At 66.9% G+C, this 112,812-nt stretch carries 110 protein-coding genes, 4 tRNA genes and 1 pseudogene (2 of these 115 running past the window's edge); 70 read left to right on the forward strand and 45 right to left on the reverse strand.

Translation table 11 applies throughout. The annotated features are described in order from the left end of the window. The 4 genes in view from CQ045_RS02705 to CQ045_RS02720 are tightly spaced (at most 59 nt apart) and all read left to right on the forward strand, a layout consistent with a single transcriptional unit that may run on beyond the window. On the forward strand, window positions 1-887 hold the 3' portion of the coding sequence (locus CQ045_RS02705) for a hypothetical protein (protein WP_105721127.1). The gene continues 265 nt to the left of window position 1, outside the view; 887 of the gene's 1,152 nt are visible here — the last part of the coding sequence; its start codon lies off the left edge, out of view; it ends in the stop codon at window positions 885-887. A 59-nt stretch (window positions 888-946) separates the two neighbouring features. Then, complete coding sequence (locus tag CQ045_RS02710; RefSeq protein ID WP_105721128.1) at window positions 947-1,954, forward strand: nucleotidyltransferase; 1,008 nt, start codon at window positions 947-949, stop codon at window positions 1,952-1,954. Further along, window positions 1,951-3,417, forward strand: coding sequence for a ThiF family adenylyltransferase (locus tag CQ045_RS02715; protein ID WP_105721129.1), 1,467 nt, complete (start codon window positions 1,951-1,953; stop codon window positions 3,415-3,417). Before CQ045_RS02710 ends, CQ045_RS02715 begins: the two co-directional genes overlap by 4 nt. Beyond that, the gene (locus CQ045_RS02720; RefSeq protein WP_219844384.1) at window positions 3,414-5,192 is read left to right on the forward strand and encodes an SAVED domain-containing protein; all 1,779 of its coding nucleotides are present in this window, start codon (window positions 3,414-3,416) and stop codon (window positions 5,190-5,192) included. The genes CQ045_RS02715 and CQ045_RS02720 overlap by 4 nt, the downstream gene beginning before the upstream one ends. Before the next feature lie 193 nt (window positions 5,193-5,385). Here the strand turns inward: CQ045_RS02720 and CQ045_RS02725 are convergent, their stop codons facing one another. Genes CQ045_RS02725 through CQ045_RS02740 form a run of 4 tightly spaced genes read right to left on the reverse strand, consistent with a single transcriptional unit; the run spans window position 5,386 to window position 8,528 of the window. After that, complete coding sequence (locus CQ045_RS02725; RefSeq protein WP_146115171.1) at window positions 5,386-5,982, reverse strand: hypothetical protein; 597 nt, start codon at window positions 5,980-5,982, stop codon at window positions 5,386-5,388. Between the two features lie 37 nt (window positions 5,983-6,019). Continuing rightward, window positions 6,020-6,412, reverse strand: coding sequence for a low molecular weight phosphatase family protein (locus CQ045_RS02730; RefSeq protein ID WP_105721132.1), 393 nt, complete (start codon window positions 6,410-6,412; stop codon window positions 6,020-6,022). Further along, window positions 6,409-7,800, reverse strand: coding sequence for an FAD-dependent oxidoreductase (locus tag CQ045_RS02735; protein WP_105721133.1), 1,392 nt, complete (start codon window positions 7,798-7,800; stop codon window positions 6,409-6,411). The genes CQ045_RS02730 and CQ045_RS02735 overlap by 4 nt, the downstream gene beginning before the upstream one ends. Continuing rightward, window positions 7,797-8,528: an MIP/aquaporin family protein gene (locus tag CQ045_RS02740; RefSeq protein WP_105721134.1), complete on the reverse strand. Its 732-nt coding sequence runs from the start codon at window positions 8,526-8,528 to the stop codon at window positions 7,797-7,799. Before CQ045_RS02740 ends, CQ045_RS02735 begins: the two co-directional genes overlap by 4 nt. Before the next feature lie 49 nt (window positions 8,529-8,577). Here CQ045_RS02740 and CQ045_RS02745 point away from each other — a divergent pair, with 49 nt between their 5' ends. Together CQ045_RS02745 and CQ045_RS02750 are read left to right on the forward strand one after the other, a co-directional pair. Beyond that, entirely contained in the window at window positions 8,578-9,252 is a 675-nt protein-coding gene (locus CQ045_RS02745) for a helix-turn-helix domain-containing protein (RefSeq protein WP_105721135.1), read from the forward strand. Window positions 9,253-9,291: 39 nt separating this feature from the next. Then, entirely contained in the window at window positions 9,292-9,759 is a 468-nt protein-coding gene (locus tag CQ045_RS02750; protein WP_105721136.1) for a MerR family transcriptional regulator, read from the forward strand. Here the strand turns inward: CQ045_RS02750 and CQ045_RS02755 are convergent. Both CQ045_RS02755 and CQ045_RS02760 read right to left on the reverse strand, forming a co-directional pair. Beyond that, window positions 9,731-10,045, reverse strand: coding sequence for a hypothetical protein (locus CQ045_RS02755; RefSeq protein WP_105721137.1), 315 nt, complete (start codon window positions 10,043-10,045; stop codon window positions 9,731-9,733). The two genes, CQ045_RS02750 and CQ045_RS02755, sit on opposite strands and share 29 nt — an antisense overlap. Continuing rightward, window positions 10,042-10,398 carry a hypothetical protein gene (locus CQ045_RS02760; protein ID WP_105721138.1) on the reverse strand — a complete coding sequence of 119 codons (357 nt, stop codon included), beginning with the start codon at window positions 10,396-10,398 and terminating at the stop codon, window positions 10,042-10,044. The genes CQ045_RS02755 and CQ045_RS02760 overlap by 4 nt, the downstream gene beginning before the upstream one ends. Window positions 10,399-10,463: 65 nt before the next feature. Between CQ045_RS02760 and CQ045_RS02765 the strand changes: the two genes are divergently transcribed. Together CQ045_RS02765 and CQ045_RS02770 are read left to right on the forward strand one after the other, a co-directional pair. Beyond that, window positions 10,464-11,441 (forward strand): arsenic resistance protein, encoded by a 978-nt coding sequence (locus CQ045_RS02765; protein ID WP_181156414.1) that lies wholly within the window; start codon window positions 10,464-10,466, stop codon window positions 11,439-11,441. Window positions 11,442-12,244: 803 nt separating this feature from the next. Further along, complete coding sequence (locus CQ045_RS02770; protein WP_105721140.1) at window positions 12,245-12,529, forward strand: helix-turn-helix transcriptional regulator; 285 nt, start codon at window positions 12,245-12,247, stop codon at window positions 12,527-12,529. 420 nt (window positions 12,530-12,949) lie between these two features. Here CQ045_RS02770 and CQ045_RS18590 read toward each other — a convergent pair whose 3' ends face one another. The 4 genes and pseudogenes from CQ045_RS18590 to CQ045_RS19140 form a co-directional block, all read right to left on the reverse strand. After that, window positions 12,950-15,052, reverse strand: coding sequence for a hypothetical protein (locus tag CQ045_RS18590; RefSeq protein ID WP_146115172.1), 2,103 nt, complete (start codon window positions 15,050-15,052; stop codon window positions 12,950-12,952). Next, window positions 15,049-16,230, reverse strand: a complete 1,182-nt coding sequence (locus CQ045_RS18595; protein WP_146115173.1) for a hypothetical protein — start codon at window positions 16,228-16,230, stop codon at window positions 15,049-15,051. Before CQ045_RS18595 ends, CQ045_RS18590 begins: the two co-directional genes overlap by 4 nt. A 608-nt stretch (window positions 16,231-16,838) precedes the next feature. Next, window positions 16,839-17,477, reverse strand: coding sequence for a hypothetical protein (locus CQ045_RS19135; protein ID WP_374955013.1), 639 nt, complete (start codon window positions 17,475-17,477; stop codon window positions 16,839-16,841). Between the two features lie 399 nt (window positions 17,478-17,876). Then, window positions 17,877-18,299, reverse strand: a pseudogene (locus CQ045_RS19140) (site-specific integrase); the annotation flags it as partial. Window positions 18,300-18,374: 75 nt separating this feature from the next. On the opposite strand from CQ045_RS19140, the gene CQ045_RS02780 reads away from it, so the two are divergent. From CQ045_RS02780 to CQ045_RS02790, 3 genes are all read left to right on the forward strand, one after another. Next, window positions 18,375-18,860, forward strand: a complete 486-nt coding sequence (locus CQ045_RS02780; protein WP_258130930.1) for an ATP-binding protein — start codon at window positions 18,375-18,377, stop codon at window positions 18,858-18,860. Next, entirely contained in the window at window positions 18,857-20,047 is a 1,191-nt protein-coding gene (dprA, locus tag CQ045_RS02785) for a DNA-processing protein DprA (RefSeq protein WP_105721142.1), read from the forward strand. The genes CQ045_RS02780 and dprA overlap by 4 nt, the downstream gene beginning before the upstream one ends. Before the next feature lie 63 nt (window positions 20,048-20,110). Beyond that, entirely contained in the window at window positions 20,111-21,013 is a 903-nt protein-coding gene (locus CQ045_RS02790; protein WP_105721143.1) for a tyrosine recombinase XerC, read from the forward strand. 26 nt (window positions 21,014-21,039) lie between these two features. Here CQ045_RS02790 and CQ045_RS02795 read toward each other — a convergent pair whose 3' ends face one another. Then, window positions 21,040-21,564, reverse strand: coding sequence for a murein hydrolase activator EnvC (locus tag CQ045_RS02795; protein ID WP_105721144.1), 525 nt, complete (start codon window positions 21,562-21,564; stop codon window positions 21,040-21,042). A 305-nt stretch (window positions 21,565-21,869) separates the two neighbouring features. On the opposite strand from CQ045_RS02795, the gene rpsB reads away from it, so the two are divergent. From rpsB to CQ045_RS02840, 9 genes are all read left to right on the forward strand, one after another. Next, window positions 21,870-22,820, forward strand: coding sequence for a 30S ribosomal protein S2 (rpsB, locus tag CQ045_RS02800; protein WP_029263483.1), 951 nt, complete (start codon window positions 21,870-21,872; stop codon window positions 22,818-22,820). Window positions 22,821-22,862: 42 nt separating this feature from the next. After that, window positions 22,863-23,690, forward strand: coding sequence for a translation elongation factor Ts (tsf, locus tag CQ045_RS02805; RefSeq protein ID WP_105721145.1), 828 nt, complete (start codon window positions 22,863-22,865; stop codon window positions 23,688-23,690). Window positions 23,691-23,782: 92 nt separating this feature from the next. Next, a complete protein-coding gene (gene pyrH, locus CQ045_RS02810) occupies window positions 23,783-24,499 on the forward strand; it encodes a UMP kinase (RefSeq protein ID WP_017830711.1) in 717 nt (238 codons plus the stop codon). A gap of 68 nt (window positions 24,500-24,567) precedes the next feature. Next, the gene (gene frr, locus CQ045_RS02815) at window positions 24,568-25,122 is read left to right on the forward strand and encodes a ribosome recycling factor (RefSeq protein ID WP_105721146.1); all 555 of its coding nucleotides are present in this window, start codon (window positions 24,568-24,570) and stop codon (window positions 25,120-25,122) included. A gap of 5 nt (window positions 25,123-25,127) precedes the next feature. After that, window positions 25,128-26,267, forward strand: a complete 1,140-nt coding sequence (locus CQ045_RS02820) for a phosphatidate cytidylyltransferase (protein ID WP_105721147.1) — start codon at window positions 25,128-25,130, stop codon at window positions 26,265-26,267. After that, the gene (locus CQ045_RS02825) at window positions 26,267-26,845 is read left to right on the forward strand and encodes a DivIVA domain-containing protein (protein ID WP_105721148.1); all 579 of its coding nucleotides are present in this window, start codon (window positions 26,267-26,269) and stop codon (window positions 26,843-26,845) included. Before CQ045_RS02820 ends, CQ045_RS02825 begins: the two co-directional genes overlap by 1 nt. Before the next feature lie 48 nt (window positions 26,846-26,893). Next, on the forward strand, window positions 26,894-27,577 hold the full coding sequence (locus CQ045_RS02830; RefSeq protein ID WP_258130931.1) for a lytic transglycosylase domain-containing protein: 684 nt from the start codon (window positions 26,894-26,896) through the stop codon (window positions 27,575-27,577). A 9-nt stretch (window positions 27,578-27,586) separates the two neighbouring features. Next, a complete protein-coding gene (locus CQ045_RS18980) occupies window positions 27,587-27,874 on the forward strand; it encodes a hypothetical protein (RefSeq protein WP_105721150.1) in 288 nt (95 codons plus the stop codon). Then, a complete protein-coding gene (locus CQ045_RS02840; protein WP_181156415.1) occupies window positions 27,871-28,593 on the forward strand; it encodes an alpha/beta hydrolase in 723 nt (240 codons plus the stop codon). The genes CQ045_RS18980 and CQ045_RS02840 overlap by 4 nt, the downstream gene beginning before the upstream one ends. A gap of 18 nt (window positions 28,594-28,611) precedes the next feature. On the opposite strand, the gene CQ045_RS02845 is transcribed toward CQ045_RS02840, so the two are convergent. Next, window positions 28,612-29,673, reverse strand: coding sequence for an AI-2E family transporter (locus CQ045_RS02845; protein ID WP_105721151.1), 1,062 nt, complete (start codon window positions 29,671-29,673; stop codon window positions 28,612-28,614). 181 nt (window positions 29,674-29,854) lie between these two features. Between CQ045_RS02845 and CQ045_RS02850 the strand changes: the two genes are divergently transcribed. Beyond that, the gene (locus tag CQ045_RS02850) at window positions 29,855-31,831 is read left to right on the forward strand and encodes a glycosyl transferase (RefSeq protein WP_146115174.1); all 1,977 of its coding nucleotides are present in this window, start codon (window positions 29,855-29,857) and stop codon (window positions 31,829-31,831) included. Next, window positions 31,828-32,751, forward strand: coding sequence for a tetratricopeptide repeat protein (locus CQ045_RS02855; protein ID WP_105721153.1), 924 nt, complete (start codon window positions 31,828-31,830; stop codon window positions 32,749-32,751). Before CQ045_RS02850 ends, CQ045_RS02855 begins: the two co-directional genes overlap by 4 nt. Before the next feature lie 63 nt (window positions 32,752-32,814). On the opposite strand, the gene glgB is transcribed toward CQ045_RS02855, so the two are convergent. The 3 genes from glgB to glgX all read right to left on the reverse strand — a co-directional run bounded on the left by glgB (window position 32,815) and on the right by glgX (window position 39,226). Next, window positions 32,815-35,019, reverse strand: coding sequence for a 1,4-alpha-glucan branching protein GlgB (gene glgB, locus CQ045_RS02860; protein WP_105721154.1), 2,205 nt, complete (start codon window positions 35,017-35,019; stop codon window positions 32,815-32,817). Further along, the gene (locus tag CQ045_RS02865; RefSeq protein WP_181156416.1) at window positions 35,016-37,088 is read right to left on the reverse strand and encodes an alpha-1,4-glucan--maltose-1-phosphate maltosyltransferase; all 2,073 of its coding nucleotides are present in this window, start codon (window positions 37,086-37,088) and stop codon (window positions 35,016-35,018) included. Before CQ045_RS02865 ends, glgB begins: the two co-directional genes overlap by 4 nt. Window positions 37,089-37,153: 65 nt before the next feature. After that, window positions 37,154-39,226 (reverse strand): glycogen debranching protein GlgX, encoded by a 2,073-nt coding sequence (glgX, locus tag CQ045_RS02870; protein WP_105721155.1) that lies wholly within the window; start codon window positions 39,224-39,226, stop codon window positions 37,154-37,156. A gap of 100 nt (window positions 39,227-39,326) precedes the next feature. Between glgX and CQ045_RS02875 the strand changes: the two genes are divergently transcribed. From CQ045_RS02875 to CQ045_RS02890, 4 genes are read left to right on the forward strand one after another with little or no spacing between them, the layout of a single operon-like run. After that, a complete protein-coding gene (locus CQ045_RS02875) occupies window positions 39,327-40,502 on the forward strand; it encodes a cysteine desulfurase family protein (protein WP_105721156.1) in 1,176 nt (391 codons plus the stop codon). A 9-nt stretch (window positions 40,503-40,511) separates the two neighbouring features. After that, window positions 40,512-41,609 carry a tRNA 2-thiouridine(34) synthase MnmA gene (mnmA, locus tag CQ045_RS02880; protein WP_105721157.1) on the forward strand — a complete coding sequence of 366 codons (1,098 nt, stop codon included), beginning with the start codon at window positions 40,512-40,514 and terminating at the stop codon, window positions 41,607-41,609. Window positions 41,610-41,648: 39 nt separating this feature from the next. Further along, window positions 41,649-43,982: an NAD-dependent DNA ligase LigA gene (ligA, locus tag CQ045_RS02885; RefSeq protein ID WP_105721158.1), complete on the forward strand. Its 2,334-nt coding sequence runs from the start codon at window positions 41,649-41,651 to the stop codon at window positions 43,980-43,982. Next, window positions 43,979-44,446 carry a hypothetical protein gene (locus tag CQ045_RS02890; RefSeq protein WP_146115175.1) on the forward strand — a complete coding sequence of 156 codons (468 nt, stop codon included), beginning with the start codon at window positions 43,979-43,981 and terminating at the stop codon, window positions 44,444-44,446. The genes ligA and CQ045_RS02890 overlap by 4 nt, the downstream gene beginning before the upstream one ends. Before the next feature lie 111 nt (window positions 44,447-44,557). Here the strand turns inward: CQ045_RS02890 and CQ045_RS02895 are convergent, their stop codons facing one another. Together CQ045_RS02895 and CQ045_RS02900 are read right to left on the reverse strand one after the other, a co-directional pair. Then, window positions 44,558-46,414 (reverse strand): DEAD/DEAH box helicase, encoded by a 1,857-nt coding sequence (locus CQ045_RS02895; protein WP_374955006.1) that lies wholly within the window; start codon window positions 46,412-46,414, stop codon window positions 44,558-44,560. A 47-nt stretch (window positions 46,415-46,461) separates the two neighbouring features. Continuing rightward, window positions 46,462-48,162 (reverse strand): long-chain-fatty-acid--CoA ligase, encoded by a 1,701-nt coding sequence (locus tag CQ045_RS02900; RefSeq protein WP_105721160.1) that lies wholly within the window; start codon window positions 48,160-48,162, stop codon window positions 46,462-46,464. Window positions 48,163-48,229: 67 nt separating this feature from the next. Here CQ045_RS02900 and gatC point away from each other — a divergent pair, with 67 nt between their 5' ends. From gatC to CQ045_RS02930, 6 genes are read left to right on the forward strand one after another with little or no spacing between them, the layout of a single operon-like run. After that, window positions 48,230-48,529, forward strand: a complete 300-nt coding sequence (gene gatC / locus CQ045_RS02905; RefSeq protein ID WP_105721161.1) for an Asp-tRNA(Asn)/Glu-tRNA(Gln) amidotransferase subunit GatC — start codon at window positions 48,230-48,232, stop codon at window positions 48,527-48,529. After that, window positions 48,526-50,043, forward strand: a complete 1,518-nt coding sequence (gene gatA, locus CQ045_RS02910; protein WP_105721162.1) for an Asp-tRNA(Asn)/Glu-tRNA(Gln) amidotransferase subunit GatA — start codon at window positions 48,526-48,528, stop codon at window positions 50,041-50,043. Before gatC ends, gatA begins: the two co-directional genes overlap by 4 nt. Beyond that, window positions 50,043-51,572 carry an Asp-tRNA(Asn)/Glu-tRNA(Gln) amidotransferase subunit GatB gene (gene gatB / locus CQ045_RS02915; RefSeq protein WP_105721163.1) on the forward strand — a complete coding sequence of 510 codons (1,530 nt, stop codon included), beginning with the start codon at window positions 50,043-50,045 and terminating at the stop codon, window positions 51,570-51,572. Before gatA ends, gatB begins: the two co-directional genes overlap by 1 nt. A 47-nt stretch (window positions 51,573-51,619) precedes the next feature. Next, window positions 51,620-52,876 (forward strand): DNA polymerase IV, encoded by a 1,257-nt coding sequence (dinB, locus tag CQ045_RS02920; protein ID WP_105721164.1) that lies wholly within the window; start codon window positions 51,620-51,622, stop codon window positions 52,874-52,876. A 38-nt stretch (window positions 52,877-52,914) separates the two neighbouring features. Beyond that, window positions 52,915-53,232: a hypothetical protein gene (locus CQ045_RS02925; RefSeq protein WP_105721165.1), complete on the forward strand. Its 318-nt coding sequence runs from the start codon at window positions 52,915-52,917 to the stop codon at window positions 53,230-53,232. Continuing rightward, window positions 53,216-53,797 carry a hypothetical protein gene (locus tag CQ045_RS02930; RefSeq protein WP_105721166.1) on the forward strand — a complete coding sequence of 194 codons (582 nt, stop codon included), beginning with the start codon at window positions 53,216-53,218 and terminating at the stop codon, window positions 53,795-53,797. The genes CQ045_RS02925 and CQ045_RS02930 overlap by 17 nt, the downstream gene beginning before the upstream one ends. Window positions 53,798-53,801: 4 nt before the next feature. On the opposite strand, the gene CQ045_RS02935 is transcribed toward CQ045_RS02930, so the two are convergent. The 6 genes from CQ045_RS02935 to orn form a co-directional block, all read right to left on the reverse strand. Further along, entirely contained in the window at window positions 53,802-54,302 is a 501-nt protein-coding gene (locus CQ045_RS02935; protein ID WP_105721167.1) for a DUF2017 family protein, read from the reverse strand. After that, entirely contained in the window at window positions 54,299-54,595 is a 297-nt protein-coding gene (gene clpS / locus CQ045_RS02940; protein ID WP_181156418.1) for an ATP-dependent Clp protease adapter ClpS, read from the reverse strand. Before clpS ends, CQ045_RS02935 begins: the two co-directional genes overlap by 4 nt. After that, complete coding sequence (locus CQ045_RS02945; RefSeq protein WP_105721169.1) at window positions 54,592-54,939, reverse strand: metallopeptidase family protein; 348 nt, start codon at window positions 54,937-54,939, stop codon at window positions 54,592-54,594. Before CQ045_RS02945 ends, clpS begins: the two co-directional genes overlap by 4 nt. A gap of 28 nt (window positions 54,940-54,967) precedes the next feature. After that, window positions 54,968-55,597 carry a LysE family transporter gene (locus CQ045_RS02950; protein ID WP_105721359.1) on the reverse strand — a complete coding sequence of 210 codons (630 nt, stop codon included), beginning with the start codon at window positions 55,595-55,597 and terminating at the stop codon, window positions 54,968-54,970. A 91-nt stretch (window positions 55,598-55,688) separates the two neighbouring features. Further along, a tRNA-His gene (locus tag CQ045_RS02955) sits at window positions 55,689-55,761 on the reverse strand. Between the two features lie 36 nt (window positions 55,762-55,797). Beyond that, the gene (gene orn / locus CQ045_RS02960; RefSeq protein WP_105721170.1) at window positions 55,798-56,424 is read right to left on the reverse strand and encodes an oligoribonuclease; all 627 of its coding nucleotides are present in this window, start codon (window positions 56,422-56,424) and stop codon (window positions 55,798-55,800) included. 85 nt (window positions 56,425-56,509) lie between these two features. Here orn and CQ045_RS02965 point away from each other — a divergent pair. Continuing rightward, a tRNA-Arg gene (locus CQ045_RS02965) sits at window positions 56,510-56,582 on the forward strand. A gap of 62 nt (window positions 56,583-56,644) precedes the next feature. Here the strand turns inward: CQ045_RS02965 and CQ045_RS02970 are convergent. After that, window positions 56,645-56,914 carry a hypothetical protein gene (locus CQ045_RS02970; protein ID WP_105721171.1) on the reverse strand — a complete coding sequence of 90 codons (270 nt, stop codon included), beginning with the start codon at window positions 56,912-56,914 and terminating at the stop codon, window positions 56,645-56,647. Window positions 56,915-57,118: 204 nt separating this feature from the next. Between CQ045_RS02970 and CQ045_RS02975 the strand changes: the two genes are divergently transcribed. The 4 genes from CQ045_RS02975 (at window position 57,119) to CQ045_RS02990 (ending at window position 60,455) form a co-directional block, all read left to right on the forward strand. After that, window positions 57,119-57,646 (forward strand): single-stranded DNA-binding protein, encoded by a 528-nt coding sequence (locus CQ045_RS02975; protein WP_258130932.1) that lies wholly within the window; start codon window positions 57,119-57,121, stop codon window positions 57,644-57,646. A 75-nt stretch (window positions 57,647-57,721) separates the two neighbouring features. Beyond that, entirely contained in the window at window positions 57,722-58,219 is a 498-nt protein-coding gene (locus tag CQ045_RS18735; protein WP_181156419.1) for a DUF6993 domain-containing protein, read from the forward strand. A 63-nt stretch (window positions 58,220-58,282) separates the two neighbouring features. Beyond that, entirely contained in the window at window positions 58,283-59,962 is a 1,680-nt protein-coding gene (ettA, locus tag CQ045_RS02985; RefSeq protein WP_105721172.1) for an energy-dependent translational throttle protein EttA, read from the forward strand. A gap of 7 nt (window positions 59,963-59,969) precedes the next feature. Beyond that, entirely contained in the window at window positions 59,970-60,455 is a 486-nt protein-coding gene (locus tag CQ045_RS02990) for a thioesterase family protein (RefSeq protein ID WP_105721173.1), read from the forward strand. A gap of 27 nt (window positions 60,456-60,482) precedes the next feature. Here CQ045_RS02990 and CQ045_RS02995 read toward each other — a convergent pair whose 3' ends face one another. Further along, complete coding sequence (locus CQ045_RS02995) at window positions 60,483-61,373, reverse strand: acyl-CoA thioesterase II (protein WP_105721174.1); 891 nt, start codon at window positions 61,371-61,373, stop codon at window positions 60,483-60,485. A 49-nt stretch (window positions 61,374-61,422) separates the two neighbouring features. On the opposite strand from CQ045_RS02995, the gene CQ045_RS03000 reads away from it, so the two are divergent. Next, window positions 61,423-62,088 carry a hypothetical protein gene (locus CQ045_RS03000; RefSeq protein ID WP_105721175.1) on the forward strand — a complete coding sequence of 222 codons (666 nt, stop codon included), beginning with the start codon at window positions 61,423-61,425 and terminating at the stop codon, window positions 62,086-62,088. Window positions 62,089-62,112: 24 nt separating this feature from the next. Here the strand turns inward: CQ045_RS03000 and CQ045_RS03005 are convergent, their stop codons facing one another. The 4 genes from CQ045_RS03005 to pepN all read right to left on the reverse strand — a co-directional run bounded on the left by CQ045_RS03005 (window position 62,113) and on the right by pepN (window position 67,994). Then, window positions 62,113-63,771 (reverse strand): FAD-binding dehydrogenase, encoded by a 1,659-nt coding sequence (locus tag CQ045_RS03005; RefSeq protein WP_105721176.1) that lies wholly within the window; start codon window positions 63,769-63,771, stop codon window positions 62,113-62,115. Then, window positions 63,768-64,217, reverse strand: coding sequence for a globin (locus CQ045_RS03010; protein WP_105721177.1), 450 nt, complete (start codon window positions 64,215-64,217; stop codon window positions 63,768-63,770). Before CQ045_RS03010 ends, CQ045_RS03005 begins: the two co-directional genes overlap by 4 nt. Continuing rightward, entirely contained in the window at window positions 64,214-65,287 is a 1,074-nt protein-coding gene (locus tag CQ045_RS03015) for a mechanosensitive ion channel family protein (RefSeq protein WP_105721178.1), read from the reverse strand. The genes CQ045_RS03010 and CQ045_RS03015 overlap by 4 nt, the downstream gene beginning before the upstream one ends. A gap of 154 nt (window positions 65,288-65,441) precedes the next feature. Beyond that, window positions 65,442-67,994: an aminopeptidase N gene (pepN, locus tag CQ045_RS03020; RefSeq protein WP_105721179.1), complete on the reverse strand. Its 2,553-nt coding sequence runs from the start codon at window positions 67,992-67,994 to the stop codon at window positions 65,442-65,444. 171 nt (window positions 67,995-68,165) lie between these two features. Between pepN and CQ045_RS03025 the strand changes: the two genes are divergently transcribed. From CQ045_RS03025 to CQ045_RS03045, 5 genes are read left to right on the forward strand one after another with little or no spacing between them, the layout of a single operon-like run. Beyond that, on the forward strand, window positions 68,166-69,350 hold the full coding sequence (locus CQ045_RS03025) for a ferrochelatase (RefSeq protein ID WP_105721180.1): 1,185 nt from the start codon (window positions 68,166-68,168) through the stop codon (window positions 69,348-69,350). A gap of 38 nt (window positions 69,351-69,388) precedes the next feature. Beyond that, window positions 69,389-69,874: a ribose-5-phosphate isomerase gene (locus CQ045_RS03030; RefSeq protein ID WP_105721181.1), complete on the forward strand. Its 486-nt coding sequence runs from the start codon at window positions 69,389-69,391 to the stop codon at window positions 69,872-69,874. Window position 69,875: 1 nt separating this feature from the next. Next, window positions 69,876-70,874 carry an Fpg/Nei family DNA glycosylase gene (locus CQ045_RS03035; protein ID WP_105721182.1) on the forward strand — a complete coding sequence of 333 codons (999 nt, stop codon included), beginning with the start codon at window positions 69,876-69,878 and terminating at the stop codon, window positions 70,872-70,874. A 40-nt stretch (window positions 70,875-70,914) separates the two neighbouring features. After that, window positions 70,915-71,559: an FMN-binding negative transcriptional regulator gene (locus tag CQ045_RS03040; RefSeq protein WP_105721183.1), complete on the forward strand. Its 645-nt coding sequence runs from the start codon at window positions 70,915-70,917 to the stop codon at window positions 71,557-71,559. Further along, on the forward strand, window positions 71,556-73,052 hold the full coding sequence (locus CQ045_RS03045) for an amidohydrolase (RefSeq protein WP_105721184.1): 1,497 nt from the start codon (window positions 71,556-71,558) through the stop codon (window positions 73,050-73,052). The genes CQ045_RS03040 and CQ045_RS03045 overlap by 4 nt, the downstream gene beginning before the upstream one ends. 82 nt (window positions 73,053-73,134) lie before the next feature. Here CQ045_RS03045 and CQ045_RS03050 read toward each other — a convergent pair whose 3' ends face one another. Then, the gene (locus tag CQ045_RS03050) at window positions 73,135-73,620 is read right to left on the reverse strand and encodes a Dps family protein (protein WP_105721185.1); all 486 of its coding nucleotides are present in this window, start codon (window positions 73,618-73,620) and stop codon (window positions 73,135-73,137) included. Window positions 73,621-73,750: 130 nt separating this feature from the next. Here CQ045_RS03050 and CQ045_RS03055 point away from each other — a divergent pair, with 130 nt between their 5' ends. From CQ045_RS03055 to CQ045_RS03065, 3 genes are all read left to right on the forward strand, one after another. Then, window positions 73,751-74,287, forward strand: a complete 537-nt coding sequence (locus CQ045_RS03055) for a gamma carbonic anhydrase family protein (protein ID WP_105721186.1) — start codon at window positions 73,751-73,753, stop codon at window positions 74,285-74,287. Between the two features lie 31 nt (window positions 74,288-74,318). After that, window positions 74,319-74,392, forward strand: a tRNA-Ile gene (locus CQ045_RS03060). Between the two features lie 127 nt (window positions 74,393-74,519). After that, a complete protein-coding gene (locus CQ045_RS03065; protein ID WP_105721187.1) occupies window positions 74,520-74,780 on the forward strand; it encodes a DUF6458 family protein in 261 nt (86 codons plus the stop codon). A 45-nt stretch (window positions 74,781-74,825) separates the two neighbouring features. On the opposite strand, the gene CQ045_RS03070 is transcribed toward CQ045_RS03065, so the two are convergent. The 3 genes from CQ045_RS03070 to CQ045_RS03080 all read right to left on the reverse strand — a co-directional run bounded on the left by CQ045_RS03070 (window position 74,826) and on the right by CQ045_RS03080 (window position 77,057). After that, window positions 74,826-75,143, reverse strand: a complete 318-nt coding sequence (locus CQ045_RS03070; protein ID WP_105721188.1) for a hypothetical protein — start codon at window positions 75,141-75,143, stop codon at window positions 74,826-74,828. Between the two features lie 172 nt (window positions 75,144-75,315). Then, entirely contained in the window at window positions 75,316-76,230 is a 915-nt protein-coding gene (locus CQ045_RS03075) for a helix-turn-helix transcriptional regulator (protein ID WP_105721189.1), read from the reverse strand. A gap of 101 nt (window positions 76,231-76,331) precedes the next feature. Further along, a complete protein-coding gene (locus CQ045_RS03080) occupies window positions 76,332-77,057 on the reverse strand; it encodes a 3'-5' exonuclease (RefSeq protein WP_105721361.1) in 726 nt (241 codons plus the stop codon). Between the two features lie 67 nt (window positions 77,058-77,124). Between CQ045_RS03080 and CQ045_RS03085 the strand changes: the two genes are divergently transcribed. Next, window positions 77,125-78,024 (forward strand): alpha/beta fold hydrolase, encoded by a 900-nt coding sequence (locus CQ045_RS03085; RefSeq protein WP_105721190.1) that lies wholly within the window; start codon window positions 77,125-77,127, stop codon window positions 78,022-78,024. Here the strand turns inward: CQ045_RS03085 and CQ045_RS03090 are convergent. Beyond that, entirely contained in the window at window positions 77,996-78,469 is a 474-nt protein-coding gene (locus CQ045_RS03090; protein ID WP_105721191.1) for an Lrp/AsnC family transcriptional regulator, read from the reverse strand. The genes CQ045_RS03085 and CQ045_RS03090 overlap by 29 nt on opposite strands. A gap of 171 nt (window positions 78,470-78,640) precedes the next feature. Between CQ045_RS03090 and pdhA the strand changes: the two genes are divergently transcribed. The 3 genes from pdhA to CQ045_RS03105 are packed head-to-tail and all read left to right on the forward strand — an operon-like array spanning window position 78,641 to window position 82,127. Beyond that, window positions 78,641-79,762, forward strand: coding sequence for a pyruvate dehydrogenase (acetyl-transferring) E1 component subunit alpha (gene pdhA, locus CQ045_RS03095; protein ID WP_105721192.1), 1,122 nt, complete (start codon window positions 78,641-78,643; stop codon window positions 79,760-79,762). Beyond that, on the forward strand, window positions 79,759-80,769 hold the full coding sequence (locus tag CQ045_RS03100) for an alpha-ketoacid dehydrogenase subunit beta (RefSeq protein WP_105721193.1): 1,011 nt from the start codon (window positions 79,759-79,761) through the stop codon (window positions 80,767-80,769). The genes pdhA and CQ045_RS03100 overlap by 4 nt, the downstream gene beginning before the upstream one ends. Continuing rightward, on the forward strand, window positions 80,766-82,127 hold the full coding sequence (locus CQ045_RS03105; protein WP_105721194.1) for a dihydrolipoamide acetyltransferase family protein: 1,362 nt from the start codon (window positions 80,766-80,768) through the stop codon (window positions 82,125-82,127). The genes CQ045_RS03100 and CQ045_RS03105 overlap by 4 nt, the downstream gene beginning before the upstream one ends. Here CQ045_RS03105 and CQ045_RS03110 read toward each other — a convergent pair. Next, window positions 82,120-82,728 (reverse strand): TetR/AcrR family transcriptional regulator, encoded by a 609-nt coding sequence (locus tag CQ045_RS03110; RefSeq protein WP_105721195.1) that lies wholly within the window; start codon window positions 82,726-82,728, stop codon window positions 82,120-82,122. The genes CQ045_RS03105 and CQ045_RS03110 overlap by 8 nt on opposite strands. A gap of 111 nt (window positions 82,729-82,839) precedes the next feature. Here CQ045_RS03110 and CQ045_RS03115 point away from each other — a divergent pair, with 111 nt between their 5' ends. From CQ045_RS03115 to CQ045_RS03135, 5 genes are read left to right on the forward strand one after another with little or no spacing between them, the layout of a single operon-like run. Continuing rightward, on the forward strand, window positions 82,840-84,393 hold the full coding sequence (locus CQ045_RS03115) for a carboxyl transferase domain-containing protein (RefSeq protein ID WP_258130933.1): 1,554 nt from the start codon (window positions 82,840-82,842) through the stop codon (window positions 84,391-84,393). Between the two features lie 5 nt (window positions 84,394-84,398). Further along, window positions 84,399-86,321 (forward strand): biotin carboxylase N-terminal domain-containing protein, encoded by a 1,923-nt coding sequence (locus tag CQ045_RS03120; RefSeq protein ID WP_105721197.1) that lies wholly within the window; start codon window positions 84,399-84,401, stop codon window positions 86,319-86,321. Between the two features lie 2 nt (window positions 86,322-86,323). Next, window positions 86,324-87,472 carry an acyl-CoA dehydrogenase family protein gene (locus tag CQ045_RS03125; protein WP_105721198.1) on the forward strand — a complete coding sequence of 383 codons (1,149 nt, stop codon included), beginning with the start codon at window positions 86,324-86,326 and terminating at the stop codon, window positions 87,470-87,472. A 9-nt stretch (window positions 87,473-87,481) separates the two neighbouring features. Continuing rightward, window positions 87,482-87,970 carry a MaoC family dehydratase gene (locus tag CQ045_RS03130; RefSeq protein WP_105721199.1) on the forward strand — a complete coding sequence of 163 codons (489 nt, stop codon included), beginning with the start codon at window positions 87,482-87,484 and terminating at the stop codon, window positions 87,968-87,970. Beyond that, the gene (locus tag CQ045_RS03135; RefSeq protein WP_105721200.1) at window positions 87,967-88,773 is read left to right on the forward strand and encodes a CoA ester lyase; all 807 of its coding nucleotides are present in this window, start codon (window positions 87,967-87,969) and stop codon (window positions 88,771-88,773) included. The genes CQ045_RS03130 and CQ045_RS03135 overlap by 4 nt, the downstream gene beginning before the upstream one ends. On the opposite strand, the gene CQ045_RS03140 is transcribed toward CQ045_RS03135, so the two are convergent. Then, window positions 88,774-89,361 carry a histidine phosphatase family protein gene (locus tag CQ045_RS03140; RefSeq protein WP_105721201.1) on the reverse strand — a complete coding sequence of 196 codons (588 nt, stop codon included), beginning with the start codon at window positions 89,359-89,361 and terminating at the stop codon, window positions 88,774-88,776. After that, complete coding sequence (locus tag CQ045_RS03145) at window positions 89,358-90,197, reverse strand: Sir2 family NAD-dependent protein deacetylase (protein WP_105721202.1); 840 nt, start codon at window positions 90,195-90,197, stop codon at window positions 89,358-89,360. Before CQ045_RS03145 ends, CQ045_RS03140 begins: the two co-directional genes overlap by 4 nt. A 114-nt stretch (window positions 90,198-90,311) precedes the next feature. Between CQ045_RS03145 and CQ045_RS03150 the strand changes: the two genes are divergently transcribed. After that, entirely contained in the window at window positions 90,312-91,112 is an 801-nt protein-coding gene (locus CQ045_RS03150) for an RNA methyltransferase (protein ID WP_105721362.1), read from the forward strand. Between the two features lie 5 nt (window positions 91,113-91,117). Here CQ045_RS03150 and CQ045_RS03155 read toward each other — a convergent pair whose 3' ends face one another. After that, on the reverse strand, window positions 91,118-91,945 hold the full coding sequence (locus CQ045_RS03155) for an SGNH/GDSL hydrolase family protein (protein WP_105721203.1): 828 nt from the start codon (window positions 91,943-91,945) through the stop codon (window positions 91,118-91,120). A 148-nt stretch (window positions 91,946-92,093) separates the two neighbouring features. On the opposite strand from CQ045_RS03155, the gene CQ045_RS03160 reads away from it, so the two are divergent. After that, entirely contained in the window at window positions 92,094-93,836 is a 1,743-nt protein-coding gene (locus CQ045_RS03160; protein WP_105721363.1) for a DEAD/DEAH box helicase, read from the forward strand. Window positions 93,837-93,986: 150 nt separating this feature from the next. Further along, entirely contained in the window at window positions 93,987-95,087 is a 1,101-nt protein-coding gene (locus CQ045_RS03165; RefSeq protein ID WP_105721204.1) for a VIT1/CCC1 family protein, read from the forward strand. 15 nt (window positions 95,088-95,102) lie between these two features. Here the strand turns inward: CQ045_RS03165 and CQ045_RS03170 are convergent, their stop codons facing one another. Further along, window positions 95,103-96,443, reverse strand: coding sequence for a DUF1254 domain-containing protein (locus CQ045_RS03170; protein ID WP_105721205.1), 1,341 nt, complete (start codon window positions 96,441-96,443; stop codon window positions 95,103-95,105). 136 nt (window positions 96,444-96,579) lie between these two features. Beyond that, window positions 96,580-96,662 (reverse strand) — tRNA-Leu (locus tag CQ045_RS03175). 111 nt (window positions 96,663-96,773) lie between these two features. Here CQ045_RS03175 and CQ045_RS03180 point away from each other — a divergent pair. Both CQ045_RS03180 and CQ045_RS03185 read left to right on the forward strand, forming a co-directional pair. Continuing rightward, complete coding sequence (locus CQ045_RS03180; protein ID WP_105721206.1) at window positions 96,774-98,069, forward strand: M20/M25/M40 family metallo-hydrolase; 1,296 nt, start codon at window positions 96,774-96,776, stop codon at window positions 98,067-98,069. A 41-nt stretch (window positions 98,070-98,110) separates the two neighbouring features. Continuing rightward, the gene (locus CQ045_RS03185) at window positions 98,111-98,935 is read left to right on the forward strand and encodes an undecaprenyl-diphosphate phosphatase (RefSeq protein WP_105721207.1); all 825 of its coding nucleotides are present in this window, start codon (window positions 98,111-98,113) and stop codon (window positions 98,933-98,935) included. A gap of 7 nt (window positions 98,936-98,942) precedes the next feature. Here the strand turns inward: CQ045_RS03185 and CQ045_RS03190 are convergent, their stop codons facing one another. Further along, complete coding sequence (locus CQ045_RS03190) at window positions 98,943-99,791, reverse strand: PAC2 family protein (RefSeq protein WP_105721208.1); 849 nt, start codon at window positions 99,789-99,791, stop codon at window positions 98,943-98,945. Between the two features lie 87 nt (window positions 99,792-99,878). Here CQ045_RS03190 and CQ045_RS03195 point away from each other — a divergent pair, with 87 nt between their 5' ends. From CQ045_RS03195 to lnt, 9 genes are read left to right on the forward strand one after another with little or no spacing between them, the layout of a single operon-like run. Continuing rightward, window positions 99,879-100,562, forward strand: a complete 684-nt coding sequence (locus CQ045_RS03195; RefSeq protein ID WP_258130934.1) for an HAD family phosphatase — start codon at window positions 99,879-99,881, stop codon at window positions 100,560-100,562. Beyond that, window positions 100,559-101,578, forward strand: coding sequence for a tRNA (adenine-N1)-methyltransferase (locus CQ045_RS03200; RefSeq protein ID WP_105721210.1), 1,020 nt, complete (start codon window positions 100,559-100,561; stop codon window positions 101,576-101,578). The genes CQ045_RS03195 and CQ045_RS03200 overlap by 4 nt, the downstream gene beginning before the upstream one ends. A gap of 10 nt (window positions 101,579-101,588) precedes the next feature. Then, window positions 101,589-102,503 carry a hypothetical protein gene (locus CQ045_RS03205; protein WP_105721211.1) on the forward strand — a complete coding sequence of 305 codons (915 nt, stop codon included), beginning with the start codon at window positions 101,589-101,591 and terminating at the stop codon, window positions 102,501-102,503. After that, on the forward strand, window positions 102,503-103,495 hold the full coding sequence (locus CQ045_RS03210; RefSeq protein ID WP_105721212.1) for a YafY family protein: 993 nt from the start codon (window positions 102,503-102,505) through the stop codon (window positions 103,493-103,495). The genes CQ045_RS03205 and CQ045_RS03210 overlap by 1 nt, the downstream gene beginning before the upstream one ends. After that, the gene (locus tag CQ045_RS03215) at window positions 103,492-104,478 is read left to right on the forward strand and encodes a YafY family protein (RefSeq protein ID WP_105721213.1); all 987 of its coding nucleotides are present in this window, start codon (window positions 103,492-103,494) and stop codon (window positions 104,476-104,478) included. Before CQ045_RS03210 ends, CQ045_RS03215 begins: the two co-directional genes overlap by 4 nt. A gap of 44 nt (window positions 104,479-104,522) precedes the next feature. Next, complete coding sequence (tatA, locus tag CQ045_RS03220; protein WP_105721214.1) at window positions 104,523-104,759, forward strand: twin-arginine translocase TatA/TatE family subunit; 237 nt, start codon at window positions 104,523-104,525, stop codon at window positions 104,757-104,759. A 57-nt stretch (window positions 104,760-104,816) separates the two neighbouring features. Continuing rightward, window positions 104,817-105,575, forward strand: a complete 759-nt coding sequence (tatC, locus tag CQ045_RS03225) for a twin-arginine translocase subunit TatC (protein WP_105721364.1) — start codon at window positions 104,817-104,819, stop codon at window positions 105,573-105,575. Further along, a complete protein-coding gene (locus CQ045_RS03230) occupies window positions 105,572-108,046 on the forward strand; it encodes an RNA helicase (protein ID WP_105721215.1) in 2,475 nt (824 codons plus the stop codon). The genes tatC and CQ045_RS03230 overlap by 4 nt, the downstream gene beginning before the upstream one ends. Window positions 108,047-108,057: 11 nt before the next feature. Beyond that, complete coding sequence (gene lnt, locus CQ045_RS03235; RefSeq protein WP_181156420.1) at window positions 108,058-109,581, forward strand: apolipoprotein N-acyltransferase; 1,524 nt, start codon at window positions 108,058-108,060, stop codon at window positions 109,579-109,581. Here lnt and CQ045_RS03240 read toward each other — a convergent pair. The 4 genes from CQ045_RS03240 to CQ045_RS03255 all read right to left on the reverse strand — a co-directional run bounded on the left by CQ045_RS03240 (window position 109,578) and on the right by CQ045_RS03255 (window position 112,272). Beyond that, a complete protein-coding gene (locus tag CQ045_RS03240; RefSeq protein WP_105721217.1) occupies window positions 109,578-109,961 on the reverse strand; it encodes an RNA polymerase-binding protein RbpA in 384 nt (127 codons plus the stop codon). The two genes, lnt and CQ045_RS03240, sit on opposite strands and share 4 nt — an antisense overlap. Window positions 109,962-110,086: 125 nt before the next feature. After that, the gene (locus CQ045_RS03245) at window positions 110,087-110,863 is read right to left on the reverse strand and encodes a glycerophosphodiester phosphodiesterase family protein (protein WP_105721218.1); all 777 of its coding nucleotides are present in this window, start codon (window positions 110,861-110,863) and stop codon (window positions 110,087-110,089) included. After that, window positions 110,860-111,789 (reverse strand): SPFH domain-containing protein, encoded by a 930-nt coding sequence (locus CQ045_RS03250; protein WP_021200567.1) that lies wholly within the window; start codon window positions 111,787-111,789, stop codon window positions 110,860-110,862. Before CQ045_RS03250 ends, CQ045_RS03245 begins: the two co-directional genes overlap by 4 nt. Before the next feature lie 9 nt (window positions 111,790-111,798). Continuing rightward, a complete protein-coding gene (locus tag CQ045_RS03255) occupies window positions 111,799-112,272 on the reverse strand; it encodes an NfeD family protein (RefSeq protein ID WP_105721219.1) in 474 nt (157 codons plus the stop codon). 122 nt (window positions 112,273-112,394) lie between these two features. Between CQ045_RS03255 and CQ045_RS03260 the strand changes: the two genes are divergently transcribed. Then, window positions 112,395-112,812: the 5' portion of an SDR family oxidoreductase gene (locus CQ045_RS03260; protein ID WP_105721220.1), read on the forward strand. 347 nt of this gene lie beyond the right edge of the window; the window shows 418 of its 765 coding nt (coding positions 1-418); the start codon lies at window positions 112,395-112,397; the stop codon falls past the right edge of the window.

The raw sequence follows: 112,812 nt of genomic DNA on the forward strand, positions 1-112,812 counted from the left end.
TCACCGAGGTCGAGTTCGTCTGCGGCAGCCCGTTGGACGAGAGGGCCGCACGGTCGATCGAGATGCCTGCGAGTCGTACGTATGAGGAGTTCGCTGACTGGGTCAGAGGACGTGCTCGCCGCACGCCTACTGCGATGGCGCAAGGTAGCGAGATATTGCGTCGCGTCGAGGGGCTTCAGCCCTACCACCGGAACATTAGGCCGGATTTGCACCCGCTCGCGCGCCTCGCTCTGCATACGAACCATGCCAAGCACCGAACACCAGCGATCACGGCCGTGCGCCTTGTGACCATCGTCCGAGACGACAGGGTGCCACTCTCGCTAGACGAGCTCGACCTCAGACCCGAGGTGCCACTCATTGTCGGTGACGTCATCGCCCAGACTCCATTGGGCCAACGGGTCGCGGCCTCGCTCTTCCCGACGATCGGGATCAACCGTCCGGGCACCGACCAGTGGCCGATCCTGATGCACGAGCTGGACGAGATCTCGCGATGGGTTCGGGAGCAGGCGATACCGCGGCTCGTCACCGGCGGTCACCCGCCACCTGACAAGATCCCTGCGTTCTACGAGATCGACGTCGGCCACGAGGATGAGCGCGCGGCGATCGGGCTGGGGACGTCGACGGCCGCCACGGAGCGGAACAAGATTCAGATGGGAGCAGCGATCGCCCGCCAGAACTTGGTCGGAGCCCTCCTGCCGATGTCCGATGACCTGACCGCAGAAGTCATCACAGCGTGGGCGGCGCAGCTCAGCGACGAGCACGTGCTAGAACGGGTCACGCGTCTCAAGCCTGGGCCGCGTGATGACCTCAGTCTTGTTGAGCAGAACGTGGGTGCCCTTGCTGTCCTACGTGATGAAGTACTGCAATTCGGGGCTGCCGCGTCGTAGTGTCGGTGGTCCGCGTCACAATGGATACCACGTAACTCGTGACCAGACCGGAGGGCCCGATGGCTCGTCTCATCCAGCAGTTCAAAGACGCTCTTAGCTCCATTGAGCCCGGCGATGACAAGGCCAACGCTCCAGAAGCGCACAAGCTCGTCCGCGATGCGCTCGTGGCCGACGCCAAGCTGACGGAGTACGGTGCGGATCCTGTTCTGATTGGTTCGTACAAGCGCAGCGTGTCGATCAAGCGAATCAAGGACGTTGATGTGTTTGTTCGGCTCCCTCAGATCCCTGACGACGTTACCTCCCAGAAGATACTCGATCGGTTCTTCCGGGTACTGCACGACGAGTTCGGAACAGACGCAGACGGACACCGACGCACGAAGCGACAGGATCGCAGCCTGCAGGTGAGCTTCCCAGAGTACGACCTCTACGTCGATGCAGTTCCTGCACGCCCACACGCTGATGGGGAAACGTGGGAGATCCCTCAGCGAGGCGATGAAGACGAGTGGGTGCAGACAAACCCTGAGCGCCTGACGGCGCTGTCGACGGAGATGAATGCGGCCCACGACGGCTACTACGTTCCCATCGTGAAATTGATTCGGCAGACACGACGAGCGCAGCTGGGAACCTCGAAGCCTGGTGGGTTCTTCTTCGAAATTGCGACTTACCAGGCGTTCGCGTCGGGCTCGGTTTCGGGTACAGATCACGCTTCGTACTATGCGTCAGCTTTGGGTGAGATTAGCCGTCTCGTCACCAACTTTGTCGATTACGGAATCGACGTCGAGGATCCGACGCTTTCCGGCAACAGCATCCGGATCCGTGCAACCGATGACGAGCTTTCTGCGGCTCGTGATCGATTCGCCGACGCCGCGCAAACGGCGCGGGATGCGCTCAGCGAGGAAGACGAAGGCCAGGCGGCACTTGCCTTCCGGGGCCTGCTCGGGAAGAACGGTGATGACGAGGACGTCTTTCCAATGCCTCCGGGTTTCAACGAGGACGGCATCAAGCGGGCAAGTGTCGTATCGGCAGGCGCGCGGCTCGTCCCTGCAGGGAGCAGGACCTTCGGTTGAGCATCGATCGCTACGACGACTTCGTTGCTTACGCGCGGATGCACTTCGAAGAGGGGCTTCTACGGGCGGGGTTCGCGACAACGTCGGGCGGGTGGATCGGGTCGATCATGCACGGCGCCAACTCAACGGATGTGATCATTGCGCTGCCGTCACGTTTCCCTTTCGTCCCACCACGCGTAGTTCCGGCCGCTATCGACACCGTGTCATGGTCATGGCATCGGGAACGGGATGGTGCACTGTGCCTGGTCGCAGAGGATGATCATGACGGCCTCTGGTGGGTCGAGCCGGTCGAGTTCCTCCAGCACATCTCGGCCTGGTTTGAGGAAGCAGACGCAGGGTGGCCAGAAGATCGCCCCGACCTTGACCTGGAGCGCTACTTCGATCCTTCGCCTGATCGACGCGTCTACCTCTACGACGAGATCACCGACTATCTCAGCGCGTTTGTCCGATTCAGGCCCGCAGCCAACAACACCATGATGATGGTGCGTGGAACGCGGCCCCGCAAAGCACGTAGGCAACACAAGGATCGCTATGGTTACGTCGTCGAACTCGAGAATTTCGATACCCCGCCGCGCAGTTGGAGTGACCTCGCGGAGCGCCTTCCCAATGCGTTGGAAGTTGACCGCAAGATTCGTGACGGCTCCATTTCGATCGTCCTAGTCGTCTATCGTCGCAGCGACCAATTGGGTGTGTTCGCGCTCGACGTATCGATCGAAGTCGAGCGATCAATCACCGCGCGCTCTCTGATATCAGGATCGACCGGGGCGGTCGCCCGGAACGTTCGCGCGGGCATCCTCGCTCCCGCGCTCGGTAGCAAGAAGGTTGCCATCGTCGGAGTGGGCGCGATCGGATCGTTCATCGCTGACGCCCTTGTTCGCTCAGGAGTGCGCAACCTCACCCTGATCGACGCGGACATCGTGCTACCAGGTAACCTCATTCGGCACCTGGTCGGTCCCAGCAGTATCGGACTGGCCAAAGTCGAAGCCGTTAGTCGGCACATCATCGGCCGGTACGACATGGCCGACCTCCACTTGGAACTCGACGCCCAACGTCTCGATAACGGCGCTGATGCGGTTGAGATCATCACGACTCACGACCTGGTTGTCAACGCGAGCGCAGAGTTTGCGACCACCGCGCTTCTTCATGTTGCTGCAGAGTCGGTGGGACAACATGTGCTGTCGGTAGCTCTCCTTGATCAGGGTGCCACGTACCGAGTCGACGTCTTGCCGCCGTTCTCCGATGTGGAGGTTGTGCCCCCGCTTGATGCTCCGCTCACAGAGCAAGTCATCGAACTGTTCGATTCGGGCTGTGGGAGTCCGATATCGCCCACGCCTCCCCATGCCGTGATGGAAGCTGCTGCAGCGGCGGCGAGGCACGTAATCGGGATTCTCTCGGGCCGTCCGATTCACGACGCCGGCGAGTCCAGAAGTGTTGCTCCCCAAGGAGAGATCCGCGTGTCATGACATCGAGCAGAAACATGCCCCACGTCAGGCTCTCCGTTTCGGCGCACGAGACGATCGCGGCGGCGACGGCTAGGGCCCTGCCGAACGAAGCCGGCGGTGTCCTTCTCGGCTACCGTACTGACTCCAACTTCGTTGTGACCGAAGTCCTCCAGGTCAGGGGACACGCGACGACGACCTCTTTCGTGCGAGACGATGTCGAAGCGAACCGACTGCTCACCGAGTTTCTCAAGGATCGCGACCCCTCCGATCCCGTGGGATACATCGGGGAATGGCACAGTCACCCAGCCCCCGTCGGGGCGAGTCCACGCGACCTCGAGTCCATTCGAGCCACCGCTAGGGCACACCCAGAGCCGCTGATACTCCTTATCTACTCCGCGGGCACTCCCTGGACGTACTCCGGGCGGATTGCGCAGCGACGCTTTCTGTTCGCGCCCAGAATCGCGACCGCAGACGTCTCCTATCCGCCGACCCGCTTCCCACCACTCGGGCCGCTTCCGGAACGTGCGGTGCGGGGCGACGGCCCCGTATTCATCTCGTACCGGCAGAGCGACGGCACGAAGCTTGCAGACTCATTCGAGGAACTCGCTCGAGCGGCTGGACTAGTCGTTTGGCGCGATCACACTGATCTGCGGGGCGGAACAACTACCGATCGACTCGAGCGCGCCCTTACCCATGGCCTCTCGGGTGCGGTCCTCATCGTCACTCCCGACATTGCAGACAGTGAAATCGTTCGCGAGCGTGAGCTCCCGCGCCTGCTCGAGCTCGATCGTGCCGACGACTTCTCCATGTGCATCGCCAACGCCGTTCCTCGAGCGATAGGAAGTCTGAAATGCGACTACGCGGCCCCGGACCGGCTTCTCCGTCTGGCTCCCGCGCAACCGCTCGCGGATAAGAAACAAGCGAATGTCCTTCGCTCCAGCGGTCAACTCGACATCATCCGTGATCTCGTCATGCACCGAGTCGAAGAACGGAAGCCCATCATCACACGTGACGGACGTGCGTTCACGATCAAGATTCAAAGCAGACCAGCGACCTTTGCGATCGATGCTGGCGCGGAGGACCTTCACATTCGGGTGCGGGCCCCTGAAAGTGGGCGATTGCCGCCGGCCAAGGGGCTCAAGCTTCTAAAGAAGACACTTGGGCTTGTCGGTGACGCAGTGCACGCATCAGGGGCACAGAAGGTCAAAATATCCGGCGGAGCCCATCTTTCAGTCGCGATCGCACTCGGTGCCGCGCTGCCCTCGACTGAGTTCAACGAAATTGAGGTTGTCGATTCCTACGAGCAGATCTGGAACTCGTCTCGCGCCAATGCTGAAAACCTCCCGGAAATCCGCACCGAGACGCTACAGCGTTCAGACTCGCCTAGCGCTGTCTCGCGGGTCGCAGTCTTTATCACACTCTCGCCAGATCCTGACCGTGCGGCGTTCCAGAGTTTGATCGAGCGAGGACCAGGCTTCGATGTTGCCCTTGCGTTGAGTGCCGGTGATGGCCGCATCGACCCGTCGTCGGCTGGGGCGTTCAGTGAAGCGCTTGCGGCGAAGATTCTCGACGTCGCTTCCACGTTCGGACGGTCTGAGGTACACCTTGCTTACCACGGTCCGTATGGCCTTGGCGTCCTGATCGGTAGACGGTTGAACACGCTCCGTACGGTCGTGTACGAGTGGACCGGCGAACTGTCAAACCAGGAACGCTATGTCCCAGTCATGACTCTTGAGCCTGGCGCCGGGGACGGTCCAATTGTTGCTGTCCACAGCACCAGTCGGGCGCGTTTATAGCGGCTCCGAGGAAATCGTGTTGACCTATCAAGTGTGGGTGGTGAGCGCAGCTAGTCGTCCTTCCTCAACGCAGCATGCTTGCGAATTGAGGATGCGGCCGATTGATCCGCGCGGCCTTGAACCCAACACGTGCCCCGGCGGCCCGCTGTTCCATCGCTGACTCCCGTGGCGCGTCGCGTTGTTCGCGCTGGTGCTATTGGGGGTCCGAGAGTGGATTTGCAGTGTGATCGATGGGGCCGTGCGTTGGGCAGAGCCAGATCAGCGCGATTGTGCTGTCGATGTGGCCGGGCTCGAGAGCCAGTCCGCAAGAGGGGCAGTCGCGTCCTGGCGGTAGACCATCCAGTCTGATCTCGTCGAAGTCATCAGAGGGACGGGATTCCGTTGCGAACTCCGTTGGGGTGCTGGCTATCGTCCCTGTCGTCGCCGGGCGTCGCAGCTGGGTGTGCTCGGGGCAAAGCGTGGAGATCCATCCGCGGAAAGTGACCTGGTGTCCCGGGTTGCCGCATTCCTCGCAGATGTGTGTGCTCTCGCCTTCGGCGGCCCAGATGATCTCGTTGAAGGTCAGCTGAGTATCGATGTCTTCGGGGTCCTCGGGCCGGGCGTAGTAGCGTAGGCCGCCGTATTTCGCCTTGCACTGCTCGATGACGTATCCGGGCGAGAGGCGGGCGAGTTGCGCGTCCAGCCGGGCCAATAGGTCGAACCAACCAGGACCGACCTCGATGGTCTCGCCCCATCCGTCCGCAATGCGGTCGGCGATGGCCTGGATTTGGGGAGGGAGTTCGTCGGTCACCATTCCATGATGTATCAGCCGATCAATCCTGGCCGCATCACCTAGTGAGGAACGTTTCGTGGATCTGCTCGATGATGGCTTCGCGCAACGGCCTCACGTTCTCGGGGCTCCAGTCCGTCGGGTCCGGGAACGACCATTCAATAAATCGGCCAGCCGGCATGGCGGGGAGGACCAGCCCGGGCTTCATCGCGACGACGATGTCCGCCGTGGCGAGGTCCTCGTTCGTAACGGCCCGTGGGGTCCGGTTACTGATATCGGGGCCGAGTTCGGCGACCGTCGCAGCGATCGCCGGATTGACCGCGTCGGCGGGTGAAGTCCCCGCGGAGGTGACGATGTAGTCGCCGGGCGCGAGGATCTCGAGCAGAGCTGCGCCGAGTTGGGAGCGGCCGGCGTTGTGCTGGCAGAGAAACAGGACAGTGGGGGTGCTCATGCGGGTGCTCCAAGCAGTGCGGGAAGGGAACGGGTCCAGGTCTGGGTCGCGGCCTGGACGGCATCCCAGGGCGATCCGAGCGGGGGCGTGTAGGAGAGATCGAGGTCGGAGACCGCCGCGACCGTCAACCCCGCGTGCAGGGCCGTGGCGAACGTGTCGACGCGTTTCGCGGTCTCTGTGCCGAGCCGGCCGACCAGCTGCGCGCCCAGGAGACGCCCGGTGCTGGTGTCGCCGGTGATCCGGAAGGTGATGGGCTGCGCGCCCGGGTAGTAGCGCTTGTGGTCATCCGCCGCCGACTGGACCGTCGCCGGGGAGTAGCCGGCGGCCGCGGCATCCTGATCGCGCAAGCCGGTGCGGGCTGCGACGAGATCGAAGACCTTCACGACCTGGGTGCCGACGGACCCGGCGAACCGGGCGCGCCCGCCGATCGCGTTCTCTCCGGCTACCCGGCCCTGCTTGTGCGAGGTGGTGCCCAGCGGCAGGTAGGTGGTGCCGAGGAGCCGGTGGTGGGTGATGATCCCGTCGCCGGCCGCGAACACGTGCGGCAGGCCGGTGCGCATCTGCTCGTCGACGACGACCGCCCGCCCCGCGCCGAGGCTTGCGCCCGCGGCTTCGAGGAGCGAGGTGTTGGGGCGGACACCGACGACGGCGAGGACCAGGTCTGCGGTGTGCGTGACGGGCTGCCCGTTCCGGGTGCCGGTGACGACAAGCCCCGCGGATGTCTTCTCGACTCCGGCGACGAGGGTGCCGGTGTGGACGTCGACGCCGTGCTCCTCGAGTTCGGTGCGGACGAGGCCGGCGAGTTCGGGGTCGAGGGTGGAGAGGACCTCTCCGCCGCGCTGCAGTTGGGTGACCTGCATGCCGCGTGCCGCGAACGCCTCCGCCATCTCCAAGCCGACGTAGCCCGCGCCGATGATGATCGCCGACGCCGGGTTCCGTTCGGTCAGGTGGCGGTCCAGGGCGAACGTGTCGCCCATCGAGTGGATGACGTGGACGCCGTCTTCGGGGCCGAGCTGTTCGAGCCCGGCGATGCCGGCGTGGGAGGGGAGCGCGCCGGTGCCGACGACGAGCTCGTCGTAAGCGATCGTCGACTCGTGGCCGGCCTGGTCGCGGACGGTGAGGCGCTGACCGGGGACGTCGATGCTCGTGGCGAGGGTGTTCAGCCGCAGCTGCATGCCGGTCGCTTCGAGGTCCCCGTGGGTGCGGTGCGCGAGGGACTGCCAGGGTGCGACGTCGCCGGTGAAGTAGTAAGGGATCCCACAGATCGAGTAGTTCGGGTAGGCGTCCGCGACGACCACCGTCACCTCAACCTCTGGGTCGAGTTCCCGGGCGCGGAGGGCGGCGGAGATGCCGGCATCGCTGCCGCCGATCACGGCGATATGGGTCATGCGAGGGACTCCTTCGAAGCAGCGTCCGCGGGATGCGAGCCGACCGGGACGGGTGAGGTGAACAGGACGACGGCTGCGGCGACGCCAATCGCCGCGCCGAGGATCTGGGCGGCGAGGAACGGGAGGACGGAGGTGGGGGCGACGCCGGCGAATGTGTCGGTGAAGACGCGCCCGATCGTGACGGCCGGGTTCGCGAACGACGTCGACGACGTGAACCAGTAGGCCGCGCCGATGTAAGCGCCGACGGCGGCCGCTATCACGGGCAGGGTCTGCCCGGCGCGGGTGAGCCCGGTGATCAGCAGCACCAGACCCGCGGTCGCGACGACCTCGCCCAGCAGCGTCCCCGCGGTGACCCGTTCGGTGGTGGCGATCGCGGTGGGGACCTGGAACATTAGGTTCGCGAGGAACGCCCCGCCGATCCCGCCGAGCACCTGCGCGACGACGTAGACGACCAGATCCCGAACGGGAAGGCCAGTGCGGGTGCGGCGGCCGAGGAGGGCGTCCGCGGCGGAGACGACGGGGTTGAAGTGCGCGCCGGAGACCGGGCCGAGCAGCAGGATCAGCACCGCGAGACCGAACACGGTCGCGGTGGAGTTCTCCAGCAGCTGCAGCCCGACATCGGCCGACAGGCGCTGCGCGGCGATCCCGGATCCGACGACGACGGTCACCAGCAAGCCGGTGCCGAGGAACTCGGCGACCGCGCGGCGTGACAGGGATGTGTGATTCATGGGCTCCTCATCTTGACGAACTGACTATAGCTCAGTCAAGATTGAGGCAATGAACAGTGAGCGAATTTTCTCGGTAGAGGAGCGGGCCCGCAAGCACGCCGCTCTCGCAGACCCCGCCCGATTGCGGATGCTGGACCTGCTGACCTTCGGCGACCTGTCACCGACCGAGCTCCGCGAAGAGATCGGCGTGCCCTCCAACCTGCTCGCCCATCACCTGAACGTGCTCGAGCGGGAACGCCTCATCACCCGCGGACGCTCGGAAGGCGACGGCCGGCGGACGTATGTGAGACTCGTCCCCGACGCCCTCACGGGTCTCGGATCGTTCGCGGCCGCCGGGGCCCGGCGGGTCGTGTTCGTCTGCTCCGCGAACTCCGCCCGCTCCCAGCTCGCCCGCGCCCTGTGGGCGTCCGTCAGCGACGTCCCTGTCGACAGCGCCGGCACTCACCCCGCCGACCAGATCGCTCCCGGTGCGGCCGCGGTCGCGGCCCGTCATGGTCTGGATCTCGCCGGCGTGATACCGCGGCTCGTCGACGAGACGATCCGCGACGACGACTTCATCATCACCGTCTGCGACCGCGCTCACGAGGAGTATCCGGGCGGAACCGTGCACTGGTCCGTGCCCGACCCCGTCCTGGTCGGAACGGATGCGGCGTTCGAGATCGCATTCGTCGACCTCGAACGCCGGATCAGTCAACTCGCGCCGAGGATCCTCACCGTCGCCTGACTTGCGCTTCGAGCCGCTTGAAGGTTTAGTCTGCGGGGGATGAGTGGAATGCGGATCTCGGAGGTCGCCCGGCGGACCGGACTGGCATCGTCGACGATCCGGTTCTATGAGGCCGAAGGGCTGATCGCGCCCGCCGATCGGGACGCGAACGGGTATCGCTCCTATGACGAAGCCGATGTGCAGCGGCTGTCGTTCATCGCCGGGGCGAAGCAACTCGATCTCGGCCTCGCCGAGGTGCGGCAGCTGCTGTCCGCGCGGGAAGACTCCGAACGCTGCGAACACGTCCAGCGACAGATGCACGACGTCGTTGCCCGCCGCCTCGTTGACACCGAAGCCCGGATCGCAGACCTGACACGGGTCGCCGAGGAACTCCGCCGAACCGAGGAACGCCTTGCCGGACCGCCCATGCGCGGGACCTGCTCCGACGCCTGCGCGTGCGCGGCCCTGTCGGGGGAACCTGTGCCAGTGCCGGCAGGAGTCACGACTCTGACGGTTCTCCCGCGCTGACCGCCTCGGGCCGGGTGTGCTGCAACGCGACGGACTGCGGCCCCTGGGGGACGCGGCAGGCCCGTGCCCGGCGGCGGCGGACCATCAGCACGACCGTGACGGCCGCGGCCAGAGCAGCGACGATCAACAGTGCGGGAACCCAGTATGCGCCGAGCAGGGAGGCAGCGCCGACGCTCGCGGCGATGCCCAACAGCGGTCCCGCGCAGCAGGCGGCGCAGCCGACGACAGCCGCAACGATCACACCGACGGTGAGCTTGCGTCCCTTCAGGGGCGTGGGGGAGGTCATCGGGTCGATCCCGTCAGTTCGGCGTCCCGTCGGGCAGTGTCGACGAGCGCGCCGAGGACCGCGGTGTGCGCCGCGGGAACCGTGACGGTCATCACCAGCGCGCCCGTGGCCTCCGCGAACGTGAAGGCGAAGAACGAACAGCACGACGTCTCCCGCGCCGCGAGCTCCCGCGCCGCGAGCTCCCGCGCCGCGGGCTCAACGTGCGGAGCGAGGACGAAGTCCGCGCGCTCAGCGCTCGGCTGCGTCACATCGTGCAGCGCGGTGCGGAACAGGTCGGTGAACTCCCGCTCCCGCAACGGGCGGTCAACGGTAGGGAGGGTGCAGGCGGAGGGTGCCCATTGCAGATCGGTCATGATGGTGACGCTAAGCGTTCAAGCCGCTTCAAGGTCAAGCCCGCGGTTTCTCTAGGCTGGTGAGCATGAGCGCAATGGTGGAATGGTGGGAACGGCACCAGGTGGCGCTCTATGTCGCCGCGATCGGTGCCGGCATCGCCGTCGGGCTGATCTTCCCCGCAGTCGCGCCGGTGCTGTCCGGTGCGACGAATCCGGTGCTGGCGCTGCTGCTGTTCGCGACGTTCCTCGGCGTGCCGCTGATCGAGGTCGGCCGCGCGATCCGCGACTTCCGGTTCCCCGGGACCGTGCTGGTGGTCAATTTCGTCGCAGTCCCGCTCATCGCCTTCGGGCTGTCGCGCTTCGTCGCGGATGACCAGGGCCTGCTGATCGGGGTGCTGCTGGTGCTGCTCACCCCGTGCGTGGACTACGTGATCGTGTTCACCGGTCTCGCCGGCGGCGCGCGTGCCCGCCTGCTCGCCGCAACCCCGCTGCTCATGCTGCTGCAGATCGTGCTGCTGCCCGGCTATCTGTGGCTGTTCGCCGGCAGCGACACGGTCGCCCATATCGACCTCGAGCCCTTCCTCGAGGCGTTCCTGATCCTCATCGTGATCCCGCTCACCGCGGCCGCGATCGTCCAAGCCCTCGCCCGCCGTCGCCGGGCAGGTCGCGTGATCGAACAGGTCTTCGCCGCGGCGATGGTGCCGTTAATGATGGTGACCCTCGCCGTCGTGGTTGGCTCGCAGATCGCCGGCGTCGGAAGCCAAGTCGTCACCCTGCTCCGCGTCGTCCCGCTCTATGCGGTGTTCCTCGCCATCATGCTCTTCGTCGGCGTCGCCGCAGGGCGGGTGGTGCGGCTGCCGGTCCCCGAGACCCGGGCCGTGATCTTCAGCGGCGCAACCCGCAACTCCCTCGTGGTGCTCCCGCTCGCCCTCGCCCTCCCCGCCCCGCTCGCCATCGCACCGCTCGCGGTCGTCACCCAGACCCTCATCGAACTCGTCGGCATGGTCGTGTTCCTCTGGTTGGTTCCGTTGCTCACTCCTCTGCGGGTCGACGGGGCACGGTGACTTTTGGGGTGGGCCTCGGTTAGGCGGCTGGGTCCGCCGGGCCGGGGAAACCACCACGCGCACACAACGATGTTTCGGACCCTGGTCGTCAGGAATACCGTCCAGTCGGCGTCATCGATCTTCATTGTCTCCCCGACTTGAGTTGCGCTCGCTGAGCGGGTGCAGGGTGGTCATAGCCCGGCGCTCTGCGTCGAGAGGAGATGCCCGGAAGGGTTGTTCAAGTTGGCGGGTGCGAGACTGTTCTCGAAATCCCCGGCCGACTCTAAGGCTCCGCAGTACGTTTCTATCCCAGTCGATCATCCTTCGCCGTCGCCAATCAATCGCCGCGGTGCCTCTGAAGCTATGGATTGCTCGGCAACGCGCAAAGTAATCCAGGTCCTGAGGGAAGGCGCCGGGGAGCCCTCCCGATTCGGGAAGCAGGTACGCGAACAGCTCGGAAAAGGTCGGGCCGTGGGTCGTACGCCTTCGGGTCTGCGCCACGAAGATCGCGGCAGCGAGGGCCCAGTCTTCAGCCGTATCGTCGCCGGTGAACTCCTCGAATGTGTATGCCCATGCGGCAGGGGGAGGGGAGCTAATTCCGCGCCACCAGGGCGGGCTCGAATCGGGCAGCACTTCGTTCCATCACAATCACGGTCGCATCGCGGGGCCGCATCCCCGGCCACGACCGGTATGCGTCAGGGGATGGGCGGCACACGTGCAGGGGGCGTCGGGAAGCCCAGGTGAGTGATTGTTTCGTATGGCCTCAGAAATTATGCCATACGGACTAGGCCAGACCGATGTGTGGAGGTCACATTTCTGGTCAGATGCCGCGGCGAAACGACGAGATTGACGCGGACTGGGCGGCGTTCGCCCAGGAACTCGCAGTCTCTCTTCGCCGGGCCCGGGATCAACGAGGGATGAGCCAGGAAGAAGTCGCTTATCGGGCAGGGCTGACTCGGTACACCTACCAAAAGTATGAGAAGGGTGAGTCGCGGCCCGGTACGCCATCGAATCCGACTCTCCGCTCGATGTTGGCGCTGTCTCAGGTTCTCGGCGTCGCCTTGGCCGACCTCATCCCGTCGGGCATCCCGGATCTGCGAACGCGCTAGGGGTGTGCCGTGAATGCGCATTACCGCTTCACGAGTGAGGGCGGATGGCGGTGACTCGCGCTGACTGTTCGAGCTGGGTTCGAAGGGCGTGGTTTTCGAGAGTGAGTCGCTGCACTTCCGCGGCCGCGAAGTTCACTTCGTTCAGGAGACGCGCGTTCTCAACGCGTAGCCGAGCAATCGTGCTCCGATCATTGGCGTCAGAAGCGTCGGCGACTTGCCGCCGCACGGTACGGTTAGCTTCGCGGCGTGAGTCGACGAGTTCCCGCGCAATGTCAGGGAAATGGCGCCAGAATGTCGCGTTGCTCATTCCAAGTCGGGTTGCGACGGCGAGAGCCGCTGGAGGGCGTCCAGTTCTCTCGGTTGTGAGGGCGTTGATCGCGCTGGTTATGTCGTCTGCGGTCGGCAGCGGTACGCGCTGGGTCATGGAGTCACTGCCTCCTCGTGCCGCTGTAGGAGTTTGACGATTTGTGTTCTACGTTGCTGCAGGCGTGCGAGCAGGAGCGGAGGTAGTGCAGGGCGAGCGTTGATGTCAGCGTCGATGGTCCCGAGTTCAGCTTCCCATTCGGTTCGGTTCGTTTCGCTGAGGGCGACGTTGGCGCAAGTTAGAGGCTTACAGTCAGCCAGGTTCGGCTTCTCCTGGGGAACGCTTGATCGTTCACGACACAGAGCTTTGCGGTGGTCGTAGACGCAGGTGACGTATCGATCGGGGTATATGGCCGGATCATCGCGGCTCAGTAGCCGCAGCAGCCTGTGCCTGTCCGTTGCGACGATTCCCTGGAACTGCGTGCGCTCCATGAAGGCCTCAAGTCGAATCTCCGCTGTGTCTGCGGCCGGCCCGAGAAGGTGCGTGTGATCGTGTTGATCAACCATGGCCAGGAGTTCCTCCCCGCGGGCGAGTGCTTGCTCAGCTTCAACCTCTGCGCGGAAGCCAGAATCCGAGGTACCGGCGTATCCCTCGAACATTTGGATGCTGTGGTGGCGATACGCGATTGCACCCGCGATCGAGCCGCCGGGGAGCCGGGCTATGTACCATGCGAGCGTGCGTCGGAACTGGCGAGTAGAGAGTCGCCATGGGCGACCGTTCACATCGGGAATGCAGTCGGTTCGATCTTGCTGGATGCAGTAGGTGTTGACCCAGGTAGTGAAGCGTGCAAGTTGCTGGTTCGTGGCGGCCAGCGTTAGTGCGTGGTTGCCGCCCCGACCAGCGGATCCTGCGCCGGGTCCAACTTTAAGTGGTGCGAAAAGCCATTGCGATGGCGGTCCGGGGAGGCTGGCGTGTGCGGATTCAAGAACGCGAATCGCGCGCGCAGCCGCGGCCCCAACGACCCACGTCGCGGTCACGCCGTGCTCATCGACCTCGCCTTTGAACGCGAGGCTGGTCACCGTCCATCGATAGGCGCGCCCGGAGACGTCATACGCGGTTGTGCAGCATCCGGGACGTAGGTGCTTGATCTCGTTGTCGCGCATTCCCGAGAGGAAGGCGATGACGATGTAGCACGAGATCTGCAACATTCGTGTGAGTACGGTGAGCGAATCGTCGCGCCCGGGGGTGAGGCTTATTCCTTTCACCCACGGTCTGCCGTCAATTCGTCCCCGTATGTCCATGGCGAGTTCGGCGTACTCCGATACCCCGACCGCAATTGCGGTCTGGATGACGTCCTCGCGTTGCCGCTCCAGCGCGGTGCGGTCACAGCCGATAATGTAGGCGATCGCATTGAAATGTGGCATTCCGAGTCTGCCGGGTAGCGGCTGCGCGGTGGAGCGAGCAGCTGCGAGGTAGTCCCGAATACGTGACTGCTGATAACCATGCGGTTTCCCAGTCGCCGGGCCGGTTCGTACCGGGCGCCGCCGTGTCCGCCATGCCTCGATTGCCCCGAGGATGTCGTCGCTGAAGTCGTCGATGAAGCGCAGCGCCCACACGAGAACGCGACTGTGGACCGCTTCCGGAATGCGTTCGGTCCTGTTCTCGCGTCCGACGGCTGTGTCGGGTTCAGTCCACACCGGGTTGCGTCGCGGGTCTAAGCGGGCATCGACATCATCAGTGTGGTACCTCCACAGCATGTTGACTGCGGAGCGGAGTGCGAAGCGTCGCGCAGACGAGCTGTGGGTGAGGAGGAGGTGGCGCTGATACGAGTCAAGAATCTCGCGGGTGAGATCGCGAGTCGTTGTGCTCGGATGATGTACGTCTAGCCACACCAGGAAGAGCCGAAGGTTGTAGAAAGTGGTGACGATCGAGGAGACTCGCGGGCGTTCTTCGTCGTCTGGTAAGGGGCCCGACAGCAGTTTGTAACAAAGGCGCTTGAGGACGACCCGGTGAGTAGAAGGGACAGTCGTGAAGCGAAGCGTGAGTCCTCGTGCCTGGGACTGCAGGGAGGCAGGAGCCAGGGGCCAGTCGTCGTCGTAGAAACGGGCAGTGTGTTCCAGTACCTGGCCGGGGCGCAGCGCTCGTTGATGGAGTACGTACTGGCGGAGGTGGGCGTCGTCGCCGAAGACACTTCTTTCAGGACCGGATGCTGACTTCATGGCCGCTCCCATTCGGGTTCTACGAGGTCGAGCAGGCTGTCGTCTGGTCTTCGCTGATGTGCGTTGGACACTTCGGCAGCGCTGAACTTCGGCAGTATGTCTCGGCGGATCGCTGTCCAGACGGGGCCGTACCGTTTCCACCATTCAGCATCGGACAGCCGAGCGCGTCGTTCCTCGAGTGCGTCGAGAAGGCTTATGAGGCGGGGCAGATGGCCAGGTGTTATGACGCAGTTCCCACAGTGGAAGCAATCCAAGAATGAGACGGCGCATCGACGGCCAGTAGCTGGATGGTGTTCGTGATCAGCGCATGCTGCCCAAGCCGTGTCAGCGGTCGGTGGGGTGTCGGACGTAATCGAGGCGTTGCTGGTCACGATGCGTAGTTCTCCGGGGCCTGTAGCGATAAGCGCACGGCGATGTGCGTCGTAGGCGGCGCGTTCGACGTCGACGAACGCTTCGGAGACCACCTCTTGAGCCCAATCGATAGTGGTGTGGTCGCCAGAGAGGTAATTGCGAAAAAGTACCCTCGTGGAGTTGCTTCGTGCGGCCGAAGGAAGGTGCCCTCCGAGCTGACGGGTGCGGCGAACGTCGATGCTTGTCTTGAGCTGGTTCGCGGTGAGGCGCAGGGGGTGAGCGCCCGCGTTCTCGCCGGTAGGGACAACTCCGAGTGGAGGGTCGGCGAAGAGGCCGTGGCGTGCTGTCCATCTCGCCCATTTCAAAGATGCGGCCAGGGTCTTCGCGAAAGGATTGCGGCACTCCCGATGGTGGTTGTCGGGCTGATGATGCCACACGGCCCAGAAGGCTGGCACTTCCAGAAAGTTGCGTGCTGGTTCCATCAGCCGATGAAGAAGGAGGTAGAGCCCGCCGGGTGTGTGCAGCTCCTGGCTGGGGCTGCCGATCTCCCATGTGACTGTTTGATGCCAGCGCCCGGACCCTCGGCGGCGTTTGAGGAGCTCAATCTCGACGGCGCGTCCTTCGATGATGCGATGCGCCACGGGGAGCTCCTTGATGACCTCGAGATTCCACCCCGTCGTGATGATGAGGAGCGCGAGAAGCGGATACAGGTCATCCCGCGTCACGAAGAGCCGCTCCGCGATCGACTGGCGGGCGTGCGCACGCAGCGGCGCGGTGACACCCGTTGTCGACACCCGGCCCGTCCGACGGGCGGTGTCCAGAGCCAAGTCGCCCGCTGGGTGAGGTGCGGAGAGGCGATCACAAATCAGCCGAACGTCCGCACGGGCAGCCGCGGTAATGCGCGCCAGCTCGGCGTCGGAGTAGCCAGAGACCCCAGGGTGCATGGGTGCACGTACGCGGGGATGGAGTCGGTCAAGAGCCTTTGGGCTGACGAGGCGGTTCAACGGTGCCGCCTCGAAGAGCAGTCCGAGTTGCCGAACCTCAAGCCCAGCAGACGTGACGCTCGTAGCTTCGGAGCGGAATCGTCGGAACACGTCAACGTGATCTGCGGTGAGTTCGGATGGAGTCCTGGGCGCACGCGGGAGTTGGTCGACGAACCGCATGAATCTCGAGAGCGTTCCCCATGCACCTTTGGCCGACGCGAGCGTGCGCAACCCGCCCGAAGGACCGGTGCGGACGGACCAAGCTGAGGCCAAAGCGCGATGCCATCCCGGCAATGGCAACGAACCAATGTCGAACTCGCGTCGACGACCATCTTCTCCAAGGAAGTGGACGACGTTCCCAATCGCACCTGAAGACGTACGAGGGTCGGGTTCGTAGCCGCGCCCAGGTAATGGGGACGGCCGACCTGTTCGGGTGATCCCGCGTCGGTCGCTCAAGACTCTCGACTCCGGGACGGGGAAGATCGTGGGTCGTCCCACTCGCTGGGGATCAACGCCAGGCGCGTCTCCATCTCCAGTTCCTCCAGCGCATGAAGGTACACCTGCGTGGTGGTCACGCTCTTGTGGCCGAGAGCGCGCCGTACCCAGTCGAGCGGGTCTCCGAACACGCGCACGTACTGGGTTCGCTGTTGCTCCGACAACCTCGCCAATGCCTCGATGTGACCGCGCTGCAGTTGCTCGAGCGTGAGCACGGCGAACGTATGCCGCAAGAGATGAGGATGAGCGCGCAAATTCACGTCGTGCTCGCGACACCGCTTGTTTGCCTGCCTAAAAATGTCCTTCCACGTTTGCACGGCGATAGGTGTTCCTGACTCGGACAGCCACAAAGCCGCGGGCTCCAATCCGGCTTCCGTCTCGATAACAGTCCGCCAACGTTGCGCCGGTGACAGTAGCTCCATGCGAGTGAGAGAACGCAGGCCATCGGGAAACGTGGTTGTCACCCGGCCCGTCCGGAGGTCGAGCACGGGGCCTTTCAGCTTCTCGTATCGGCCCCGACGTCGCGCCGCTTCAATGACGGTGCGGCGATCGATCTCCACATAAGCGGCGATTTCGCGCAAGGTGTTCGCCGGCACGTAGATCCAACGCCCGGAGCCGCCTTTCGCCGCAGCCGCGGACAATGAGAACCGTGCATATCCGCGCTCGGGGGCGAAAGGAATCTCGGTTCGTAGCAGGGACGCTTGCTCCGTCAGCCGCATCCCCGTCCGGACCATGAGGTCCGCGAACGTCGCGTTCCGTCCGGCCCAACGACCCCGGAACTTTGAATCCTGCAATCCGTGCCGCGAGTACCCCCGAAGGCCGACATCGCGCCAAACACGATAGGACGCGGCGGGTAGCCATTCGACCTTGTTGCGCCGGGCGTCGTGAGAGTACGTGGCTGCAGTAAGTCCCAATTCGCCTCGGTAAGAACCAGGACGGTGGCGCCGAGCACGTTGAGGAATCGGATTCTCGCTGATGCGTCCTTGAGAATGCTGCCATCGGAAGAACCGGTTCTGGGCGCTCACCTCACGATTCCAAGTCGAGCCACTAACGCGGGGACCGCGAGGATCATGACGGCGCCACACAAGATATGCCCTGTGGTCTTCTTCAGTCGTGTGTCGCCAATCAAGGCCGCCCCGACTGTGGTGCAGAAAGTTGAAGAACATCACCAAGTTCCCGGTGTAACCGTCGCGCGTTTGCGGAAGAGCCGACAACATGTCGGCGGAGTAGAAGAACTCGTTCAGCTCGCGGTCATACGTGAACTGCGGCGACAGCAGAAACGGCGTCCCCTCGGGTATTCCTAGGCGTGTCGACCAGCCAGGATCAACCGTCGAGCCGTTCCCCGGAGGCTGAGTTCCCACCTCGAAGCGTCGCCAAGTTCCACTGAGATCTGGAGCGACGTTTGCGAGAGGTGGCATCACCTCTCGCACGGTACGCCGTTCGAGTCGAGAACTGAACAGTGAGCAGCGAAAAACCCCCACCACAACCTGGCCATGAACCCCTGTCCGTGCGGCAACCACGGTGTCCGTGGAGCGGAGTGCGTGTGCCCGCCCATGTCGATCAGGCGCTATTCGACCCGCTTGTCCGGACCGCTGCGAGACCGCATCGACATCGATCTGCAGGTCAGCCGGGTCGCCGCGTCACGAGCCACGGGAGGCGCAAGGGCGAAGATGACGACGTCGGAGGCGCGTCTCCGCGTCGCCGCAGCCCGGAAGAGGGCCGGACTCCGTTGGAGGGGTACCCCTTGGGGACGCAATGCGGACGTGCCGGGGGCGTGGCTGCGTCAAGGATCCTTGCGGCTCGCAGCCGCCGTCCGTTCACCGCTGGACCGTGCATTGGAGCGCGGTGCGCTCACGCTGCGCGGCTACGACCGGGTCCTCCGGGTCGCGTGGACGATGGCGGATCTGTCCGAGATCGACCGACCCGGGGCTGACGAGGTCGGGCGTGCGTTGCATCTGCGCAGGGGGCTGCCGCGATGATGGAGGCGCTGCTCGGCGACCCCGAGATCGTCGCCCTTGCTCACAGCGTCCGCCCCGACGGAGATCCCCGGGAGTGCATCGCTCGTGCCGCCTGGACCGTGATCGCGGAGCCCGGAGACTCCGTGGCAGGGGCGCTGATCGAAGTGCTCGGCGCCGCAGACGCTCTGTCACTGGCAGTGGACGGATCCGCCTCGTCGCTCCCCGCCGAGGGGAATGCGCCGACGTCCCGGGCGCTCTCGGACGCCCGTGCCCGATGGCGCCCCCGCGCGGCGGTGACGCCCGTTCGCGCCGCCCTGAGCGGCGCTCTCGATGTCGACGCGCAGCTCGTCGTACCGGGGGATACGTGCTGGCCGGCGGCGCTGGCAGATCTCGGCCCCAGCGCTCCGTGCGCACTCTGGGTGCGCGGCAGCGCCGAACTGCTGGTCCGGGAGCCGCGCGTGTCGATCGTCGGGGCGCGGGCGTCGAGCGGCTACGGCGAGCACGTGGCCGCGGAGCTCGCCGGCGACCTCGCGTCTCGGGGTGCCGTGATCGTGTCCGGGGGTGCCTACGGCATCGATGGCGCCGCGCACCGGGCTGCCCTCGGGGTTCACGGCGCGACGATCGCGTTCCTCGCCGGCGGGGTGGATCGAGCGTACCCGGTCGGTCATCGGACGCTTCTGCGACAGATCGCCGTCGAAGGAGCGGTGGTGAGCGAACCGCCATGCGGGGCGGCGCCGACGAAATGGCGGTTCCTCGCACGAAACCGCTTGATAGCCGCGCTCGGTCAGGCGACTGTGGTCGTCGAGGCAGGTTGGCGAAGCGGGTCGTTGAACACGGCGGGCCATGCGGCGGCGCTCGGTCGGCCGCTCGGTGCGGTGCCGGGGCCGGTGACGGCGGCGTCCTCCGCGGGTTGTCATCGTCTGTTGCGGGAGTACGACGCGCAATGCGTCACCTCGGCCGAGGAGGTGAGCGAGCTGTGGGGCCTGTCGGTCGGCGCGTCGGTAGCGCACGAAGAGTCAGACCCCGATCGTCTCCGTCTCCTCGACGCGATGAGCACGAGGACCCGCCTGACGGTGGCCGAAATCACTCGCCGCTCCGGGCTGGTTCCCGATCGGGTCCGTGCACTGCTCGGACTCCTTCACCTCGACGGCGCCGTGGACCTCGATGAGATCGGGTGGCGAAGGGTCTCGAGGCCGCGCAACACGTGAGATCCGTGAGCGAAGACGGCGAGGCTGCGCAGGAGAGTTCGCGAGCAGAGGCAAGCTGGCTCCATGGAACTCGCGGTCGCCACCGAGGCCTTCGCCGACCACCTGCAACGGGTGCGCCGGTTGTCACCTGCGACCGTGAAGGCCTACCGCTCCGATCTGCGGGACCTCGACACCTCAGCCGGAGGTATCACGCTCGAGGACGTGGATCTGGAAGTCCTCAGAGATTGGCTCTGGCGTGCGACGCAGAGGGGAGACGCACGGTCGACGCTGGCCCGGCGGTCTGCTGCCGCCCGCTCGTTCTTCCGCTGGGCGCAGGAACAGGACCTCATCTCGCACGATCCGAGCCTGCGACTGGTCGCGCCGAAGAAGGGGCGCACATTGCCGACGATCGCGTCGAGGGATGCGATGTCCGGCCTCCTCGACGCCCACCGTGTCGCCGCGCAAGCCGGCGAGCCGATCGCGCTGCGTGATCACGCGCTCCTCGAGCTGCTGTACGGCTCGGGCATCCGCGTTTCCGAGCTCTGCGGGCTGGACATCGATGATCTGGATCTCGACCGCGGCACGGCGCGCGTACTCGGCAAGGGAGCGAAGGAACGGGTCGTACCCTACGGAGCGCCCGCGCGGGACGCTCTGGAGGCGTACCTCAGACGCGGCAGGCCGGGCCTCGTGGCGAGGTCGCGAGGCTTCACACCCGCCGCCTTCCTGGGCAGCCGCGGAGGCCGGATCGGGCCGCGGACGGTGTACGAACTCGTTGCGCGCGTCCTGGCTCCGATCGTCGGCGCCGAGACCATCGGTCCTCATGCCCTACGGCACACGGCTGCCACACATCTGCTTGATGGGGGAGCCGACCTCCGGGCGGTGCAGGAGATCCTCGGTCATGCCAGCCTCGGGACGACCCAGATCTACACCCATGTTTCGACCGAACGTTTGACCGCCACCTATCGACTCGCCCACCCGCGCGCGTGACTCAGCGGCGGCGGGAGGTCGGCCCGTCACCACGAGGCGCAGCAGGGGAGAAGGATCGCGCGCTGGGCGCCTCCGAACAACAGCATCGGATTGATGTAGTCACCGTGGCTTCTCACCCCGAGGTGCAGAGCCCCGGGCGGAGTGTGCCCACCGACATCGACCTGCCCGATCACCTGGCCGGCGGCCACGGGTTCACCCGGAAGAAGCTCTGATCGGAGCGGCTCGAACGTGGTCACGAGACCGTCGGCGTGCTCGATGGTCAGGAGAGGACGGTCGACGACGATGCCGCGGAAGGCGACGACACCGTCTGCCGGGGCGGTGACCGCGGCGTTGATCGAGGTGCCGATATCCACTCCGCGGTGCCCCGCACCGTACTCGTGCGCGGGAGCGCGAAAGGGATTCACGACTGCGGGCGCCGCCGCCGACGGCCAGCGCCATCGCGGCCAATCGTCCGTTCCGGTGGTTGCGACCGCGCCGGAGGGGGATATCGCCGCGCAGAGGAACACGATCACCAGGAGTGGACCGGACACTGCTCGACGAAGGACGCGCATGGCAGGAGTCTGCTCGATCCCCGTACTCGCGCGGCGGGAACCGCATCGTCATCGCGGCCGCTCGGGGCAACTGCTGGCCCGGGCCCATGGTGCAGGGCGAGTCACGGCACGTGATCCTGTATGCTGGGGGAGCACCTCGAAATCGGGGTGACTACGCGTGCCCAAAGCGATTCATCTCGCGGCATCCATTCCCACAGGTCCTTCTCTCCGAGCAGGCGGGCGTGAGCCGGGCACCAGGAAGTCCGATCATCCGATCGGCTTGCAACCTCAACGGCGCAGAAACGCGCCAGAACCAGGAGACGACCATGGCTGTGGTCACCATCCGCCAGCTGCTCGACAGCGGCGTGCACTTCGGACACCAGACCCGTCGGTGGAACCCGAAGGTCAAGCGCTTCATCCTCACCGAGCGCAGCGGTATCCACATCATCGACCTCCAGCAGTCGCTCGGCTACATCGACAAGGCCTACGACTTCGTCAAGGAGACCGTCGCCCACGGTGGCACGATCCTCTTCGTCGGTACGAAGAAGCAGGCGCAGGAGATCCTCGCCGAGCAGGCGACGCGCGTGGGCCAGCCCTTCGTGAACCAGCGCTGGCTCGGTGGACTCCTCACCAACTTCCAGACGATCTCCAAGCGTCTCGCCCGCATGAAGGAGCTCGAGGAGCTCGACTACGAGACCCCGGCGAACAGCGGCTTCACGAAGAAGGAGCTGCTTCTCAAGAAGCGCGAGCTCGACAAGCTGCACAAGTCGCTCGGCGGTATCCGCAACCTCACGAAGACGCCGTCGGCCATCTGGGTCGTCGACGCCAAGCGTGAGCACCTCGCCATCGACGAGGCCAAGAAGCTCGGCATCCCCGTGATCGGTATCCTCGACACCAACGCGGACCCGGATGACTTCCAGTACCCGATCCCCGGCAACGACGACGCGATCCGCTCCGTCTCGCTGCTGACTCGCATCATCGCGGACGCCGCGGCAGAGGGTCTGCAGCAGAAGCACAACCCGGAGACGGGTGACGCCGAGCCGCTCGCCGACTGGGAGAAGGAGCTCCTCGAGACTCCGGCCCAGGAGGTCCAGGAGTCCGCTGACGCCGCCGAGGTCGTGACCTCTGACGATGAGGCCGCCGTCGTCGAGACGCCCGCCGCTGATGAGACCGCTGCCGACGAGGCCGGTGCTGAGGCCCACGACGAGGCGATCGCCGCCGCTTCCGGTGAGGAGACCGCTGAGGTCGCCGCCGCCGAGGCTGCAGACGCCAAGTAATCCCTCGTACCCACATAATTACGAAGCAAGGAGCCACCACACATGGCCAACTTCACCATCGCTGACCTCAAGGCGCTGCGTGAGCAGCTCGGCACGGGAATGGTCGACACCAAGAAGGCGCTCGAGGAGGCTGACGGAGACGTCGAGAAGGCCACCGAGATCCTGCGTCTGAAGGGTGCGAAGGGCAACGCGAAGCGCGCTGACCGGTCCACCAGCGAGGGACTCATCGTCGCTCGTGAGCAGGACGGCGCAGTGACGCTCATCGAGCTCGCCTGCGAGACTGACTTCGTCGCGAAGAACGAGCGCTTCATCGCGCTGGCCGACAAGGTCGCCGACGCTGCTGCTGCGGTCAAGGCCGACTCGGTCGAGGCTGCTCTGGCTGCCTCTGCCGGCGACAAGAGCGTCGAGCAGGTCATCTCGGAAGAGGCCGCGATCATCGGCGAGAAGGTCGAACTGCGCCGCGTGCGCACGATCGCAGGCGACAAGGTCGAGGTCTACCTCCACCGCACGAGCAAGGACCTGCCGCCGCAGATCGGCGTCGTGGTCGCTTACTCGGGTGACGACGCGGACACTGCGCGCAGCATCGCGCAGCACATCTCGTTCGCAAACCCGTCGTTCCTGTCCCGCGAGGACGTGCCCGCTGACGCGGTCGAGAAGGAGCGTGAGATCGTCACCGAGATCTCCCGCAACGAGGGCAAGCCGGAAGCGGCTCTCCCGAAGATCGTCGAGGGTCGCGTGTCTGCGTTCATCAAGCAGGTCGCCCTGCTCGAGCAGGACTACGCCAAGGACAACAAGCTCTCTGTCGCCCAGGTGGCGAAGGACGCCGGTATCACCGTGACGGACTTCGCGCGCTTCAAGGTCGGCGCGTAGCACTGTCGAAGGGGTTCGGATCACGAAGATCCGAACCCCTTCTTCATGCCCAGAAGGCACTATCTTGAATCGGGACGAGAGGACACCCACCCATGACTGAACGCACCGGACGCCGCCGCGTCCTTCTCAAGCTCTCCGGCGAGGCATTCGGAGCAGGGCAGCTGGGTGTCAGCCCCGATGTGGTCTCCCAGATCGCGCGGGACATCGCCGCGGCGGTCGACCGGGTCGAGGTCGCGATCGTCGTCGGCGGAGGCAACTTCTTCCGCGGTGCCGAGCTCAGCCAGCGCGGAATGGATCGCGGGCGCGCAGACTACATGGGCATGCTCGGCACGGTCATGAACGCCCTCGCCCTCCAGGACTTCCTCGAGCAGGCCGGCGCCGCGACGCGCGTGCAGTCGGCCATTTCCATGACGCAGGTCGCCGAGCCGTACATTCCGCGTCGCGCCGAGCGCCACCTCGAGAAGGGCCGCGTCGTGATCTTCGGCGCGGGCGCAGGCCTTCCGTACTTCTCCACCGATACCGTCGCCGCGCAGCGTGCACTCGAGATCGGCGCAGATGAAGTACTCGTGGCCAAGAACGGTGTCGACGCGATCTACACCGCAGACCCGAACAAGCATGCGGATGCCGAGCGCATCGAACGGGTTACCTACCGAGACGCGCTCCAGCGTGGTCTCAAGGTCGTCGACTCGACAGCCTTCAGCCTCTGCATGGACAACAGCATGGACATGCGGGTGTTCGGGATGGAGCCTGCCGGCAACGTGACCCGCGCCCTGCTCGGCGAGCCGATCGGCACCCTCGTCACCGCCTGAGTGTGCGGCACGGCGGAGATGACTTCGCCCGATACAATTTTCAGAACACCCCGACGATAGGAGCCACCGTGATCGCGGACGTCCTCGCTGAAACCACCACCCGCATGAACCGGGCGGTCGAAGCTGCCAAGGAGGACTTCTCCACGGTGCGCACCGGTCGTGCGAACCCCCAGATGTTCCAGAAGGTCCTCGTGGACTATTACGGTACGCCGACCCCGATCGCGCAGCTCGCGTCGCTGGCGAACCAGGAGGCCCGCACCCTCATCATCACGCCCTACGACAAGTCGGCGCTGAAGGCGATCGAGCAGGCCATCCGCGACATGCCCAACCTCGGAGCCAACCCCACCAACGACGGCAACCTCGTGCGGGTGACGATGCCGGAGCTCACCGCTGAGCGGCGCAAGGAGTACGTCAAGCTCGTCAAGTCCAAGGCGGAGGACGCCAAGGTCCACGTGCGCGGCATCCGTCGCAAGGCGAAGGACGAGCTCGATGCGCTCAAGAGCGAGCTCGGCGAGGACGAGATCGCTCGCGGCGAGAAGGAGCTCGACAGCATGACGCGTCAGCACGTCGATCTCATCGATGACGCGCTGAAGCGCAAAGAGGCCGAACTCCTCGAGGTGTAATCGGGATGTCAGACGAAACGCGAGACGCGGAGGACGACAGACCGTTGACGCGTCGTGACGCGCGCGACGGCACGCCGCCCGACGGCGTCCCGCTCGTCGACGCCGCGTTCCCGGCGTTCGACGTCGCCGCAGTCCCGCCACGGCCGCCGCTTCCTTCCGACGGCCCCGAGCAGACCGCCGGAGGACCGCTCGACACAGCCGATCACAATGCGATCCGCGAACAGTGGCGGGCCGCCCGTGATGAGCTCGGCAGCCATGTGTCCCATGCCCGCGACCAGCTCGACCAGGCGAACGAGCGGATCAAGCAGCGCACAGGGCGCGATCTGATTCTGGCGACCGTCATCGGTCTCGCCTTCGGCGCGGCGCTGCTCGGCTCTCTGCTCTTCATCAAAGCCCTCTTCGTGCCGTTCGCACTCGCAGCGGCACTGTTGGGCGTGTACGAGCTCTCCCGCGCCCTTCGAGCGTCTGGTCGGCGCATCGACGTGGTGCCGCAGCTGGTCGCGGCGGCCTTCCTGGTGCTCTCGGCGTACTTCGCCGAGCCGTGGCTGTGCTGGGTGATGCTGTTCGTGGCCGTCGCCTTCGTCATCGTCTGGCGGCTCATCGCGCAGATGGTCGTCAAGGACGGTCGCACCTACGGCGATGTGCTGGCGGATGCGGTCATCAGCGGGTTCGTCCAGATCTATGTCCCCTTCCTCGCGGGGGTCGCCCTCATCCTGCTGGAACAGGAGGGCGGTCAATGGTGGGTGCTCAGCTTCATCGCGATCGCGGTTGCCGCCGACACCGGCGCGTACGCAGCCGGTCTGGCGTTCGGACGGCACCCGATGGCGCCCAAGATCAGCCCGAAGAAAACCTGGGAGGGTTTCGGCGGTGCCGTCGTCGCCTCGCTCGTCGCCGGTGTGCTGCTCGCGATCTTCCTCCTCGAACTGCCGTGGTGGGCCGGCCTGATCTTCGGCGCGTCCATCCTGTTGTCGGCGACGCTCGGCGACCTCGGTGAATCCATGCTCAAGCGGGACATCGGCATCAAGGACATGAGCTCCTGGCTGCCCGGGCACGGCGGGCTGCTCGATCGACTCGACAGCATCCTGCCCTCGACGATTCCCGCGCTCTGCCTGTACTTCCTCCTCTCTCCTTGGGTGGTCCTGTGATGAACGAAAGCAAGCTCGAAGAACAGACTCCGCAGTCGGCGCCTGCGTTCGCGCTCACGTCGGGCCGTGCGCGCGGCTATCACCGCACAGCGGTCGACACCTTTCTCGCGTCGGCACGGCGGGCGTTCGAAACTGGAGGCGACGAGCTCGGTGCCGAGGACGTGCGGACCGCGTCGTTCCCCCTCGTCAAGGGCGGCTATGTGGTCGCGGATGTCGACGCAGCCCTCGGCCGAGTGGAAGATGCCTTCGCCGCGCGCGAGCGCGAGCGCACGGTGCGTGCGCGGGGTGCCGGCGCGTGGGTCGAGCAGGCGCGCGCCGACGCCCAGGTGATCCTGGACCACCTCGCGCGACCGCGCCGTCGCCGCTTCGGTCGCACCGGGGTGCTCACTTTCGGCTACCGCATCGATGAGGTCGATCATGTGTCGACGCGCATCGTTCGCTACCTGCGCGACGGCGATGCGCTCACCGCGGAGCAGCTGCGTTCTGCAGCATTCCGAATGCAGCGCGGGGGGTACCGCGAAGAGCAGGTCGATGCACTCCTCGACGCCACGATCGACGTGATTCTCGCCGTGCGCTGAGGTTCCTGATGGTCGATCCAGGCACCGTTGCGTAGACTGTCCTTCATCGTGAACTCCCGAAACGACATGAATCTCGAACGAAACGACCTCTCGCCGGTGCCCGCGGCAAGGGCTGGTTCCGCGCGCACGGGCACTCGTCGCTGGTCACGCCGTCGTGGTGTCGTCGGGTTCTTCAGTGCCCTCGCCGTCGTCGGGTTCGCGGGAGCCCTGGTCGCTCCTACGGGTGTCGCGTTGGCCGAGCCTGTGCAGGCGGATACGCCCGAGTCGGCATACTCACTCGCTCTCGCTGACACCCAGAACCTCACGGTCACGGTCAACGGTGCAGCGATCACGCCCGTGGAACGCGGCACCTTCGAGGTGTACGTCAAACCGAAGCCCAAACCGGTTCCGACCGTCGCGGCCAGCCCCGGCGGAGGAGGTTCCGGCGGCGGATCCCTGCCCCCGTACTCAGGCGGCGGAGCACCCGCAGAGTGGATGGCCGCAGCTGGCATCGCGCAGAGCGACTGGCAGTACGTCGACTACATCGTCTCCCGCGAGAGCGGCTGGAACCCGAACGCCACGAACAAGTCCTCCGGTGCCTGCGGGCTCGTCCAGGCGTTGCCGTGCAGCAAGGTGCCCGGCAACGGCTACAACCCGGTCGACAACCTGCGCTGGGCCACCGGATATGCCACAGGACGGTACGGCAGCTGGGCCGGCGCGTACAACTTCTGGACGAACAACCACTGGTGGTGAGCAGGCACGATGCCCCGCTCCCGCAGACGCCCTCCGGCGCGCCCTGACGCCGAGGAGTCGTTCGATCGTCTTCTCGCAGGCTGGAAGCGCTCCGAGACGCGCAGGGGGAGCGAGTGGACGGTCCAGCCGGTCTCCGCTGTGCAGGCGCAGAAGGAGTATCTCTGCCCGGGCTGCGGACGGGGGATCGAGAGCAATACGGCTCACCTCGTCGTCTGGCGTGCAGACGGCGTCCTGGGCGATGCTGCCGACCTCGCCGCTCGCCGACACTGGCACACACACTGTTGGAGGATGGCATGAGCATCGAGATCCGAGGACCTCTGGAGCTTCCGGCACGACGCGAGGACATCGAGCTGACGACCGCTGACGGTCTCACGCTCGTCGGAGAACTCGCTGCACCGGAGGTCGGTGAACCGGTCGCGACGCTCGTGACGCTGCATCCGCTGCCCACCGCCGGCGGATTCATGGACTCGCACATCATCCGAAAGGCCGCTGCCCGACTTCCCGCCCTCGCCGACCTCGCGGTCCTGCGCTTCAACACCCGGGGCACCACATCGCCACGGGGCACGAGCGACGGGACCTTCGACGGCGGTGCGGCCGAGCAGTTCGACGTCGCCGCGGCCATGGACTTCGTCCGCGACCGGGCGCTTCCGCGTCCTTGGCTTCTGGGATGGTCGTTCGGTACCGAACTCGCGCTGAAGTACGGTCGCGAACATGACATCGAGGGCATCATCCTGCTCTCGCCGCCCCTGCACCGGGCTACAGCAGAAGAGGTGGCGGCCTGGTCCGCGACCGATCGTCCGGTCGTCATCCTGGTCCCCGAGCTGGACGACTACCTGCGTCCCGACGAGGCACGCGAGAGATTCGCGTCGATTCCGCACGCACAGCTGATCGCGGTCGACGGAGGGAAGCACCTCTGGGTCGGCGAGACCCAGACCCGTCGCGTGCTCACCGAGATCGTGGCAGCGGTGAATCCGTCGGCTCTTCCACTGGCGACGCATTGGCCGCCGACCGCCTGACCGATCGGTGCCGCGCCCTCAGAGTTCGTTCATCCGTGGGATGAGCACCTGCCGGTAGATGATCAGGATGCTGGCGGCGACGGGGATCGCGATGAGAGCCCCGAGCAGCCCGAGCAGGCTGCCGCCGGCGAGTGCTGCCACCACGACGACGGCGCCGGGCACGGAGACGGCGCGACTCATGATGCGCGGCGAGATCACGTACGCCTCGATCTGCATGTAGATGAGGTAATAGATCGCGGCCGCGATCGCGATCCCGGGGGAGCCGAGACCAGGGATGAGGCACGCGAGGACGATGATCGTCGAGCCGGTCAAGGTGCCGACGAGCGGGATCAGTGAGAAGAAGAACGCGACGATCGCGAGGACGGCGGGGAACGGCGCCTGGATGATCGACAGGTAGATCGCGCTGAGCACGCCGTTGATCACGCCCTGCGAGACCTGCCCCATCACGTAGTAGCCCACCGAATCGGTGATCTGCTCCGACAGGTCGATGAACCGGTCCCGCTTCGACGCCGGTGCGAGCTGGTAGACCGCGCGCTTGAGCGACGGCGTGGACGCCGTGAGGTAGATCGTCAGGATGAGGATGATGAAGGCGCCGAAGAGCCCGCCCAGGACGGCGCCGCTGGCGACGAGGAACCCCTGCCCGATGGAGCCACCGATCTCGGCGAGGTTGGTGGTCAGCCAGTCCTCGACGTAGCTGAAGACATCATCGACGAGAAGGTTGGGGAAGGCCTCCGTCATCCACTCCTTGAGATCGTCGATCGCGGATCCACGCTGGACGATGGCCGAGATCTGGGCGATCAGCTGCGATATCTGCTCCACCAGGACCGGAAGGATGATGAGCACGATTCCGACGAAAACGGCGAGGACCGCGAGGATCGTCACGAGGACGGCCAGCCAGCGGGGGAGCCGACGGCGCTCGAGGAAAGACACGAGCGGGTCGAGCCCGAGGCTGAGGAACAGAGCCGTGCCGAGATACAGCAGGACGCTGGAGAGGGTCTCCACACTGCTGATCAGCAGAATCCCCAAACCCACGCCGAGCGTCGCCACCAGGGCGGTGCGGAAGGGATTGTGGATCTTCATATGGTGACTCCTCGAAGACGGATGCAGCAAGGTTATCCAGTCGCCCCGTCCTGCCCCGACCGACGTGCCGATCCAGCGCGCACTGCACCTGCTCGTGGGCAACACACAGCTGATTTCGCTAGTCTGAAATGTCGAGTGTTGCGTCGCGGGCAAAAGCCGGTGATGCGTGAGGAGACTATTCGTGCGTTTCGTATGGGCCGTGGTGGCCTTCGTGCTGGCCGCGGTGCTGATCGGGGCGGGTATCGCTCAGCGCACCATCTTCATGGGGCCGTCGTCGCAAAAGACGCAGGTTCAGATCGACGAACCGGCGCCCTTCGTGCTGCTGGACGGCGATGTTCTCAGGACGAACCCGGGCGCGCAGACCCTGATCGTTCGCGGCGATGGGGAGATCTTCGGCAGCTACGGCCGGACGGCCGACATGGAGGCCTGGCTCGCTGACTCCGATTACAACCACGTGACGGTGGACGACGATGGCACTCTCGACGTCGAGCCCGTCTCGGCACCTGATGCCCCGGATGAGACCGATGGTGACGACCCGGCCGCGGACGGCGATGACGCGACCACCGACGAGGGTGACGCGACGGCGGAGGAGCCTGCAGGGCGCGACCCGCGCGGCTCCGACCTGTGGCTCGACTCGTTCATGGACGAGGATCACCTCATCTCCGACAACATGCAGCTTCCGGAGGGCACCAGCCTTCTGATCGCCTACGACGGCACCGAGAATGCGCCGGACGACATCGTCGTCTCCTGGCCGCTCGACAACACCACGCCCTGGGCAGGGCCGCTCATGGTCGCCGGCGGCATCGTCCTCCTGATCGGTCTCATCCTGTACGTGCTCGGCATCCGCCACCAGCGTCGCGGACGCGGTCCTCGCCGCAAGGGCCCCGGACCGCTTCCGGCGACGGAACCGATCGACGTCGCGGTGCTGCCGCCGGCGGAGCGTGCGGCGATCGAAGCATCGGAGTCCACGGATCCTCCGACCGGCGACGCTCCATCCGACACGTCCGGCACGGAGATCGAGGACGCGGAGATCGTGGACGAGAACAAGGATCCTGACGCGAAGACGTCCATGCGCGCGGCACCGACGGTTCGTCGACGTCACCGGATGCTGGTACTCCCGGTACTCGGCCTCACAGCGATCCTCGCCGCCGGATGTTCCGCCGACTCCTGGCCCCAGCTCGGTGAAGGATCACCGTCTCCTTCGCCCAGCCCGACGGTGATCGCACCGGAGAACCAGAAGCCCCCTGCCGTCACGGAGGCGCAGGCGAAGCGCATCTTGAAGACGGTCTCGGAAACCGTGGTCGAAGCAGACACGGCGCTGGACATCGATCTCGCGGCCACTCGACTCGATGGTCCCGCCCTCGCCGCTCGGACCACGGAGTATGCGCTGCGTACGAAGCTCACCGACATGGCGCTCCCCGCGGCGATTCCGACGGATGATGTCGAGGTGGTGCTTCCCGAGGCGACCGACCGCTGGCCCCGTACGGTGCTCATGCTGACGAAGAGCGACGGCGACGACACGGTTCCGCCCGTGCTCCTGACCATGACGCAGGCAGACCCGTGGTCCAACTACAAGATCAGCAACATGGCCGAGATGTCTGCCGACGCGGTGTTCCCGCAGGTCGCCGCGACCTGGCTCGGAACGTCCCTCGTCCCCTCTGACTCGGCATTCCTCACGATCCCCCCGGCAGAGCTCGCCACGGCCTTCGCTGATGTCGTCGACGCGGGGGAGAAGAGCGAGTTCTACGGCCAATTCGATGATCTGGCCCTGAATCTCGCGAAGTCGATCACCGACAGCCGACAGGCAGTGGTTCAGACGCTCTCCGACAAGGGCGCCGCCGAGACCTCGAAGGCGGCGTTCGACATGGCCCCGACGACGGCAGAGCCCATCTCGATGACGACTCTGGACAGCGGCGCGATCGTCGCGGTCTCGCTGACCGACACCGAAGCGGTGACGCCGACGTCGTCGGACGTCGTGATCCGCTTCGGGGAGAACGCGCAGGCCAAGGCGCTGACGGATGCGACCGAGTCGGCGAAGGGCGTCGAGACGACGTATGAGTTCCAGCTGTTCTTCTCGGTCCCCGCTCAGGGATCGACGGAGCAGATCAGGCTCCTGGCAGTCCGCCAGGATCTCGTGTCCGTGAAGGTGATCAAGTGACTGAAATCTCTCCCGCCGCCCTGCGCGGTGCGGTCGACCTGTCGAGCCTCCGCAATCGTCCGGCGTCGCCGGCGGAAGGCGCTCCGGCTCCCCGCATCCTCGATGTCGTGGTCGATGCGACCGACGAGACGTTCGGGGAGATCCTCGAGATCTCGCGCACCGTCCCGGTCGTCGTCGATCTGTGGGCCGAGTGGTGTGGTCCCTGCAAGCAGCTGAGCCCGATCATCGAGCTGGTGACCCGCGAGCTCGGCGGGCGCGTGCTGCTCGCCAAGGTCGATGTCGATGCGAACCCTCAACTCGCGCAGAGCTTCCGTGCGCAGTCGATCCCGATGGTCGTGGCGCTGATCGCCGGACAGCCGGTGCCCATGTTCACCGGGGCTGTACCCGAGCAGCAGGTGCGCGAGGTCTTCGCGCAGCTCCTCCAGGTCGCCGCGCAGAACGGCGTCACCGGGTCCCTCTCCGTGGGCGAAGAGGGCGAGGCACCGACGGCACCGGCGGAGCCGGAGCTCCCGCCCCTGCACGCGGAGGCCTTCGCGGCGATCGAGGTCGGCGACTACGCGGCGGCGATTCGCGCCTATGAGAAGGCTCTCGCCGAGAATCCCCGTGATGAGGAAGCATTGGCGGGTCTCGGTCAGGTACGTCTGCTCGACCGCGTGCAAGGTCTGGACCTGAACGCTGCGCGTGCAGCGGCGGCGGCGAATCCTCTGGACGTTCAGGCGCAGTTCGCTGTCGCCGACCTCGATCTGTCCGGTGGCCACGTCGACGATGCCTTCGGACGACTGCTCGACCTCTTCGCGCAGCTGCCGTCTGACCAGCGCACACCGGTGCGCGAGCGTCTGGTCGAGCTGTTCGGCCTCATCGGGGCTGCCGATCCGCGTGTGATCTCCGCTCGCAATCGACTCTCGTCGCTGCTGTTCTGAGGCGCACTCGGCCTCAGGTGCCGATGTCGCTCGCCGAAGCCGCTCGGTGGCTGACCCCGGCGGTCAGCCGTGGGTGACGGTCGGAACGTGGGGCTCGGGTTGATGACGCAGCCATAGCGTCGACAGGGCGGGCAGCGTCACCGTCGCGGTCGGAGCACCGCCCTCCGTCTCACGGGCGACGACCATGCCGAGATTGCCGGACCCTCGCCCGCCGTACTCCGCGGCATCGGTGTTGAGGACCTCCTGCCAGACGCCCTCTCGCGGGAGAGCGAGCTGATGTCCCGTGCGCTCCACCCCCGCGAAGTTGCTGACGACGACGAGATGCCCTCCGTGCGCGTCTCGTCGTTCGAACGCGATCACGGTCGGTTCCCAGCTGGGGGCGCCGAGACGGGTGAAGGACGAGCCGTCGTTGTCGCGCTCCCAGAGGGGCGCCTGGGCGCGGTAGGTGCGGTTCATCGCACCGACGAAGTCCTGCAGTTGCGCGTGGGAGGGCTGGTCGAGGAGCCACCAGTCGAGTTCGCGGCCTTCTGACCACTCGGCCAGCTGACCGAACTCCTGGCCCATGAACAGCAGCTTCTTGCCCGGATGCCCCCACATGTAGGCGAGGTAGGCGCGGACGTTGGCGAGCTTGTGCCAATGGTCTCCGGGCATCTTCGTGAGCAGGCTGCCCTTTCCGTGCACGACTTCATCGTGGCTGATCGGCAGCAGGTAGTTCTCGCCGAAGGCGTAGACGAAGGAGAACGTCATCTCGCCCTCGTGGTGCCCGCGATACATCGGGTCGCGCGCGATGTACTGGAGCGAGTCGTTCATCCACCCCATGTTCCATTTGAAGCCGAATCCGAGACCCGCGTGGTCGGTCGGCGAGGTGACTCCCGGAAAGCTCGTCGACTCCTCGGCGATCATCATGATCCCGGGATGCAGTCGGTAGGCGGTCGCATTGACCTCCTGCAGGAAGCGGATCGCCTCGAGGTTCTCGCGGCCGCCGTGGATGTTCGGCTCCCACTGCCCGGGTTCACGCGAGTAGTCGAGGTACAGCATGGAGGCGACGGCATCCACGCGGAGCCCGTCGACGTGGAACTCACGGAGCCAGTACAGCGCGTTGGCCACCAGGAACCCGCGAACCTCCGGGCGCCCGTAGTCGAAGATGAGCGTGCCCCAGTCCTGGTGTTCTCCGCGGCGTGGGTCGGGATGCTCGTAGAGCGGCTGGCCGTCGAATCGCGCGAGCGCGAAGGTGTCCTTGGGGAAGTGCCCGGGCACCCAATCCATGATCACGCCGATACCTGCCTGGTGCAGCCGATCGATCAGGTAACGCAGATCATCGGGACTGCCGAATCGGCTGGTCGGGGCGTAGTAGCCGCTGACCTGGTACCCCCAGGACCCTCCGAAAGGATGCTCGGCGAGAGGCATGAACTCGACGTGGGTGAACCCCGCATCGGTCACGTGCTGGATCAGCGGATCGGCGAGATCCCGATAGCCGAGGCCCCCTCGCCAGGAGCCGACATGGATCTCGTAGATCGACAGCGGCTGGGCGACCGCATGGGTCGCGGCGCGCCGCGTCATCCAGGCGCCGTCGGACCAGGCATAAGCGGAGGCGCTCACGACGGATGCCGTGTCCGGGGGGACTTCGGCCTCGAGCGCCATCGGGTCTGCCTTGAGGATCCAGGCGCCGTCCCGCGTGCGGATCTGGTACTTGTATCTCGTGCCCAGGGGCAGATCGGGGATGAACAGCTCCCAGACGCCGCTGACACCCATCGAGCGCATGGCGTGCGTCTCGCCGTTCCAGCCGTTGTGGTCGCCTGCTACGCGCACGGCGGTGGCGTTCGGTGCCCAGACGGCGAATGCGACGCCCTTCTCGCCTTCGATCGTCCGTGGATGAGCGCCGAGAACCTCCCACAGCCGCTCGTGTCTGCCCTCCGCGATCAGGTGCAGGTCCAGGTCGCCGAGAGTCGGCTGATGGCGGTAGGGGTCGCCGGCGAGGGTCTCCTCATGATCCGCATATCTCGTCGCCAGGCGGTAGGGGAGCCGAGGACCGACATGTTGCGCCTCCCAGATGCCGTGCGCGGTGTGGACGAGCTCGAGGCGGCTCCCGTCGCCGAACACGGCCGCCACGCCGGCAGCGAGCGGCCGCCGGGCTCGGATCACGGTGACGGTGCGCTCCGCGGCATCCTTGCCGGTATGCGGTCCGAGAACGGAGTGCGGATCGTGGTGGGTCGCTGACGAGATCGCCTCCCATTCGGTGGATGCGGCGACGTCTTCGGTGTAGCTCATGATCGCTCCCTCACCTTCAGGATGTGCACCGGCTCGGCGAAGGCGTCGAGTCGTACGTAGTTGTGGTCGCTCCAGGTCCACACCGCGCCGGTGAGAAGGTCCTCCACCTCGAACGACGCGCCGAGGGGCACGTTCCACTGCGTGGTGTCCAGGTGCACTGTCGTCTCGCGCACCGAGTGCGGGTCCACATTGGCGACGACGATGATCGTGTCCGCTTTCCCGGTTCCGGTGAACGCCGAGTCCAGGTGCTTGCTGTAGACGAGCACGGCATCGTCGTCGCTCCAATGCGCCGAGAAGTTTCGAAGCTGTCGCAGTGCGGGATGTGCGGCCCGGATGCCGTTGAGCCTGCGGAGCAGGGGAGCGAGGGAGTCGCCGCGCGCCTCGGCGCCGTTCCAGTCCCGCACCTTGTATTCGTACTTCTCGTTGTCGATGTTCTCCTCGGACCCCGGCCGGGCGACGTTCTCGAAGAGCTCGTATCCTGCGTACACGCCGTACACCGGCCCGGCCGTCGCCGCGATGCAGGCGCGGATGCGATACGCCGCCCTGCCGCCGAACTGCAGATACTCCGTGAGGATGTCGTGGGTGTTCACGAAGAGATTGGGGCGCATGTAGTCGGACGTCTCCTGCGACACCGAGGTCAGGAACTCCTCGAGCTCCGCCTTCGTGTTCCGCCAGGTGAAGTAGCTGTAGCTCTGCTGGAAGCCCACGGCGGCGAGCGCGCGCATCACGGCCGGGCGCGTGAATGCCTCTGCGAGGAAGATCACGTCGGGGTCGGCTGCGTTCACGGTGGCGATGAGCCATTCCCAGAACTGCAGCGGCTTGGTGTGCGGGTTGTCGACCCGGAAGATCTTCACTCCCTGGGCGACCCAGTGCTGCACGACGCGCAGCATCTCCGCGGAGATGCCCTCGGGGTCGTTGTCGAAGTTCAGCGGATAGATGTCCTGGTACTTCTTCGGCGGGTTCTCCGCGTAGGCGATCGTTCCGTCGGGGAGAGTCGTGAACCACTCCGGATGCTCGGTCACCCACGGGTGATCAGGGGAGGCCTGGAGAGCGAGATCGAGCGCGACCTCGAGCCCTTCCTTCCTCGCTGCTCTGACGAAGGCACGGAAGTCTTGCGCGGTGCCGAGGTCGGGATGGATGGCGTCATGCCCGCCTTCTGCAGCACCGATGGCGTACGGGGACCCGGGATCGGCTGCGTCCGCCACGAGAGTGTTGTTCCGGCCCTTGCGGTTCGTGGTGCCGATGGGATGGATGGGCACCAGGTAGGCCACGTCGAACCCCATCGCCGCGACCTCCGGCAGACGCTTGGCCGCCGTGCGCAGGGTGCCGCTCTTGACGCTGCCGTCCTTCGAGCGCCTGGCCCCCTCGGACCGGGGGAAGAACTCGTACCAGGCACCGACTCCCGCAGCGACGCGGTCGACGGCGAGAACCCTCTCCGGAGTGGCGGAGCGGAGCGTCGTCACCGGACGGTCACTGAAGATCTGAGCCAATGCGGCATCCGCCGCCACGGCGAGAGCCGCCGCACCGTCGCCGTCCCGCATGGCGACGGCGTCGGCGAGCAGACGCTTGCGCTGGGCCGCCGGACGATCCTTCTCGCCGGCTGCGCGCGAGAGGAGGTCGGCACCCAGCGCGGCCATGACGGGCACATCCACGCCCGCTGCGATCTTCAACGCCGCTGCATGCGCCCACGTCGCGAAATCGTCGGAGAACGCCTCGAAACGGAACAGCCACGATCCCTGCACGTCGAGCGCGATGTCCGTCGACCAGACATCGGTTCCGTCGTTGCGGAGCGCCAGGCGGTGCAGGCTCTCCTCGCCTGAGGGCGATGTGAGCCGGACGTGCACGCCGATCCTGTCGTGGCCCTCGCGGAACGAGACGACGCGGAAGGGAACCACCTCGCCGACGAAGGCCTTCGGCACGAATCCGCCGGGCACCGCAGGGGATGGCTCGAGCAGGGGGATCCGGGTCGTGCGCAGACGGCCGGGCACGTCGGGATCGACGAGCGCGCGCGTCGGGATCTGAGAGGGGCTCCGGAGAGCCGAGGACCGAGTACCAGCACGTGCAGCCACATCCCGAATGTACCGCGCGGACGGGGTCGCGGATAGCGTGCCGCCTGGTGCGTCGCCGGTCGGCGTCATTCGACGCGGAACAGCCTCATCGAGGTGCCGGAGACAGGCAGCACATCGCCCGGCGCGAAGACCTCCTCGTCGGCGGAGGGGCGTTCTTGAGCGCTGGACCAGAGCGACACGAAGCGCGTCGCGTCATCGATCTCCTCCGGCAACCGCACATCGATCGGCGACTCGGTCCCGTGCACGATGAGCAGGATGCGGTTGTACGCCTCGGTGTCCGGTGTGGAGGCGGCGACGTACTGGAGGGTGCGGTTACCCGGGTCTGCCCACTGCCCTTGCTCCATGGTCTCGCCGTTCTGGTCGTACCAGTCCATGACGGAGGCGTTGGGGATGTGCTCCCCGAGGCGCGCGTAGCGGCTGGGACGCAGAGCGGGGTTCTCCTGGCGGAGCCGGATGAGGCGGGACACGTGCGCGCGGAGATCTTCCTGCCAGGGCTCGAACTCCCACCCGAGCCAGGTCAGCGCGGAGTCCTGCGCGTAGGCGTTGTTGTTACCGCGCTGGGTCCTGCCCACCTCGTCGCCGGCGGTGAGCATCGGAATGCCGGCCGAGAGCAGGAGGGTTCCGAGCAGGTTGCGCATGGCCTTTCGTCGTGCGGCCAGAATCGTCGGATCGTCGGTCGGTCCCTCGATACCGTGGTTGAAGGCGCGGTTCATGTCGGCGCCGTCGCGGTTCTGCTCGCCGTTGGCCTCATTGTGCTTGACGTCGTAGGAGACCAGGTCGTGCAGCGTGAAGCCGTCATGTGCCGTGACGAAGTTGACGCTGGCGAGCGGGCCGCGGTCCTCGCTGAACGTGTTCGACGATCCGGCGAGACGCGTGGCGAATCCGCCGATGCCGACCGGTGCGGACGCACGTCGCGCGTAGTCGATGTCGCTCAGCCAGAAGTTGCGCACCCGATCGCGGTAGCGGTCGTTCCATTCGTGCCATCCCGCCGGGAAGTTGCCCGTCTGCCAGCCACCGAGGCCGACGTCCCACGGCTCGGCGATGAGCTTCGTCTCGGCGAGGATGGGATCGGCCGCGATGGCCGCGAGGAGCGGATGGTCCGGGGTGTAGGTGTGCGCCGCGTCGCGGGCGATCGCGGTGGCGAGGTCGAAGCGGAACCCGTCGATCTGCATCTCCTGAGCCCAGTAGCGCAGCGAGTCGAGCACGAGCCTCGCACCCGCGTCGGTCGCGGTGTTCAGGGTATTGCCGCATCCGGTGGTGTCGACGTAGACGCCGGACTCGTCCTGGCGGTAATAGTTCGCGTTGTCGATGCCGCGCAGGCTCGAGCGCGGTCCGCCGATGCCCTCTTCCGAGGTGTGGTTGTAGACGACGTCGAGGATCACTTCGAGGCCGGCCTCGTGCAGCAGCCGCACCATCCCTTTGAACTCGGCGAGTACCGCCTCCGGGCCCTCCTTGCGCGCGTCCTCGGTGGCGTAGGCGGTATGCGGGGTGAAGAAGTTCAGGGTGTTGTAGCCCCAGTAGTTGGTGAGACCGCGCTCGAGCAGGCGGGGCTCCGGCACGAAGGCGTGGACGGGGAGGAGCTCGATCGACGTGATCCCCAGCGAGTGGAAGTACTCGATCATCGCGGGGTGGGCCAGTCCGGCATAGGTGCCGTGCAGAGCCGGCGGCACATCGGGGTGGCGCTTGGTGAGTCCCTTGAGGTGCCCCTCGTAGATGACCGTGCGGTCGAGCGGGATGCGGGGTTTCCGGGAGTCGCCCCAGTCGAAGCCGTCGACGATGACGACCGAACGCCATTCCTCGTAGCCGTCTCCCTGCGCGAGCCCGCGGGCGTAGGGGTCGAGCAGCAGCGTCTCCGGGTTGAAGGTGTTCCCCGGTCCGTGCGGCCCGCCGACGCGGACCGCGTACCGGACTCCGGGCTGAAGCAGGTCCGTGGTGACCTCCCAGATGCCGCCGGCGAGACGCTCGAGGGGGATCTCGTCGGTCGCCCAGTCGAGGTCGGTGGCATCGAACACCACCAGCTCGATCGACGAGGCGTTCTGCGACCAGACGCGCAGCGTTCCGACGCCGTCGTGCAGACGAACGCCGAGGTTGTCGAGGGTGGAGCCGCCGGGCACGGTGAGGTCTCGGGACGCGGGCATGAGTACACACTAGGCGCGATGTGTTGCAGTCTCATGTCAACGCGTACCCGGTTCCACGCACGCGGGTCCCCTCACCGCGGTTTCGCGAGAGAATCGGAGGATGCGGCACTATCTCGACCACGCGGCGACCACGCCTCTGCGCCCGGAGGCGCGCGACGCCTGGCTCACCGCGTCGCAGACGATCGGGAACGCGTCGTCGACGCACGGTGCCGGACAGGATGCACGCCGCCTGCTCGAGGAGTCTCGGGAACGTGTCGCAGCTGTGCTGGACGCCGAGCCGATCGAGATCGTCTTCACGTCGGGAGGCACCGAGTCGATCAACCTGGCGCTTCAGGGGCTGTGGCGCGCCCGGGTCGAGGGGAGCGCAGCGATCGTGCTCCCCGACGGGGAACACCACGCCACGATGGACACGGTGGCGGCTCTCACCGCCGAGGGCGCAGAGGTCCGTGCCGTCCCGCTCAGCGCGCTCGCTCAGATCGAACCGTCCGCGTTCACCGCACACCTCCCCGGTGCGGCATTGGCGACGGCGCTCGTCGCGAACAACGAGGCCGGCACGATCAACGACGCCGGCGCGATCTCCGCTGCTGCCGCGTCCGCCGCAGTTCCGCTGCACCTCGACGCCGTCGCCGCGCTCGGTCATGTCCGGCTCTCGTTCCGTGGACTGCGCGGCGACGCGGCGCCCGGCGTCGGCCTCGTGGCGATGAGCCTCGCCGGGCACAAGGTCGGTGCTCCCGTCGGGGTCGGTGCACTCATCGCTGCGCGTTCGGCGCGACTGACCGCGCTGCTGCGCGGCGGGGCCCAGCAGCGCGGGCTGAGGGCGGGTACCCAGGACATCGCGGGCGCTGCGGCGTTCGCGGTCGCGCTCGAACTCGCCGAGTCGGAACGCGAGGCGGAGGGGCGGCGGTTGCGGGCCCTCCGCGATCGTCTCGTCGTCGGTATCCGGTCGGCTGTTCCCGCGGCCGAGCTCCTGGGAGACCCGCACGACCGCCTCCCCGGCAATGCGCACGTCCTGTTCCCCGGGGCGGTCGGCGAGAGTCTGCTCTTCCTCCTCGACGTGGCCGGCGTCTCGGCATCCACCGGATCGGCATGCCAGGCGGGAGTCGCCGAACCGTCGCACGTCGTCATGGCGATGGGCCGCAGCGAGCGGGATGCCAGGAGCGTCCTGAGATTCTCGCTGGGTCGGACATCGACGGATGCCGATGTCGAAGCGGTTCTCGCCGCGATCGCGGATGCCTACGCACGAGCATCCGGTGCCGGCACAGGCTTGCGCTCGTAGACTGGTCTCATGCGGATTCTTGCAGCGATGAGCGGCGGCGTGGACTCCGCCGTCGCAGCCGCCCGAGCTGTGGAGGCGGGGCACGACGTGGTCGGCGTGCACCTGGCCCTCTCCAGAGCCGGCGGAACGTTGCGCACCGGCAGCCGCGGGTGCTGCACGATCGAAGACGCTCTAGACGCCAGGCGCGCCGCCGACCTGCTCGGCATCCCCTTCTATGTCTGGGACTTCTCCGAGCGCTTTCGCGACGACGTGATCGACGACTTCATCTCGGAGTACCAGGCCGGTCGCACCCCGAACCCATGCATGCGCTGCAACGAGAAGATCAAGTTCGCGGCGCTTCTGGAGCGGGCCATCGAACTCGGATTCGACGCAGTGTGCACCGGGCACTATGCGACGCTGATCGACGGCCCGCAGGGGCTGGAACTGCACCGCGCCTCGGACAACGCGAAGGATCAGTCGTATGTGCTGGGCGTGCTCACCGCAGAGCAGCTGGCGCACACGTACTTCCCCCTCGGCACGACACCGACGAAGGCCATCGTGCGCGCCGAGGCGGAGGCCCGCGGGCTGAGCGTCGCCCAGAAGCCCGACAGTCATGACATCTGCTTCATTCCAGACGGCGACACCAGGGGGTGGCTGGCGGAGAAGGTCGGCACGGCCACGGGCGAGATCGTCGACCGCAGCGGCGAGGTCGTCGGATCCCACGACGGAGCGCACGCCTTCACTGTCGGTCAGCGCCGCGGCCTGAAGCTGGGCATCCCGGCTCCCGACGGCAAGCCCCGGTTCGTGCTCGAGGTGCGACCCGTCTCGAACACCGTCGTCGTCGGCCCGAAGGAGGCGCTCGCGATCGCGGAGATCGCGGGGGAGCGGTTCAGCTGGGCGGGCGCCGCTCCGGTGGAGTCGTCCTTCGATTGCCATGTTCAGATCCGTGCCCATGCAGAACCCGTCCCCGCGAACGCGGTCGTCACCGAAGACGGCGTTCGCGTCGTTCCCGAGGTGCCGCTCGACGGTGTCGCACCGGGGCAGACGGCGGTGCTGTACATCGGGACCCGCGTACTCGGTCAGTTCACGATAGACACGACGGTCTCGGCCGTTCCCGTCGACGCGTAGTCCGCTGACGATGTCGGCTCCCGCTCGTAGACTGGCGGAGTGCCGGAGAACATCTCGCTGGAAGACGCCCGAACCGAAGCCGATGAGCTGACCGCTCGCATCCTCGACGCGAAGGATGCCTACTACGGTCGGGACACATCGCTCGTCGACGACGCCACGTACGACGGATGGATGCGTCGTCTCGAGGAGATCGAGCGCCTGCACCCGGAACTCCAGGGGCAGGACTCGCCCACGCAGATGGTCGGCGCCGCCGAGGCGACAGGACTCGTGACCATCGAGCACGCCGAACGCATGTTGAGTCTCGACAACGTCTTCTCCATCGACGAGCTGCGGGAGTGGGCCGCGAAGACGAGGGCTGCCGCGGGGCGCGAGGTCGCCTGGCTCACCGAGTTGAAGATCGACGGTCTCGCCATCAACCTCCGCTACGAGAACGGCGTCCTGACGTCGGCGGCGACCCGAGGCGACGGCCGCGTCGGCGAGATCGTCACGGAGAACGCCTTGCGCCTCGCGGAGATCCCCGCCCGTCTCGTCGGGGAGGGGCACCCGCCGATCGTCGAGGTGCGCGGCGAGGTGTTCATCCCGGTCGCGGCATTCGAGCGGCTCAATGCCGCACAGGCCGCGTTCCGCGACCGGGCCTATGCCGATGCTCGCGCACGCTGGGAGGCCCGCGCAGGGGCCAAGAAACCGTTCGACGACGAGAAGGCACGCACGGCGGCCGCTCGCCGTTTCCCCTCCTTCGCGAATCCTCGCAATGCGGCGAGCGGCGGGCTCCGTCAGCAGATCGACAAGAAGGACGGGCTCGAGCTCGAGGCCGGGCTGCTCCGCATCGAGTCCCTGGCCCTCTACGTGCACGGCATCGGCGCCTGGACCAACCCGCCGGTCTCGGCGCAGAGCGAGGTGTATGACCTGCTCGCGGAGTGGGGATTGCCCACGAGTCCGCACACCGAGGTCTGCCACACGATCGACGAGGTCGTGGCTTTCGTCGAGCATTTCGGAGCTCACCGGCACGACATCGAGCACGAGCTCGACGGCATCGTCGTCAAGGTGGATGAGCTCGAGCTGCACGATGAGCTCGGCGCCACCAGCCGCGCACCACGCTGGGCAATCGCCTACAAATACCCGCCTGAAGAGGTGCAGACGAAACTCCTCGACATCGTCGTCTCGGTCGGACGCACGGGGCGGGCCACACCGTTCGCGGTGATGGCGCCTGCTCATGTCGCCGGATCCGTCGTGCGACAGGCCACGCTGCACAACAAAGACGTCGTCAAGGCGAAGGGCGTCCTCATCGGCGACACCGTCGTGCTGCGCAAAGCCGGAGACGTGATCCCCGAAGTCCTCGGCCCGGTGGTGGAGAAGCGCGACGGCAGTGAGCGGGAGTTCGTGATGCCGGTCGACTGCCCGGAATGCGGGACCCCTCTTCGCGCGATGAAGGAGGGCGACATCGACCTCCGCTGCCCCAACGCCCGCTCCTGCCCGGCGCAGGTCCGAGGTCGAGTGGAGCACATCGGCTCCAGAGGCGCGCTCGACGTGGAGGCGCTGGGAGAGGTCACCGCAGCGGCGTTGACACAACCCACGTCGCCGGCCGTGCCACCGCTGGAGACGGAAGCCGGTCTGTTCGCCCTCACGCTCGAGCAGCTCGTGCCGATCGAGCTTTTCGTGCGCGACGCCGAGACGGGGCTCCCGAAGGAAGATGAGGACGGCCTCGTCAAGACCCGCGCACCGTTCCGCCGCAATCCCACCGCGACCGAGAAGAAGTCGGGCCTCGAAGGACCGCAGCCTTCCTCTCAAGCACTGACGCTCCTCGCGGAGCTGGAGAAGGCGAAGACGAAGGAACTGTGGCGGCTGCTCGTATCCCTGAACATCCGTCACGTCGGCCCCGTCGCCGCCCGAGCACTGGCGCAGTGGTTCGGTTCTCTCGACGCGATCCGGGCCGCCTCGCGCGAAGAGCTCGCCGCGGTCGAGGGCGTGGGCGGGATCATCGCCGACTCGCTGCTCGCCTGGTTCGACGTGGACTGGCATCAGGAGATCATCGAGCAGTGGGCTCTGGCAGGTGTGCAGTGGGCGACGCCGGGGCACCCGGGGCCTGGTGCCGCCGTCGCCGCAGGAGGCGTGCTCGATGGCCTGACCGTCGTCGCCACCGGCTCTCTCGACGGCTACACGCGAGACGGCGCACAGGAGGCGATCATCCAGGCCGGCGGCAAGTCGGCGTCGAGCGTGTCGAAGAAGACCGACTTCGTCGCGGCCGGTCCGGGAGCCGGGTCGAAGCTCGCGAAAGCCGAAGAGCTGGGCATCCGCATCCTCGATGCCGCCCAGTTCCACGTGCTCGTGACCGAGGGCCCCGATGCACTCACCGCGGCGAGCGACGGGTCGTGAACCGCTATGGACCTTTGATCGCCGTCACAGATGCGCTGGCCGTGGGCGACCCCGGTCGGAATCACCTTCGGTTGACGCCGGAAGCGGTGATCGTGCGCGAAGGTGTCGAGAGTCGCGGAATCCTTCCATGGGACCGCGTCGAGGAGATCGTGCTCGACGTCCCGACCACGCGGTTCCGGCTGCCGGGCCTGGTCGGTACGGTCGTGCTCGGCGCGCTCACTGCGGTGATGCTGACGGATCCGGGTGTCGAACCTGACGACGGCTCCGTCAGAGTAACGGTGGACGGCACCCCACGGAACGTGCCGTTGAGCCGTCACCATGTCGGCGGCTACTGGTCGCCGACCGTGGTCGGTGCGCACCGGCTGCTTGCCCACCTCATCGCGAATCCTGCTCAGCGAGCCCTGCTCCGGCGTCCCGAGCCGCTGATCGACATCGCTGCACAACTCGCGCGCTCTTCCGTCTAGCGTCAGCGAGAAACTCCTCGGAAACCGGGGGCTGTCTCAGTCGGAACGCATGACGGAGCGCTGAGCGGCCGATCGGCTGGGCATCACCGGTCGCTCAACGTCCCCTCGTCCTCAGCTCTTGTGACGGGGCTTCCGGAACGGCTTCTCGTCCCGGTCGCCGCGTGCGGGCCGGTCGGCGCTGTCCCGCCGGGCAGGGCGCTCATAGCGGTCGCCGGAGTCGCGGCTGCCTTCGCGCGGGCCGCTGCGTCGAGCGCCGCCGGGTCCGCGATCGGGCTTGATCTCGATCAGGCGACCGGAGATCCGCGTGTCACGCAGCTTCTCGAGGACTGCCGGGTCGAGGTTGGAGGGCAGCTCGACGATCGAGAAGTCAGGACGGATGTTGATGGCCCCGAAATCGTCGCGGCCGAGCCCGCCTTCGTTCGCGAGCGCTCCGACGATCTGACGGGGCTCGACGCGGTGCCGACGCCCGACTTCGATGCGGTACGCCGCGTAGTCGCCGCGGCCGCGCCGTTCCGTGCGCGGCTCGCGCGGTTCGCGCGAATCCCGCGCCGCGCGCTCCCGCTGCGGACGGTTGTCGGCTTCGACGGCCCTGGTGAGGGGATCGTTGGCCGGGTCGAGGAGCAGCGGCTTGTCACCCTGTGCGACGACTGCCAGAGCCGCAGCCACGTCGCCCTCAGGCACATCGTGGTGGCGGACGTAGTGCGCGACGATGTCGCGGAAGGCCTCGATGCGGCCGGTCTCCGAAAGCGCGGTCGTGATCGCGTCGTCGAAGCGGTTCAGACGAGTCGTGTTCACGTCTTCGGTGCTGGGCAGCTGCATCTGGGCGGGCTGCTGACGGGTCGCCTTCTCGATGTGCTTCAGCAGGTAGCGCTCGCGCGGAGTGATGAAGCTGATCGCGTCACCCGAGCGGCCGGCGCGTCCCGTGCGTCCGATGCGGTGCACATACGACTCGGTGTCCGTCGGAATGTCGAAGTTGATGACATGGCTGATGCGTTCGACGTCGAGTCCACGGGCCGCGACATCGGTTGCGACGAGGATGTCGAGCTTGCCGTCCTTGAGCTGGTTGACACTGCGCTCGCGCTGCACCTGCGGGACGTCGCCGTTGATCGCGGCGGCGGAGTAGCCGCGCGCCCGGAGCTTCTCCGCCAGGGTCTCGGTCTCGTTCTTGGTGCGGACGAAGACGATCATCCCGTCGAAGTTCTCGACTTCGAGGATCCGGGTGAGGGCGTCGACCTTCTGCGCGTACGACACGACGAGGTAGCGCTGAGTGATGTTCGTTCCGGTGGCGGTCTTCGACTTGATGCTGATCTCTTCCGGCTCACGCAGGTACTTCTGCGCAAGGCGGCGGATCTGGGGCGGCATGGTCGCAGAGAACAGGGCGACCTGCTTCTCCTCGGGCGTCTGCGCGAGGATCTGCTCCACGTCCTCGGCGAAGCCCATCTTGAGCATTTCGTCCGCCTCGTCGAGCACGAGGTACTGCAGCTGCGAGAGGTCGAGCGTGCCCTTGGCGAGGTGGTCCATGATGCGGCCTGGCGTGCCCACGATCACGTGCACGCCGCGACGCAGCGCCGACAGCTGCACGCCATAGCCCTGCCCGCCGTACACGGGGAGGACGTGCACGCCCTTCATCTTGGAGGCGTACGACTCGAAGGCCTCGCATACCTGGAGCGCGAGTTCGCGGGTGGGGGCGAGCACGAGGGCCTGCGGGGTCTTCTGCGAGACGTCGAGGCGCTCGAGCACGGGGAGCGCGAAGGCCGCGGTCTTGCCGGTGCCGGTCTGCGCCATACCGACGACATCGCGGCCGGCGAGAAGCGTGGGAATGGTGGCCGCCTGGATGGGCGACGGGGTCTCGTAACCGAGATCCTTAATGGCTTTGAGGACGGGCCCGGTGATGCCGAGCTCCTCGAATCCGGGGGTCGCGGGGGAGTCCTCGGGGGCGTCGGTCAGTGCTGCATCTTCAGGGGTCACTTCCCAAGGGTAGCGCGCGACGGCTGTCCGCGCCTGTGAGGGCGTCCTCAGGCGCCGGTCGTCAGCGAGACCAGCTTCTCCTTCACCTGGCGCCGGAGCACCTTCCCGATCAGTGACTTGGGGAGTTCGTCGACCACGAAGATCCGACGTGGGACCTTGTACGGAGTGAGGATGCTCCGGGCGAACTCGCGGATGGCCTCCACGTCGACATCGATTCCTGCGTCGACGACGATCGCAGCGACGACCTCTTCGCCCGAGTGGTCGCTCGGCAGGCCGACGACCGCAGCATCCGCCACCTGCGGGTGCTGGCGTAGGGCGTTCTCCACCTCGGTGGGAGCCACGTTGAATCCGCCCGTGATGATGAGCTCCTTGATGCGGTCGACGATGCGGACGAAGCCGGCGTCGTCGATCGTGACGATGTCACCGGTGCGATACCAGCCGTCAACGAAGGCTCTTTCGGTCTCCTCCGGCTTTCCGTAGTAGCCCGTGAAGACCTGAGGGCCTCGCACCACGAGCTCGCCCGCGGATCCGGCGGGCACATCAGCGCTCGGGTTCTCGGGATCGACCACGCGGCATTCGGTGCCCGGCAGAGGCAGCCCGACGGTTCCGGGCACGCGGGTGTCGGCGACGGGGTTGGCCATCAGGACCGGCGAGCACTCACTCAATCCGTAGCCCTCGACGAGGTAGCCGTTCGTGGCCTTCTCGAACGGAACCACCAACTCGTGCGGGAGTGCCATCGCCCCCGAGATCGCGACCTCGATGCCGTCGAGTGACACGCCCTTCGCGTTCGCCGCCGCGAGCAGGCGGTCGGCTATCGGAGGCACCAGCGGCAGGAACGTCGCGGGGTGCTTCTTGACGACGTCGAGCACCAGATCGGGATCGAACTTGGGGAACAGCACCAGCCTTGCGCCCATCGACATCGCGAAGGTGAGGCAGAGAGTGAGCCCGTACGCGTGGAACATCGGGAGCACCGCATACACGACGCAGCCCCTGCCGCGCTGGATCGAAGGCACCCAGGCGCGCGCCTGCGCCGCGTTGGCGAGCAGGTTGCGATGCGTGAGAGAGGCCCCCTTCGGCGTCCCCGTGGTGCCCGAGGTGTACTGGATGATCGCGAGGTCGTCGGTGCCCGGTTGAGGATGCGACGCCGGGATCGGCGCGGAGGTCACGAGCGAGTCCCAGGGGACCGTGCCGCGCACCTTCTCCGTGAGAGCAGCACGCGACTCCCGAGCCTTCGCCACCGGGAGCCGTAGCGCGAACCGGGTGAGGAACGGCATCGCACGGGTGACGTCGACCGAGATGAGGTTCGTCACTGCCAGGTCGGCGGGGAACTCCTGCACGGTGGAGACGACCTTGTTCCAGACGATCGCGTGCTTCGCGCCGTGGTCCTCGAACTGTTTGCGAAGCTCACGCGGGGTGTAGAGGGGATTGTGCTCGACCACGACGGCCCCGAGCCGGAGTACGGCGTAGAAGGCCACGATGTGCTGCGGCGAGTTCGGCAGCACGATCGCGACAGGATCGCCGGCGCGCACACCGAGGTCGCGGAGGCCGGTGGCGGCGCGATCGATAGCGTCCTGCAGCTCACGGTAGGTGGTCTCTCGGCCGAAGAACTGCAGTGCGGGGGCGTCGGGGTAGTCCCGTGCCGATGCGGCGACGATGTCGATCAGAGAGCCCTCCACAGGAGAGAGATCTTCCGGAACTCCGGCTGCATAACTGGCGACCCAGGGACGTGGGGGCAGGAACGTGCTCACCCGCCCAGCATAGGCCGGACGAAGAACAGGGCGGGGGAGCTCCGAGCACGCCAACTAGACTGGGGGAGTGTCTGAAATCACCCCTGAACTCGTGCGCCATCTCGGTGTGCTCGCACGCATCCAGCTGAACGATGACGAGGTGTCGCGGCTCACGGGCCAGCTCGACGCCATCGTCGACAACATCGCGAAGGTCTCGGAGGTCGCTAAGGCGGATGTCGTCGCGACGAGCCATCCGATTCCGCTGAGCAACGTGTTCCGGCCCGACGTGGTCGGGCAGACGCTCACGCACGAGCAGGTGCTGCAGAACGCCCCGGACGCCGCCGATGGCCGCTTCCGAGTCACCGCGATCCTGGGAGAAGAGCAGTGAGCGACATCATCCGGCTGGACGCGGCGGATCTCGCCGCGAAGCTCGCGTCGGGAGACGTGTCGAGCGTCGAGGCGACGCAGGCGCACCTCGACCGCATCGCCGCCGTCGACGGAGACGTACATGCCTTCCTGCACGTCAACGAGGGCGCGCTCGAAGCCGCTGCGGCGATCGATGCACGTCGTGCCGCCGGCGAGGCGCTCGGACCGCTCGCGGGCGTGCCGCTCGCGATCAAGGACGTGCTCGTGACGACCGATCAGCCGACCACCAGCGGCTCACGAATCCTCGAGGGCTACCGGTCGCCGTACGACGCAACGGTCGTCGCACGCTCGCGCGCTGCGGGGATGATCCCGCTGGGCAAGACCAACATGGACGAGTTCGCCATGGGGTCATCCACCGAGCACTCGGCCTACGGTCCCACACGCAACCCCTGGGACCTCGACCGGATCCCCGGTGGATCGGGCGGCGGTTCTGCTGCCGCCGTCGCCGCCTTCGAAGCACCGCTCGCGCTCGGTTCCGATACGGGCGGATCGATCCGTCAGCCCGCTCATGTGACCGGAACGGTGGGCGTGAAGCCGACCTACGGCGGAGTCAGCCGCTACGGTGCGATCGCGCTGGCTTCCAGCCTCGACCAGGTCGGCCCGGTCTCCCGGACCGTCCTCGACTCCGGGTTGCTGCACGACGCCATCGGCGGACACGACCCGAAGGACTCCACCTCGTTGCGCGACGAGTGGCCCTCATTCGCCGAGGCCGCCCGCGAGGGCGCGCGCGGCGACGTGCTCAAGGGCCTCAAGGTCGGCGTCATTCGCGAGCTGCCCGACAGCGGCTTCCAGCCGGGCGTCGCGACCTCCTTCCGCAGCGCCCTCGCGCTCATGGAGGCGCAGGGAGCGGAGATCGTCGAGATCGGTGCCCCGCACTTCGAGTACGGCGTCGCCGCCTACTACCTGATCCTCCCCGCGGAAGCCTCGAGCAACCTCGCGAAGTTCGACTCCGTGCGCTTCGGCCTCCGGGTCACACCCGACGGCAACCCGACGGTCGAGGATGTCATGTCGGCGACTCGCGACGCCGGTTTCGGCGACGAGGTCAAGCGCCGCATCATCCTGGGAACCTACGCGCTCTCCGCCGGGTATTACGACGCCTACTACGGCAGCGCGCAGAAGGTCCGCACACTCATCCAGCAGGACTTCGCGAACGCGTTCGCCGAGGTCGACGTCATCGCGACGCCCTCGGCGCCGACCACGGCGTTCAAGCTGGGCGAGAAGATCGACGACCCGCTGCAGATGTACCTCAACGACATCACGACGATCCCGGTGAACCTCGCCGGCGTCCCCGGCATCTCCATCCCGAGCGGCCTGGCGGATGACGACGGACTGCCTGTCGGCATCCAGTTCATCGCACCGGCGCGGGAGGACGCACGCCTCTATCGTGTCGGCGCCGCGCTCGAGACGCTGCTCGTGGATTCGTGGGGTGCGCCGCTTCTGACCCGTGCACCGCAGCTCGCAGGAGGGAACCGCTGATGGCCACCGCCAAGCTCATGGACTTCGACAAGGCGCTGGAGATCTTCGAGCCCGTCCTCGGCTTCGAGGTGCACGTCGAACTCAACACGAACACGAAGATGTTCTCGGACGCACCGAACCCGGCGAACGAGGCGTACCACGCCGCAGAGCCGAACACGTTGATCGCACCGGTCGACCTGGGTCTTCCGGGCTCGCTCCCGGTCGTGAATGAGACGGCGATCCGCTCGTCGATCAGCCTCGGACTCGCCCTCGGGTGCTCGATCGCCGAGTCGAGTCGGTTCGCGAGGAAGAACTACTTCTACCCGGACCTCGGCAAGAACTATCAGATCTCGCAATATGACGAGCCGATCGCGTACGAGGGGTCCGTCGAGGTCGAACTCGAAGACGGGACGATCATCACGATCCCGATCGAGCGCGCACACATGGAAGAAGACGCCGGCAAGCTCACCCACATGGGCGGAGCGACCGGACGCATCCAGGGCGCCGAGTACTCGCTCGTCGATTACAACCGTGCGGGCGTCCCTCTGGTCGAGATCGTCACCAAGACGATCTTCGGTACGGATCACCGAGCACCGGAGGTCGCCAAGGCCTATGTGCAGGCGATCCGCGACATCGTCCGTGGAGTCGGGATCTCCGAGGCACGTCTCGAACGTGGCAACCTGCGGTGCGACGCGAACGTGTCGCTGCGTCGCCGCGTGCCGGAGGGTGAGTCCGTGGAGCCGCTCGGCACCCGAACCGAGACGAAGAACGTCAACTCGATGCGCTCGGTCGAGCGTGCCGTGCGCTACGAGATCCAGCGTCAGGCGCAGATCCTCGCAGACGGGGGGACGATCACGCAGGAGACGCGGCACTGGCACGAGGACACCGGCACTACTTCGCCCGGTCGCCCGAAGTCGGATGCCGACGACTACCGCTACTTCCCGGAGCCGGACCTGCTTCCCGTAGAGCCCGCCGCAGAGCTGATCGAGGAGTTGCGAGCCGCCCTCCCGGAGCAGCCGGTCGCGCGTCGCCGTCGCCTGATGACGGAATGGGGCTTCACCGACCTGGAGTTCCAGGACGTCCGCAACGGCGGTCTGCTCGAGGTCGTCGAGGCGACGATCGCTGCCGGCGCGACTCCGGCCACCGCACGTAAGTGGTGGACCGGAGAGATCACCCGTACCGCGAACGCGCAGGACAAGGACGCCACCGAGCTCATCAGCCCGGCGAACGTCGCTGCCCTCCAGCAGCTGGTCGACGCCGGTACGCTCACCGACAAGCTCGCGCGCCAGGTACTCGAAGGCGTCATCGCGGGTGAGGGTACTCCGCAGGAGGTCGTCGATGCACGAGGGCTCGCGGTCGTTTCCGACGATGGCGCGCTGATCGCCGCGATCGACGAGGCCCTCGCCGCACAGCCCGACGTGATGGCCAAGATCAAGGACGGCAAGGTGCAAGCGGCCGGTGCCGTCATCGGCGCCGTCATGAAGGCCATGAAGGGCCAGGCCGACGCGGCCCGCGTCCGTGAGCTCATTCTCGAGCGCGCTGCGCAGTAGCGCGCGTCCCCGGGTCTCGTGTCCGAGACCCGGGGGAGAATGGTCGCATGGGACACGGTGATGGCAGAGGGCGGATCGTCTCGTCCGCTGGCGCCGACGACACCGGAACGCGCATCCTCCATGTCGATATGGACGCGTTCTACGCGGCCGTCGAGGTGCTCGATGACCCCACCCTCCGAGGTCTCCCGCTGATCATCGGGGCTCCGGACGGCCGCTCGGTCGTCTCGAGTGCCTCCTACGAGGCCCGCCGATACGGCGTGCGTGCGGCGATGCCGGTCTCGCAGGCTCTTCGGCTGTGCCCGTCCGCACGGATTGTCCTCCCGCATTTCCACCGCTACCAGGAAGTCTCCCGACAGGTGATGACGATCTTCGAGTCGTTCACGCCCCTGGTGGAGCCGCTGTCCGTCGACGAAGCGTTCCTCGATGTGCACGGAGTGCGCCGGCTGTGGGGAAGCCCCGCGCAGATCGCGGAACTCATCCGTGAGCGCGTCCTCGAGGAGGTCGGCATCACCTGCAGTGTGGGCGTCGCGGCCACCAAGCATGTCGCCAAGATCGCCTCGACGATCTCCAAGCCCGACGGGATGCTGGTCGTCGCGGCGAAAGACACGCTCGACTTCCTCGCGCCTCGACCTGTCCGCGCCATGTGGGGTGTGGGTCCCAAAGCGGCAGAGGCTCTGGAGGCCCGCGGCATCCGCACGGTACAGGACGTGCGCGACGCCCCGCGCGAGATGATCGACCGAGCGGTCGGGCCCGCCCTCAGCGCCCGCCTCGCGCAGCTCGCTCGCGGGGAAGATGCGCGAGCCGTCGACACCGAGCGTGTGGAGAAGAGCATCGGTCACGAAGAGACTTTCGAGCACGACATCCTCGATCGTCCGTTCCTGCGCGCCGAGCTGCTGAGGCTCGCGGATCGCGTCGCCTCCCGCTTGCGGCGCGCCGACTGGGAGGCATCGACGGTCGCGATCAAGATCCGCTTCGATGACTTCCGTACGGTCAATCGCTCCCAGACGTTGAGCGAGCCCACGGCGGTCGGGCAGCGCATCGGCGAAGCGGCGCAATCCCTGTTCGAGCAGATCGACCGGCGGGATCCTGTGCGGTTGGTCGGCGTGCGGGCGGAGAATCTGCGGCCTGCCGGCGGTGGCGGTCTCGCTCTCTGGGATGACGACGAGGATTGGCGCAGGGTCGAGGGCGCGGTCGACGAGGCGGTCGCTCGGTTCGGCAACGCGACGATCAGTCGCGCTCGGCACATCGGACGCGGAGACGGACGAGGTGCTGCGCAGCATCCGAAGGCGCACGGGGTGAATTGATCCCACGCGTCGCGCGATCGTCGACTACCGTGGGGAGCATGCCGAACATTGCACTGGAACTCGGGAAGCAGGCCGCGGACTTCGGCGTGAAGAGCGCGTACGGAGAACCTCAAGACGTCGACGGGGTGAGCATCACCCCTGTCGCCTTCACCTATTCGGGGTTCGGCGGAGGAAGCGGAGAGGGTGCCGAAGGCGGAGGCGGGGGCGGGGTCTCCGTGCCCGTGGGCGTGTACGTCCGCCGCGAGGAGGGCCTGCGCTTCGAGCCGAACATCGTCACGCTCATCGTGGTGGCTGTGCCGTTCGTCTGGGTCGCCGGACGGGCACTCGCGCGAATCATCCGTGCCCTCAAGAAGTGAGGATCCGGTCGCGGCGGCGTTGGAGCACGCTGCGATTCTGATCTCGCAGGACGTTCGTGAGGTGGCGGCGGCGAATCCCGTCGTGCTGATCGATGGGGGAAGCGGCGCGGGCAAGTCCTCACTCGCCGCCCGTCTCGTGGAGCACTGGCCGGTGACCGGCCATGTGCAGCTCGTCGCGCTCGATTCGATCTACCCGGGATGGGACGGGCTCGACGACGGCGTCGAGCGCGCGCTCGAATGGATCCTCCGCCCGCACGGCCGTGGATTCCACGGCACCTGGCGACGCTGGGACTGGGAGCGTCAGGCCGAAGCCGAGAGTCACGCTGTCGACCCCGCCCTCGGCATGATCGTGGAGGGAAGCGGCATCCTTCGTGCGTCCACCGCTGGACTCGCCGATGTCCGGATCTGGGTGGACTCCGCGGAACCTGCGCGGAAGGCACGGGCGCTGGCGCGGGATGGTGATACCTACCGTCCTCATTGGGATCGGTGGGCTGCGCAGGAGCGACGCCATACGGAAAGGGACGACCCTCAGGGGCTCGCCACGCGGATCATCCGCGTTCCGTAGAGCCTCAGCCGTTCAGACCGGTTCCGGCTTCATCGGCGGCCTGGATGAGTAGTTCCAGACGGTAGCCGACCCAGTCGTAGACATCGTGACGGCCGTCCAGGCCGTCTTCCTCGTCGGACGTGATCCCGAGCCGCGTAGCGATCACGAGACGGATCGCGGTGAGCGTTCGGAGCCAGGAATCGACGTCATCCGCGTCGACCTCGAGCTCGCGGGTCGTGAGCGCCTCGTGCTCGAGAGCATCGAAGCCCCCGCTGAAATCGCCGAGCGCACCGCGGACGCGTCGAGCGTCGATCAGGCGTCGTTCCAGGAGATCGTCGCGCGTGCTGTGTGCGAACTCTCCCGCCGAGTCCGGATCGTCCGGATACGGGCTCGGCGTCAGTCGATCGATGGCGGGATCACCGGAGTCCCGCGAGTCGGCGATGAGCTCGAGAAAATCATCCACCAATTGGGCGAGGTGGAACTCCTCGATCAGGGTGATCGAGGTCGTGATCGGTGCTCGGGTCACAATGGAGCCTTCCTGACCGTCGCCCAGAGACCGAAGCCATGCATCGCCTGCGCGTGGACCTCCATCGTCTCGCGAGGGCCGGTGGATACGACCGCGTGACCCTCATGATGCACGGCGAGCATGAGGGCGGTCGCATGATCGACGGAGTAGCCGAAGTAGGTCCGGAAGACACGGACCACGTAGCTCATCAGATTGACCGGGTCGTTCCACACCACGACCTGCCACGGCTCGAGTGGCGCGGCGTGGAGGTCGGTGACCTCTTCGATATCGGGGACAGCGGCGGGACTCGTCACGCCCACCCCATCTCGTGCAGCTGCTCGTCGTCGATGCCGTAGAAGTGCGCGATCTCGTGCACCAATGTGGTGTGGACCTCGTCGCGGAGCTCCTCGGGCGTTTCGCACTGCGCCAGATGAGGTTCGCGGAACAGGACGATGCGGTCGGGGAGCTCACCCATCCCGTACTGGGTGCGCTCCGTGAGTGCCAACCCGTCGTACATGCCGAGCAGGTCGAGGGTGCCGTCTTCCGGTCGGTCCTCCACGACGAACACGACGTTCTCCAGCCCCTCGACCATGTCGTCGGGCAGTCGGTCGAGCTCGTCGATGACGAGTTCCTCGAAGGCAGCGGCATCCATGTCCATCGTCTCCAGCCTAGGGGCGTGCGGCTACTCAGTGGAGGAGGACGAGGATGCCGGCCACGACGATGAACAGTGCTCCGAAGACGGTGTTGAGCACACGTTGTCCACGGGCGGTCCTCGTGAGACGGCGGAACGGCCTGGCGGCCGCGGCGAAGAAGCCCCACATCACGATCACGTCCACGACGATCACGGTGGCGATGAGTGTCAGGTACTGGGGGAGCGGAGGCTCATCCAGACGAATGAACTGGGGGATGAAGGCCAGGAAGAAGACGATCGCCTTCGGGTTGAGCAGGTTGACCCAGAAACCTCGTCGGATCATGGACCAGCGGCTCTCCCGGGAGTCGATGAGGACTGGAGCATCATCGACGGCCACGACGGGCTTGGCGAGGATGAGGCGGATGCCGAGAAACACGAGATAAGCGGCGCCGGCGTAGCGGATGCCGTTGAACAGGAACTCCGAGCGCGACACGAGGAGACCGACTCCTGCTGCAACGATGGCCACGTGGACGATCAGTGCGATCTGCTGGCCGATGATGCCCCAGATCGACCGTCGCCATCCCTGGTTCATGGCGTTCGACATCGTGTTGATGGCGCCTGCACCGGGGGTGAAGCTGATCACGACGGATGCGGTGAGCAGGGAGAACCAGACCGCGAGTGACACCACGTCAGTCTAGGGCTCACGAAGCTCCCCACCGCTCGCTTCCGGAATGCGAAGAAGGCCCGAATCATCTGATTCGGGCCTTCTTCAAGAGGGTGAGTAACGGGACTCGAACCCGCGACATCCGGCACCACAAGCCAGCGCTCTACCAGCTGAGCTATACCCACCATGTGCCCACCGGAGCGGGCAACCATACGAGTCTATTACATGTTCGGAGTGAACTCGGACACCGTGCGGGCGGCGATCTCCCGCGCGTCATCACTGGAGGGTCCCGGCTCATCCACGAAGACGGCTTCGCGGTAGTAACGGAGTTCTCGGATCGACTCGAGGATGTCGGCGAGCGCCCGGTGTCCACCGTCCTTGGCCGGTGCCTGGAAGAACACTCTGGGATACCAGCGTCGCGAGAGCTCTTTGATGCTGGAGACGTCGACGTTCCTGTAGTGCAGCCACTGATCGACCTGAGGCATGTACTTCGCGAGGAACATCCTGTCGGTGCCGATCGTGTTACCGGCGAGAGGAGCCTTCCGCTCAAGCGGTACGAATCGCCGGATGTACGCGAGCGTCTGGGCTTCGGCCTCTTCCAGGGACACGCCTCCAGGGATCTCCTGGATGAGTCCGGAGGTCTCGTGCATCTTCGTGACGAAGTCGTTCATGTGCTCGAGAGCGGCAGCGTTGGGACGGATCACCACCTGGAAACCCGGATCTATGGGTTTGAGCTCGAAATCAGTGATGACGACCGCGATCTCGACGAGCTCATCGACCGCCAGGTCGAGGCCCGTCATCTCGCAGTCGATCCATACGAGACGGTCGTTCTCGGACGCAGATACCATGTCGCCATACTATCGACGGGCCCGACATCGACAGCGGATGCGCGATCGCAGGCGGTGGCAGGTCCGCGGTACGGTAGATGGGTGCGCCTCCGTAGCTCAGGGGATAGAGCAGGAGCCTTCTAATCTCTTGGTCGCAGGTTCGAATCCTGCCGGGGGCACCTCGCGCGACCGATGTCCGTCTTGACTCGAGTCGCATGCAGATCCCCGGTTCACGTCGAGGTCATGAGTGGCGAAGAGCTGCGACGGCGTCGTCGACGCACCAGAACTCGCCGATGATGCGGAATGCGCCGGTGGCCAGGTGCAGACGCTCGGCGCGGTAGCGGAGGCCGAGCGGATCCGCCACGATCCGCAGGTGGCCCAGCACATGCTCTCTCCGGTCCTGCACCCGCCAGAGGTGATCGGCGGCGCGGATGAGATGCTCCCGCGCAGAGGAGAGTCGGGGCGTCGCGAACGGGACTTCGGGCAGAGAGGTGATCAGGCTGTCGGACATCGGTGCTCCTTCCTGACTCGAACATACGATCGACCTCCGACATTCGGATTCGTATCGATCTCTCGATCCCACCGGGGCTTTCTCTGCACCGGCATTGTGCTGAACAACCTCTCCACCGACTGCGCGTGCGCGGCGCCGAGGGCCTGTCGGTGTGGACGACGCTGATGTGACCCGGAGGATTTCCGGTCGTTGAGAGGACAGCACATGATCGACACGTTGACCATCGTGGGGAGAGTCGCCACGGATCCGATCCAGAGCCAGACCGGGAGCGGGGTGCCGGTCACGAACTTCCGCCTCGCCAGTACGCATCGACGATTCGATACAGCGACGCAGGCGTGGACAGATGGAGGCACCAATTGGTTCTCCGTCGCGGCGTTCCGGCAGCTCGGCGAGCACGCGAAAGCGTCGCTGCGCACGGGAGACAGTGTGATCGTCACCGGACGCCTCAAGATCCGCAACTGGGAGAGCAACGGCAAACACGGGACGAGCGTCGACATCGACGCCGAGGCGATCGGACACGACCTGCGTTGGGGGACCACGGCATATCGCCCCCAGTCGCGCACATCGATGGGCGACACCGGTGCTTCCTCGGTCGCGGCGGACGAGACAGGCGGCGACTCTGGCGCCCCCACCACGGGCGGGGGACGGCCGACCGACGAACCGGCCGCGTACGAGACACCCTGGGCTGATCCGAGGGCGGTCGCGTCCGAGATGGCATCCGGAGTCCTCTGACGAAGGCGGCTCTGGCAGCTTGCGGGCTGCCGGTCGCACCGCGGGGAGAGCGACGGAGAGCCGTAGACTCGGGACGTGCTTCGTCGAACGGACCTCCCGCCTGCGCGCGCGGCCGGCATGCTCGCGGCCGCGACCGCCGCGCTCATCCTCTTGTCCGGCTGCGCACCCGGGTCCGATCCGTCGGCTTCCCCGCCTCCCACGGAGACGCCGTCTCCCGCAGAGACCGAGTCCGCCGCACCCGAGTTCCTGCCTGACGGGACTGCGGCGGAGAATCTACCGGTGTTCACGGCGGTGGCCGAGGCGGTCTGGGCGACGGACATGAAGGGAGCCGGCCGGGCATACATAGATGCACTGATCGATGCCGGGTTCGATCGCGCGGCCATGCAGGTGACTCAGGATCAGTCGACGGTCGGCAACCAGGCGGAGAGCCTGCAGTTCTCGGTTCGCTGGGGCGAGGACGACTGTCTGATCGGCCAAGTCGGCCCGTCCACGGGACAGGTCGTCACCGCGGTGATGCCGCAACTCGCCGAGGGGCGCTGCCTCGTCGGCACCACACGTCCGATCGACTGGTGACGCGCCGCGGGGCCGGTAGGCTGGAGTGTCGATCTTCGACGCCAACAGAAGGAGCGGTTTTCGGTGGCTGAGTACATCTACTCGATGGTGCGTGCGCGTAAGGCAGTGGGCGAGAAGCTCATCCTCGACGACGTCACCATGGCGTTCCTTCCCGGAGCGAAGATCGGCATGGTCGGCCCGAACGGCGCCGGAAAGTCGACGATCCTCAAGATCATGGCGGGTCTCGACACCCCGTCGAACGGCGAGGCGAAGCTCTCCCCGGGGTACACGGTCGGCATTCTGATGCAGGAGCCGGAGCTCGACGAGTCGAAGACCGTGATCGAGAACATCCAGGACGGCATCGCGATCAAGCCGAAGGTCGACCGTTTCAACGAGATCTCGCTGCTGATGGCGGAGCCCGACGCCGACTTCGACGCCCTCCTCGCCGAGATGGGCACGCTGCAGGAAGAGATCGACGCAGCCGACGGCTGGGACCTCGATTCGCAGCTCGATCAGGCGATGGACGCTCTGCGGACGCCCCCTGCCGACGCCGCGATCGCCCCCCTCTCCGGCGGTGAGAAGCGTCGCGTCGCGCTCGCGAAGCTGCTCCTGCAGAAGCCCGATCTCCTCCTCCTCGACGAGCCCACCAACCACCTCGACGCCGAGAGCGTGCTCTGGCTCGAGCAGCACCTCCAGGCCTACAAGGGTGCCGTGATCGCGATCACCCACGACCGGTACTTCCTCGACCACGTCGCCGAGTGGATCGCCGAAGTCGACCGCGGTCGCCTCATCGGCTACGAGGGCAACTACTCGACCTACCTCGAGAAGAAGGGCGAGCGCCTCGAGGTCCAGGGCAAGAAGGACGCCAAGCTGGCCAAGCGCTTGAAGGAGGAGCTGGAGTGGGTCCGTTCCAGCGCCAAGGGCCGCCAGACGAAGTCGAAGGCGCGCCTCGCCCGTTACGAGGAGATGGCCTCGGAGGCGGAGCGGACCAGGAAGCTGGACTTCGATGAGATCCAGATTCCCGCAGGCCCGCGCCTGGGTGGCATCGTCATCGATGCGAAGAAGCTGCAGAAGGGATTCGACGGCCGTGTACTGATCGATGGCCTGAGCTTCAACCTGCCGCCGAACGGCATCGTCGGTGTGATCGGACCGAACGGTGTGGGAAAGACCACCCTGTTCAAGACGATCGTCGGTCTCGAGCCGCTCGACGGGGGAGAGCTGAAGATCGGTGAGACCGTCAAGATCAGCTACGTCGACCAGTCGCGCTCGAACATCGACCCGAACAAGACGCTGTGGGAAGTCGTGTCCGACGGCCTGGACTACATCACCGTCGGCAAGACCGAGATCCCCTCGCGCGCCTACGTCTCGAAGTTCGGCTTCAAGGGCCCGGACCAGCAGAAGAAGGCCGGCGTCCTCTCCGGTGGAGAGCGCAACCGCCTGAACCTGGCGCTCACGCTCAAGGAGGGCGGGAACCTGCTCCTCCTCGACGAGCCCACGAACGACCTCGACGTCGAGACCCTCAGCTCGCTCGAGAACGCTCTGCTCGAGTTCCCCGGCTGCGCCGTGGTCATCACCCACGACCGGTGGTTCCTCGACCGCATCGCCACGCACATCCTCGCGTACGAAGGAACCGACGAGAAGCCCGGCCAGTGGTACTGGTTCGAGGGCAACTTCGAGGCGTATGAGGAGAACAAGATCGAGCGCCTCGGACCGGACGCCGCGAAGCCGCATCGGTCGACCCACCGCAAGCTGACGCGCGACTGAGACCCCGATGTCCGCTTCGCCGGGGCCGCGCCTGCACATCCCGATCCACCTCCGCTGGGGTGACCTGGACGCGTTCAACCACGTCAACAACACCTCGATGCTCAAACTGCTCGAGGAAGCGCGCGTTCGCGCCTTCTGGCGTGCAGGCCCCGGTGAAGAAGCCCCGTCCACCGCGGTCCTCGACTCCGGCATCGACGAGGGGATCCTGACCCTCATCGCACGTCAGGAGATCGAGTATCTGGCGCCGGTTCCGTATCAGCGGCGACCTCTCGAGGTGCAGATGTGGTTCGGCAAGCTCGGCGGTTCGAGCGTCGAGGTCTGTTACGAAGTGCACAACGACTCCGCAGCCGAGCCACGTCAGATCTACGCGCGCTCGACGGCGATCATCGTGCTCGTCGATGCTCAGACCGGAAGGCCCACCCGTCTCACCCAGGAGATGCGCGACGCGTGGGAGCCGTACGTCGGCCCGTCCATCGAGTACAGCCACCGCTGAGGCCCGCGCGGGCGGGGGCGGGTCCGATCAGGGGCGGTCGTCGGGGACGCGGATCATGATCTCCTGTGCGACGTTGGCGATGAGAGCGCCATCACGCGTATAGATCCGTCCGGTCGCGAGTCCGCGGCCACCGCGCGCGTTCGGGGACTCCTGAAGGTAGAGGAGCCACTCGTCGACGCGTGCGGGACGGTGCCACCACATCGCGTGGTCGAGACTCGCGACCTTGAGACCCGGGAGCGCCCAGTACGCGCCGTGCGCCCGCAGGATCGACTCCTGGATCGTCATGTCGCTGAGGTACGCGAGCGCGGCCCGATGCAGGCGCTGGTCGTCGGGCAGCGGCGCGCGCAGACGCATCCACACCGCCTGTCGGGCGACGCGCTCGTCCGGGCTCGGGAGGTACAGCGGAGAACCGACGTGACGGATGTCGGCGGCACGCTCGCTCAGCATCCGCGTCGTGCCCTCAGGAAGCCCCTGGACGCGCTCCTCGTCGGGTGCGAGCTCCTCCGGCGCGGGGATGCCCTCAGGCATGGGCTCGGCGTGCTCCACCCCGGGATCGCCGTCCTGGAACGAGGCGATCATCGAGAAGATCGGCACACCGTTCTGGTAGGCCTGCGTCCGACGCGTCGAGAAGGAGCGGCCGTCGTGGATGCGGTCAACAGCGATCGTGATGCCCTGGCTCGCGTCGCCGGGACGAAGGAAATAGCCGTGCATGGAATGTACGGCTCTGTCCTCGGGGAGCGTGCGCTCGGCAGCGAGAAGGGCCTGTGCGAGCACCTGGCCGCCATAGATCCGGCCGCTCGGCATCGGATGCGAGGAACCGGTGAAGATGTCCTCTGTCGTCCTCGCCTGCGTCGAATCGAGATCGAGCACCTCGAGCAGTCGCTCGACGGTCTGTACGGCGTGATCGTCCGCGCTCATGAGTTCCTCCCCGCGACCGCAGCGCCGCTCCGTTGGTAGTTTAGAACCCGTGACGCATCATCTTCTCCTCGCCGACCCCGACACCGCGAAGGACGTGCTCACGTTCCTGGGACGCGCGAAGAGGATCACCGATGACGGCGTGCGACTGCAGGCTGCGGACGGCGTCCTGGCATTGACGACGGCGGCTCTCGCCCCTGTGAGCCTTTTCGATCAGACGCCCACGATCCTCGCGATGCGGATCGTGCATGCCGACCCGGAACTGCAATGCGACATCGTCGTCGACGAGCTTTCCGCCACGGACGATGCGGAACGGCTGAACCTCCCGGAGATGGGACTCTCGCCCGCGTGGGCAGGAATCGCCCCTCCTCGCGGCGAGTGGCTCCCGGCCGCCACGCTCGCTGCGTCGATGATCGCGCAGCGCGCGCAGTGGGGGATATCCGCGGTCGCCCGTGGTGCGACGGACGGTGCCGGCGAGGAGGCCGTCCGTGCGCTGCGCGCTGCGATCTGGGGCGCCCCGGATGATGACCTCGACGGTCTGCCCCGGGGCGTGGCGTTCGCCGCCGACGCCATGGGGTTCATCTCCGGAGACGAACAGGTTCCGGTCATGCGCTCGGGACGGTGGACGCGGTTGGCTTTCCGACGGGGACACGTTCTTGCTCGGGGCCCCGTCGCAACCGGGCTCACGAGTGTTCGCGACACGGGGCGTTCCGCCTAGACCGCGGTCAGCGAGGCACCGACGTCAGCGGGCGGCCGCGCGACCTGCCTGCCGACCGGAGAAGAGACAGCCGCCGAGGAACGTTCCCTCGAGCGCACGGTATCCATGCACCCCTCCGCCTCCGAACCCGCTCGCCTCGCCGGCAGCGTACAGACCGGTGATCGGAGTGCCATCGACCTTCAGTGCCCTCCCGTCGAGGTCCGTGTTGATGCCGCCGAGCGACTTGCGAGTGAGGACGTGCAGCTTGACGGCGACGAGGGGACCGGCGGCTGGATCTTGAAGGCGATGCGGCGCGGCAGTGCGGATCAGCTTGTCTCCGCGGTAGCTGCGCATCGAACGCAGCATCCCGATCTGGGCGTCCTTCGTGAAGTCGTTGTCGATCTCGCGGTCTCGCGCGATCACCTCCCGCCGGACGTTGTCGATATCGAGTGATTCGCCCCCGGAGTGCCGCTGCATCTGCTCGAGGAGCGAGTCGAGGTCGTTCTCGACGATGAAGTCCTCGCCTTCGTCGAGGAAGGACTGGACCGGTCCGGTCGGTCCCTTCGCGAGTCGGGACTTGAGGAGAAGGCTCACATCCTTGCCGGTGAGGTCCGGGTTCTGCTCACTGCCCGAAAGCGCGAACTCCTTCTCCACGATCTGCCGTGAGGTGACGAACCAGGAGTGGTCGTGGCCGGTCGTGCGCAGGTGCTCGAGCGTGCCGAGAGTGTCGAACCCGGGGAACAGGGGCACCGGGAGGCGCTTGCCCGTCGCATCGAGCCAGAGCGAGGAAGGTCCCGGGAGGATCCGGATGCCGTGCGAGGGCCAGACAGGGTCCCAGTTGGTGATTCCTTCGACGTAGTGCCACATGCGGTCGCCGTTGATCAGCCGCGCCCCGGCGTCCTCGCTGACGCGATGCATGGATCCGTCGACGTAGGCGGGCACACCGGTGAGCATATGCTCCGGCGGGGTGCCGAGCCGCTTCGGCCAAGCGGCACGCACGAGATCGTGGTTTCCGCCGATCCCGCCCGAGGAGACGATCGTCGCACCCGCGGTGACCTCGAACTCCCCGACGCTTTCACGAGAGGTCGCCACACCGCGTTGCGCACCGGTCGACGCGAGGACGGCGCCTCGCGCACCCGTCACCGCACCATCTGTGACGATGAGTTCTGAGACCCGGTGGCGGGGAAGCACCGTGAGGCGCCCCTCGCGTTCGCCCTGCTCGACCGCAGCCGCGAACGGCGCCACGATCCCCGGTCCGGTACCCCACGTGATGTGGAATCGGGGGACCGAGTTGCCGGGACCGATGGCACCGTAGCCGCCGCGCTCTGCCCACCCGACGACCGGGAAGAACCCGACTCCGCGTTCGCGGAGCCAAGAACGCTTCTCGCCCGCCGCGAACTGCAGATACGCCTCCGCCCAGCGGCGGGGCCATTCATCTTCTGGGCGATCGAACGCCGCGTTGCCGAACCAGTCCTGCGAGGCCAGTTCGAAAGAGTCCTTGATTCCCAGCCGTCGCTGTTCGGGGGAGTCGATGAAGAACAGACCTCCGAACGACCACCATGCCTGCCCGCCCAGATTCGTCCGCGGTTCCTGATCCACGAGGATGACGCGGCGCCCTGCGTCGAGCGCTTCGGAAGCCGCGACCAGCCCGGCCAGCCCCCATCCGATTACCAGGACATCTGCGGACAGGGGCGTGTTCGTCATGAGGTCTCCGTTGATTCCTGACGTGATCGGGTCTCGAGCGTGGGGCGGCCACCGGGTGCGGCACCGATACCCGAGGGCTCGAATGTGTTCACCATGGCATAGGCCGCGCGCTCCAGGTAGTCCCAGAGCGTCGTTTCGTGCAAGGGCGACAACTGTGCCTCGTCCACAGCCGTCCGCATGTGACGGAGCCAACGATCACGAGCGTCCGCGTCGATGTGGAACGGCATGTGCCGCATCCGCAGCCGCGGATGTCCACGCGTCTCTCCATACGTGGTCGGCCCGCCCCAGTACTGCTCGAGGAACATCCGGAGCCGATCCTCGGCGGGACCGAGGTCTTCTTCGGGATACATCGGCTTCATCACCGGGTCGAGCGCGACCTCGCGATAGAACACCGAGACGATCTTCGCGAACGTCTCGTGTCCGCCGATCTCGTCGTAGAAAGTCACTTCTGGGGACTCCCGTCATCATTCGGCTTCTTGCGGCGCCAGATCCCGCGGTCCGGGATGATCGGCACGCCGGTGACGGCGTTCGGCCGGGTCTTCGGCGGGTTCGCTCCCCGTACCCGACGGGCGCCGTCGAGCCCGGTGGGGACGACGTCGACCATCTTCGGGACCCCGATCTCCTTCTCGAGGAGAGCAGCACGCAGACGTCGACGCAGCTCCTGTGCCACATCATCCTTCGCGTTCGCGCGGGCCTTGATCACGATCCGCACGACCAGGGCGTCTCCATCGATCGACTCCAGCCCCCAGAGCTCCGGCTTCTCGATGATGCGGGTGCGCCACTTCGGGTCTTTCGCGAGCCCCTGGGCCGTCTCGAGCATGATGTGCTCGACCTGCTCCAGATCGGAGTCCACGGGGACACCCAGGTCGATGATCGAGCGGGCCCATCCCTGCGACATGTTGCCGATCCGCGTGACCTCGCCGTTGCGCACGTACCAGAGGGTGCCGTTGACGTCTCGCACCTGAGTGATGCGCACGCTGACGTACTCGACGACCCCGCTCGCGAGTCCGAGGTCGACCACATCGCCGATTCCGATCTGGTCTTCGGCGACGAGGAACATGCCGTTGAGCACGTCCTTGACGATGTTCTGCGCACCGAAACCGAGGCCGGCACCGACGGCGGCGGTGAGCAGCGTCAGAGAGCCGAGCAGGCTCTGGTCGAGCGCGTTCACGATCAGCACGATGGCGATGACCACGAGCATCACGTTCACGATGTTCTGCAGGATCGTGCCCAGCGTGCGGGTGCGCTGCACGAGGCGCATGTCAGCGAGGGGGGAACGTTCGAGCGCCTGTGTGTCGTCGACCGATGCCTTGCTCTTCGCACTGTCCACGATGCGGTGCACGACTCGTCGGATGACCAGGCGAAGAACGAGCCCGATCACGATGCAGCTGGCGATGATGATCGCGACGGTGAGCGCCTTCATACCCACCTGACTGAGCCAGGCGAGCAGATTCGTCACCCAGTCGGGAAGAGGGGTTTCCACGGGCGGATCGTTCACATCGAAGGGGATCATCATCACCCCCGATCTTAGCGATCGGGCCTCTGCGTGGGCTGGATGAAGGTGCCCTACGGAAACAGAGACCATCCGTTCCGATCACGGCGCGTCGTGGTGGGACGCGCCGTCTGCGGAGCAGATGGTCTCCGTTGTCGCACAGAGGGTGGGCGAGAGGTCAGTCCTCGGCGTCCCGGGCCTGTGCGGCGAGAGCGCGCTCTACGTCCGCGAGGTTCTCGAGGACCAGACGACGCAGGGCCGGCGCCGCGTCCTGGTTCGCGGCCAGCCAGGCGCGGGTCGCATCGCGGAGAGCGACGTCGGCGAGTGCTGTCGGGAAAAGTCCGACGATCAGGTACTGCGCGATCTGGTAGGTCCGCGATTCCCATACGGGAAGCAGCATGTCGAAGTACGCCGGGACGAACTCACCGAGCACGGAGCCCCCCGCCGGATGCGTGAAACCGAGCGCCGCGGAGCGCACGATCGTGTTGGGCGCATCATCGCGCTCGATGAGCGATGCCCAGGCGGCCTTCTTCGACGCGGAATCCGGCAGGGAGGCGCGAGCCTGAGCGGCGAACTCGCCGCCCTTGGCGGTGTTGTCCGCAGCGAGGGCCGCGTCGATCGTGGCGGCGTCGGTCGCCCCGATCGAGGCCAGACCGACGAGCAGCTGCCAGTTCAGGTCGGCATCGATCTCGAGACCGGGGAGGGTGTCTTCGCCGGAGCGGAGGCGCCCGACGATACCGGCATGCTCCGGAGTGACCATCGTGTTGGCGAACGCCGTGACGAACTGCAGCTGGCTGTCGCTGCCGGGGTCCGCCGCTTCGGCGAGGCTCCAGAGGGCATCCGCGATCTTGAGTCGAGCCGCCTCGCGGTCCGCGGGCGTGACGTAGAGCGTCGCCGCGGTGCGGAGCTGGGAGAGCGTGGTTCGCACGGTCGTCGACTCGGTCTCGCGGCCGATGTTGCCGAGAACCAGGTCGAGGTATTCGGAGGCAGCGGTCTCGGCATCGCGGGTCTGGTCCCAGGCTGCGCCCCACACGAGCGAGCGGGCAAGCGGGTCGTGGATGTCGGCCAGGTGCGCGATCGCGGTGGCGAGCGACTTCTCGTCCAGCCGGATCTTGGCGTACGCCAGATCGTTGTCGTTGAGCAGCACGAGGTCGGGGCGCGCGAGCCCCTGCAGCTCCGGCACCTCGGTGCGGTCCCCGTCGACATCGACTTCCAGGTAATGGGTGCGGGTGAGCGAACCGTCGGTCAGCGTGTAGAAGCCGATTCCGAGCCGGTGCGGACGAATCGTCGGGTAGTCCGCAGGCGCGGTCTGCGTGATCGCGAAGCGCGAGATCTTCCCGTCGTGGTCCTCGGCGATGACGGGCTCCAGTGTGTTCACGCCCGCGGTCTCGAGCCATTTCTTCGACCAGGTGCTCAGGTCACGGCCGCTCGTGGCCTCGAGTTCCGAGAGCAGGTCGCTCAGCTCGGTGTTGCCCCAGGAGTGCTTCTGGAAGTACTGCGACACCCCGGCGAAGAACGCCTCGATGCCCACCCACGCGGCCAGCTGCTTCAGGACGGAGCCGCCCTTGGCGTAGGTGATGCCGTCGAAGTTGACCTGAACGTCCTCGAGGTCGTTGATCTCGGCGACGATCGGGTGGGTCGAAGGAAGCTGGTCCTGTCGGTAGGCCCAGGTCTTCTCCATGGCGTTGAACGTGGTCCACGCCTCGGTCCATTCGGTGGCCTCGGCGGTGGCGATGGTCGACGCCCACTCGGCGAACGACTCGTTCAGCCAGAGGTCGTTCCACCACTTCATGGTGACGAGGTCACCGAACCACATGTGGGCGAGCTCGTGCAGGATCGTGACGACGCGGCGCTCCTTGACCGCGTCTGTCACCTTGCTGCGGAAGACGTAGGTCTCGGTGAAGGTGACGGCTCCCGCGTTCTCCATGGCGCCGGCGTTGAACTCCGGGACGAAGAGCTGGTCGTACTTGGCGAACGGGTACGGAACGCCGAACTTCGACTCGAAGTAGGCGAAGCCCTCGCGCGTCTTGTCGAAGATGTAGTCGGCGTCGAGGTGCTGCCACAGGCTCTTGCGGCCGTACACGCCCAGCGGGATGACGCGGCCCGAGGCGCTCGTCAGTTCCGAGAAGGTCGACTCGTACGGGCCGGCGACGAGTGCCGTGATGTACGACGAGATGCGCGGGGTCGGCTCGAAGCCCCAGGTGGCGGTGACGTCGTCGTCGTGCACGATGGGCTCGGGCGTGGGGGAGTTGGAGACGACCTTCCAGGCGGCCGGTGCCGTCACGGTGAACTGGAACGTCGCCTTGAGGTCGGGCTGCTCGAAGACCGCGAACACGCGGCGCGAGTCGGGCACCTCGAACTGGGAGTAGAGGTAGACCTCGCCGTCGACGGGGTCGACGAAGCGGTGCAGACCTTCTCCGGTGTTGGTGTATTCGCAGTCCGCGTCCACGACGAGGACGTTCTCTGCCTGCAGGCCGGTGAGCGCGATGCGCGAGTCGGCGAAGACCTCGTTCGGGTCGAGCTGCTCGCCGTTCAGGGAGATCTCCCGCACGTCGCGGGCGATGAGGTCGATGAAGGTGAAGCCCTCCGGCGTCGCGGTGAAGCGCACCACGCTGCGGGAGCCGAAGACTTCGGCGCCCTTGGTCAGATCGAGGGCGACTTCATATGACTGAGTGTCGATGACGTCGCGGCGCTCCTGCGCTTCGATGCGGGTGAGGTTCTCTCCAGGCACAGCTGTACTCCCAGGGGTGAGGGGATGTCACCGGGGCTGGGCGCAGTTGGCGCCGACGGCAACCATGACAGCCTACGCCAGAGCAGCGCACGCCCTCTCTACACCGCGGAGGATGGATAGACACGGCATCGGACGGACGCCTGCCTGCTGCGAAGGTGAAAGGATGGAGGGGTGACTGCGATCGAGCCGAATGCCGTTCCCTTTGCCTCTGCTGCTGCCGCCGGTGGTGCGCCCTTCGTGACCACCCCGGTCGCTTACGATGCGATCCTCCTCGCCGGGTTCGGTGGTCCGGAAGGCCAGGAGGACGTCATCCCGTTCCTCCGCAACGTCACGCGCGGTCGAGGGATCCCGGACGAGCGTCTCGAAGAGGTGGCGCACCACTATCGCCACTTCGGCGGGGTGAGTCCGATCAACGGGCAGAACCGGGTACTCAAGGAGGCACTCCAGAACGCGCTCGTCGAGCGGGGAATCACTCTCCCGGTCTACTGGGGCAACCGCAACTGGACCCCGTACCTCGAAGAGGTGGTATCCGACGCCGCGGCCAACGGGCACAGAACCCTCCTCGCGTTCGCTACCAGTGCCTACAGCTCGTTCTCCAGCTGCCGCCAGTACCGCGAAGACTTCGCCCGTGTCCTGGAAGACAAGGGCCTCGGGGAGACCGTGACCATCGACAAGATCCGTCCCTTCTACGACCACCCCGGTTTCGTGGAGGCGTTCGAGACCGGCGTCCGTGAAGCGGTCGAGAACTTCCTCGCCGACGGCATCGCGGCATCGGACATCCAGATCCTGTTCTCGACCCACAGCATCCCGAGCGCCGATGCGGAGCGTTCAGGCGCACGCGACATCGAGTGGGGTGAGGGCGGCGCGTATGCCGCGCAGCATCTCGCTGTCGCCGCCTGGGTCATGGACCGCGTCCGCCAGACGGTACCCGGCGCGGCCGATGTCTCGTGGGAGCTCGTGTATCAGTCTCGTTCCGGCCCCGCATCGCAACCGTGGCTCGAGCCCGACGTGTGCGACGTGATCGGTGAACTGCCCGGGCGCGGACGCAAGGCTGTCGCGGTCGTGCCCGTGGGCTTCATGAGCGACCACATGGAGGTCCTCTGGGACCTCGACACCGAGGCGTCGGAGGCGGCCGATGAGGCGGGCATCGCCTTCACACGCACGCCGACGCCCGGTGTGTCTCCTGCGTTCGTCGCCGGTATCGTCGATCTGATCGAGGAGCGGCTTCAGGGCCGCCCCAACGACGAGCGCGCGCACGTGACGACCCTCCCCGGTGGGTTCGACGTCTGCCGTCCGGGCTGCTGCGAGAACATCCGTGCAGGCTTCAAGCCGGCCGCCGCCGGCCTGGCACCGTGACATCCGGATGACCGGCGAGCGCTTCTAGGATGGGAGCCATGCGCATCCACATCGCCACCGACCACGCGGGACTCGACTTCTCCACACAGCTGCAGGACCACCTGCGCGCTGCCGGTCACGAAGTCGTCGATCACGGGCCGATCGAGTACGACGCGGTCGATGACTACCCCGCCTTCTGCATCCGCGCGGCGCAGGCCGTCATCACCGACCAGCGAGCGGGCGTGGATGCACTCGGAATGGTGTTCGGAGGCTCGGGCAATGGCGAGCAGATCGCCGCGAACAAGGTCGAGGGTGTTCGCGCAGCGCTCGTCTGGAACCTGTCCACTGCGGAACTCGCCCGCGAGCACAACGACGCGAACGTCATCTCCATCGGCGCACGGCAGCACACGTACGACGAGGTCACATCCTTCATCGACCGATTCATCGAGACACCGTTCTCGGGAGACGAGCGCCACGTACGCCGCATCGGTCAGATCGCGGACTTCGAGCGTGACGGCTCCCTACTTCCGGACCCGCGAGGCTGACATGCCCGAGGGTCATTCCGTTCACCGGATCGCACGGCAGTTCGATCGGAACTTCGTCGGAAAGACGCTGAGCGCATCGAGCCCGCAGGGCCGGTTCGCCGAAGGCGCGTCAGTGCTCGACGGCCGCGCCGCGGTGAGCGTGCAGGCCGTCGGAAAGCAGATGTTCCTCGAGGCGGAGGGCGACCTCTGGCTCCGCGTGCACCTCGGTCTCTACGGCGCGTGGGACTTCGCAGGTGAGATCCTCATCGATCCGACCATCGCCTCCTCGAACGGGCGGATGGGACAGACCAATCAGCGCGGTACCGTTCTCGACGACCAGATTCTGGACGACGCCGGCGAGAACTCCTTGGCATCGATCGGCGCCCCGCGGCGCACGCGCGTGCACGTGCGCATGTCGGAGCAGACGAAAGGCCTCGCCGACGAGGGCATGGAATGGCCGCCGCCGGTCGTCGGACAGGTGCGTCTTCGTCTCATGACGGACATCACCGCTGCGGACCTGCGCGGCCCCACCGCCTGCGTTCTGCAGACGCCGGAGGAGATGCTTGCGACGGTGGCGAAGCTGGGACCCGACCCTCTGGTCGGAGATCCGGTCGAGAACGAGGAGCGGTTCGTTCGAGCCGTCAAGAAGAAGTCGACGGTCATCGCGCTGCTGCTGATGGACCAGTCCGTCGTGAGCGGTATCGGGAACGTGTACCGCGCCGAGATGCTGTTCCGGCAACGCTTGAACCCGCACACTCCCGGTCGAGATGTCCCTGAGGAGATCGTGCGGGCGCTCTGGCACGATTGGGTTCGGCTCCTCGCGGTCGGAGTCGAGACCGGACAGATGATGACGATGGACGGGCTCACGGGGGCGGACTATCGGGCGGCGATGGCCAACCGCGACGACCGGCACTGGGTCTATCACCGGGCCGGGCTGCCCTGCCGCGTCTGCGGGACCGAGATCGCGCTCGAGGAGATCGGCGCGCGCAAGCTGTACTGGTGTCCGCGCTGCCAGGCGTGAGAGCAAGTCCACACCTCAGCATCCGTCCTAGGCTGTTTTCATGCGACAGAATCCGAGCTTCACGCTGGCTGACGTCACCGAGATCCGCCGAATCATCGGCGCGAATCCCTGGGCGACGATCATGAGCGCCGGTGACGAGGGGCTCGTCGCCTCCCATTACGCCGTCCTCCTGGACGAGACACGGGACGATCTCACGATCGTCGGTCATGTCGGCCGCCCCGATGACTTAATCCATGGAATGGGGGAGCGGGAGCTGCTCGTGGTGTTCCAGGGGCCGCACGGCTACGTGTCACCAGGGTGGTACGGCGATTCTCCGGCGGTGCCGACGTGGAACTACACCGCCGTGCATCTCGCCGGCACACCGGAGATCCTCACCGCCGACGAGAACCTCCGGGTGCTGGACCAGCTGGTGGCGCACTTCGAGTCGCGCATGCCCGACCCGCGACTGATGTGGGAACGACCGAATGATCCCGCATACGTGGAACGGCTCGCCGCAGGAACCGTGGGCTTCCGTCTGACACCGACGCGCGTCGTCGCCAAGCGGAAGCTCAGCCAGAACAAATCGCCGGAGACGATCGACGCGGTGATCGCCGCCCTCACGACCGACGGACCATACACGAACCCGGCTCTGGCCACGGAGATGCGGCGCGCACAGGACGCGCGCCGGGGAGGACAACTGCAGTGACGGAACACGGAGCTGCCGTCGGCACCATCAGAGCCGTACGGATCGCGGGGCCCGGACGCGAGTTCCTCATCGATGACGAGCCGGTCGACATCTTCATCGCTGACGGCCGCATCGTCGACATCGCGCCGACCGGATCCCTGCCGGCACGGGACGAGGTCATCGATGCGGATGGCGCGTGGGCGGTTCCCGGGCTCTGGGACAACCACGTCCACACCGTCCAGTGGGCGCTCACATCGGAGAGGGCGCCGTTGGGCCAGGCGGATTCCGCTGCGGCAGCCGCCGCCGCCATGACCGGCGTCCACGCGCTGCCGGACGGGCGCCGCGTCGGCACCGGCTTCCGTGATGCGCTGTGGGCCGATCGGCCGTCGCTCGAGCTCCTGGATGCCGCGACCGGCGCGGTTCCCACCTACCTGATCAACGCTGATGTCCACAGCGTGTGGTTGAACACCGAAGCCCTCGCTCGCGAGGGCTTCCGAAGTGACGACGGGGTGCTGCGGGAGACGGATGCCTTCGAGATCTCCCGACGTCTGAACGCCGTCGATGCCGCACATGGTGACCGAGCCATCTCTCGTGCCGGAGAGCAGGCTGCCGCCCGAGGTGTCACGGGTCTCGTCGATTTCGACATGGCGTGGAGCGCCGAGGCATGGCCGAGGCGTGTGCAGGCAGGGTTCGCATCGCATCGTGTGGAGTTCGCGATGTACCCGTTCGATCTCGATCGAGCCATCACGGCCGGGCTGCGGACAGGCGAGCTCCAGGAAGATGCCGGCGCGCCTCGCGCGGGACGCGGACTCATCCACGTCGGGCCGCTCAAGATCATCACGGACGGATCCCTAGGAACGCGCACCGCCGCGTGTTCGCACGCCTATCCGGGCGATCCCGACAACTTCGGGATGCTGACGGTACCGTCGAACGAGCTCGTCGAGCTCCTGACCCGGGCGACCGGCGCCGGGCTGGGCGTGGCCGTGCACGCGATCGGAGACCGGGCGATCACGTCGGCGCTGGATGCGTTCACGACCACGGGCGCTGTCGGTTCGATCGAGCATGTCCAGCTCGTGCGTCACACCGACCTCGCTCGGTTCGCGCGTCTCGGTGTCGTGGCCAGCGTGCAGCCGCAGCATGCCGTCGACGACCGTGATCTGGTGGACCGTCACTGGCGGGAGCAGACGGCCATCGGATATCCGCTGGCATCTCTGCAGGCTGCCGGAGCACAGCTGCGCTTCGGCTCGGATGCTCCCGTCGCCGAGCTCGATCCCTGGCAGGCGATCTCCGCAGCGGTTTCGCGCACCGACGACGACCGGGCGCCCTGGCACCCGGAGGAGCGGATCACTTTCGACCAGGCTCTCGAGGCCAGCGTGCGCTCGTCGCTGCGACCGGGCGAGCCGGCGGACGTCGTTCTCTGCGGAGCCGATCCGCGGACGGCGACGGGCGAGGCCCTCCGATCGATGACCGTTCTCTCGACTGTGTTGGCAGGGAACCTCACGTTCGGCGGCTGACAGGCCCGCTCGCACGACGAAGGGGGTGGCACTCGGAGAACCGAGTGCCACCCCCTTCGTCGTGGTCAGGCGTCTTCTGCGATCAGGCCGCGATGTGCGAGACGAGGAACCAACGGTCCTTCTCAAGGCCGCGCTGGATCTCGATAGCGACATCCTGGCTGGTCAGGTCGACCTCGTCGAGGCCCTCGACGGCCGCCTTGACGTCGACCAGGATGGCGTCGATGTCGGAGATGACGGCGCGGATCAATTCGTCGGACTGGGTGAAGCCGGCCGGAACCGAGGTCGCGCCGGCCTTGTCGGCGACGGCGCTCACACGGGCGTCGATCGGCAGGCCGAGGGCGACGATCCGCTCTGCCGCGGTGTCGGCGAAGTCACCGGCGTGGGCGACGATCGTGTCGAGCAGCTCGTGCACGCCGACGAAGTTGGCACCGCGGACATGCCAGTGGGCCTGCTTGCCGTTGACGGTCAGGGCCTGGAGACCGAGCACGACGGGGGAGAGGAACTGGGCCGCCCCTGCAGCCACGGTCGGGTCGATGGCGGTGGTGGAAACGGTCTGTGCCTTGCTCATCTTGTGCTCCTCTGGAACGGTTTCTCGTATCTGATGTAGACAACGCTACTCAGCCTCAGACATTCCGCAAGCAAGCTGAGGCTCGGCTCACTTCCGCATGATTCCGCGGAAGTGAGGGTAGTCTCGCCTCATGAGCATCGCTGCCGGAGCCTCCGTCCTCGCCCTGCCGAACTGTGCTCCGTCGATCGACGCGACGGCGTTCGTCGCGGATGGGGCACGCATCGTCGGCGACGTCTCGCTCGCAGCCGGATCCAGCGTCTGGTACAACGCCGTGCTGCGCGGTGACTCGGCGTCGATCCTCATCGGCCCGGGAGCGAATGTGCAGGACAACGTCTCGATCCATGTGGATTCCGGCCATCCTGTCGTCGTCGGCGCCAAGGTCTCGATCGGGCACAACGCAGTGGTGCACGGCTGCACGATCGGCGACGGCACTCTCGTCGGAATGGGTTCCGTAGTGCTCAGCGGTGCCGTGATCGGAGCAGGCTGCCTGATCGCGGGGGGAGCAGTCATCCTCGGCGGAGTCGAGATCCCGGAGGGCTCGCTCGTGGCCGGCGTCCCGGCGAAGGTACGACGCCAGCTCAGCGAAGAGGAACGCGCCGGGCTTCTCGCGAACGCCGACATCTACCTCGGCCACGCGCAGACGCACTCGGCCGCGACTCCGGTCTGAGCAAGGTCGGCCGCTAGGCTGGAACGTGTAGGGGGCGGTGGCCAAGCTGGTTAAGGCAGTGGGCTCATAACCCAACGATCGCGGGTTCAAGTCCCGCCCGCCCTACCGTGATTGAGCATCGCTGCACACCGTCGAAGCTTGGTCGTGACCTCGATGTCAAGCCCCTCGCCGGGACGCTGCGGTCGCGCCATCCTCCGAAGGTGCGGCACCGCGCCGCAGAACGGGAGGAACCATGAGCATCGGCAGCGGAATCGCGCTCTTCGTGATCGGAGCGATCCTCGTCTTCGCGGTGAACGTCGACATCCCCTGGGTCGACCTCGACATGGTCGGCTACATCTTGATGGGTGCAGGAGTCATCGTCTTCCTGATCGGCATCATCATGCTCGTCCGTCGTCGCCGCACGGAGACGGTGTCGCGCACCTTCGTCGACCCGGCGACGGGGGAGCCGACGACGCGTCGGTCGGTCAGCTCCAGCGGTGACGAACCGGTGTGAGCACAAGGGCTGACGGCATCCGCGCGCGGATCGATCCGGGTGCTGTCAGTCTGCGGTGCTGCTCTCGAGGTGCTCTTCGACGAGGGTGATCCCGCCGCTGGAGCTCGCCGAGTGCGCGAGTTCTTCGATCCACTTACGGCTCAGGTCGGGCGTCTCCGGATCCTGGAACACGAATCGCAGCGGAATCGAGGGATGCAGCCAGAGCGTGGAGCGGCCCGGCTCGTCCCCTTCCGGGTGTCGCCAGGACAGCGTGAAGCTCTCGTTGCGGCGGAGCTTGGTCGCGATGACGACCTTGAGGTGAGCGAGGGCGCGGTCGTCGATCTGGATCGGTGTCTGCGTGTCGCCGTAGTAGAGACTCCCCATCAGCAGGAAGACGTTTCGGCGGTGTGCAGGGCGTGGACCATGGATCTCCTCGATGGCGTGCTCGAAGGACCGAGAAGCGGTCCGGGTAGTCGAACTCTAGCCAAGGAACTCGGCGCCGCCCGACGGCCGAGCGCAACCCGCCGTGGGATACGAACAGACTCTTCGTCCGGCGTCAGGACGAGGGCAGAGAGGGCAGCGCACCGAAGGCTTCGCGGTAGGCCGCGGTGAATCGCGTCGAGTTGCTGAATCCCCATCGACGAGCGATCTCGCCCACGGAGGGTCCATTGCCGCCGCGGAGGTCTCGGCGCGCTCCTTCGAGTCGGGCCCGGCGGAGCGCCTCGGCCGGGGTGATGTCGAGTGCGCGCCGGAAGGCGTACTGAAGCCCTCTCGTCGAGATGAAGGCCGCCGCCGCCACATCGTCGATCGTGATCGCCCGGTGCGCGTTCTCGTCGATGTAGGTGAGCGCGCGGCGGACGGAGGCCGGCGCTCCCGCGCGCTGAGCGGGCCGGCGGAGCGCATCGCTGAACGTGGTCGGAAAGGCTGAGAGCGTCATCATGAGCGCGTGGCGCTCGAGCTCGGCAGCCAGCAGGTGGTCCGTGTCCGGCGTTTCCAGGAGCTGATCGATATAGGCGAAGGCACGTTCCCAACGCTGCGCATCCTCGGGCGAATGAGGCACCAGACCGGTCGCGCGCAGCTCGAGCCTGTCGTCACCCGTGATCTGCCGGGCGCGGGCCTCTGCGTCCGCGCGATCGAAGATCAATGCTCGAACGCGAGCCGATCGGTCCCACTTGGCCTCCACTCGGGCGCCGTCGGAGATCCAGGGGGAACGCGCATCGAGGGTATGCCGCGCGGACCACACCCGGGCATCGGGGGCGTCGACGCGGCACACGAGCATCTGGTCGTGCGGTTCGGCGCGGGAATGCACCTGAGCCGCGAGCCGGTAGTCCACCAGCGTCGCGCTGTCGAGGTTCGCCGACCGCCAGTCGAAACGGAAGCGGCTCGGGTCCGCGTTCTGCAGGGTCGACGACGGCACGAACTGCTGCCACGTGGCCTCCACCTGCTCCACGTCCGTGGACGTGAATTGCATGCGCTCTCCTCCTTGCTTTCGGGGCTCGCCTGAGGGCAGGACATCAGGATCGTAACTCACCAGAACAGCTTCGGGATCGCCCGCGGCCGATGGAGCCGTCGTCATCCGACAGGTGCTTCGGTGGAACGCACCGGCCAGGTCCCGTCGAGCGACGCATCGGGGTCGAGGCGACCGATGCTCACGAAGTACTCGGTGAGACTGGCCGCCTGAGATCGCGCCCATCCGATCTGGTGAGTATGCAGCTCTGCCGGAGTCTCGGGGAGGTCGTACTGTCGAGCGAGGGCCTGGGCGACGCGTCCCGCCGCGATCGCATCTGCGGAGGCCTCGTGAGCGCTCTCGAGAGGGACCGCGTAGTGGGTGGCGACAACCTCGAGGGTGCGTCTGCCACGACGGAAACGGTCGTACGCCTTGTCGATGACGAGCGGATCGATGACCGGTGAGGGGTCGGTGAGCGGCTCGAGCCCATGGCGAGCCGCTTCGGACGCAAGCAGGGAGAAGTCATAGGACGCGTTGTACGCGACGACCGGCACTCCCTGATCGAAGAGCGAACGCAGCGCGGCAGTCACCTCGGCGACGACCTCGTGTGCCGCCCGCCCCTCCCTCCGCGCCTGCTCCGTGCTGATCCCATGCACCGCTGTCGCGCCTGCGGGGATCGGCATGCCCGGGTCGGCCAGCCAGGACCGTGCGGCGACCTGTCGGCCACGCTCATCGAGAACCCCGACGTACGCCGTGACCACGCGATCTGTGGAGACATCGACGCCGGTGGTCTCGAGGTCGAAGACTCCGACGCGGTTGAGCCAAGCGGGGAGCGGGAGACCGGGTGGCATGTCCTCACGGTACGGCGGGCCCCGGACATACAGGAGAAGGCGCACGGCGACTCGTAGACTCGGACTCATGACCGTGCCATCGCCCTATGCGGACCGCCTCTGTCGCCTCCCCGTGGAACGTCACGAGGTAGAGGTGCGCGGCGGGACCACGGCCTACTGGGTGTACGGCCCGCGCGATGCCGAGACCACCGTGGTCGCCGTGCACGGGTTCCGGGGTGAGCACCACGGCCTCGAGCCGGTGCTCGCCTTCCTCCCCGAAGTGCGCGTGATCGCCCCCGATCTTCCCGGCTTCGGCGAGTCCGAGCCGCTCCCCGGACGTCGTCACGACCTCGACGAGTACGCGGGATGGCTCACCGACTTCGCCGCTGCGGTCGCGCCGGGTGCCGTCATCCTCGGTCACTCGTTCGGCTCCATCGTGACAGCAGCCGCCGTGGCCCATGGCCTCCGCACGCCACGTCTGATTCTGTTGAATCCCATCGGAGCGCCCGCTCTCGAAGGGCCCAAGGGACTCATGACGCGCCTCGCCGTGCTCTACTACGCTCTCGGAGCCCGGCTCCCGGAGCATCTCGGCACCGCGTTGCTGCGCAACCGGATCATCGTCCGAGTGATGAGCATCACCATGGCGAAGACGAAGGAACCTGAGCTGCGCCGCTTCATCCATGATCAACACGACACGTACTTCTCACGGTTCTCGGACCGTGACGTGCTCCGTGATGCGTTCGTGGCGAGTGTGTCGCACGACGTCCGCGAGTTCGCCCCCGCGATCGACGTTCCGACTCTGCTCGTGGCTGCGGAACGCGACGACATCACGCCCATCGAGGCGGAGCGGGCGCTGGCGGGTCTCTTCTCCGACGCGACACTCGTGGAGATCGCCCACGTCGGGCATCTGATCCACTACGAGACGCCGGCCGAGGCCGCGGGCGCGGTCAGGCGCTTCCTCAGGATTCCCGTCGCGCGAGGCCGATGAGCCCGGCGACCCGGAACGGGATCACCTCGCCCATCGCGAGGGAGGTCTCGGTGCGTTCCACACCCTCGATCGAGAGGATGCGAGCGTCGGTGTCGAAGAGGTGACGCGCATCGCGGCACGCGACACGAGCGAGTAGATCGATCGAGCCGCTCAACCCGTGCGCCTGCACGACCTCTGGAATCCGAGCCAGCTCGTTGATGATGCGGGGGAGCTCGGTCTGTCGGACGCCGATGCTCACGAAGGCCTGCAGAGGAAAGCCGAGCACGTCGGGGGAGAACGATCGCTCATAGGAGAGGAATATCCCGCTCTGCTCCAGGCGTGCCATGCGTGCCTGGATCGTGTTCCGGGAGAGTCCCAGGTTCTCCGCCAAAGCGACGATGGTGGTTCGCGGATCGTCGGCCAAGGAGGCGAGGAGCTCGAGATCGATACGGTCCAGTCCTGGCATAGTGCCAAACCCTAGCAGCACTCGATCGCTCAGAATTGAGCAACATGCTCAAGAGCTTTCGAATTGCTTGAGCGACGTGTTGAGCAGACATAACCTCAGAGCATGCCGGTGATGATGCCGGTGTCAATGCGCGAGGCCTCACGAAGGTCGCGCAGGACGAGGAGGACGACGATGTCACCGCAGGTCACACCCATCGCAGACACCGCCCAGGATCTGGAGCTCTCGGAACGCATCCTGGCTCCGGATGGAAGCCGCGTCGCGAACCCTCGGCTGGATCCCTTCGTCGCCGACGTGGACGCCGAGCAACTGCGTTCCCTGCTTCGGGACATGGTCATCCTCCGCCGGATCGATGCCGAGGGCGTCGCGCTCCAGCGCCAGGGGCAGCTCGGACTCTGGGCGCCCTGCCAGGGGCAGGAGGCGACGCAGATCGGCACCGCACGAGCCCTCGCTGCACAGGACTTCGTCTTCCCCAGCTACCGCGAAACCGGGGTGGTGTACGCCCGGGGCGCGCAGCCGGGGGACTACGTGCGGATGTGGCGCGGCGAAGAAGGCTCGGCTTATGACCCGGCCACACTCGGAATGGCTCCGCTGCAGATCATCATCGGCGCACAGACACTGCATGCGGTCGGATACGCGCTCGGCATCCAGCACGACGGCACCGACGAGGTCGCGGTCACCTATTTCGGTGACGGTGCGACCAGCCAGGGCGATGTCAACGAAGCCATGATCTTCGCATCCTCGTATCAGGCACCGGTCGTGTTCGTGTGCCAGAACAACCACTGGGCGATCTCGGAACCCGTGACGGTGCAGTCGCAGTACCCGATCGCCGGGCGGGCGCCGGGCTTCGGGATTCCGAGCGTCCGCGTCGATGGCAATGATGTCCTCGCATGCATGGCGGCGATGCGCTGGGCGCTCGGTCACGCCCGTTCGGGGAAGGGCCCTGCGTACATCGAAGCCGTGACCTACCGCATGGGCCCGCACACCACGGCGGACGACCCCACCCGGTACCGCGACGAGGCCGAGCTCGAGTCGTGGCGCCGCCTCGACCCGATCTCGCGGCTCGAGGCTCACCTGCGCAGCGCAGGGGAGCTCTCGGACGAGCACCTGACCGACACGCAGGCAGCGGCCGATGCCGTCGCCAAAGAAATGCGAGCCGCATGCCTCGGCATGGTCACCCGGCCACCCCTGGCGGTCTTCGATGGCGTCTACGCCGAGCCGCACACCGGGCTCGAGCGTCAGCGCGTCGAATACGCCGCCTACCTCGCGTCGTTCGAGAGCGAGGCAGGAGCATGACCGAGTTGACTCTCGGCAAAGCGCTCGGTGCCGGTCTTCGCGAGGCGATGCGCGACGACGACAAGGTCGTGCTGCTGGGTGAGGACATCGGCAAGCTCGGGGGCGTGTTCCGCATCACCGACGGGCTGCTCGACGAGTTCGGTGCAGCTCGCGTGATCGACACTCCTCTGGCTGAATCCGGCATCGTCGGGACAGCCGTCGGTCTCGCTTTCCGCGGGTACCGCCCGGTCGTGGAGATCCAGTTCGACGGCTTCGTGTACCCCGCGTTCGACCAGATCGTCGCCCAGGTCGCGAAGCTTCACTACCGCACGCAGGGGCGGGTGAGGATGCCGATAACGATCAGGATCCCCTGGGCAGGCGGTATCGGCGCTGCCGAGCACCACTCCGAGTCCCCGGAGGCGTACTTCGTGCACACGGCGGGACTGCGCGTGATCGCCGTCTCCAACCCGGAGGACGCCTACCGCAGTCTTCGCCAAGCCATCGCCTCCGACGATCCGGTCATCTTCTTCGAGCCGAAGCGTCTGTATCACCACAAGGGCGATGTCGATCTCGAGGCGCCGCTCGCCGATGCCGCGCCGATGGGGCTGGCGCGCGTCGTGCGCACCGGGACCGATGCGACGCTGATCACCTACGGAGCGATGGTCGTCACGGCGCTTCAGGCCGCGGAGGCCGCAGAAGACGACGGGATCTCCCTCGAGGTCATCGACCTGCGCTCGCTCTCGCCCGTCGACTACGACTCCGTCGCCGCGTCGGTGCGCAAGACGGGTCGCGTCGTCGTGGCTCACGAGGCCTCCCGCGAGGCGGGGGTCGCCGCGGAGGTGATCGCGAGCATCACCGAACGGTGCTTCGAGTACCTGGAGTCCGCTCCGCTGCGGGTCACAGGCCATGACATCCCCTATCCGCCGGCGAAACTCGAGAAGTACCACCTGCCCGACCTCGACCGGTTGCTCGACGCGGTCGACCGAGTTCTGGACCGGCCGAACAGCCTGACGGGAGCGGGGGCATGATCGCGGAGTTCCGGCTTCCAGACCTCGGGGAAGGGCTCACCGAGGCGGAGGTGGTGACCTGGCTGGTCGCCCCCGGAGACCCGGTGACCCTCAATCAGACGCTCGCAGAGGTCGAGACCGCCAAGGCGGTGGTGGAGCTGCCGTCGCCCTACGAGGGGACGGTCACGACACTGCACGCTGAAGCGGGGGAGACCATCGCGGTGGGTGCTCCGTTGATCGCGTTCGACGTGGAGGGCGAGGAGGAAACGCCGTCACGACCCGCCGAGTCGGGGGAGAAGGCGCAGCCGAATCTCGTCGGTTACGGCGCGGCGCCCGCATCCGCCGGGCGCCCCGCACGTCGCGCGCGGCGCGTCGCCGGAACGTCTCCGGCGATCGACACGACCGTTCTCGAGGCGGCACCGCATGACGCCACGCCATCGCTCGCGGTCGAGGCCGTCATCGAGCGACCTCGATCCACGCCACCGGTTCGGGCGCACGCCAAGCGTCTCGGCATCGACCTGGTCCTGGTCGCGGCGGAGATCGGTGATCGGTTGATCACCCGGCGCGATGTCGATGACTACGCGGAGCGCATCGGTTCCCGGAGCACCAGCACGAGCGACGTGCCGTCCGCCGCGCCCTCGGACCATTCGGTGCTGAGCGGCCCCGCAGCCGTCGGTGAGCGCGAGACGCGGATCCCCATCCGCGGCGTGCGCAAGCACACTGCTGCCGCGATGGTGCAGAGTGCGTTCACGGCGCCGCATGTCACGGTGTTCCACACGGTCGACGTGACGGCGACGATGGATCTGCTGGCAGGTTTCCGCGACGACCGTTCGCTCAGCGAGCATCGAATCGGTCCGCTCGCTGTGGTGGCGAAGGCCGTATGCCTCGCTCTCGGGCGCACTCCCGGGCTCAACTCGCGCTGGGATGAGGCCGCCGGCGAGATCGTGCAGCACCACTATGTGGATCTGGGCATCGCCGCAGCCACGGATCGGGGTCTCATCGTCCCGATGATCCGGGACGCGGAGCGTCTGACTCTCATCGGCCTGGCGGACGCGGTGAAGTCGCTCGCCGAGGTCGCACGCGCGGGGAAGACCTCGCCGGCGGAGCTCGCCGGAGGCACCTTCTCCATCTCCAACATCGGGGTGTTCGGGGTCGACGCAGGCACACCCATCCTCCCGCCCGGACAATCGGGCATCCTGGCCATCGGTGCCGTACGGCGTCAGCCGTGGGAGTACCGCGGCGAGATCGCGTTGCGCCAACTGATGACGCTCAGCCTCTCTTTCGACCACCGCCTGGTGGACGGCGCGGAGGGAGCCCGATTCCTGAAGGACGTCGCTGACATCCTTCAGGAGCCGGGGAGGGCGATGCTCCTCACGTAACCGCTCGCAACGCGGCATCCGCCATCGCGATCAGCACGATCGCGGTGGCGGAGTGCCGTCGGGCCGCAGCGCGCGTGCTGTGCGGAGTCGAGTTGATGAGTCCGAAGCATGCCTGCACGCGCAGACGCAGTTCGTCCTGATTCGTCCGGCCTTCCGGCCCCGGATGCAGCGGAGACAGGGCGTCCATCCAGAGTTCGATGTATGCGCGTTGCAGGCGGCGGACTTCGGCACGATCCTCTTCTGACAGATACGCGACGTCGCGGTCCTGCACTTGAATGACCTCGGCGTTACCCAGAGCGAAGTCGACGTGGAAGCCGATCAGGGCACGCATCCGGTCCTCGGCGTTCGACGCCTCGTCTGCGACTCGCTGTCCGCCGCTGATCAGGTCCTGACTGACTTTGACGAGCACCGCTCCCAGCAGCGCCTGCTTGCCCGCGAAGTGGCGATAGACAGCCGGACCGGAGACGCCGACCGCGGTGCCGATGTCCTCGAGACTCACGCCGCTGTATCCGCGCGCGGCGAAGAGACGTGCGGCGGCCTGCAGAATCGCATCGGAGCGTTCGGCCTTGGCGCGGTCTCGGGCGGTGACCGGGGTTGTCATCTCAGTTAATCCTCGCTAACCTGAATCAACGGGTTAGTGAACACTAACCGAAAATGCATGCACCGCGCCAGGGCTACGCCCGCGCGGACGTGGGTCGAGGAGGACATCACGATGCCCGCAACCCAGGAGACTCTCGCGCAAGAGCTGCGAGAGCGCCTCGCGGCGGCAGCGAACGGCGGACCGGAGGCTTCTCGCGCCCGCCACGTCGCCCGAGGAAAGCTGCTCCCGCGAGACCGGGTCGCACGGGTGCTCGATGAAGGCAGCCCGTTCCTGGAGGTAGCACCGCTCGCGGCCGACGGCTTGTACGGGGGAGAGGCGCCCGGCGCCGGAGTGATCGCCGGCATCGGGCTCGTCCACGGCCGACACGTGATGGTGGTGTGCAACGACGCGACCGTGAAGGGCGGCACGTACTACCCCCTCACCGTGAAGAAGCACCTGCGCGCACAGGAGATCGCTCTCGAGAACCGCCTGCCCTGCCTCTACCTCGTCGACTCCGGCGGGGCCTTCCTCCCGAAGCAGGACGAGGTGTTCCCGGATCGCGAGCACTTCGGACGGATCTTCTTCAATCAGGCTCGCATGTCGGCCGAGGGGATCCCGCAGCTCGCCGCGGTCCTCGGATCCTGCACCGCGGGCGGAGCATACGTTCCCGCGATGAGCGACGAGACCGTCATCGTCCGCGGTCAGGGCACCATCTTCCTCGGTGGCCCGCCCCTCGTGAAGGCGGCGATCGGTGAGATCGTGACAGCCGAAGAGCTGGGCGGGGGAGAACTGCACGCACGGCGCAGTGGCGTCGTCGACCACCTCGCGGAAGACGATGAGCACGCGCTCGAGATCCTCCGCGACATCGTCGCCACGCTTCCACCGCCCGCGGCCGCCGCGTGGGAGGTGCTCGACAGCCGCCCGCCGTCCGAGGCGACGCCCCTCTACGAGGCGGTTCCTGTCGACGTGAACGCGGCCTACGACGTGCACGAGGTCATCTCGCGGCTCGTCGACGGCGACACGTTCCTCGAGTTCAAGCCCGACTACGGAACGACACTCGTGACCGGCTTCGCCCGCCTTCACGGACATCCGGTCGGCGTCGTCGCGAACAACGGGGTCCTGTTCAGCGAGTCCGCCCTCAAGGGAGCGCATTTCATCGAACTGTGCGATCAGCGCGGCATCCCGCTGCTCTTCCTGCAGAACATCACGGGGTTCATGGTGGGTTCGGATGCCGAGGCCGGAGGAATCGCGAAGGACGGCGCGAAGATGGTCACGGCCGTCGCCAGTACCAGGGTGCCGAAGCTCACCGTCATCATCGGCGGGTCGTTCGGCGCCGGGAACTACTCGATGTGCGGTCGCGCCTACTCGCCGCGCTTCCTCTGGACCTGGCCGGCGAGCCGGATCTCGGTGATGGGCGGTGCGCAAGCCGCGTCGGTACTGGCCACCGTCAAGGAGGATCAGCTCTCCGCTCGCGGCGACAGCTGGAGCGGGGAGGACCGCGCGGCGTTCGAGGCACCCATCCGGGAACAGTACGAGCACCAGGGCGAGCCCTATTACGCCACAGCACGACTCTGGGATGACGGCATCGTCGACCCCGCGCAGACCCGCGACCTCCTGGGACTCGCCCTCGATGTCGTCGCCCGCAGCCCCCTGCCCGAACCACGCTTCGGCGTCTTCCGGATGTGAATGCCATGCCTTCTCCGAACGTCATCTCGTTCCACACGGTGCTCGTCGCCAACCGCGGTGAGATCGCCCGCCGCGTGATTCGCACGCTCCGTACACTCGGGATCCGCAGCGTCGCGGTCTACAGTGACGCCGATGCTTCCGCGCCCCACGTCCGTGAGGCGGATGTCGCCGTGAGGATCGGCCCGGCACCCGCCGCAGAGTCCTATCTCGACATCGATGCCGTGATCGCCGCCGCACGGAGCACCGGCGCCCAGGCGATCCACCCGGGATACGGATTCCTCTCGGAGAGCGTAGGACTGGCCCAGGCCTGCGCCGAGAGCGGCATCGTGTTCGTGGGGCCGTCGACGGAAGCCCTGCAGATCATGGGGGACAAGGCCCGTGCGCGCGAGCATGTGCTGCGCTACGGCGTTCCTGTGGTCCCGGGCTTCGACGCCAAGGGCCTGTCCGACCTCGAGATCGCTGAAGAAGCGGACGGCGTCGGGTACCCACTGCTCGTCAAGCCCAGCGCCGGCGGGGGCGGGAAGGGCATGGAGGTCGTCGCCGACGCCGCAGGGCTGCGCACCGCGCTCGCCTCGGCCCGCCGCGTGGCGTCGGCAGCGTTCGGCGATGATTCCCTCATCCTCGAGCGTCTGATCCGGCGTCCGCGCCACATCGAGGTGCAGGTCTTCGGAGATGCGCACGGCACGGTCATCGCTCTCGGGGAGCGGGAGTGCACCCTGCAGCGCCGGCATCAGAAGGTCATCGAGGAGGCGCCGTCCGCGGGCATCCCCGCCCACACGCGGGAGCGCGTGCTCTCGGCTGCGGTCCTCGCGGCGGAGAGCGTCGATTACGTGGGAGCGGGGACCGTCGAGTTCCTCATCGATGCCGATAGGCCGGATGAGGTCTTCTTCATCGAGATGAACACCCGCCTCCAGGTCGAACACCCCGTCACCGAAGAGGTCACCGGACTCGATCTCGTCGAGCTTCAGCTCCGCGCCGCGGATGGGCTCGCGCTGGATGTCACCCCGCGTCTTCGGGGCCACGCAGTCGAGGCACGCGTGTACGCGGAGTCGCCGGAGCGCGGATTCCTCCCCTCCACCGGGAAGGTGCTTCTGTTCGACGCTCCCGTCGGAGTTCGCGTGGATGCGGCGATCGAGACCGGGAGCGAGGTGACCGGCTTCTACGACCCGATGATCGCCAAGGTGATCGCCTTCGCGGACGACCGGGCGACAGCCCTCGCGCGTCTCGACGAGGCGCTGTCCCGCACTGTCGTGCTGGGCGTCGAGACGAACATCGCGTTCCTCCGGACCCTCTGCCGGGACCCGCGAGTCGTCGAGGGCGATCTCGACACGGGGCTCATCGAGACCCTCCTTCCCCTCGAGGCGGAGAAGCCTTCGCAGGCACAGCTCGCCGCGGCGAAGGACGCGGTCTCGGGAGTCGATGAGCCGTTGCGTACCAGCGCTCTGTGGCGTGAGCTGACCGGATGGCGTCTGGGGGCCGAGGACGCGGCACCCGCGCCGTTCCTTGCACTCACGGACGCTGACGAAGAGGTCGAGCTCCATGAGGTCCCGACAGCCCGATCGAGAGGAGCCGTCCGCGCCGCCGTGGACGACGACGGAGCAGTCTGGGTGGCCGAGGACGGTCGCACGGTTCGCCTGCGTCCGCTCGACAGAAGAGGGCGGATGCGGCGTCGGCTCTCCGCCCGCGCGGCAGGCTCTGCGGCGACGGAGCCGGAGGGACGTGCTCCCATGCCGGGGAGTGTCGTCGCGGTCCACGTCAGGGATGGGGAATCGGTGTCCGCCGGCGCTCCGCTCGTCTCGATCGAGGCGATGAAGATGGAGCACCCGGTGCTCGCACCACACGACGGTGTGGTGCATCTGCTGGTCGCGGTGGGCGACCAGGTGCGGCGCGACCAACCGGTGGCCCGCGTGACCACGGAGGAGAGTTGAACATGGAAGATCTGTCCGAGGAGGAGCGCGAGCTCGCCGGCATGGTGCGCGAGTTCGCCGAGACCGTCGTCGCACCGCAGGCCTACGAGGCCGACCGCACGCACACGCTGTCGATGGATGTCGTGGCGCAGATGGGCGACCTGGGGTTGTTCGGTCTGCCGTTCCCCGAAGACTACGGCGGACAGGGCGGCGACTACATGGCACTCGGCATCGCCATCGAGGCCCTGGGCAGGGTCGACCAGTCCATCGCGATCACTCTGGAGGCCGGAGTCAGTCTCGGTGCGATGCCGATCTACCGCTTCGGGACCGAGGAGCAGCGGCAGGAGCTGCTTCCGGACCTCCTCGCCGGCCGTGCGCTGGCGGGCTTCGGGCTCACCGAACCGGAGGCGGGCAGCGACGCCGGGGCGACCAGGACCACGGCTCGTCTGGACGGCGACGAGTGGGTGATCGACGGCTCCAAGCAGTTCATCACCAACTCGGGCACGCCGATCACGCGTTTCGTCACCGTCACCGCGGTGACGGGGAACGAGAACGGGCGCAAGGAGATCTCGACGATCATCGTCCCCAACGGCACGCCCGGCTTCACCGTCGAGGCCCCGTACGACAAGGTCGGGTGGAACGCGTCCGACACGCACCCTCTCACCTTCGACGGTGCGCGGGTGCCCGCCTCGAACCTGCTGGGCGAGCGGGGGAGTGGATTCCGCAGCTTCCTCAGCATCCTCGATGAAGGCCGCATCGCGATCGCTGCGCTTTCGACCGGAGCCGCCGAGGGCTGCCTCGAAGCAGCCGTGGAGTATGCCAAGAGCCGGACGATCTTCGGCAGTGCGTTGAGCACCCGCCAGAACGCACAGTTCACGCTGGCCCGCATGCGCGCACGCGTGCACACCGCACGGCTCGCCTGGCATCACGCCGCGAGGCTTCGCGATGCGGGGAAGCCGTTCGCCGAGGCCGCAGCCATCGCGAAGCTCGTCGGCGGGGAGGCTGCCATGGACAACGCCAGGGACGCGACGCAGATCTTCGGCGGCAACGGCTTCATGAACGAGTTCCCGGTCGGTCGCCACTACCGTGACTCGAAGATCTTGGAGATCGGGGAGGGCACGACGGAAGTGCAGCTCCTCGTCATCGCGCGCGGACTCGGACTCGCCGGGTAGCGTGGCCCCATGACGACGCACGACATCCTCCAGAGGGGGCTGTACTACGAGGAGTTCGTGGTCGACGCCCGGTACCTGCATCGGCCTGGTCGCACCGCCACCGAGGCCGACAACGTGCTCTTCACGACGCTGACCATGAACACGCAGGCGCTCCATCTCGACGCTGCATTCGCCGATGCCCAGGATCCGTTCCGCGCACGACTGATGAACTCGATGTGGACGTTGTCGACCATGGTCGGGTCCTCCGTCGCCCAACTGACACAGGGGACTCTGGTCGCACAGCTCGGTTTCGGTGACATCGTCTTCCCGCACCCGCTGTTCGCCGGCGACACGCTCTACACCGAGAGCGTCATCGTCGAGAAGCGGCTCTCGTCGTCACGGCAGGGCCAGGGCATCGTGAAGATCGCGCACACCGGACGGAATCAGGACGGAACGATCGTCGCCACGGCGGTGCGCTCGGTCCTCGTGCACTGTCTACCGGAAGGAGCCACGTCATGACCTTCGATCTGGGACCCGCGCTGCTGTTCTGCCCCGCGGATCGTCCGGAGCGCTTCCAGAAGGCACTGGAGCGGGCCGACGCGATCATCCTCGATCTCGAGGACGCCGTGCTCCCGGAGGCGAAGGACTCCGCCCGCAGGAACCTGATCGACCTGGACATCGACCCCGCGCGAGTCATCGTGCGCGTCAACGCTCCGGACGGCGACGCGTTCGCGGCCGATCTCGAGGCGCTGGCGCAGACGGACTTCCGCACCGTGATGGTGGCGAAGACCGAGAGCGCGGAGAGCCTGTCGGCCTTCGACGAGCGGTATTCGCTGATCGCCCTGTGCGAGACGGCCCGCGGCATCCACACGGCCGACAGCATCGCCGCGCATCCGCAGGTCTCCGCGATGATGTGGGGTGCAGAAGACCTCGTCGCGTCGCTGGGCGGCACTTCATCGCGGGATGCGACAGGTGGATACCGGGATATCGCGCGCTACGCCCGAGCGCGCGTGCTTCTCGAAGCGGGCGCTCACGGGAAAGCCGCGATCGACGCGGTGCACATCGACCTCGACGACGTGGTCGGACTCGAGGCGGAGGCGATGGATGCCGTCGCCTCGGGTTTTCGGGCGACGGCGTGCATCCACCCGAACCAGGTCGCCGTCATCCGTGCCGCCTACCGACCTGACGACGAGGCCGTCTCCTGGGCGCACGCCGTGCTGACCGCGGCGCAGAGCGAACGAGGCGTGTTCCGCTTCCGTGGGCGCATGATCGACGAACCCGTGCTCCGGCACGCGCGATCGGTCGTCGCCCGCGCCGGCTGATCAGAGGACCGTCGACTCTTCGAGGAGACGCAGGTATCCGGGAGCAGCCACGAAGCGATGCGCCGACCCGTTGCGGAGAACCTCGCCCTCTCGGGGAAGCGTGCCGCCGGAGACGTGGTCGATCACTGCTCGGATGACACCGCCGTGGGCGACCACGATGACCGATTCCGCTCGTGGTGTCGACCGCTGCCGAGCCTCCCGTGCGATCGCGTGCAGCGCGGCGATCGCACGCTCACCGACCTCGTACAGCGATTCCGCGCCGGGCACCTCGGAGTGCCAATCGCCGTATGACTGGATGTAGTCCTCCACCAGCATCCCCTCGCCGTCGCCGAACTCCCGCTCGCGGATGTCCGGCACGACGCCGGCGATCTCCAGCCCGAGTCGGTCCGCGATGATCTCCGCTGTCTCCCTGGCACGCAGCAGCGGGCTCGTGTAGACGGCGTGGTGGGTGGTCGCGGCGAGTCGCTCGGCGGCTCGTACGGCATCTTCCCGCCCGGTCTCATTCAGGGGGATGTCGGTCGACCCCTGGATGCGTCGAGCGAGGTTCCAGTCGGTCTGGCCGTGGCGGACGAGGGTGAGGTGGGTCACGAGAGGAGTTCCTGTAGGGCGGGGAGCACATCGCTCGTGCCGGCTGCGATGGTGACATCGGCCCAGGCATCTGCGCGCGTCGGCTCACGGTTGACGATGATCAGAGGGATGCTTCGGCGTCGAGCACGCTCGACGAGGCGGACACCGGAGTTCACGACGAGCGAGGAGCCGGCGACGATGAGGGCGGAGCTGGAGCGCAGCAGCGACTCGGCGGCACGGAATCTGTCCTGCGGCACGTACTCGCCGAAGAAGACCACGTCCGGCTTCAGCATGCCGCCGCAGACGGTGCACGTGGGAATGACGAAGCCCTCGGTGCTCTCCGGGAGGACGTCGCCGTCCGGGGCGAGCGCCACGTTCTCGGGAACGGTGATCCAGGGATTGAGCTCTTCGATCTGCACCGCGATATCCCGCCGGTCGAAGACCTGTCCGCACCGGAGGCAGAGCACCCGCCGCATCGTGCCGTGCACTTCGATCACATGCGAACTCCCGGCCCGCAGATGCAGCCCGTCGACGTTCTGGGTGATGACACCGGACACGTTCCCGTCCGCCTCGAGCTGTGCGAGGGCGATGTGGCCCGGATTCGGTGTGGCGCGCGCGAACGCACGCCAGCCGAGGTGCCCGCCGACCCAGTAGCGCCGACGCGCGGCCTCGTCGCCCAGATAGGTCTGGATCGTCATCGGGTCGCTGCGAGTCCTGGCTCCCTCACCGCGATACGCGGGGATGCCGGAGTCGGTGGAGATACCGGCGCCCGTCAGGAGTGCGATGCGCTTCTCACGCAGCAGCTCGGCGGCGTGGGCGATGGTGGCCGACAGCTCGGCGGGATTCGACGCGCTCACAGGACCTCCCCGAGCGAGTCTACGGTGCGGAGGCGGGTCGGGGTCTCCGGCGGCAGGGCCGTCTTCTCGACGCGCGGTGCGGGAGGGCATGCGCGCGATGGCAGAGTGGACGATGTGGAACTGCTGACTGTGACGGATGCCGACGACCGGCGCCTCGACGATTACCGCGGACTCACCGACACGGCTCTTCGCGCCCTGTCGGAGCCCGCGGGCGGGCTGTACATCGCGGAGTCGACGAAGGTGATCGCCCGTGCGGTCGCGGCCGGCCACCGTCCGCGCTCGGTCCTCGTGCAGGAACGCCGGGTGCCGGACATCCGGGAGATCATCGGCTCTCTCGACGTGCCCGTGTACGTCGTCCCGGACGAGATCGCGGAGTCTGTGACCGGCTTCGCCGTGCACCGGGGGACGATCGCATCGATGCATCGTCCGCAGCTGCCGACCGTCCGCGATGTGCTCGAGGGCGCATCCCTCGTGCTGATCCTCGAGAACATCGGGGATCACACGAACGTCGGCGCGGCATTCCGTGCCGCCGCCGGTCTCGGTGCAGACGCCGTCCTGGTGTCACCGGGCGGTGCGGATCCCCTCTACCGGCGCAGCGTCCGGGTGAGCATGGGGACGGTATTCCAGGTGCCGTGGACTCGCATCACGGACTGGGAGTCCGCCGTCAGGGATCTGCACGCCACTGGTTTCGACATCGCTGCGCTCGCCTTGCGCGATGATGCGGTGACGCTCGACGCCTACTCCGCCGATCGACCGGAGCGTGTCGCCCTCGTCATGGGCTCCGAGGGAGACGGACTCTCCCGCGCGGCGATGGAGGGCGCGGACACGGTCGTCACGATCCCGATGTCCGGTGGAGTCGACTCGCTCAACGTCGCATCCGCCGCCGCGGTCGCGCTCTGGGCGATGAAGAACTGATCCGCTCAGTCGCGCTCGGGCAGGATCACGGGCGAGGGCTCGGGGCGCTTCGCCGCGAGGTTGTCACCCGATGACTGGTGCCGCAACCGACGGAGGACCCAGGGCACCAGATGCTCTCGCGCCCATCCGAGATCTTCCGACCGCGCCGCGCGCCACGTCCGCAGGGGGAACGGCTCGGGCTGCATGGCCTCGAGGTCGTTCGGCACGTTCAAGGCGCGCAGGGCCATACGGGCCACCTCGTGGTGGCCGAGGGCGTTGTAGTGCAGCCGGTCATCGTCGAAGAACCGCATGTCCTGCACGACCTTGAGAGCCCATTGGTCGGCGACGATGCAGTCGTGGCGCTCGGCGATGGCACGGACGTTCTCGTTGTAGATCGCGACCTTTCCGCGGAATGCACGGAAGACCGGGGTGAATCCGGTGTCGATGCCGGTGAAGAGCAGGACTGCCGCGCCCGTCGACGACAGCCGCGTCACCGCATCCTCGAGCTGGACGGCGATCGCGTCCGGGTCGGTGCCGGGACGGATCACGTCATTGCCGCCGGCGCAGATGGAGACCAGGTCGGGGCGCAACGCGACGGCCGGTTCGATCTGGTCGGCCACGATCTGTGAGATCAGCTTGCCGCGCACGGCGAGGTTCGCATAGGCGAAGTCGTCGACCTGCGCGGCGAGCACCTCGGCCACGCGGTCGGCCCACCCGCGGTGGCTCCCCGGATGCGCGGGATCCGGGTCGCCGATGCCCTCGGTGAAGGAATCGCCGATCGCGACGAACCGGCGCCACGGGTGCGTGGTCTCGTTGGGAACGTAGGGGGTCCGAGTCGAATCCTGGTCGGTCATCCAGCTCTCCTTCGCGAACGGTCTGCGGGGCGACGGTGGCCGCAGCGCAGTGATCGAGCCTACCCGCCACAGGGGGCACGGGGGAGGGGCGCGCGCGGGAAGCGTGGCGAGTGATCCAGTGTCGTCGGCAGCGATTATCGTGGACTCGATGCTCTCTCCGTCCTTTCCTCAGCGCGCCCCCTGGGGAACCGCAAGCAAGCTGCGCGCCTGGCAGCAGGAGGCCCTCGAACAGTACTTCGAGGCGGACCAGCGTGACTTCCTCGTCGCTGCGACACCGGGTGCAGGCAAGACCACTTTCGCGCTCACCCTCGCCGTCGAACTGATGCGCATGGGCGAGGTCAACCGCATCATCGTCGTCGCGCCGACGGAGCATCTCAAGACCCAGTGGGCCGACGCCGCCGCTCGCGTGCACATCCGCCTCGACCCGCGCTTCCGCAACAGCGACTGGGCACCCGCACGGCACTACCACGGCGCCGTCGTGACCTATGCGCAGGTCGCGGCCAAATCCTCCGTCCATCGGCACCTCACGGAAGACGCGAAGACGCTGGTGATCCTCGATGAGGTGCACCACGGCGGCGACGCCCTGAGCTGGGGCGACGCCATCCGCGATGCGTACGGTCCTGCGAAAAGGCGCCTCCTCCTTTCGGGTACGCCCTTCCGCAGCGACACCGCGCCGATCCCGTTCGTCGAATACCACCCCGATGAGTCCGGTGCACGCATCTCGCGCACCGACTACAACTACGGCTACGGGCGTGCCCTGGCCGACGGCGTCGTCCGCCCCGTGCTGTTCCACATGTACGCCGGCAAGATGCGATGGCGCACCACCACGGGCGATGAGCTCGAGACGCACCTGGGGCAGGACAACACGAAGGACGTGACCTCGCAGGCCTGGCGGACCGCGCTCGATCCGGAGGGCGACTGGATGCCGGCGGTGTTGTCCGCGGCGGATCGCCGCCTCACCGAGATCCGCCATCACGTACCCGACGCCGGTGGGCTCGTGCTGGCGACGGATCAGACGGTCGCGCGCGCGTACGCGAAGATCCTGCACAGCATCACGGGCCAGCAGCCCACGATCGTGCTCTCCGACGATGCCACCGCCTCGGAACGCATCGAGAAGTTCAGCGCGAACGATGCTCGATGGATGGTGGCCGTGCGCATGGTGTCGGAGGGCGTCGACGTTCCCCGACTCGCGGTCGGCGTGTACGCGACATCGTCTTCGACGCCCCTGTTCTTCGCGCAGGCGATCGGGCGTTTCGTCCGGGCGCGCCGCCGCGGCGAGGCAGCCAGCGTGTTCCTTCCGCAGGTGCCCGTGCTCATGGGGCTCGCGAACGAGATGGACAAGCAGCGCGATCACGCGCTCGACCGCCAGTCGAAAGAGGAAGACGGCCTCGAGGATTCGCTGCTCGAGAGCGCGAACCGTGAGGAGGAGACGTCGGATGCGCTGACGCAGGAGTTCAGCTATCAAGCGCTTTCGTCGGTCGCGCATTTCGACCGGGTCGTCTTCGAGGGCCAGGAGTTCGGGCAGCTCGCCGAACCGGGCACCCCGGAAGAAGAGGAGTTCATCGGCTTCCCCGGTCTTCTCGAACCGGAGCACGTTCACGAGCTGCTCATGCAGCGCCAATCCCGTCAGTCCCGCCTGCGCGAAGCACGTGAGGCCTCCGCAGGCCCTACCGAGACCACGACGCTGCCGGCGCCCCTTCACCGCACGCTCAAGGAGCAGCGTCAGCTGCTGAACAGTCTCGTCGGCCTCTACGCCCGTCAGAAGGGTGAGCCGCACGGTGCCGTCCATGCGGAGCTCCGACGCATCTGCGGTGGACCCGCCGTCGCACAGGCGACGGTCACGCAGCTGCAATCGCGCATCGAAGTCCTCCGCAAACGCGTGCGTTCCTGAACCACGAGAGTTCGGTGACGCCTGGCGGAAGCCTCTGCTTCGGAATCCCGAAATGCTGACAATCCCGGGCTGAGCGCGAGGCTCTCGAGGCGACGCCGCTAGCGTGGAACGGTTGCCCGCGCTCCGGGCTCCGTGACATCTGGAGGATCCATGACAGCCCCCGCTGCCGCCACCGAACCGACACCCGCCGACCGGCGGCGGTGGGCGCGATACCTGGTCGAGGAGCGCGCCGAAGGTGCCGTCTACCAGAAGCTCGCCGCACGTCGGGAGGGGGAGGAGCGGGAGATCCTGCTGCGTCTCGCCGATGCCGAGAGACGACACGAACAGCATTGGCTCGACCTGCTCGGAGTCGAACCCGCGCGCCTGCCCAGAGCCGGCATCCGGTCCCGCCTGCTCGGATGGATGGCCGGCCGGTTCGGGTCCATCTTCGTGCTCGCACTCGCCCAGAGCGCGGAGGCGCGGTCGCCCTACGACTCCGAGCAGTACGCGACACCGGCGATGCGTGCCGATGAGAAGGTGCACTACGAGGTCGTACGCGGACTGGCGGCTCGGGGTCGCAGGCGTCTGTCCGGCTCGTTCCGGGCGGCGGTCTTCGGAGCGAACGACGGTCTCGTGAGCAACCTCGCGCTGGTGCTCGGCATCGGAGCGACCGGAGTGAGCTCCGGGTTCGTGCTCTTCAGTGGCATCGCGGGACTTCTCGCCGGTGCGCTGTCGATGGGCGCGGGTGAGTTCGTCTCGGTGCGCTCCCAGCGGGAGCTCCTGGCGGCGACAGAGGCGAATGAGGATGCGGCGGCCGCCGCGGGCGACCTGGACATCGACGAGAACGAACTCGCGCTCGTGTACCGTGCCCGAGGCATGGGGCAGGACGAGTCTCTCGCTCGGGCGCGGCGCATCGTCACGGCGGCGCAAGCCGGGATCGGTCGGGCGGCGACCGGGCCGGTGAACATCCAGAGCGGTGATGACCACGAGATCGTCGGCAGAGACTGGACGGCCGCGATCTCGAGCTTCCTGCTGTTCGCGTCCGGCGCGATCATCCCCGTGCTGCCATGGATCTTCGGCCTGCAAGGAGCGGCGGCGATCATCGTCGCGCTGGTGCTGGTGGGTATCGCGCTGCTCAGCACCGGGGCAATGGTCGGCGTCCTCTCCGGTGGCCCGCCGCTCCGTCGGGCTCTCCGTCAGCTCGCCATCGGCTTCGGCGCCGCTGCCATCACCTACGTCCTCGGCTTGGTGTTCGGAGTCGGCGCGGTCTGATCGGCGTGCGCGGACTCACCCCTTCGAGCGAGTGATTGCAGGGACCGTGTAGCGGCGGTCGAGAACGGCCGGGTCGGGCTCGTACATCCGCATCACGGGGCGGAAGTCGCCGCTCGGCGCGGGGAGCCAGTTCGCCGCCGCGCTGTCGTCTTCCGGACGCTCCCGGCTGATCGTGATGGTCAGCGCACCGTCCTCGTCTCTGACCAGTCCGGGTGTCCGATCGCCGAGGGAGTACCGGCCGATCGGGTTCTCCACCAGGTAGAAGTCGGGCACCGAGTACATGGTGAGCGACCAGAACGCCGATACCGGGGGTGGGGGATCGAGACGCAGGGTGTACGTGCGAGAACCCGTGAGCTGCTCGCCCTGATCGTCGACATAGGTCACGATGTACGCCGCCTCGTAGGGGTGGTTGCCCCAGAGACCACCGAGCGCCGCCGCGGCCCTCTCGACGATGCGCAGTTTCGGATCCGTCATCTTGAACTCCGGGTCGTCCAGAGCGCCGACCTCGAAGTAGTCGAGGTTGTAGTCGAAGGCGTGGAAGGTCAGCTTCCAGCCGTTAGCCTCCGGGCTGGATCCGTGAGTCAGTGCCGTGTGGAGGGTTTCACGCGCGGCATCGAGGTCACCGACCAGGCGTGCTGCCTCGGACAGCGAGATCGACGCATACGGCGACGGCCCCGTGGCCGCGATGCCTGTCGGGGCGAGGGAGTCCTGCAGCGGCTGATCGCGAGGAGCCGGCGGGAACTGCTGTGACCAGACGCGGAGCTTCTCGAGGAAGCGCGCGCTCTCGGGCACGCTCGGGTCCGGGGCGGCGAGACCCACAGGCACGGCCTCGGCGTCCTGCGGTGTCAGCGTCGTGGCGTCCTGGAGCGCGTGCACCACGGGGAGCTCGTCATCACCGCTCACGGCCCATCGTCCCACGATCGAGGCGACCGTCGTCGGGAACCGGATGACCACCGCGTCGCCGGTATCGCCGCTCCACGACGGCGGGATGAGGAGGAACCTCCCCGCACCGGTCCCCGTGGCGCGGTGCCCGACGTACGCGAAGTTGTTCGTCCAGGCGTCGACGAACTGCAGGACGTAATACCGGCCGGCTGTGTCCGGCACGCTCAACTCGACCGGCCCGACGCTGAGATCGATCTGGGCCATCGAATAGAGCGTGTCATTGTTGATGGTCACGAAGGTGTCCGCCGGTCCTGCGAGCGTGCGCGCGTGGCTGAAGGCGTTGAACGGGGCGGCGGGGTTGGCACCCACACCGGTCGTCGTGTAGCGGGTCACCTGGTCGAGATTGAAGACGAGCGGGAATCCGTAGAGGTACGCGCGGACGATGGTTTCGCGGTCGGCATCGAAGTCGGTCATGGTGGCAGGCTATCCACGCTCGCCCGCCACGAGCCGGAGGCGATCATCCCTACCGGATGAGGCGTCTTGCGCCCCGTCACCCCCAGAGCAAAAAGGAAGGCCCCGGATCCGTGGATCCGGGGCCTTCCTCATCCTGTGCGCGGAGGGGGACTTGAACCCCCACGCCCTTACGGGCACTACGACCTCAACGTAGCGCGTCTACCATTCCGCCACCCGCGCAGGTGTTGGATGGTCGTTGCCGACCGAAGAATGACATTACCACGTCCTCAGCGGCCTCTCGAACCGAGCCACACGCCCGGGCGTGGCGCGCGGTTTCGATAGCCTGGAGCCATGACCGATCCCTCTCTTCCCGAGGTCGTCCGCATCGCGAGCGACCTCATCCGCTTCGATACATCAAACTTCGGCGGAGGGAACGCGAAGGGGGAGCGGGAGGCCGCGGAGTACGTCGGCGCCTACCTGGCGGAGCTCGGTCTCGAAGTCGAGTACTACGAACCGATTCCGCGCCGCACGAACGTGATGGCCCGTGTCCCGGGTCGTGATCGGGACAAGCCGGCCCTGGTCGTGCACGGCCACCTCGATGTCGTACCCGCGATGGCGGAGGACTGGAGCGTCGATCCGTTCGCAGGCATCGTTCAGGACGGGATGCTGTGGGGACGCGGCGCCGTCGACATGAAGAACATGAACGCGATGATCCTCACCTCCGTCGCCGAGATCCTGCGGGCGGGGGAGCAGCCGGAGCGCGACCTGATCCTGGCCTTCTTCGCCGATGAGGAGAACGGCGGTGTCGAAGGCTCGGCTCTGGTCGTGCAGCATCGTCCGGAGTGGTTCGAAGGTGCGACCGCGGCGATCAGCGAGGTCGGCGGATACTCGATCACGGTCGACGATCGCCGTGCCTATCTGCTGCAGGTGGGAGAGAAGGCTCTGATCTGGATCCGCCTGGTGGCGAAAGGCCGCGCAGGTCACGGCAGCCGTCTGCACGACGACAACGCGGTCACGAAGCTCGCCGAGGCAGTCGCCGCGATCGGCCGCACGCGGTGGCCGGTCCGGCTCACCCCGACCACCGAAGCTCTGCTCGACGGGTTGAGCGCATTGAGCGGCCGCAGCACCGATGACCCGGACGCGCTCGCATCTGCGGCAGGTCCCGCGGAGGCGTTCCTGCGGTCCACGTTCCGCACGACGACGAATCCGACCGCCCTGACCGCCGGCTACAAGCACAACGTGATCCCGGAACGCGCGGAGGCCCTTGTCGACGTGCGAGTGATCCCCGGAACGGAGGACGACGTCCTGGCCGAGCTCCAGAGCATCGTCGGCGACGAGATCGCCATCGAGATCGTCGTGCGCGACATCGGCATGGAGACCCCGTTCGAGGGTGAACTCGTCGACGCGATGGTCGCCAGCATCGGCCGCCATGATCCCGGGGTGCCCGTGATCCCGTATCTCCTCGGCGCCGGCACCGACAACAAGGCGCTCGCAAGTCTGGACATCACCGGCTACGGGTTCGCGCCACTCAAGCTCCCCGCCGACCTTGACTTCACAGGCATGTTCCACGGAGTCGATGAGCGGGTGCCCGTAGAATCGCTTGTCTTCGGTCAGCGGGTGCTGACCGATCTGCTGCGCACGTACTGAGCGCCGCGCGCTCCGTGCCCTCCCTGAACTGAAGGTCCTCCATGCACCTGCTCGAAGCTCTGATCCTCGGCGTCGTCCAGGGACTCACCGAGTTCCTGCCGATCTCGTCCAGCGCGCACCTGCGCATCCTGGGCACCTTCCTGCCGTCCGGAGAGGATCCGGGCGCGGCCTTCACCGCGATCACTCAGATCGGCACAGAGGCAGCCGTGGTCGTCTTCTTCTGGCGTGACATCGTGCGGATCGTGACGCAATGGTTCCGCTCTCTCGTCGGCAAGGCTCCGCGCAACGATCCTGATGCGCGGATGGGCTGGCTGATCATCATCGGCAGCATCCCGATCGTCGTGCTCGGCCTGCTGTTCCAGGACCAGATCGAGACGGTTCTGCGATCGATGTGGATCGTCGCGATCATGCTCATCGTCTTCGGCATCCTTCTCGGAGTGGCCGACTACGTCGGCGCGAAGCGCCGCAAGCTCACCGACCTGACGTATCCGCACGGCATCGCCTTCGGCTTCGCGCAGGCTCTGGCCCTGATCCCGGGCGTCTCGCGCTCCGGCGGCACCATCACCATGGGGCTCTTCCTGGGCTACGAGCGTGCCGCAGCCGCACGCTACGCCTTCCTGCTCGCGATCCCCGCGGTCTTCGGCAGCGGTTTCTACCAGGTCTTCAAGAGCTGGGGCGAGCCTTCGTTCTTCTCGTTCGGCGACACCCTCGCCGCGACCGGGATCGCCTTCGTGGTCGCGCTCGGTGTCATCGCGTTCTTCATGAGCTGGATTTCGAAGCGCAGCTTCCTGCCGTTCGTGATCTACCGGATCCTGCTCGGTTCGGTGCTGCTGGTTCTGCTCGGGACCGGCGTGATCGCCGCCTGAGCGGAACTCAGCGCTTGCGGTCGCCGGGACCGTCGTCGCGACGGCGGAGATACCGCTCGAACGCCTGCGCGATGGCGTCTCCCGAGGCCTCGGGGGAGTCCCAGGTGTCGCGCGTGCGCTCGAGCTGCCGGATGTACTCGGCCATGTCCTCGTCCTCTGACGCGGCAGCATCGATCGACGCCTCCCAGGCCGCGGCTTCCGTGCGGAGCACCTGGCGGTCGACGTCGACGCCGGTGAGCTCCTCGAGCCGGTCGAGCAGCGCGAGGGTGACCTTCGGCGAAGGAGTCGCGGACGCGACGTAGTGCGGCACACTGGCCCACAGACTCGCGGTCGGGATTCCTGCGTTCTCCGCGAAATGCTCGAAGACGGTGAGGATGCCGACCGGCCCCTCGTAGAGCGAGCGGTCGAGACCGTGCGCCTCCCGGACCTGCTCGTTCTGACTGGAGGCGAAGATCGAGATCGGCCGAGTGTGTGGGACGTCCGACAGCATCGCCCCCAGAGTGACGAGACCGGTGATGTCGTCGCGCAGGGCGACGTCGATGAACTCCGACGCGAACGCCTGCCAGGTGCGAGCGGGCTCCGCGCCGGTGAGCAGCCAGAACTCGGGGCCGGGGCCGGGATCGCGCGGCCGCCAGAGTCCCGCCTCGGGCCAGGCGAGCTGACGTCTTCCGTCCGCATCCATCCGGGTCGACGGGCGCGTGTACTGGTAGTCGAAGTACAGCTCGGGGTCGACGGAGTGCACGAGGTCGTACTCCGACGACGACCGCAGCGCCTCGATGGCACCGCTCGCCGCCTCACCCGCATCGTTCCAGCCGTCGAAGGCGGCGATGACGATGCGCGGACCGAGAACATCCATCGAGGGCTCCCTTCGAGATCGCGGACGTGATCCTTCCAGGCTAGTCCGCGACGGCGAGATGCGGGCGGCCCGGCTAGCATGGGTCCAGTGAGCAGGAAGCCCCGCGCGGTCCTTTGGGACATGGATGGAACACTCGTCGACACCGAGCCGTATTGGATGGCGGCGGAGACGGCGCTGGTCGAGTCCTTCGGCGGTTCATGGAGCCACGAGGATGCTCTGCAGCTCGTCGGACGCGGGCTTCTCGACAGCGCTGTGATCCTGCAGAACGCGGGCGTCGCGATGGACCCGGAGGCGATCGTCGCGCATCTGACGGACGCCGTACAGGAATCGCTCCGCGCTCAAGGCGTCCCGTTCCGCCCCGGCGCCCGCGAACTCCTCCGCAGCCTCCGCGAGGCCGGCATCCCGACCGGCCTCGTGACGATGTCCCTGCGCCGGATGGCCCTGAGCGTGGTCGACCTGATCGACTTCGAGGCGTTCGACATCATCGTCGCCGGTGACGACGTCGACAACCCGAAGCCACACCCGGAGCCGTATCTGCAGGCGGCGGCCCTCCTCGATGTGGACATCACCGAGGTGATCGTCATCGAGGACTCACCGACCGGTGTGCGCGCCGGCCTCGCCTCCGGCGCGCTGACGCTCGCGGTGCCGCACATCGTGCCCCTGGATCACCTGGGCGCACACCAGCTCTGGTCCACCCTCGCCGGCAGGGGAGCAGAAGACCTCACCGACCTCTTCGACAGCAGCACCGCCGTGACAGGAGCGCCACGATGACCGATTCCCGCGTACAGCGCCCGAGCGGACCGTTCCGCGCGGGCGACCGCGTGCAGCTGACCGGTCCGAAGGGCCGTCTGCACACGGTGACACTCCGCGAGGACGGCGAGCTGCACACGCATCAGGGCGTGCTCCGCCACCGCGACCTGATCGGACTGCCCGACGGCTCCGTCGTCGCCAACAGCTCCGGACACGACTACCTCGCCCTTCGCCCGCTGCTGCGCGACTTCGCGATGTCGATGCCCCGCGGCGCCGCCATCGTGTATCCGAAGGATGCGGCGCAGATCGTGATGCAGGCCGACATCTTCCCCGGCGCGACCGTGGTCGAGGCCGGTGTCGGATCGGGCGCGCTCTCCCTCTCGCTCCTTCGCGCCGTCGGCCCCGCCGGCAACCTGATCTCCTTCGAGCGTCGCGAGGACTTCGCCGATGTGGCCCGCGGCAACATCGAGACGTTCTTCGGCGAACACCCCGACACCTGGAAGGTCGTCGTGGGTGACCTGGTCGAGGCGCTCCCGACGGAGGTCGAATCAGGATCGGTCGACCGCGTGGTCCTCGACATGCTCGCCCCCTGGGAGTGCATGGACGCCGTGGCCGACGCGCTCACGCCGGGCGGAGTCGTGCTCTGCTACGTCGCGACCGCGACGCAGCTCTCGCGGGTGGCGGAGTACATCCGCGGCACCGGACTGTTCACCGACCCCGAGGCCTCGGAGACGATGGTCCGCGGGTGGCACGTCGAAGGCCTCGCTGTGCGCCCCGACCACCGGATGGTCGCGCACACCGGGTTCCTGCTCGCCGCACGACGGCTCGCACCCGGCGCTGTGGCCCCCGCCGTCAAGCGGCGCGCGTCCAAGAGCAGCTATGGCGACGAGGACGTGGAGGCGTGGACGCCCGGCGCCGTCGGCGACCGCGAGATCAGCGACAAGAATCTGCGCAAGCGGGCCAGAGAGGCCGAGAAGGCGGCGGAGGGGGCGCGCCTGGCTGCCGCATCGCGCGATTCCGGGGCTGCGACGGAATAGACTGGAGCGCGTGCGTAAAACGTCCGCCGTTCTGGCCACACTCAGCCTTGCCGTCCTCGCCCTCACGGGCTGCACTGCGACGGCGTCCGACGACGGTGCCGCCTGCGACCGCAGTGGCGGCAACGACAAGATTTTGAACGTCGCCGACGTGACCGGCGAGCTGGGCACCGAGCCGGACGTCTCGGTGTTCGGACCGGTGAAGGGCGAGGAGACCTCGTTCGCCGATGTCACCGTCGGAGACGGACTCGCCCTCACGACGGAGTTCCAGCCCGTGGTGATCGACATCGCCTTCTACGCCGGCGACAGCGGCAAGAAGCTCTACGCATCCGAGTTCAACGGCGACCTGAGCCGTGTGCACAGCATCGACTACTGGGCCCAACGTTCGCCGGGGCTGACGGACGTGCTGGAGTGCGCGACCGGAGGCAGCCGGGTTCTCGCCGTCCTGACGCCCGAGGACTTCGGACCGCAGAACGTCGAAGGCTTCGGTCTCGACAAGGGCGAGAACGTCGTCGCCGTCGTCGATGTCCTCGACGTCATGCCTTCCCGAGCATCCGGTGCGCTGCAGTTCAACGACGCGCAGGGCCTCCCGACCGTCGTCCGCGCTCCTGACGGCACCCCGGGAATCATCATCCCCGACGTCCCGGCACCGACCGAGATCATCACGCAGACCCTGATCAAGGGCGATGGCCCCGAGGTCGGGGCAGGCGACACCGTCGTCACCAACATCATGGGTGTCGGCTGGGACGACAAGAAGGTCACCACGAACTCCTGGGGTGCCGAACCCAGCATCGGCGCCGCCGCCGAGCAGTTCATCGGTGCCACGGTCGGCTCGCAGCTCCTCGTCGTGCTCCCCGCGAGCGAGGGCTCTCCCGCCACCGCCATCGTCGTCGACATCTTGGGCGCAGTGACGGCGCCCACCCCGTGATGGCCACCCGGATCCCTGCGGAGGAGCGTCTGACGAATCTCGTCGTGGCGCTCATGGCCACGGAGATCGGGTTGACCAAGCAGCAGATCCTCGACAACGTCTCCGGCTACCGCCAGCGCGCCGACGCCGGAACCCGCTCGGACGCGCTCGAGAAGATGTTCGAGCGCGACAAGGATGAGCTGCGTGCGCTCGGCGTCCCTATCGAGACCATCGGCGATGCGGCCGACCCGAACGATCTCCGCGAGGCCCGCTATCGCATCCCGCAGGCGGAATACGATCTCCCCAGTGATATCGAGTTCTCGCCTGCCGAGCTCGCCGTGCTGCGGCTCGCCGGGAGCGTATGGAGTGCGGAGTCCGTCTCGGGGGACGCCCAGTCCGGGGTGCGGAAGATCCGGGCTCTGGGCATCGACGGCGATGAGCCCATCATCGGATTCGCTCCACGAATCACGGCCAGAGATGCCGCGTTCTCCCCCCTGCAGGATGCCATCGAGCGATGCAGGGTGGTCTCTTTCGAGTATCTGAAGCCCGGCGAGGACGCGCCACGTCGCCGCAGCATCCGTCCACTGGCCCTGGTCGACTACGAGGCGCGCTGGCACGTTTTCGGTGTCGACGTGGATGTCGACGAAGACCGGACGTTCCTCCTCAGCCGCATCGTCGGCGATGTCCGCCTGAGCTCAAAGACCTTCGCACCGGCGCTTCGCGACGGTGCGGGGGAGCGAGCGCTCGCGGGTCTCGAACGCGTCGCATCCGAGAACTCCGCGTTGCTCGAGATCACCCCGGGTACGGAAGCCGCTCTGCGGCTGGGCCGCCGCGCCACGTCAGCGGCGCAAGGCATCAACGTCCCCTTCGTCGATCTGCACATCCTCGCCGACGAGCTGGCCTCGTACGGCCCCGAGGTACGCGTCGTCGAACCTGCACCGCTGCGCGAAGCCGTGATCTCCCGTCTCGAAGCAGTGGTCCGCGCACATGCCGACGTCGAGGGGGCAAAATGAGCGCGAAAGCCAAGCCGTTGCTGGCCGCCGACCGCGTCCGGCTCTACCTCACCCTCGTGCCCTACCTGCTCGAGCATGGTCAGGTGTCCCTCGAAGAGGCGGCGACGGAGTTCGGCGTCACCCCGCAGGAGATGCGCGGCATGGTGGAGAAGCTCACCGTCATCGGTCTTCCCGGCGAGTCCGGCTATTGGCAGCAGCCGCAGGAGATGTTCGACATCAACTGGGACCTGCTCGACCTCGAAGACGTCATCGAGATCACCAACGATGTCGCCCTCCGACGGGTTCCTCGCTTCACCGCGCGGGAGGCGGCCGCGCTGCTCGCCGGTCTGCAGATGGTCGCCGCCGTGCCGGCGGTATCGGACTCCGGCCTCGTCGCCGGGTTGATCTCCAAGCTCTCCCGCGGCGCCGCCGACGCACCGGCAGACGTCGTCGTCGCGCCGAGTGCCGTCGACGAGGTCCGCGAGGTCGTCGCCCGCGGGCTCCAGCACGGCGTCGCGATCTCCTTCGCGTATCAGGCACCGGATGCGGCGCCCACGACGCGCACCGTCGATCCGATGCAGATCCTCATCACGAACGGCCAGTGGTACCTGCAGGGATGGTGCCATCTGCGCCAGGCGATGCGCACGTTCCACCTCGATCGGGTGAGCGCCCCCATGCTCACCGACATTCCGATCACTCATGGCAGCGATCGGGTACCCGAGGCCTTCGTCGGTCTCGACGCCGAACGCGAGGTGACGGTGCGAGTCGCCGAGAGGCTCGCCCCGTTGCTGAGCGGATTCATGCCCCGCGGCACGATCCAGGTCGCCGTGGACGGGGCGGTCACGATGCAGCTGCATCTCGCCGATCCCCGCGCGATCAAGCGTCTCGCCGCGCGGTTCGGCGGGGCGATGGAAGTGGTCGAGCCCGGCGTCGCGCGCACTGCGGCGCGGGATTGGGCTGCCTCGGGACTCGCCCTCTACCACCGACCCGATGCAGAGGTTTGATCTGTAGACTGGGTCGAACGCTCACCGACGACGGGAAACCTGACATGTTCGCTGGAATGCAAGGCTGGCACCTGCTGATCGTGCTCGCCGTGATCCTTCTTCTGTTCGGTGCTGCCAAGTTGCCGGCTCTCGCGAAGAGCATGGGCCAGTCCGCCCGCGTCTTCAAGGGCGAGATGAAGGCCATGAAGGATGACGACGCGTCTCGCGCCGACTCCACCGTCGTCGAGCCCACCACGGTCAAGGACTCGGGCATCGACCCTGAGACTCCGCCCCGCGCCTGACCGGCCGTGGCAGCCATCGAACCGACCGTGATGCCGAAGGCGGATCGGGATCGGCGGATGTCGCTCGGCGCGCATCTCGTCGAACTGCGCAAGCGTCTGATGTTCGCGGCGCTCGCGTTGCTCATCGGCATGATCATCGCCTTCCTCGTCGCGGATCCGATCATCAACTTCATCACGGAGCCGGTCCGCATCATCGCCGACAAGCGCGGGGATAATTTCAGTGCGTTGAACTTCGGCACCGTCACCTCCGCATTCGATATGCGCATGCGGATCGCCTTCTCCATCGGGATCTTCCTGTCGGCACCTGTCTGGCTGTGGCAGATCTGGGCGTTCATCATGCCCGGGCTCACCCGCAAAGAGGTCAGGTACACGATCGGCTTCGTCGTGGCTGCGGTGCCGCTGTTCTTCGCCGGATGCTACCTGGGCGTCATGATCATGCCGCACATCATCGAACTGATGTGGAGCTTCACGCCCGAGGGCGCCACGAACCTGTACTCGGCTCAGGAGTACTACGACTTCATCTTCAAGCTGATGATCGTCATCGGGGTCTCGTTCGTGCTCCCGGTGTTCCTCGTCGCACTCAACGTCGCCGGCGTCATGTCCGGCAGAGCCATCCTCAAGGGATGGCGGGTGGCGATCATCATCGCAACCGTCTTCGCCGCTCTCGCGACTCCCGCCGCAGATGTCGTGAGCATGCTGATGCTCGCGGGCATCCTCATCGTGCTCTTCTTCGCCGCCGCCGGTCTCTCCATGCTCTTCGACCGGCGCAAACGCAAACGCGATGAGGCGTCAGGGCTTCTGCCGGACCCGGCATGAGTTCGCCGTCCGAGAAGTACGCGCGCGCGCAGGAAGCAGCAGAGCACCCGCAGACTTCGGCGTTCGCCGCCCTGCAGAAGTTCGAGCTGGATCCCTTCCAGGTGGCCGGATGCCATGCACTCGAGAACGGCCGAAGCGTACTCGTGGCCGCGCCCACGGGTGCCGGCAAGACGATCGTCGGCGAGTTCGCGATCCACCTCGCCATGCAGACCTCGGCTGACAAGGCGTTCTACACGACGCCGATGAAGGCGCTTTCGAATCAGAAGTTCCGCGAACTGGTCGACGTCTACGGGGCAGACCAGGTGGGGCTGCTCACCGGGGACACGAATATCAACGGCGGCGCGCGCATCGTGGTGATGACCACCGAAGTTCTGCGCAACATGATCTACGCCGACTCCGCCGCCCTCCGCGATCTGCGTTACGTGATCATGGACGAGGTCCACTACCTCGCCGATCGCTTCCGGGGCGCGGTGTGGGAAGAGGTCATCATCCACCTCCCCGCGCGTGTGCGTCTGGTGTCGCTGAGCGCCACGGTATCGAACGCCGAGGAGTTCGGTGACTGGCTCGATACGGTGCGCGGCGACACCGAGGTGATCGTCTCCGAGATCAGACCCGTGCCGCTGGAACAGCACGTCCTGGTGCGCGATGACCTCCTCCCGCTTTTCGACGACCGTGCGGGTCTCGCAACCGCTCAGGTGAACCAGGAGCTGATGCGCATCCGCTCCTCCACGGGGTCCCACTACGACAACAACCGGCAGGCGCAGTCGTACCGCAGCGATCGACATGCCGGTCGGCAGGCGCAGCGCCCGCCCAGAGGCGGACGTCGCCCCGTCCGGGCCGCCAACGCTCGCCGGATCGAGCGGATGGACCGCCCCGACGTCGTCCGTCTGCTGGAGCGGTCGAATCTGCTCCCCGCGATCTTCTTCATCTTCAGTCGCGTGGGCTGCGATGCGGCCGTGCAGCAGGTGCGCCGCTCCGGCATCAGATTGACGTCCTCAGAGGAGCGCACGGAGATCCGCTCCATCGTCGAGGACCGCACCCGTTCACTCCAGGACGAGGATCTCGACGTTCTCGGATACTGGGAGTGGCTCGACAATCTCGAGCGCGGTGTCGCTTCGCATCACGCGGGACTCCTGCCGGCCTTCAAGGAAGTGGTCGAAGAGCTCTACCGGCGCAAGCTCGTGAAGGTCGTCTTCGCCACCGAGACGCTGGCCCTGGGGATCAACATGCCGGCGCGAACCGTCGTTCTCGAGAAGATGGAGAAGTTCAACGGCGAAGCGCGCGTGGCGATCACTTCGGGGGAGTACACCCAGCTCACCGGGCGCGCCGGACGGCGGGGGATCGACGTCGAGGGTCACGCCGTCGTGCAGTGGACCGAGGGGATGGACCCGCAGGCCGTCGCCGCACTCGCATCACGCCGGACCTACCCCCTGAACTCCAGCTTCCGGCCCACGTACAACATGGCCGTGAACCTGATCGACCTGTTCGGCAAGACCAGGGCGCGAGAGATACTCGAGTCCTCCTTCGCACAGTTCCAGGCCGACCGTGCAGTCGTCGGACTGGCACGACAGGTACGCGAGGCCGAGGAATCGCTGGCCGGATACCAGAGCGCGATGGCCTGCGAGCATGGCGACTTCCCGGAGTATGCGGCCATCCGTCGGGAGCTGAGCGATCTCGAGAAGAAGAATCGTCAGGACACCCACGCTCCGCGCGCCTCCCGGGACAAGCGGATGAAGCGCATCCAGACGCTGCGGACGCAGATGCAGCGTCATCCGTGTCATCGCTGCCCCGACCGCGAAGCGCATGCTCGCTGGGCGGAGCGCTACTGGAAGCTCAAGCGGCAGACCGACCGGACCCGGCGACAGATCGAGACCCGCACCGGAACAGTGGCACGAGTCTTCGACCGCGTGGTCGAGGTACTGGAGACTCTCGACTACGTGGTCCAGGAAGACGGTGAGACCGCCCTCACTGATGCCGGACGCACGATGCGCCGCATCTACGGAGAACGCGACCTCCTCGTCGCAGAATCGCTGCGCCAGGGCCTGTGGGCGGGCCTGGATGCCCCGTCCCTCGCCGCGATGGCGAGCTGTCTCGTGTATGAACCGCGTCGCGATGAGGCGAACGCGGGGGAGCGCGACCTCCCGCGCGGAGCGTTCCGCGCCGCGTACGAGAAGACGACGACGCTGTGGGCGCAGCTCGACGACCTGGAGCAGGACCACCACCTTCCGGGGAGCGAGCCGCTCGCCGCAGGGCTGGCCGGCGCGATGCACTCGTGGGCTCGCGGAGGACTGCTCGACCGGGTGCTGATCGATGCGGACATGGCCGCCGGCGATTTCGTGCGCTGGGCGAAGCAGACGATCGACCTCCTCGATCAACTCTCGATCGTGGCAGAGGATGCAGCCCTTGCACGCACCGCCCGCGCGGCGCTCGACGGCGTGCGCCGCGGCATCGTCGCGTATTCCTCGATGTGAGAATGGACGGGATGACCGAGCCCCGCGCGCCCCGGCGCGCCCTTCTACCGCTCTGGGCCGCCGCGCTGTCCGCCGCCCTCGCAGCAGTCCTGATGGATCTCGCCTACCCCGAGGCCGCCGTGTGGGTCCTCGCGTTCCCCGCGACGGCGCTGCTCCTCGTCAGCCTGATCGGGCGGCGCTTCGGGGGAGCACTGCTGGTCGGACTCTTTTACGGCATCCTCTTCTTCGCCCTCCTGGTCTCCTGGACCTCGCGCTACCTCGGGCCGGTGCCCTGGGGCGCGCTCAGCGTCGTGGAGGGCGGATTGACCGCGCTGGCACTCGTCCCGATCGCTCTGGCCTACCGCTGGCTGCCACGGGCGTTCCCCGGTACCTCCGGGCGGCTTCTGGGGCTTCCAGCGATCGTCGCAGCGCTCTGGGTGGGTCGTGAGCTCTTCGTCGGTTCCTGGCCCTATGGCGGGTTCCCGTGGGCGCGACTCGGAATGAGTCAGGCGGAGAGTCCGCTCGCCCCGATCTCGTCGTGGGTGGGCGTCAGTGGTCTCAGCTTCCTCATGGTGTTCTTCGTGGCGATGCTGATCGAGGTCGTCCGCCTGCGTGCCTGGCGTCATCCGCTCCGGCTGCTCGTGCCGGCGGCTCTCGTCGTGCTCCTGCTGTTCACACCGCTGTTCCCCACCTCATCGAGCGGATCGATGCGCATCGCGGCTGTCCAGGGCAACGGACCGACCGGCTACTTCGATGACCGTGAGCCCTTCTCAGTCATCCAAGCGCAGACGGATGCGACGATCCCGCTCTACGGGCAGGACGTCGACCTGCTGGTGTGGCCGGAAGGCTCGCTCGACGGGGACCCGTTCCAGAATGATGCACTGGCACGCCGAATGACCCTCGTCAGCACGCGGATCGGTGCACCACTGCTGGCTAACGCGGCCACCGGTCGGGATGACCTCTACTTCAACACCTCGATGCTGTGGACGGACGAGGGAACGGCGACCCAGATCCACGACAAACGACACCCCGTTCCGTTCGGGGAGTACGTCCCGGATCGCGCCTTCTTCAACGCGCTGGCGCCCGACCTGATCGGGCTCATCCAGAGGGAATACACGCCGGGTTCTAACCCCCCGCTCGTCGACATCGATGGCGTCCCCATCGGTCTCGCCATCTGCTTCGACGTGATCTACGACGACGTCATCTGGGAGGGGCTGAACTCCGGCGCCGAGGTGCTGGTGTTCCAGACCAACAACGCCGATTTCCGCGGCACCGATGAGAACCTGCAGCAGCTGGCGTTCGCTCGGATGCGTGCGATCGAGACGGGCCGCAGCGTCGTCAACGTCTCGACCGTCGGCACGAGTCAGGTGATCCGCGCGAACGGCTCGACGGTGACCAGCCTGGACGCAGGAGAGGCCGGAGCGATGCTCGAGGATGTCGAGCTCCGTTCCGGCCTCACGGCTGGTGTCGTCCTGGGTCCCTGGATTCAGATGATTCTGCTCTGGGGCGGTCTGGGCGCGCTCGTCGTCGGGTGGTGGCGCGCCCGGGGGCGCTAGGCGCCGATCTTCTCGCGAGTGGGGTCTTCGCCGGCACCACGGCGGGCCCGGATGAAGGCGAGGCGCTCTTCGAGGAGCTCCTCGAGCTCCGCGCGGGTGCGACGCTCCATGAGCATGTCCCAGTGGGTGCGGGCGGCCTTCTCGTCGCTGGCCTCGAGCGTCACGGCGTGGCCGTCGACGTTCAGGCGTGCTTCCGCGCCGCACGAACGGCACTCCCAGGTCTGGGGCGGTTCGGCGTCCGCCGCGAACATCAGGTTCGTGACGTGGCCGCAGGTGTCACAGGAATAGGTGGTCTCACGGCGCTCCATGAAAACGACGCCCTCTTCGCTCTGTAGGCTCTGGGCGCCGAGTCGGATGCCGCGCAGGCTGCGATCTGCCATTTTGTGGTCCTCTCGTCGCTGTCAGGTATAACGCTCCAGCCTGTGCGCTTCATCCACGCAGGCGGCTTCTCGGCGGAACTCACAGGTTAATCTCAGCGCCGGAGGTTATGGGGCGAGTCGTGAGGCTAATGCGACGAGACCGTCTTGAGGGCTAGGTCGGCGCGGTCGGACACGATGCCGTCCACTCCGAGAGCGACCAGACGCCGCATGTCATCGGCGTCGTTGACGGTCCAGATATGGACCTCTACGCCGCGACGGTGCGCAGCTCGGAGAAGCGAAGGCGTCAGCACCTTCAGCGCGCCGTATCGCTCCGGGATCTGGAGGGCATCGATATCGCGGAGCAGGCGGGCAGGGGAGAGGCGGAGAGCGGACAGCGCCCGCAAGGCAGCGATCGACCTGCTGCCCCCGGACGTCGCCGGCCGGATCGACGCTCCGGCGCGCAGTACGGACGACAGCGTGGCACGACGGCTGTCGTCGGAGAAGCTCGTGACGAGCACGCGATGAGTGTGGTCCGCGAGGATGGGTCCGAGTGGATCGACGGCGGCATCCGTCTTCACGTCGATGTTGAAACGGATACCCGGGAAGGACGCGAGTGCCTCGCTGACGGTGAGGAGGCCCCCGTGATCAGCGAACAGGGAGCGAAGCTCCCGCGTCCGCACTTCGCGCACCAGGCGAGGATCGTTCGCGAGGCGCTTCAGCGTCGGGTCGTGGAACAGCACCACATCGCCGTCGGCGGTCACCTGGCAGTCGGTCTCGATGAACTCGGCGCCTGCAGCATGCGCGGCGGCGAACGCCCCGGCCGAGTTCTCCCAGATGCCCGAATCCTCGCCGGCCGCGCTGATCAGACCGCGGTGGGCGAGGACTCGAGGATGCTGCGCCTTGGCGAAGTAGGGGTGTGTCACGCGCCCGGAAGCGTGTTCGTCGGCCCCTGGCCCGGCTTCGGCGTGAACGCGCTGCCGATGCCCTTGAGCGCCTCGGTGAGTTCGCTCGGGATGATCCAGAGCTTGTTCGACTGACCCTCACTGATCTTCGGGAGCATCTGCAGGTACTGGTAAGCGAGGAGCTTGTCGTCCGGCTCGCCCTGATGGATGGCGCTGAACACGTTCTGGATCGCCTCAGCCTCGCCCTGGGCCCGGAGCACCGCCGCCTGCTTGTCGCCCTCTGCGCGGAGGATCTCCGCCTGACGAGCACCCTCGGCCTCGAGGATCGCCGACTGCTTGGTGCCCTCGGCTGTCAGGATCGCTGCACGACGGTCACGCTCGGCGCGCATCTGCTTCTCCATCGAGTCCTGGATGGAGATGGGCGGATCGATCGCCTTGAGCTCCACACGTCCGACGCGGATGCCCCACTTGCCGGTGGCCTCGTCGAGCACGACGCGCAGCTGGCCGTTGATGTTGTCACGGCTCGTGAGCGCTTCCTCGAGGTTGAGTCCACCGACCACGTTGCGCAGCGTGGTGGTGGTCAGCTGCTCGACGGCACCGAGGTAGTTCGCGATCTCATAGGTCGCGGCACGTGCATCGGTGACCTGGAAATAGACGACCGTGTCGATGGACACGACCAGGTTGTCCTCGGTGATCACCGGCTGCGGCGGGAAGGAGACGACCTGCTCGCGCATGTCGATCAGGGGGCGCAGACGATCGATGAACGGGACGAGGACGTTCAGACCCGGGGTCAATGTCTTGTGATACCGCCCCAGACGCTCCACGACCCCGGCAGTGGCCTGCGGGATGATGCGGATCGCTCGTGCGACGGTGACCACGACGAAGATGATCACCGCGATGACGAGGATCCACAGGATCGCGGTGGGGATGAACGAGGCGTCGTTCACGGGGTACTCCTAGTCGTTGATGGGACGGACGATGGCGGTGGCACCGTTGATCGCGCTCACGGCGACCGGTGCTCCCGGGGGGATCGGCACGGACGTGGCCGCGCGGGCGGTCCAGGTGTCGCCGTTGGCGAGCTTGACCTGACCGGAGATCTGGGTGATCTCGTGCAGCGCGATCCCACGCAGATCCACGAGGGCGTCGACGTTGGACTTGGTGGGGTCCTCGCCGCGCCGCAGACGCTTCAGGAGCGGGGGGCGCAGGAAGAGGATGAACAGGGCAGCTGCCGCGGCGGCGATGATCACCTGCAGCCAGACCGGCACGCCGACCAGATCGGTCACCAGACCGACCACGCTGCCGAAGCTCAGCATGAGGAACGTGAAGTCCAGCGAGAGCATCTCGATGACGAGGAAGACGGCGATCAGGACCAGCCAGCCGATCCAAGCCCATTGGTCGATGAACGTGACGAATGTCGCGAAGTTGTCCATGCGGCCTCCTTTGTGGTCAACGTATCACGCGGGCGGCCGCCGATCCGGGTGCCACAGCAGTCGCTTGGTAGTGTGAGAGTGCCGTGCGATCGCGGCTTTTTCACGCATCATGAGGAGTCACCGTGACCGACGTTCTTCCCGCAAGATCCCTCGACGGCAAGGTCGCCCTTGTCACCGGTTCATCGCGCGGGATCGGTGCCGACACCGTCCGCTACCTCGCCGAGGCCGGCGCAGACGTCGTCATCAACTTCCGCAACAAGGCACCGCGCGCGGAGAAGCTCGCCGCTCAGCTGCGGGAGCTGGGGCGCCGGGCTCTCGTCGTCGGTGCCGACCTCACCGATCCGGGTTCCGTCGCCGAGATGTTCGACGCGATCCGGGCCGAGTACGGGCGCCTCGACGTCCTGGTGCTCAACGCCTCCGGCGGCATGGAGTCCGGCATGGCCGAGGACTATGCGCTCACGCTGAACCGCGATGCCCAGCTCAACGTCCTGAACGCGGCGACGCCGCTGCTCGATGATGGCGCGCGTGTCGTGTTCGTGA

This window comes from Microbacterium sp. MYb66, assembly GCF_002979435.1.
Taxonomy (GTDB): Bacteria; Actinomycetota; Actinomycetes; order Actinomycetales; family Microbacteriaceae; genus Microbacterium.

Coding starts and splice junctions, on each gene's coding strand:
- CQ045_RS03035 (WP_105721182.1), top strand. CDS start 69,876: ATGCCCGAGGGTCATTCCGTTCACCGGATCGCACGGCAGTTCGATCGG.
- CQ045_RS03200 (WP_105721210.1), top strand. CDS start 100,559: ATGACCGATTCCCGCGTACAGCGCCCGAGCGGACCGTTCCGCGCGGGC.
- CQ045_RS03160 (WP_105721363.1), top strand. CDS start 92,094: ATGCTCTCTCCGTCCTTTCCTCAGCGCGCCCCCTGGGGAACCGCAAGC.
- CQ045_RS03215 (WP_105721213.1), top strand. CDS start 103,492: ATGAGCGCGAAAGCCAAGCCGTTGCTGGCCGCCGACCGCGTCCGGCTC.
- CQ045_RS03005 (WP_105721176.1), bottom strand. CDS start 63,771: ATGACGAACACGCCCCTGTCCGCAGATGTCCTGGTAATCGGATGGGGG.
- CQ045_RS02825 (WP_105721148.1), top strand. CDS start 26,267: ATGAACGAAAGCAAGCTCGAAGAACAGACTCCGCAGTCGGCGCCTGCG.
- CQ045_RS02795 (WP_105721144.1), bottom strand. CDS start 21,564: ATGCGCGTCCTTCGTCGAGCAGTGTCCGGTCCACTCCTGGTGATCGTG.
- CQ045_RS03185 (WP_105721207.1), top strand. CDS start 98,111: ATGCACCTGCTCGAAGCTCTGATCCTCGGCGTCGTCCAGGGACTCACC.
- CQ045_RS02845 (WP_105721151.1), bottom strand. CDS start 29,673: ATGAAGATCCACAATCCCTTCCGCACCGCCCTGGTGGCGACGCTCGGC.
- CQ045_RS02745 (WP_105721135.1), top strand. CDS start 8,578: ATGAACAGTGAGCGAATTTTCTCGGTAGAGGAGCGGGCCCGCAAGCAC.
- glgX (WP_105721155.1), bottom strand. CDS start 39,226: ATGCCCGCGTCCCGAGACCTCACCGTGCCCGGCGGCTCCACCCTCGAC.
- dinB (WP_105721164.1), top strand. CDS start 51,620: ATGGGACACGGTGATGGCAGAGGGCGGATCGTCTCGTCCGCTGGCGCC.
- CQ045_RS03230 (WP_105721215.1), top strand. CDS start 105,572: ATGAGTTCGCCGTCCGAGAAGTACGCGCGCGCGCAGGAAGCAGCAGAG.
- CQ045_RS03055 (WP_105721186.1), top strand. CDS start 73,751: ATGAGCATCGCTGCCGGAGCCTCCGTCCTCGCCCTGCCGAACTGTGCT.
- CQ045_RS03040 (WP_105721183.1), top strand. CDS start 70,915: ATGCGACAGAATCCGAGCTTCACGCTGGCTGACGTCACCGAGATCCGC.
- CQ045_RS03125 (WP_105721198.1), top strand. CDS start 86,324: ATGGAAGATCTGTCCGAGGAGGAGCGCGAGCTCGCCGGCATGGTGCGC.
- CQ045_RS03100 (WP_105721193.1), top strand. CDS start 79,759: ATGACCGAGTTGACTCTCGGCAAAGCGCTCGGTGCCGGTCTTCGCGAG.
- CQ045_RS03090 (WP_105721191.1), bottom strand. CDS start 78,469: ATGCCAGGACTGGACCGTATCGATCTCGAGCTCCTCGCCTCCTTGGCC.
- lnt (WP_181156420.1), top strand. CDS start 108,058: ATGACCGAGCCCCGCGCGCCCCGGCGCGCCCTTCTACCGCTCTGGGCC.
- CQ045_RS03135 (WP_105721200.1), top strand. CDS start 87,967: ATGACCTTCGATCTGGGACCCGCGCTGCTGTTCTGCCCCGCGGATCGT.
- CQ045_RS02740 (WP_105721134.1), bottom strand. CDS start 8,528: ATGAATCACACATCCCTGTCACGCCGCGCGGTCGCCGAGTTCCTCGGC.
- CQ045_RS18590 (WP_146115172.1), bottom strand. CDS start 15,052: ATGAAGTCAGCATCCGGTCCTGAAAGAAGTGTCTTCGGCGACGACGCC.
- CQ045_RS03110 (WP_105721195.1), bottom strand. CDS start 82,728: ATGACAACCCCGGTCACCGCCCGAGACCGCGCCAAGGCCGAACGCTCC.
- CQ045_RS03085 (WP_105721190.1), top strand. CDS start 77,125: ATGACCGTGCCATCGCCCTATGCGGACCGCCTCTGTCGCCTCCCCGTG.
- CQ045_RS03065 (WP_105721187.1), top strand. CDS start 74,520: ATGAGCATCGGCAGCGGAATCGCGCTCTTCGTGATCGGAGCGATCCTC.
- CQ045_RS02760 (WP_105721138.1), bottom strand. CDS start 10,398: ATGACCGATCTGCAATGGGCACCCTCCGCCTGCACCCTCCCTACCGTT.
- CQ045_RS18980 (WP_105721150.1), top strand. CDS start 27,587: ATGCCCCGCTCCCGCAGACGCCCTCCGGCGCGCCCTGACGCCGAGGAG.
- CQ045_RS02780 (WP_258130930.1), top strand. CDS start 18,375: ATGAACCCCTGTCCGTGCGGCAACCACGGTGTCCGTGGAGCGGAGTGC.
- CQ045_RS03105 (WP_105721194.1), top strand. CDS start 80,766: ATGATCGCGGAGTTCCGGCTTCCAGACCTCGGGGAAGGGCTCACCGAG.
- CQ045_RS03190 (WP_105721208.1), bottom strand. CDS start 99,791: ATGGATGTTCTCGGTCCGCGCATCGTCATCGCCGCCTTCGACGGCTGG.
- tsf (WP_105721145.1), top strand. CDS start 22,863: ATGGCCAACTTCACCATCGCTGACCTCAAGGCGCTGCGTGAGCAGCTC.
- rpsB (WP_029263483.1), top strand. CDS start 21,870: ATGGCTGTGGTCACCATCCGCCAGCTGCTCGACAGCGGCGTGCACTTC.
- gatB (WP_105721163.1), top strand. CDS start 50,043: ATGGCCACCGCCAAGCTCATGGACTTCGACAAGGCGCTGGAGATCTTC.
- CQ045_RS02820 (WP_105721147.1), top strand. CDS start 25,128: ATGTCAGACGAAACGCGAGACGCGGAGGACGACAGACCGTTGACGCGT.
- pyrH (WP_017830711.1), top strand. CDS start 23,783: ATGACTGAACGCACCGGACGCCGCCGCGTCCTTCTCAAGCTCTCCGGC.
- CQ045_RS02755 (WP_105721137.1), bottom strand. CDS start 10,045: ATGACCTCCCCCACGCCCCTGAAGGGACGCAAGCTCACCGTCGGTGTG.
- CQ045_RS02975 (WP_258130932.1), top strand. CDS start 57,119: ATGATCGACACGTTGACCATCGTGGGGAGAGTCGCCACGGATCCGATC.
- CQ045_RS03170 (WP_105721205.1), bottom strand. CDS start 96,443: ATGACCGACTTCGATGCCGACCGCGAAACCATCGTCCGCGCGTACCTC.
- CQ045_RS03165 (WP_105721204.1), top strand. CDS start 93,987: ATGACAGCCCCCGCTGCCGCCACCGAACCGACACCCGCCGACCGGCGG.
- CQ045_RS02945 (WP_105721169.1), bottom strand. CDS start 54,939: ATGGACATGGATGCCGCTGCCTTCGAGGAACTCGTCATCGACGAGCTC.
- CQ045_RS02770 (WP_105721140.1), top strand. CDS start 12,245: ATGCCGCGGCGAAACGACGAGATTGACGCGGACTGGGCGGCGTTCGCC.
- CQ045_RS03115 (WP_258130933.1), top strand. CDS start 82,840: ATGCCCGCAACCCAGGAGACTCTCGCGCAAGAGCTGCGAGAGCGCCTC.
- orn (WP_105721170.1), bottom strand. CDS start 56,424: ATGGTATCTGCGTCCGAGAACGACCGTCTCGTATGGATCGACTGCGAG.
- CQ045_RS03130 (WP_105721199.1), top strand. CDS start 87,482: ATGACGACGCACGACATCCTCCAGAGGGGGCTGTACTACGAGGAGTTC.
- dprA (WP_105721142.1), top strand. CDS start 18,857: ATGATGGAGGCGCTGCTCGGCGACCCCGAGATCGTCGCCCTTGCTCAC.
- CQ045_RS03240 (WP_105721217.1), bottom strand. CDS start 109,961: ATGGCAGATCGCAGCCTGCGCGGCATCCGACTCGGCGCCCAGAGCCTA.
- glgB (WP_105721154.1), bottom strand. CDS start 35,019: ATGAGCTACACCGAAGACGTCGCCGCATCCACCGAATGGGAGGCGATC.
- CQ045_RS03075 (WP_105721189.1), bottom strand. CDS start 76,230: ATGCAATTCACGTCCACGGACGTGGAGCAGGTGGAGGCCACGTGGCAG.
- tatA (WP_105721214.1), top strand. CDS start 104,523: ATGTTCGCTGGAATGCAAGGCTGGCACCTGCTGATCGTGCTCGCCGTG.
- CQ045_RS03070 (WP_105721188.1), bottom strand. CDS start 75,143: ATGGGGAGTCTCTACTACGGCGACACGCAGACACCGATCCAGATCGAC.
- CQ045_RS03155 (WP_105721203.1), bottom strand. CDS start 91,945: ATGACCGACCAGGATTCGACTCGGACCCCCTACGTTCCCAACGAGACC.
- CQ045_RS02710 (WP_105721128.1), top strand. CDS start 947: ATGGCTCGTCTCATCCAGCAGTTCAAAGACGCTCTTAGCTCCATTGAG.
- CQ045_RS03120 (WP_105721197.1), top strand. CDS start 84,399: ATGCCTTCTCCGAACGTCATCTCGTTCCACACGGTGCTCGTCGCCAAC.
- tatC (WP_105721364.1), top strand. CDS start 104,817: ATGTCGCTCGGCGCGCATCTCGTCGAACTGCGCAAGCGTCTGATGTTC.
- CQ045_RS02765 (WP_181156414.1), top strand. CDS start 10,464: ATGAGCGCAATGGTGGAATGGTGGGAACGGCACCAGGTGGCGCTCTAT.
- CQ045_RS03080 (WP_105721361.1), bottom strand. CDS start 77,057: ATGCCACCCGGTCTCCCGCTCCCCGCTTGGCTCAACCGCGTCGGAGTC.
- CQ045_RS02720 (WP_219844384.1), top strand. CDS start 3,414: ATGACATCGAGCAGAAACATGCCCCACGTCAGGCTCTCCGTTTCGGCG.
- CQ045_RS02925 (WP_105721165.1), top strand. CDS start 52,915: ATGCCGAACATTGCACTGGAACTCGGGAAGCAGGCCGCGGACTTCGGC.
- pdhA (WP_105721192.1), top strand. CDS start 78,641: ATGTCACCGCAGGTCACACCCATCGCAGACACCGCCCAGGATCTGGAG.
- CQ045_RS02990 (WP_105721173.1), top strand. CDS start 59,970: ATGTCCGCTTCGCCGGGGCCGCGCCTGCACATCCCGATCCACCTCCGC.
- CQ045_RS03210 (WP_105721212.1), top strand. CDS start 102,503: ATGGCCACCCGGATCCCTGCGGAGGAGCGTCTGACGAATCTCGTCGTG.
- mnmA (WP_105721157.1), top strand. CDS start 40,512: ATGCGGATTCTTGCAGCGATGAGCGGCGGCGTGGACTCCGCCGTCGCA.
- CQ045_RS02970 (WP_105721171.1), bottom strand. CDS start 56,914: ATGTCCGACAGCCTGATCACCTCTCTGCCCGAAGTCCCGTTCGCGACG.
- CQ045_RS03015 (WP_105721178.1), bottom strand. CDS start 65,287: ATGATGATCCCCTTCGATGTGAACGATCCGCCCGTGGAAACCCCTCTT.
- CQ045_RS03030 (WP_105721181.1), top strand. CDS start 69,389: ATGCGCATCCACATCGCCACCGACCACGCGGGACTCGACTTCTCCACA.
- CQ045_RS03255 (WP_105721219.1), bottom strand. CDS start 112,272: ATGGACAACTTCGCGACATTCGTCACGTTCATCGACCAATGGGCTTGG.
- CQ045_RS02735 (WP_105721133.1), bottom strand. CDS start 7,800: ATGACCCATATCGCCGTGATCGGCGGCAGCGATGCCGGCATCTCCGCC.
- CQ045_RS02995 (WP_105721174.1), bottom strand. CDS start 61,373: ATGAGCGCGGACGATCACGCCGTACAGACCGTCGAGCGACTGCTCGAG.
- CQ045_RS02730 (WP_105721132.1), bottom strand. CDS start 6,412: ATGAGCACCCCCACTGTCCTGTTTCTCTGCCAGCACAACGCCGGCCGC.
- CQ045_RS02840 (WP_181156415.1), top strand. CDS start 27,871: ATGAGCATCGAGATCCGAGGACCTCTGGAGCTTCCGGCACGACGCGAG.
- CQ045_RS03180 (WP_105721206.1), top strand. CDS start 96,774: ATGACCGATCCCTCTCTTCCCGAGGTCGTCCGCATCGCGAGCGACCTC.
- CQ045_RS03050 (WP_105721185.1), bottom strand. CDS start 73,620: ATGAGCAAGGCACAGACCGTTTCCACCACCGCCATCGACCCGACCGTG.
- CQ045_RS02750 (WP_105721136.1), top strand. CDS start 9,292: ATGAGTGGAATGCGGATCTCGGAGGTCGCCCGGCGGACCGGACTGGCA.
- CQ045_RS02875 (WP_105721156.1), top strand. CDS start 39,327: ATGCGGCACTATCTCGACCACGCGGCGACCACGCCTCTGCGCCCGGAG.
- CQ045_RS02790 (WP_105721143.1), top strand. CDS start 20,111: ATGGAACTCGCGGTCGCCACCGAGGCCTTCGCCGACCACCTGCAACGG.